We start from the raw sequence: 94,166 nt of genomic DNA, 5'->3' as shown, positions 1-94,166 counted from the left end.
GGGATAAGTCGATTGAATGAGTTCAACCGCGTCGCGGTAAGAGCAGCGCCCCTCACGCAGATCCGCCACGCGCTCGGTGGCGAACCCCGCCGACGCGAGCGCCGACCGGCAAGCGGCCACGTCGGTTCGGAACGCGTCCAGTCGCTCGACGCGTAGCGGCAGCGGCATGAGATCGGCCTCTTCCGGCGGCGGCGAGCCGATTAGCAACATGAGCATGATCAGCGCCAGCGCCGCCAAAGCGGACGCCGCCCAGATGCGGGCGCGCTCATGCTCCTCCTTAGAGGGCGGCGGAAGAGATCCGATTATCCGCATGCGAAAAGGAAACCGCGCCTTGACCGATTCCTGGCATACCGCCTAGGACATCCGGCCCGGCGCGCCTACCTCAAGCGCTGCGGCTGAGGCCTCGTGGCGGAGTGGCGACGCAGCGGACTGCAAATCCGCGAACCCCGGTTCAATTCCGGGCGAGGCCTCCAATCTTTTCCACCACAATCTCAAGGCTTTCGAAGGCTTGGTGAAGAAAGCGTAGCCCGTTTACGTTTCCTTTACCGGTTAGTGGGAAATTCACCTTGTCTTCCCTTGGAGACACCCCACCATACCCAACGCCTTCGAGGGCCCCGCAAGGGGCCCTCGTTTTCCTTTGGGGTCGAGGTGACGCGCAAAGGGCCCTTTTCCCCCGGCGCCGAACTTGATAGAGACCCCGCTCCCGCCGATGGCGGGATAAGATGGTCCTCGGTAGCTCAGTGGTAGAGCAACCGGCTGTTAACCGGTTGGTCGTAGGTTCGAGTCCTACCTTCGGAGCCACTTATCTTGCTTCCATAGCTCAGCAGGTAGAGTGCTTCCATGGTAAGGAAGAGGTCACCGGTTCGAGCCCGGTTGGAAGCTTATTTTCCAAATACATACTCGTTATACATAAGAGGCCCCTTGGTCAAGCGGTTAAGACACCGCCCTTTCACGGCGGTAACACGGGTTCGAATCCCGTAGGGGTCACCATTTATACTTTTTACGTAACTTTAACCAGTATGTAAAAAGAATCAAAAGCAAGTAGTTCTAGGAAACGATCAAATGAATGAAGGAGCGTACAAACGTACGTGACTGACATGAATGCGAGAGTTGACAACGAAATGCGCAGCTTTTCATTCTTTTTAACGGAGGATTAGCTCAGCTGGGAGAGCATCTGCCTTACAAGCAGAGGGTCGGCGGTTCGAGCCCGTCATCCTCCACCATAGTTTTTTACCCTTGGAGGGGTAGTGAAGTGGCTAAACACGACGGACTGTAAATCCGTTCCTTCGGGTTCGGCGGTTCGAATCCGCCCCCCTCCACCATTTTTTAATCGCATTGGGGTATAGCCAAGCGGTAAGGCAACGGATTTTGATTCCGTCATGCCCTGGTTCGAATCCAGGTACCCCAGCCATTTTTGAGCCATTAGCTCAGTTGGTAGAGCATCTGACTTTTAATCAGAGGGTCGTAGGTTCGAATCCTACATGGCTCACTTTTATTTCATATTTTTCGGGGCCTTAGCTCAGCTGGGAGAGCGCCTGCCTTGCACGCAGGAGGTCAGCGGTTCGATCCCGCTAGGCTCCATCATAAAACGTTTGGAATGTTCATTAATTCCAAGCGTTTTTTTAATTTTATAAATCATTCAAAACGATCTTATCCAAAATAATAAGTCGACAACAAATCGATAAATTCCTCCTCTAAATCTCTTTTATTCTTTACCACCACATAAGTCGTTACTTTAGGAAGCTCAAATAAATCAAATGGTATATGCATAATTCGACCCTCTAGTAGTTCCCTACGTACGATTGAGTGTGGCAGGATGGATATCCCAAGTCCTTCTTGAATAAAGCGCTTTGTTATATGTGCTTGAGAAACTTTCATTGTCCGAACTCCTGGTACTTCTTTTCTAAGTCTTATTAAAACATCATCCCAAAATACAGGGTGGTGATGGGTGAAGAGGGTCAGTGATTGTAAATACTCTAGACTATCGATTGGTGGACCAGCTTCATCATCATAGGCATCTCTTGGACCAATTAAGAGAAGAGACTCTTCAAAAATCGGAATGGACTGAATATGTTTATAAGTTGTGGGTAAAGCAGATATCCCTAAATGGACAATCTCGTTATCCACAAGTTCTTCAATCAATTGTGAATCTTCCACCCGAATTGTAATTTCAAGTTGTGGATGCTTTTCTATAAATGTGCGTAAAATTGATGGGAAAATGGTTTCAGCGACTAATGGAGATATGGCAATCGTCCATTTATGTCGGAAGCCTTGTTTAAATGCGTGTAAATGTTGGATGCTTTCTTCCATTTGACGAAGAATTCTTTGTGCTTCAGTTACATAGAGTTTACCGGCATCCGTTAAGGTCACCCGATTGTTTATTCTCTCAAACAGGGCGATTCCTAAAAACTCTTCTAGCAGTTTTATGTGGACAGTTACGCTTGGTTGAGAGAGCATTAGTTGCTCAGATGCTTTCCTGAAGTTCAATGTTTCCGCAGCTACTGTAAACGTCTTTAACCATTGTAATTCCATATGAATGCCTACCCTCGATTAATAATTCTTATTGAATCAATTATATATCTTCAATTTTTATTATCAATAAAAGAACATATACTTGAAATATAGGAGGCGGTATATATGTTTCAAAAAGGATTAAAAGATGTGGTGGCAGTTCAGACAAAAATTGCATCGGTAGACGGGGAAAAAGGAGAATTAAGATATCGGGGAGAACTTGTGGATAACCTCATAACGAACTGTAGTTTTGAAAAGTTATCCACCTACTTATGGACAGGTGTGCATAGTAAGCCCTCGTCCTTATTTTTAGAAGGACGGAAGTTACCGGAGCATGTTATTCAGTTGCTTCGAACTTTACCTAAAAATCTACAACTTATGGATGGGGTTCGAACGGCTGTATCTGCTTATGCGACGCCGAATTTTCTGAAAAAATCTTCTTATGATCAATCGGTTTCATTAACCGCAGCTTTGCCTGTGATTGTTGCCTTTTTGTATCGTCAAAATCAGAATTTAGAGCCTTTAGAATCCAATGAAGAATTAGGCCATACTGCAAATTATTTATACTTATTAACAGGGATATCCCCAACTTCAACAGAAGTAGCTGCGCTAGAGACGTATTTGATGTTAACGATGGAGCATGGAATGAATGCATCTACCTTTGCTGGGAGAGTGACAATCTCAACTGAATCAGACATTCCATCTGCAATTGTATCGGCTCTAGGAACCATGAAAGGTCCGTTACATGGTGGTGCACCATCTGGTGTGTTGGACTTACTTGATGAAATTCAGTCACCAGAACGCGTAAGGTCAACGATTACAAGCAAGCTTGAAAAAGGCGAGCGCATCATGGGGTTTGGTCACCGAATCTATAAGACGGAAGATCCGAGGTCGATCTTACTGAGAGAAAAATGTCTACAACTTCAAGGGGAAGATAAATGGTTAGACTTGGCGACATATGCTGAGAAAGAAATTATTCAATTACTCAATGAACATAAACCGGGGCGTAAGTTATATACAAATGTTGAATTTTATGCGGCGGCCATTATGCGAGCTATTCAAATGGATGCAGCTTTATTTACACCGACATTTAGTGTGGCACGCATTGTTGGGTGGACAGCTCATGCAATGGAACAAATCGATGATCATACGATATTTAGACCGCAGTCCGTATATGTGGGGAAATCTTTTGTATGATAGAAGAAAATCATTTGTAAGGAGATCTAAAGATGACATCGATTTTAATTCATAACAACGTGACTTTGCGTCCTATGCAGGAAAGCGACAGCGCAGCCTTATGGCGTATAACGAAGCCAGAAACGTTTACCCATATGCTCAATCAACTGCAAACTTACGAAGAATTTGTAAAATGGATGGACGCAGGTTTAAGTCAAATGACTACGACGGACGGCACGATTGTATATACAGTGGTTGACTCAGAAACGAACGAAGTTATGGGTTCAACACGTATATATAATATCGATTTTGTGAATAAATCTTGCGAAATTGGATCGACTTTCTATGGAGAAAATTATCAGCGAACACACGTGAACACGACAACCAAATATTTATTGCTTTCGTATGCCTTTGAGACGTTGGGGTTTATTCGAGTGCAGTTTAAAACAGATGCTGATAATCTCCGTTCTCAAAAAGCGATTGAACGAATTGGTGCCAGTAAAGAGGGCATATTACGCAATGAACGCATTCGTTCGACTGGACTCCCTAGAAATGCTGTGGTCTATTCGATCATTTATGAAGAGTGGCCAAAGATGAAAGAGCAACTAATAAATAAGATGAATAATTATGCATAATCGTGTTGGGTTGAGCCAAGTGCCTTCCGCCATTTACAATAGAGTTAAGTAAATGAGGAGGTATAAAATGATGAATAATTTAAATATATCTTTAATCGGTGTACCTATGGATTTAGGACAAAATCGTCGCGGGGTTGATATGGGACCTAGCGCAATCCGTTATGCTGGAGTTGTAGAACGCTTAGAAGAAATTGGTCATAAGGTGACAGACGAGGGTGATATTCGAATTGCTGCTGCAGAAAAAACAGCACCAACGGATACAAACCTTCGCAATTTAAAAGAAGTGACAGACGCTAGTACATCACTTGCAAACAAAATACATGAAGTAATGGAAAATGGTCAATTCCCACTTGTCTTAGGTGGCGATCACAGTATTGCGATTGGAACGTTAGCTGGACTAGGTGACCGTTATGAAAATCTAGGCGTCATTTGGTATGATGCGCATGCAGATTTAAACACTGGTGATACTTCACCTTCAGGTAATATTCATGGTATGCCTCTTGCAGTTAGCATTGGTTTAGGTCATGAGCAATTAGTGAACATCCGTGGATTTGCTCCAAAAATCAAACCTGAAAATGTTGTCATTATCGGAGCTCGTTCGATTGACCCAGGTGAGCGCGAATTGATTAAACAAACAGGTATTAAAGTATTTACAATGCACGAAATTGACAAATTAGGAATGACAGAAGTTATGAACAAAGCTATGTGGTACTTAAAAGACCGCGAAGTAGATGGCGTTCATTTATCTCTTGATTTAGATGGTATTGACCCAATTTACACACCAGGCGTTGGAACACCAGTACCGGGTGGTATTAGCTACCGTGAAAGCCATTTAGCGATGGAAATGCTATTTAATTCTGAAATGATTACTTCTGCTGAATTTGTTGAAGTAAACCCAATTTTAGACGAAAAGAATAAAACAGCGGACGTTGCTGTAGCATTAATGGGCTCTTTATTCGGCGAAAAATTACTCTAATTATATCTCAAAATAGCCTAGTATTCTTTTACATAAGAGTACTGGGTTGTTTTTATTTCAACATATTGAATGTTCTAAACAATAAAATCTTTTTCAATAAATGTAAGTTTTTTGAAATGTATTTTGATATAATTAAAAAATAGATAAAAAAATGAAACCTGTCGATACCTTAGTGCGTATAAGTAAGACAGCCGCTTGAGCGGAGGGGAAATCACGATGGATGCGTTGGTCAATAAACGAATAAAAGAAGTTCTTAAAGGCGATCAAAACGCATTCGCGGAGATTGTCGAACTGTATCAAGATAAATTGTATCGCGTGTGCTATCGGATGCTTGGAAATAAGCACGAAGCAGAAGATATAGCGCAAGAAGCGTTTGTTCGAGCATTTGTGAACATACATACGTTTGATACAAAAAGAAAATTTTCAACTTGGTTGTACCGAATTGGAACCAATTTGTGTATCGACCGTATAAGAAAGAAGAAGCCGGATTATTTCTTAGATGCGGAGGTTGCGGGAGCAGAAGGTTTGAATATGTATTCGCAAATCGCCTCGACTGATGAATTACCGGAAGACGAAGTGTTGAAAATGGAAATGCAGGAACGGGTTCAGTATGAAATTAGTCGACTGCCAGATAAATACCGTGCAGTGATTGTTTTAAAATATATGGAAGATTTGCCACTTCAAGAAATTAGCGATATTTTAGACATGCCTCTTGGAACCGTGAAAACACGAATCCACAGAGGCCGAGAAGCGCTACGGAAACAATTAAGTAATATGTAGGAGGTATCACGATGAATAGGTGTCCAGATCATTTCGTTCACTATATGCATGAATATTTAGATGGCGAAATTAGCCGTGAACATGAACTGGAGCTTAAATCCCATTTGCAAACATGTCCATCATGTCAACAGCATATGCAGGAGTTAAGTAAAGTCGTGGCATTTGTACAAAGCGCATCCCATATCGCAGCACCGAATGATTTTACGGCAGCCGTAACGGCAAGATTGCCGAAAGAGCCTTCTCGTGCAGGTATGAAGCGTTGGTTTCATCGCCATCCCATGTTAAGTGCGGCAGCCTTGTTTATGATTTTAATGAGTGCCACTTTATTTTCAAGTTTTAATGAAGATCAACACTTTTCATTTACTAAACAACCGAATCTTGTAGTCGAAGGGGAAAAAGTAATCGTTCCTGCCGGCGAGACCATTGAAGGTGACCTTGTGGTTAAAAACGGGGACTTACAAATTGAAGGAAAAGTAAATGGAAATGTGACGGTTATTAATGGGAATATTAGCGGCGACAATTATATGGCTTCAACAGCCAATGTAACGGGTGAGATAAAAGAGATCGATCAAGTTTTCGATTGGCTTTGGTACAAGATGAAAGACGGAGCAAGAGACATGATGTCCTTGTTTGAGTAAATGAAGAAAATTAGCCTACCCAATCAGGGTAGGCTTTTCATATGGGGGAAAAATGTTGATTTTCATTTCGACGGACGCTTTCCGCGGGCAAGACTTCAGCCGCTTCCCTCGCGATGCTCAGTCCAGGGTCTTCAGTTCTTGCTGATTCCGCTGGAAAGATTAGAACCATAGTTCTAATCTTTGCGACGAAGCTAGCGCAGCGATGCAGGAGCAGATGTTTTACGCCGCCTACATTTCAATCAACTGAAATCGCTGTAGATATAAATTAGTTTAAATGAAATAAAGTCTTTTCAAGAGAGATTTTCTTACCGTTAAATATGTAGTATTAAACTCAGCGTAAAAATTGTCCCTTCTTAAACAAGTGTTAGATACACCTACATTTAGCATGTGTAAGCATGACTCTGCAAAATAAATTAGTAGGAAAGTGGTCGGCTATTTCTGAAGACTTTTGCGGAAAAACGAAACAAGATAGACTCCATAGACTCAGCTGTCAGAGACAGATGAGCCGATGAGACTAGCGTTATATCCACGGAAAGCGAAAGAATAGCCGACGATCCTCATTTGTAATGAATTCTTATTCTTTTATCTACTGTTTGATACCTACCCCATTCAGGGTAGGCTTTTCATTTGGATAAAGCAGAGTAACAACACTTTATGCTATACTTAGTCCATATGAATACGTGGAGAAGAGCGGGGGGTGCCACATGCCGTTTATTGACCAATTTACAGATTTAACGCCGGTAAACGTGCTCGTTAATATACTTGATGTGTTATTAGTGTGGTTCGTCATATATAAGATTATTACGTTAATAAAAGGAACGAAAGCTGTTCAATTATTAAAAGGAATCTTTGTGATTATCATTGCACGAATATTAACAGAAGCGTTCGGTTTAGACACACTCGAATGGTTGCTGCAAGAAGTCATCAACTGGGGTTTCTTAGCGATTATTATTATTTTCCAACCTGAATTACGACGGGCTCTAGAACAGCTAGGTCGTGGTAAGTTATTCGCTCGATCGAATTTGCAAGAGGCAGAAGAGCAAAATCGTTTAGTTGAAGCTATGACAAAATCAGTTAGCTATATGGCAAAACGTCGAATAGGTGCACTGATTTCCATTGAAAGAGAAACGGGTTTGAATGAGTACATTGAAACTGGTATTCAAATGAATTCAGAAGTGACATCGGAATTATTAATTAATATTTTTATTCCCAATACACCACTCCATGATGGAGCAGTTATTATGCAAAAAAATAAAATAGCAGCAGCAGCTTGTTACCTGCCGCTATCAGAAAGTCCTTTTATATCGAAAGATTTAGGAACAAGACATCGTGCAGCACTTGGTATAAGTGAAGTAACGGATGCTATCACGATTATTGTTTCGGAAGAAACGGGAGCTGTTAGCTTAACTTCTAACGGTGACCTTCATAGAAACCTGTCTATTGAAGAATTTGAAACGCGCTTACGCAAAGTTTGGTTTGGACCTGAACCTGAATTAGTGAGTAGCTCCAAGTGGTCATGGAGGGGGAAAAAGAATGGATAAATTGATGGATAGCCCGTGGTTTTTGCGGATCACTGCGCTGCTTCTAGCCATGCTTTTGTTTCTCTCGGCTAAATCAGGAGACGAAAGCTTAAATGCAGCAAACAGCGGCAATATGACAGATATTATTCGCGATATTCCTGTTGAGGTGTATTACGATGATGATAATTTAGTTGTTACTGGAGTTCCTGAAACGGTTGATATGACCATTGAAGGACCAACTTCGTTTGTGCAAACAGCTAAACAATTAAAGGATTTCACTGTATTTGTAGATTTACGCAATTTGAATATGGGTGAACACGAAGTGATGGTACAAGTCGAAAACCTGTATGAAAAGGTAGAGTCCAAATTAGATCCAGCCTATATTGAAGTGAATATAGAAGAAAAAGTAACGAGAGAATTACGGGTGGATCCGGAGTTTAATGAACGTTTACTCGCAGAAAATTTTGTGGTGACGAGCATGAAATCTAGTCCAGAACGTGTTCAAATTACTGGTGCAAAGAGTGTTATTGAGAGCATTAGTTATGTTAAAGCAACCGTTGGTGGAGACCAAGGCCTTAATGAGACATTTACACAAGAAGCAAGTGTTAAAGTTTTGGACAAGGATCTGTCGAAATTGAATGTAACCATTGAGCCTGCAGAAGTTGAGGTTACAGTTGATATTGAAGAATATAGCAGAGAGATTCCAATTTCTCTTCAGCAATCAGGTACGATTAAAGACGGTGTAGTTATTAATGAATTAACACCAAAAACTAAGACTGTTCGAGTATTTGGTAATAAAGCAGTCATCGACAGTCTTGATACACTACCTCTAGATGTAGATGTGAGCACCTTGGAAAAATCGGGCACAATTAAAGTGAAAATCCCTGTTCCAAAAGGTGTGTCAAGAATATCTAAAGAAGAGATAGAAGTAGCGGCGGATGTTACGCCAGCTCCTGTGGATGAAGAAATAAGTGAAGATGATAGTGCTTTAATTGAGTCACGAAATTTTGAAGATGTTAATATAGTGGTTCGAGGTTTAACTGAATCCGATTCGTATTCATTTCTAAAACCTGAGAATGGCCAATTATTATTAACGGTAAAAGGTCTGAATACGTACCTCGATGCGTTAGAAGAAAAAGATTTTCAATTATACGTAGACGCAAGTGACGCACTAGCGGGTGAGAATCAATTAGATGTTCAAGTAGAAGGTTTAGAAGATGAGACCTGGACTGTTTCATCACCGATTATCACCGTTAACGTTGAGCGCACTTAAGTTTGGTTTTTGAAGGAGAGAATATATAATGGGTAAATATTTTGGAACTGACGGTGTACGTGGTGTCGCAAATAGCGAACTAACACCTGAATTAGCATTTAAATTAGGACGTATCGGTGGTTATGTGCTGACGAAAGGCGCAACTGATCGACCAAAAGTTTTAATTGGTCGCGATACACGTATTTCTGGTCATATGTTAGAAGGAGCACTTGTAGCGGGACTTCTTTCTGTTGGTGCAGAAGTAATGCGTTTAGGCGTTATCAGCACACCGGGAGTTTCATACTTAACTCGTGTAATGAGTGCTGAAGCGGGTGTTATGATTTCTGCTTCACATAATCCGGTAGCAGATAACGGCATTAAGTTCTTTGGTTCAGATGGTTTTAAATTGTCTGATGACCAAGAAGCGGAAATTGAAGCACTTCTTGATGCTGAAAATGATGAACTACCTCGTCCGGTTGGTAAAGATTTAGGTTCTGTTACTGACTACTTCGAAGGTGGACAAAAATATATTAGTTATTTAAAACAAACAATAGATGAAGATTTCGTAGGCATTCATGTCGCTTTAGACTGTGCGCACGGTGCAACATCATCCTTAGCAACTCACGTGTTTGCTGATTTAGATGCAGACCTTTCAACAATGGGGGCATCACCAAATGGTTTAAATATCAATGAAGGTGTAGGTTCTACACATCCAGAGGTATTGGCGAAGTTCGTTGTAGATAAGGGTGCGAATGTTGGTCTTGCATTTGATGGAGATGGCGACCGATTAATTGCTGTTGATGAAAAAGGTCAAGTAGTCGATGGCGATCAAATTATGTATATTTGTGCGAAGCATTTACACAAAGAAGGTCGTTTGAAGCATGATACAGTTGTCTCTACTGTGATGAGTAATATGGGCTTCTATAAAGCGATAGAATCTCATGGCATGAAGAGTGTCCAAACCGCAGTTGGTGATCGCTATGTAGTAGAAGAAATGAAAAACAGCGGTTACAACTTAGGTGGCGAACAATCAGGACATATTGTCTTCTTAGACTACAACACAACTGGTGATGGCTTATTAACGGGCCTTCAACTTGTTAATATCATGAAAATAACAGGTAAGAAATTGTCGGATCTAGCAGCTGAAATGACGATATTCCCACAAAAACTAGTGAATGTTCGTGTAACCGACAAGCATGGTGTTACGGACAATGCAACAGTTGCAGCAGTCATCGCTGAAGTAGAAGCTGAAATGGCTGGAAACGGACGTGTCCTTGTTCGTCCTTCAGGAACTGAGCCTCTAGTGCGAGTGATGGTTGAAGCTTCAACAAAAGAAGATTGCGAACGCTTCGTTGAACGTATTGCAGAAGTTGTGCGTACAGAAATGGGCTTAACTGAATAGGTAATGAAACCAGTTTTCTCTTTTTGAGAGAACTGGTTTTTTCTTTTTGTCTGAAATTTTGTTACGATAGTCGAAAGACTTAATTTCAAGGGGGATTTTCATTGGATTATCTATATCAGCCTTATGCGGCAAAACGTAATACCGTTTTTTCAAAAAAGGGAATGGTCGCAACTTCACAACCATTGGCAGCTCAAGCGGGCTTAGAAATATTACAAAAAGGTGGCAACGCGATTGATGCAGCCATAGCAACAGCTGCAGCTCTAACTGTTGTGGAACCAACATCAAACGGTATTGGTGGAGATGCATTTGCACTTGTTTGGACAAGGGATAAACTACATGGCTTAAATGCCTCAGGTCCAGCACCAAAGTCCATATCAGCTAAAGCAATCCGAGAGAAGGGACATGAAAAAATGCCTGTATTCGGTGTGATTCCTGTTACTGTTCCAGGAGTACCTGCTGCTTGGGCAGAATTATCGGAGCGTTTTGGGAAGCTTTCATTAAATGAAGTTTTAGCACCCGCTATCAGATATGCAGAAGAAGGCTATCCGTTAACACCAATTCTAGGGAAGTACTGGAAGCTAGCATATGAGAAGTACAAAACAACGTTTACTTCTGCAGAATTTGCTTCTTGGTTTGAGACATTTGCACCGAATGACCGTGCACCAGAAATCGGAGAAATGTGGTCTTCACCTGGACATGCGAGTACACTTCGTTCAATTGCACAAACCAATGCACGTTCTTTTTATGAGGGTGAGCTTGCTGACAAAATTGATGCTTTTATGAATAAACATGATGGCTATTTATCGAAAGAAGATTTAGTGAGCTATAAACCAGAATGGGTCGAGCCTGTATCAGCTAATTACCGTGGATATGATGTATGGGAAATTCCGGCGAATGGTCAAGGTATGATCGCATTGATGGCTCTGAATTTATATAAACAACTACAAAAACCTGTGTGGGAAAATGCCGAAACGTATCACCAACAAATTGAGTCAATGAAACTGGCATTTACGGATGGACAAGCCTTTATTACTGAACCAAACGACATGCCCATCTCGACGAAAAACTTGTTATCAGAAGACTATGCAGTAAAACGTGCAAGTGGAATTACAGATCGTGCGTCAACACCTGAACCAATGGAATTACCAAAGGGTGGAACCGTGTATTTAGCTGCAGCCGATGAAGAAGGAATTATGATTTCATATATTCAAAGTAATTACATGGGATTCGGCTCAGGAATCGTCATACCAGGAACAGGCATATCCTTGCAAAATCGTGGTCATGACTTCTCTTTAGATGAAACACATCCAAATGTTTTGAAGCCAGGAAAACGTACATATCATACCATTATTCCTGGGTTCTTAACGAAAGATGGGCAAGCCGTGGGTCCATTCGGTGTCATGGGAGGGTATATGCAACCGCAGGGGCATTTCCAAGTCATTGTGAATACTGTAGATTATCTACTGAATCCACAAGCTGCTCTTGATATGCCGCGTTGGCAATGGATGCAAGGCAAAACGGTTCTTGTTGAGCCAGAGTTTCCAAATCAGCTAGCACAGGCTTTAGCAAGAAAAGGGCACCAAATCCAAGTTGCTACAGACACCGGTAGTTTTGGACGAGGTCAAATTATTTGGCGAAACCCTGAAACAGGAGTGCTGCAAGGTGGTACAGAATCGCGAACAGATGGTTCGATTGCTGCTTGGTAAAGATGCTGACACGATTGTCTTGTGATGGAGACAATCGTGTTTTTTTGTTACTTTGTTAATCTTTACAATTAGTTCAACTTTTTAAAAAAACATTTCTCAAATAAAGTATAGAAATCTGCTTAAATAGGTTTTTAGGTATCATGCCATGGGTATAAGTACTTTATTGACGTTTGTGCGTGAATTCAGTATGATAGGTGTGCTGACGTAACTGTAAGTCATTGACAACTGACTACGTCACCGTGCAAAAGGAGTGGAAAAACGCACGTCAAAAATAGGAAAACAATGATAGCGCCTGAGCTGAAGAAATCGGACGAAATGGATCTTCAGCAGACGAGGAGGAGGAGTATCGAAGATTCGGCGGATACCTCCCGGCCGCGATGCCCGGTCGTAATTCTTGTTCTTAAACCGTAAAAGTGATTTTACGATTAAAGGAAGAAGAGGGCACATCTACAGCGTCTGCACGCTTTGCAGGACGCTTATTTTTGATGAATTTAAATTATTGGAGGATTATATATTATGTGTGGAATTGTTGGATACATTGGAGAATTAGATTCGAAAGAGATTTTATTAAAAGGCTTAGAAAAATTAGAGTACCGTGGTTACGATTCAGCTGGTATTGCTGTTCGTAATGAAGATGGTGTTACTGTATTTAAAGAAAAAGGCCGTATTGCTGACTTGCGTGAAGCAGTTGAACTAGATGTTCACGCTAAAACAGGTATTGGGCATACACGTTGGGCTACACATGGTGTGCCGAATCAGTTAAACGCTCATCCACATCAAAGTGAATCAGCACGTTTTACATTGGTTCATAATGGTGTAATCGAAAACTATCATTTATTGCAAAAAGAATATTTACCTGGTGTTGAGATGAAGTCTGATACAGATACTGAAGTCATTGTTCAACTAATCGAGAAGTTCTCTAAAGATGGCATGACAACGGGTGAAGCATTCCGTAAAACATTGTCACTTTTACACGGGTCATATGCGATTGCTTTATTAGACTCAGAAGAAGCGCAAACGATTTTCGTTGCAAAAAACAAGAGTCCGTTATTAGTTGGACTAGGAGATGACTTTAATGTTGTCGCTTCAGACGCGATGGCAATGTTGCAAGTAACGAACCAATATGTGGAACTTCACGATCAAGAAATGGTCATTGTTAAAAAAGAGTCTGTTGAAATTCAAAAGCTAGATGGGTCTGTTGTTGAGCGCGAAGCTTATACGGCTGAATTAGATATGAGCGACATCGAAAAAGGCACATACCCTCACTATATGTTAAAAGAAATTGACGAGCAGCCAGCTGTAATGCGTAAAATCATTCAAGCATACCAAAATGAAAATGGTAATCTTGAAATTGACGAAGCTATTTTAACCGCTTTGAATGAAGCGGATCGTATGTATATCATTGCAGCTGGAACGAGCTATCACGCTGGTTTAGTTGGGAAAGAATACTTCGAGAAAATTGCTGGGATCCCTGTAGAAGTTCATATTTCAAGTGAGTTCGGTTACAACATGCCGTTACTATCTGAAAAACCGTTGTTCATGTTCATCACGCAATCAGGTGAAACAGCAGATAGCCGTCAAGTTCTTGTGAAAATCAAAGAACTTGGTCACCCAACATTAACAGTAACGAATGTGAAGGGATCTACGCTTTCTCGTGAAGCAGATCACACGTTGTTATTACATGCAGGACCTGAAATTGCCGTAGCTTCTACAAAGGCATATACAGCACAAATCGCGGTTCTTGCATTAACAGCAGCAGTTGCTGGGAAAAAAGCGGGACGCGAGGTCGATTTCGATATCGTTCAAGAGTTAGGTATCGTGGCAAATGCTATTCAGGCAATGGTTGATTCTAAAGAAGAAATGGAGCAAATCGCTCGTGACTTCTTATCGACAACTCGCAATGCATTCTTTATCGGTCGTAACTTAGACTTCTGTGTTAGCATGGAAGGCGCATTGAAACTAAAAGAGATTTCTTACATCCAAGCAGAAGGATTCGCTGGTGGCGAATTGAAACACGGAACGATTGCTCTAATCGAAGACGGTACGCCAATCTTCGCTCTTGCAACTCAAAAAGCAGTGAGCTTGAACATTCGCGGAAACGTAAAAGAGGTAGTAGCTCGTGGAGCAAATCCATGTATCATTGCAATGGAAGGCATGGAAGAAGAAGGCGACACATTGGTATTACCAAAAGTGCATCCTTTACTAACACCACTCGTGTCTGTTATTCCATTACAACTGATCAGTTACTATGCAGCACTTCACCGCGACTGTGACGTTGATAAGCCAAGGAATTTAGCTAAATCAGTTACAGTTGAATAGGTTTTGACTACTGATTGATTTATGTGTACCTACTAAATAAAGTAGTTCCTTTGCAAAAAAAATTGTATTCTTAATCAAATAAATCTTTCCCTAACACGAGCGAAAATCGGAATTACCATCCGATTTTCCTCGTGTTTTTTGTTGCATGAAAAGAGCGAGGAAAAAGCCTGAGAAGAGGCTTGAAAAAGAAGATTGAATCCAGCAGTTTAGGGAACAACTAATTTACCTGAAAAAGCTGGATTCTGACAAAAAATAGGGAAAAAAGAGCGAAGTAGAGAACAACTAATTCGCCTACAGATTAGGATAGTCAGTCGTACCAAAGGTTTGACGTGTGGACTAGGGGACGAATTATTTTTTCGTATACACCAATATCTTTCGATGATTAATCATACAAAAAAACTTCCTTCTATAAAAATGACACACCCTAGGGTGCGCTCGCTAATTATGCAGAAGCTAAAATAGAAAAAAATCCGAATGGGGTCACTTTTTTGGAGTGTCCGCCATGCGGGGTTCAGTTCAAACTAATTTCTAGCCATTTCTTAATATTAAGAGAATTTGTAGTCTTACTGTTAATATAAGGGGTGTGTCGTGATGATAGCGCAATATAATCATTGATATAACCGCCAGCACAACCTATTTGAATCCAGTTGTTCATAAAGGATTCAAATGATTTTCCAAGCCTCCATCCGTGAAAATCTTTATCATTTGTTAAATATATAACTTCCCCTATATTGTATTTTCGGTCTATTCCAAAGTAATTCCCCATCCCATCCCCGGAAAAAATAAATGAATTTGACCAAAAATGAAATTCTTCATTCTTTTCATCAAGGTAATCATGGTCTTTCCTTATGGCGTTTAATTGGATTAGCTTATCGAGATTCCATAGCCCTAAATCAAATAAGCCCCCATTCAATATATTCCTGTTCGTATATGGTCCGCCTTGTGCTGAATAGATATTAGAATCATCCAATACACATGTTGAATTTTCTTGTGTATTCCAATAAAAATCACATTGCCGCGAATAATCTATCACTACCTTTTTAAATGATTCTGGAAGTTCAAACCCAATAATGCTTTCAATCTGCAGTACGTCACTTTCTGATGCAGGTTGATCAATAAATAGATCCCCAATGCCGTCCTTATTTTTAATGGAATTAAGTGTTGAAAGTAGAATTTCACTCCAATGAAAATATTCGATAGTTTCTGGTTCGTACCTATTCTGTTCCGGCTCTGATTTTTTGTTTTTTGATGTATAAACTTTTCCTTCGAACCGGACCCATTGAGGCAGCTCTTTAGGATCATTTGGAACCTCCGTATTAAATCGCAGATTAGACTTAAGGAATTCTAATCCTTTTTCTGTAAGAGCATATGTATTTTCAATACGACCCTTAAGGACAGAAATATAATCCTTCTTTATAGCCATATTAAGAAAATCCCGAAACTCAGATTCATCAATATTGTATGTTTTGTGTGAAAATGCCTCTTTCTCCAGTATTTTTCTCAATACACTAAATAGTATTCTCACTCTAATCACCTCTCATTTTTTATGTAAATATACCATATTTACATAATTTCTAACGGGGTGTAGTTTTATGTCTAAAAGAAAAAAGAATATTGTGAATAACCAAATTTTTATATATGATGGTTGAATGAAATAGAAAAATTGGTAATTACTGATTTAGATACGCATATTTCAGATAGAGATTAGAATATGCTGTTCATTACATGAATCTCTTTGCTTGGGGGATATGTATGTGGAACATGTTAAAGACCTTTTTTATCCTAGAGAAATCAAATAAAAGAAATATTTTCGCTTGTATTAGTGTGGCCTTATTTGTATTTGGGTTGATGTTTTTCGTGAAAACGGAGGATTTAGGAAATGCGGTTAAAGAAAAATCGGGTGAATATCAATCATTATCTTCTGCTTTGAATCAATATCAAAATGTTGATGCCACTGATAGTGGAAATGGTAGTGACTTATATAAGAATTTAGTGCTCCAGCAACTATTAGTATCTAAGCAAAGAATGGCCATAAAAATGGATCGACCGGAATTGTTTATGGATGCAGCGCTTGAATTAGCCGATTTGCGAACTAAATCCTTTGGTATGGAGGGCTTTGACAATGTAGAGAGTTATCTACCTTCGAAAATAGAAAATCAGTTGGATCGAGTGTTTTATGACTATATGAATCAAACTGGAATTCCTTTATCGATAGATTCTTTAACATACTTTCAATTTCTATCCTATTTATTTGTAGTGTTAGGCTCGGTGTGGTTTGTTTTCATAAGTATTTATACATGTGGAATCATGATAGAAGATTTTCAACATACGTCATTAATCAAGGGTTATCCGATTACGTTCGATAAGTATGTGATCGCTAAATGTATCGCAACAATGCTTATAGTAGGTGTATTTATTGTAGAGTTATTTATTTTCAGCCTCCCATTGTTATTTTTTAAAGGAGCAGGAAATCCTTCTTATCCAATTCCAGTCTTTGATGGTGTATTTACCGTATATCCAATCTACAAGTACATAGGTGTAGCGCTACTATATATGATTCTTATCTCCATTTTCACAATTCTTCTATCAGTCATTCTGAATGTCTTATTGAAGAATATGTATTTGACGTTGTTTGTTGAATTGTTATTATTTATTGTCCCTATGCTATTTCCAAATATGATGAATCTAATTCCGTATAATCCATTTAACTATATGAATTTTTCTCACTTATTAAATGGGCAGACACTCGACCTCGCAGATCCCGTTGTCCTAAGTGCCACACATGGACTTATTTATATCGGGATGAGTATTGTCTTAATGGTAGTCGCTATAAAGTTCTTTTTGACTACTGGCAAACTAAAAAGGGTCTAGGAGAGTGAAAAATTATGTGGGCATATTTTAGATTAGAATTTTTTCAATTCATGCGTAATAAAAAGAATATCGCCATTTACGTCATTCTCCTTTTCTTCTCGTGCTATTTTGCAATAAAAATAGCTCCAACCTATAATCCGATAGAAAAAGTTGATGTAAATGAAATTGAGGCTCGATATGAAACAAGGGAAGAATTTCTAAACAATGTTGTGATAAATGATGGGACGCACCATTTAACTAGGTATGCTGCGGCAATATTTCCAGAATGGAACGAATACGATAAACAAAGATTAGATGCGATTGATCAGAACAATTTGAAAGAATATGCGGAAGCTACATATAAGTGGTATGCGTACTCTGATAACATGATTTTTTATCGTGGAGGAGGGGTTCTATATTACAATCCGGGGTATTACACGTTTGGAAATAATTATGCAACGATGGACGGACACTTTGCGTATTTATATAATGCAAGTCGTTACGAAGGATATACAAAAGACAGTTCGGATTTAACTATCAACATTTTCGAGGAACGGACCGCGTTACAAACCTTACAACGCTTATTAAACTCGTATCTACCGTTAATTCTTATCGTGAGCTGTATACTCTTCACCGTGGATATTGTTTTGAAGGACAGACGCAATCCAACGTTGTTACAAGGATTACCACTGTCTGATTGGCGAAAGTTAATGGTTAAAGGCTTTGTTTCCTTATTAGGTAGCGTTTTAGCAATAATCCCACTTTCGGTAGGTGTATTCATCATTGGTATTCAAAATGGATTCGGTGATTTTGGTTTGCCTGTTCCTATTTATATAGCTGATGATATCTTTTCTAATAGGATGATGTGGGAATATTTAATTCATAACATGCTATTAATTATTTTCTGGTTTTCCCTTATTATTTCATTGGTATTACTTGCAAGTGTGATGTTAAAAAATGAGTTTGCAAATTTATTGGTAGCCAGCGTTTTGGTACTTGCAGAATTGATGTATTTTAATAGAGGAATTGGTGCTATTAAAGATTTTCATTGGTATCCAACGAGCTATGTTCAAGTAGGCCAGATTACTTCGGGGTATCGGAATTACCTCTACGCTTCCGAAGCCCTCACATTTGGAAATGGACTCGCCATTATCGGATTGTGTACGTGTATGTTTCTGTTCTTCACTTTTTTAATAAGTAATCGAAGTAAGTTTAAACTACTTTAGCTAGTAGAGATGGAGGGAAGAAATGATTGAGTTACAAAATATTGGTGTCCAGTTTACAGGTAGAGACATTTTAAATGATGTTTCTGTTACATTCAACCCTGGAGAAATTATTGGTTTGGTAGCTCCAAATGGGACCGGGAAGTCTACGCTTATGAATGTCATTATGAACTATATCAATCCGAGTAGCGGGAAAGTCATTTTAAATCAGGAGTTACAATATACAACTAAAAAGAATGAAGTGAAAATTCGTCAACTGGTCTCCATGATGCCTGATCAGAGTGACTTATATAATCAGATTTCTGGAAAAGAACATCTGAAAATCTATTCATCCATGTGGAACAGTAATCCAAAATTGATTGATCAAACAATTAAAGAACTTGGAATGGAGTCTTATATCCATAAAAATACAGGGACATATTCTTTAGGTATGCGTCAAAGACTTTGTTTTGCAATGCAAATTGTATCAGATACGCAGGTCATGCTGATGGACGAAGTGATGAATGGATTAGACCCTACTCATGTCGAACTTATTTCACAAATACTCGTTAAAAAGAAGTCAGAAGGAAAAACGGTGATTGTAGCTTCACATCTATTGGAAAACTTAGAGAAATACGCGGATCGCATTTTCTTTATGAAAAAAGGGGAGTTAATACATGTGAATGATATTTCTCCAGGCTTTGAAGAAAGGGAAATAACAACCGTTCGAATAAAAGAGCTGACAGATCATTTAAAAGAAAAGCTTTCAAAAGAATTTCCAGAAACCGAGGTTCAATCATTGCCAAATAGAAGTACTCTAGTAGATGTCCGCGGATATGATTCTAAGAAACTAGGAAATGTTGTAGAATTTCTAAAAGTAAATGAAATAACAGAGTTTAGTTTTGGGAAAGTCACGTTAAATGACTTGTATTCAATGTATTATCAAGAAGGATGACGATATCTGTTTGTTAATATAGATGATTAGAGTTGGTGACATATGAATAGAAGAATAATGCGTATGTTCAGAAATGAAGTCCACTGAACATGCGCTTTTTTAAAAGGTCTTATTAGATTCAATCAATCTGTTAGATTCCAATACAGATGTGAAAAAGTAAAACAAAGCAGGTAGGACAATGACCATTCCGATTATCAAGTATGTTGAACGAGTACTGATATCAATAAATGCAGAAGATGCAAATAAAATCCCGATTGGCATCGTAACCCTGAAGAAAAATAAACGTACTGCACTAAGTTGTGTCAAGCGTTCCCGAGGAGCCTCTCTTTGAAAAATAGCAGCATTTTGTGCATTAAATAGAGGAAACAACATTCCACCAAATAGTTCACAGGCCCATGCCAAGGGAACCGAGTGGACAAAAAACAGAAGTATAAATGATAGGCCACCTCCAAGTAATCCAACATACATCGTTTGACTGTTTTTCGGTATTTTTGTCAGTATGACCATCCCGATAAGATAACCGATAGGAAAAGCACCTTTGAAAACGGCATACTCCCATGGTTGACCTTCAAGTACACCTCTTATAAAAGGCACACTTAAAACCATTGTTGCTCCTACAGCAAATTGAACAGTTGAAGAAAGAAATGTCAGTCGCAATAAATTTGGGTATTTAAAAAATGTGTAATAACCCTCTTTCATTTCCTCCCACCAAAACTTTTTTGTCCATGTTGCGACGGTTTTTTTACTGGACCGAGGTATTCGAGAGAGTGCATAAAAACTAATCAAAAACATAATCGAGGAAATTCCATAAATAAAATGTATTGGTATCACCAGTAACAATAATGAGGTTACACCTGGAGCAATAATAATCATGAGTCGGAGCGTAGTGTCCAAAACGCCATTTGCTTCAACAAGCTCGTCCTCATTGCAAATCTCAGGTAATAGGGAAAATGATAGACTGGCAAAAATGGGTTGCATCATTCCCAAAATGAATTGAAGTACTACCAAACCGAGCATAATTCCTATGTCTGATCCTATTAAATATCCACCTAGTGGAAGAAGGTATGCACATGAACGGATTAGCTGAATGTTGCGAAGCGTTTTCTCCTTCACGACATGGTTCAGAAATGGTGCACTTATTACTTGTAATAGTAGGGAGGGAATAAAATAGATAAGCCAGATGGCAGCCATCCATTCCTTAGAGGCCGTCAATTCATAGAGCAATAATCCGTTTACAATTGCTCCTGCTGCACCTCCAAACTCAGAAACAATTTCTCCTATCCAAAGTGCTTTAAAGGATTTAGAGTGTTTTTTCATATTGGATCCACAAGGTATTGATTGAGACGGTTAGAAAACGAATGAATCTGAGATAGATTGGCAGAGTAGACTCCTTTATCAACTTGTATAAACTTGGCCGCCTTTAATAAAGAAAGCTGATGATGGAGTGTCGTCTTAGAAATATTAAATTGACTGCTCAATTCCTGTAGTGAAGAGTTTTTATTGACTAATTGATAAAGTATTTTTAATCGAACTTCATCACCGAGCGCTTTATGTCCTCGAACCAATTCTGTAGAAGGGCTACCTGCCTCTATCAAATATTTTTCATTCAAAGGATAAAAGTATAATTTTGTATCGGGTGTTCTAATGACTAATGTCCATGGTCGATACGTTACTTGAGGAATCATTTTGACAGTCCATACGGAAGGCTCGGGAATATATTTTACTCCTCCAGTAATTACTTCAATCATCTCCAAAGGTTTATCACTTTCCAGGGAACTATATTGTTTCTGTTCAAGATTCAAAGCGCGAATCCACTTGTCCCATTGCGGATTCTTTATAATCCAGTTGTACCATTCTTCTAATGTGCTCTTAAATAAATCACATATTTCTTGATGTGCTAAGTAACCAAGATGGAGAACATATTCCTCTAAATATTCATGACCATGGAAGTAAGAGGCGTATGTTTCAAAAGAATCCCCGTCTTTATATTGTGCTGCAAGAGATTTTCGAATTGGTTCAGATATACGATCCTTATACGGTAAAACAGTTTGATAAAAGTCGTTCATCGTCATTTCATTAAGACGTTTAGAGAAATCAGTAATTGAAGTTGCTGAAAATTTTTCCTGCAGCAATATTAATCCAAACCACAAATTCGTTTTCTCGATCACTTCTAAATGCTCAATGAGTAAATTTGACATAGATTTTTGTTCTGATGTCCACCATTCGTCAAACTCAAACGTGTGTCTTAATTGCGAGTGTGTGAATCCAGTTATGCCTAGAATTGATTCCCAGACTGGAGTAGATTCAACGACCAAGGATATTGTTTCAATTGGATGCGTGTAATTTAAATAATTCATTCAAATACCACCTTTAAAAACTATTCTAAATTAATGGAATTTACAATTCAATATATTTTGAATAAATATTTAGAAATGTAGTAACAAAAACCAACACCATGATTTGATATTGGTTTTGTGATTTACTTGTCTATTAGTTCAATCTTTGTTCCTGACCCAGATGCGGGTAGTGATTTATCTATAGCGTCATACCAAACTTTGACCTGGTCTCCTTGTTTTATATTTATGACTTCTTCGTTGAAGGTAAAGTATGCGGACTGGTATGCCTTAGTGATAATTTCTTCCTCTGTCTTTTCTTTGATGTTACCTTCCAATCCATTAACAACTAGGACAACTCTGCCATCAACTTTTGCTACAAAACCTTCCATGGTATTGTGTTCTTTTTCAAGCTCTGGATTCGTACATGCCGTGAGTAATATCGTAGTGCTGAAAAATAATATAAAAGCAATTAATACTCTATTTTTGACCACTTACTTTCCCTCCTCTATTAACCTATTTGTTTCATTCATTTATTCCATTCGTACATTTTGAATTTTCTGGTAAAATAATAACATACTAAATTGTGTAGAGGAATGAGACGAGTGAATAAAGAATATTTTATCGGAATCGTACCACCAAAAGAATATTTAAACCGAATTGAGCTTTTTCAAACGAATTGGATGAATCATTTAGGCGTCGAACCACATATCACGTTAAAAGCTCAAGGGGGGTTAACTCCAGATAAAAAGTGGATTGATACAGTAGAAAAGGTCTGTGATCAATTCAAACCATTTCAAATGTCGTTAGGTAAACCGATGTATTTTGGAGAAAATATTCTTTATTTAAGTGGCTCATCAAGTGAATTACTTCAATTACATCAAAAGATTGTACAAGAAATTTCACCATCTAATGACTTAATAAAAAAGTACTTTGAACTTGATGACTTTGTCCCGCACTTAACATTAGGAAAAGAACAGCACGGTCTTTCAAAAGAACAACTAAAAGAAATGGAACAGTTAGCTGTAAAAGAGTTAACTCCTTTCCCGAGTTTTGAAGTGGATTTTATTCGAATCTACGAACTAAATATTGAAAAGCAAAGGTATGAAACATATTCGGATATTTTTCTAGGTAAGTGAAGTTGAATGACTTGTTCCTGTAACGGATAAGGATAATTAGGAGTGTTTTGTGAATGGAAAAGGTGCAGCATGTAATTAAACAATTTGATTTGGATGTGCTTTCAATCGAGGATGTTCCAGAATCTTTTAGTTCTTCAGTTTATAAAATTAAGTTAAAGGATTATCAGACGGTCTTTATAAAAATCCCTTATAGCAAGGTGAAACTGCAGCGAGAGTATGACGTATTGAAACGATTGCAACATGAATTACCTGTACCCCAAGTGTTGAATTATTGGGAAGGCAGTGAAGATATAACAGGAGCATTCTTGTTATCGGCAATTAATGGTTCGCCAATTACAGGAGAGGTCGATGTTGACTTAGCATTCGATATTGGCGTCATTCATGCAAAGCTTCATTCCATTGAGCCCAATGAAGAGGATTTCAACAGTTCTGTTTCCAATGAATATGAACAATGGACAGAATTTATTAAAACCCAATTTTATTCATTTGCAGAAGATGTAAAGGAAGTAATAGATTCGCGTCTATATGAGCAGTCTTTACACTATTTTGATCAACATCAGAAATTACTACCTTCACCTGATGGGCCAAGATTTGTACATATGGATTTTAGACCAGGAAACATTTTAGTTAATGGAAATAAAGTGGTGGGCATCATTGATTTTGAAAGTGTTCGAATTGGTTCGACCGAAATTGATTTCACAAAAATCAATCGTGATATTTTTGTAAAATACCCTGGAACAATGGAAGCCTTTAAAAAGGGGTATGAGTCAATTCGTCCAATCATTGATTTGCAAACAGTTTTACCATTTTATCGTTTCATAGATGCCTTTAATTCAATCGGTTGGTGTAAAAGAAGAGGAATCGAAAAGAATCAATCGTTTTTGGAAGAGAATCTAGTATACCTAAAAGATTTTTTAGAAGACGGATTGACGTAAAAGCAAACCGGTATAGAAAAAATCATCGTCATGGGATGGGGATTAATGAAGAAGAGAGAAATAGCAATATTATTAACATATCTCTTATGTACAGTAGTAGCTGTCTTCTATTTGTATAGAGAAGCAGTTTCTTTTGAGAAAATAAATTCGACTATTGAATTTGTAAGCTTTCCTATATCGCTGCTCTTATTTCTCCTGATGACTATATTCTCTTTGCATATAAGGGACAATCTGAAAAATACGATTAAAGTAACGATGGTATTCTTTATACTCCTTGGTGGTACGCTTTTGGTTTTCGAGATTGTAAAGCCGGACATTACTTATACCGAGGCTAAAAAGATAATCGAAGAAAAATATAATGCATCTATTGTCAAGGAATGTCCAAAAACCATTCTGGCAATGAATGAAAAACAAATCTATCGATTCTTCACCCAAGACGATACAACATTTTCATTTGATCCATACAAAAATGAGATTGAACAGTTAACAGGGATTGGTTTTGGGAGAACAGGGATGTGTAAATAAAAGAGACCGACACGTTGATATTCGTGTCGGTCTTTTTTAAAAAAATTGAGAAAAACTTTTAATAGTGCTTTCTTCATTCTATTCTAAATCAATCGTAATAGAATCCATTTCTTTCGCTTCAAGCCCTTTTCCTGAACCTATCGAGAAGTGGGCAATAGGAGTAAGAATAAGTGATTTTGCATTGGGAGCAATTGATTTAATCGTGTCACTCGATTTGAAAGTTACACCATTGTCATGACTTGTTCCTCCATTTCCATCCACGATATACGTGTTCCCAAGATCATCTTTAACCGTGCCAAATTGAACGGAGACAAACGGCCATTGTTTTAAGATATCTTCTTCTACAACGGCTTGGAATTTAATAACAGTCGAAAGGGCATTTCTTTCTAAAGACTCGACTAAAACAGTGACACCATTGTTTGTGATGGATTGATTAACAAGTTGAACGTCGTTATCAAGTCTTGAAATTGTAAAATTGAAATCCCAGTCTCCTTTGACTTCAGTCTTGTTCAAATGATCAATAAAAGATTTTGGCTGCCAAGAGACTTCTAATTCATTTGGAATATTCTTTTCAAAATGTGGAGTTATTTTTTCTATTCCTACATACTTCATATCACTTATTTTTTGAAGAGTTCCTGAACCGCTAAACCCACTTGCATCTTTGATATCTAAAGAGTTTGACATATAAGCACTAGGGCCCAAATCGACTTTTGTTTCAATCGCATATGAAACAGTTAGTGAAGTTCCATCGAATAAAGCATTTTCAATCATCACGGATGTTCCATTACTCGTTTGCGTTTGTTCAATCTCAGTCGCAAGAACACTATAATTTTCATATACCGTGTTTTCGTTATCAAAGTAGTCGACAATATTTTTCATGAATGGAATTTGAGCAGCAAAAGTAGGGAATGTAAAACTAGTAGCGGTCACGGCACTTGCAATAATAATTGCTGCGGCAGCTAAATGACGTAGGTTCATATGGGTTTTCTTTTTATGGTTTTGAGCTAAAATGTTCCGTTTTATTTCGAACTTTTGAGAATTAGACAGATTCATTGGTTCTATATTTTCTACATCAATACGTAGCCAATCTTTATAGTTGTCCGTCATATTAATCGCTCCTTTAATCGAATCGTCGTTGCTAATTTTTTCTTTCCACGGTACAGTCGGTTTTCAATAGCGGCTTTAGATAAATTAAGTGCTTCCGCAATTTCATTGGTAGATAGTTGTAAATAATATTTCATCATGAAAATATCCCGGTCAATACTTTCTAACTTACTTATAGCTAGCAATAGCTCTTTATTCTCCTCTTTTTTTACGAGTTGCTCCTGCAAGTCATCGCCTTTTGTGCTGTGCTCAAGTAAATCATCACTATGTTCCCGTGCTTGTTGCTTCTCAAGCTTCCTAAAAAGGTCAATTGCTTTGTATTTCGTCATCATACCAATCCACTTTTTAAAGTCTTCTGGTTCTCCTTTGAATTGACGAGAATTTTGCCAAATAGCCAAAAAGACATCACTTACACAATCATCCACTGTATCTTTACTAATTCCTGAAAGAACTTTATAAGCAATGGCATTTACATGTCCGGAGAAATGTTCGATTACATATTCGAGTGCATCTTCTTTTTGCTTTTGCAATCGAGTAACGAAATTTTTATTATTACTTCGCATATTTTAAACTCCTTTTTTATTCGAAAAAGCTTTTTCAATAACTATATCGAAGTTTGCTGACAAAAACTCTCAAATATTTTTAGCCTTTAAACATAATCGTCATAATAAAAAGGAATCCAGTATAGTAACTAACTACTATGGATTCCTTTCATATTAGTGCTGCTTATTGAGATAATGATGTTATTCAAGATTTGAAACATTTTCTGTTATTGCTTCTAAAAGAGCTTGTTCAATAAATGAACAAGCTCTAATGATTTTCATATCGAATTGTAGAATCTTATTTAGAAGAAAGTTCGCTTTCAGTAACCCATTTATGATTTGTTACTTTCTCTCCACCATCAGTAGGAGTGTAATCAACCATATAAACCGTTGTTTTTTCTGCTGATTCGATTTCTGCTGTAGCACCATCCATACCTTCCATGTGATCTGCCTCTAAGATAACTTCAGTTCCTGGCTCAAGCGTTTCTTCGCCAACATCTTTAAGTTCCTCATGAATCACCCATTTATGACCGGTTACTTTTTCTCCACCAGTCGTTGGAGTGTATCCAACAGTATACGCTGTGGTATCAAAAGCACCGACGATCGTTGCTTCGGCACCTTTCATTCCTGGCATATGGTCGGTTTCAAGCATAGCTTGGCTACCAACTTCAAATGTTGGGTTCTCTGCGTCTTTCAATCCTTCTGGCACTTCACCAGAAGAAGAATGATCCATTTCCATATTTTCGTGATCTGTATCTTCCATGTTGTCATGATCTGTTTGTGAATCTGAACATGCTCCTAAAAGTAGGGCAATAGCCGGTGCAAGTAGTAAATGTTTTGGTATCTTTTTCATTCATGAAACACTCCTTTTTATATTCCGAGTATACCCGGATTTTTTACAGCTACACATTTTAACATTTATATTGTAGTTGAAAACCTACTACTAATATACATCAAAGTTTTGAAACCATTATTTTTTTGAGGGTAAGAAAGGTATACTTAAGGTGGATATGTAACATAAACGATTAGATATGCAACAATGGAGGAAATGACATGACAACTGCTTTACCAAATTGCCCAAAATGTAATTCAGAATATACGTATGAAGATGGAAGCCATTTAGTTTGTCCAGAATGCGCACATGAGTGGACATTAGCTGGAGATACTGAAAATAGTGAAGAAACAAAAATCGTTAAAGATGCAAATGGAAATGTTTTAACTGATGGAGATTCCGTTACAGTCATCAAAGATTTAAAAGTAAAAGGAAGTTCATCTGTTTTGAAAATCGGGACTAAAGTGAAAAACATCCGTTTAGTAGATGGCGATCATGATATCGATTGCAAGATTGATGGATTTGGTCCAATGAAATTGAAATCGGAGTTTGTTAAAAAAGGTTAATAATTCCCACTTAAACAGAGAAAGCCGTGAGCGATAAGTTCACAGCTTTCTTTTTGTCTTCTAGAGTATTGTTCAAAGATTACGACGGTAGTTAATCTGAACCTACTAAGTTACTGTTCCCCTTAGAAAACTTCACCAATCCTACAAGTAAAAAAACCATGCTAATAATCCATAAACCACCAGCTATTCCGAAAAACAGGGTAGTTTCTTCTGAAGCCATTGGGTGATTTACATTAAACTTGATTGCTGCTAGAGCAGGAATCATTGCCAAGGTTAGGAATACGAGGTGGCCAAGAACAAATCCATATGCCATTCGATATGGTTTTCTGTTTTTGGATATGAATAAAAGAATAACAATCATTATGGAAATAGCCAAGATGATAAAGATACTTGTTTCTAATAATCCCATGGTTCCTTCTTCCATTGTCATCGAGTTTCACTTCCTCATTTAAAAGATAATTTATACACCATTTCTCCATGTGTCATTTGGCCAGTATCGTGGAATCCAACTTGTTCATATAGTGCTTTAGCGATTTCGTTTTCTGGTTCAAAGCATATGAGAACATCTTTACAATCCTCAATCTTCTTTAACTCGTGAAGAATGAGGGCCATACTTTGCTTCCCGTAGCCTTTACCTTGCTGCGTATAGTCAATCATTAATCGGCAAATTTCATAGCCGCCCAATTCTTCCGCATACCCATACATAGCAAAGCCAATTAATTGATCGTCATGATAAATCGCGCGTGTTGTCCAAGTTCCTTCGATACTTGCTTGCGCTAACGAAACTGTATTCGAAGCAATAAACCTTTCAAATTGTCGATTGACTTCATCTTCTGCGCTTCTTAACCGAATGACGTCTCTCCAATTATCCTTAGTAACCTCAACTAAATGTAGCAAATTAAGTTCCTCTCAATCTATCATGTACTATTATTTAGCATACAATTTTTGTTAATCAATAGAAATAAAAAAATTATTAAGGTCCCGATTCAAGGCAATAATTACCACGATTTCTACCGAAGTTCCCATGCTATACTCGTGAAAAGTATTTATTAATACTGAGAATTTTGAAAATAGGATTAGGAAAGGAGAAGAATTAATAAATATTCTTTTTGCCAAAATCTATGATATGAATGTTAGAGGAGATTAATCAGCATGAAAAAACGCATCGGAATTTCTTTACTTTCTTTAGCTTTGACCTTTTCAATTTCAACTAGTGCATCAGCTGGATATCAAGTTCAAAAGGGAGACACATTAGGAAACATCGCTTGGAAATACAAAATGAATTTTCAAGATCTACGTTCTTTAAACCCACAGATCGCGAATATTAATCAGTTAAATATTGGCCAATCCGTAGTTGTAAGGACACCTAATAAGGCTAACGACATTATTGATTATGCCAAAGCACTTGAAACACAAACAAAGTATGTATATGGAGCTGATTCTACACTTGCACCTTATCAAGCTGATTGTAGTAGCTGGACAAAACATATTTACGCTAAATTTGGAGTTCAGTTACCTCGAACAAGTGGAGAACAAGCGCATACAGGTACACCAATAAAGTTCAATGATATGCAAAAAGGTGATCTCATGTTTTTTGCAAACAATGGGAAAACCATTTCACATGTCGGTATCTATATGGGGAATGGGCTGTGGATTAGCAATCTGAATTCCGCGAAAAGCGTAGAGATTTTCACGATTTGGGGACCATGGACTCAACAGAAATTCATGTGGGCACAGCGAGTCATTTAATACATAAGTGTTAAAGTTAATTTAAAACATAAAACGAACGCTCAACTTAGTAGACTTCTACAAGCTGAGCGTTTTTCTGTTTCATTTACATAAAAAAGTTGAAAATGATTTAGTAAATTAAGTGTATACTAGAAAAAAGTAGAAATATTCAATTTTTAGTCACGGATAAAAATACATAGTAAATGAGGATGAAAATGAAATTTACAATGAAGCGGGACCGTCTATTGCAAGCATTAAATGATGTCATGAAAGGAATCAGCAGCAAGACGACGATTCCAATTTTGACAGGAATAAAATTAGATCTAAACAACGCGGGTCTAACAGTAACGGGCAGTAATTCAGATATGGCCATTCAAACGTTCATTGAGTCAGTAGATAATGAAAATCCAGTTATCGATATACATACAGAAGGATCGATTGTTTTGCCTGCACGAATTTTTAATGAAATCATGAGAAAGCTGCCAGAAGACGAAGTGGATTTAACAGTAAATGACAACTATCAAACGCATATTCAGTCGGGTAAATCAGAATTTCACGTGTTGGGACTTGATGCGACAGAGTATCCATTGCTTCCTGAACTTAAGGATGAGTACCGGTTTGATTTGCCGGCGAATGTTTTGAAATCCATTATTCGAGAAACTGTATTTGCCGTTTCAACATCAGAAAGTCGTCCAGTTTTGACGGGTGTACATTGGCAAATAAAAAATGATGAATTAATCTGTGTAGCAACGGATAGCCATCGGTTAGCTAAAAGAATCATTAAACTGGATCATGAAGTCGAAGAATCATTTAGTGCCATTATTCCAGGGAAAAGTTTAAATGAATTAAGTAAATTAATTGGAGATTCTACTGAACTTATTCAAATTGCTATTACACCACAACAAGTTTTATTTAAAACAAAAACTGTTTTTTTCTATTCTCGTTTGATAGAAGGGAATTTTCCTGATACCTCACGTCTCATTCCAAGTGAATATGAAACAACTGTCACGATGAATGGAAAATCTTTATTTCAGGCAATAGATCGAGCTTCATTATTGGCAAGAGAAGAACGGAATAATATTGTTCAGGTAAAATCAAATGAAGAAAATATGGTAGAAGTATCTTCAAACTCACCGGAAGTTGGAAAGGTGAAAGAGGAAATTCAAACCACATCCCTTATTGGAGAACAGTTAAAGATTTCGTTTAGCGCTAAGTATATGATGGATGCACTCAAATCATTGGAAGGTAAAGAAGTGACGATCGAATTTACAGGTCCCATGAGACCGTTTATTTTGAAGCCAGTAAACGACGAAGCGATCCTACAATTAATCGTACCTGTTCGTACCTATTGATTTTGAAAAAGGAGGAAGTTAAATGACTCAACTTGCATTCATGTCATTTTTAGGATTATTTTTTTATGTGGCCGTCATCGGGTTTGTTGTATGGGTGGCTATAACCATCATTAAAACTCAAAAAGAGAGAAATAGAATTTTAAAAGAAATTTCCGTAAAACTTGGCAGAAAAGATTCTAATGGATTATAAGATGGAGGTATGACATTGACACAAAGTGATATACCTCAAAATCTTGGTAAACCTGCTAACAGAGCGCTTGAAGGAGCCGGTTATTTACGACTGGAGCAAGTGGCTAAAGTTAGTGAAAAGGAATTAATGAAGCTGCATGGGGTGGGTCCTAAAGCGACTGAACGTCTAAGAGAAGCCCTTTTTGAAAAGGGTTTGTCTTTTTCGGACGAGTCATAAAAAAAGAGGTGTTGTAATGATGGAAAAATTATTAGTTATGACCAAAAATCTATTCTTAGATGCATTTGCTTCTATTCGTGGATTTATTTATGGATTTTTAGTCATTTCTTTAGCAATTGGAATTATCGGAGTCATTTTTTATGGTGTGGCATTCATTTACACTAAGTTTTAAAATTATTGACCGATGTTTCCTGAAACATTTTCTTGGCTACCCATCGTATAATTTTGACTTTCACCTGGTCTTGTAGCCGAAGACGTCGAAATATGAGGATGATTATTTATTCTCTTTCTACGCCATTCAATAAACCCGCCAATTCCAAAAAGGAAAAACACAATTGAACCAACAATAATCCACATCAACCTAATTCCTCCTCTCTTTAAATATCAGAATATTTAGCTAATTTTATTTTAACATTAAATTGGAAGATTAGGAATAAAAGGAGACAAAATGAAGCTATTACTTATTAGACACGGAGAATCAGAAGCCGATTTGTTAGGTGTACATGAAGGAAGAGCTGATTTTCCTTTAACTTCTTTAGGCGAGAGACAAGCGGAATTGATGGCAACGTATGTAGCGGAAACGTATTCCCCGACATTGATACTGACAAGTCCTTTGAAGAGAGCTAGGAAGACAGCTGCTATCCTGAACGAAAAAATAGGCTGTGAACTAATTGAAGAACCACTATTGAAGGAATTCAATAATGGGGTATTAGCTGGACTATCGAGAGAAGAAGCTGCCATTAAATATCCCTTGCCTGAAGGAGGGAGACCCATTCATGTACCCATTCAAGATGGGGAATCGGAATTAGACATTCGTTTTAGAGCAGAAAATGTATTAAACAAGATTCTCGTTAATTATCAAGATCGGGAATTCGTCGTGATTGTTTCTCATGGGGGACTCATTTCACATCTACTCAACAGCTTTCTTCGTCAACCGATTAATACGGAATTTATTTACCCAACTGGAGATACGGGGATTCACTTGATAGAAACAAAGAATCAAAAACGAATTGTTTGGTTTTTAAATAAACAAGAACATTTAATTGGAATAGAGGACTCTATGGAAACTTCAAGGTAATGTATGTTTAAGAATAGTTCTACATGACCGTACCCTTGTTTCTTGACTTTTTTAAGGTGGGTGATGTTAGTGGAAATTAAAAATAAACAAGTTGTAAATATAATTGTCTTCCTATCAATTATTACGCCGATATTTATAATGAATTCCGTATTATTTAACGGAGTAATGCGTATGGTTGCTCTTTTACCTGCTCTAGCAGTTTTCGTAGCAGTGGCAGTTGAAAAAAAGTTAAAAACTTCCGCATTAGTTTCATCGATTGGATTCATTTTTCTCATTTTTTATTTCTCTCTACCTTCTTATACCATTGGAGAGTCTGAAACAAAAATTCTGCTTGAAAATAATGAGATTATCAAACTTGAAAGATTAGATAATACAGCCATGTATAGAGAAAAATATAATCCATTCGATTCTAGAGCGTTTTACACATTTCGAGTGACTGAAAAAAATGACAAAGAGTATAATATTATTTTTAATCCAGATACAGGTCAATTTTTTTATAAGAAGTAATTCTATTTTTCCTCATAAAAATGGAAGCGAAAATGTATTTTATCAGAGGTACTATAACTGTTTCAACCGTTTCTTGGATTTTTAGTCGCGTTAGAGCCTTATAAGTAGTGGCGAGAAAAAGTTGTTAAAGTCTCCAACTCCAATTCATAAACCGAAACGTGAATCCATATAACCTAAATAGACAGATAGGTTAAGGATGATGAGATGTCTTCTATTTGGGTGAGCGGAACTTTGTTGACAATGGTTGGTTTTGGGCTCGGGGGATTCATCGCGTGGTTTACGAAAGGGCTCGAAAACCGTACAGATGTCATCTACTGTATTTGTGGTGGGCTAATTCTCGGTTTGCTCAGTTTTGAAGTGGTCCCTGAAGCAATCGAGATGGGTAACTGGTGGACAGTTGTGCTTGGCGTTTTTCTTGGTCTTTTTATGTTCGTTATTTTACACCGGGTGGCAGCTTTCATAATAAGTCGAAGAAAGAAAGGGAAGAATAGTTTTGCTTTCTTTACTGGTCTAATGCTGTTATTTGGAATCGCCATACATAATTTTCCGATTGGGATAAGTTTGGGTGTTACGTCTGATCCTGATATTACACGTGCCATTCTTCAAACCGTGTTGCTTCACAATGTTCCTGAGGGGATTATTGTTTTCACGCCGTTATTTATGGCAGGTATACGAAAAAGAACTTGTATTCTACTTACTTTCCTCGTATCATTACCGGTTGGAGCGGGAGCATTTGTAGGACACACGCTAGGGATAGATAACCCCTTAATGTGGTCCTTGTTAATGAGTCTATCAATTGGAATGATTTATATGGTTACCATTAAAGAGATATTAGTTGAAGCTGTTAGAATCATACCATCCTTTCAAATGTTCATTTTAGCTCTTCTTGGATTTGGGTTCATCGGCATTTATTTTTCTTTTATTTAATAGCAATCAAAAAGCAGCTGAAAAAATCAGCTGCTTTTTTTATGTTGATATAGGTAATTCTTTCTACGAGGATGAAACAAGTTCGGTTTCATACTTTAGTCGACTCACAGTGAACGTTAAGTAAGACGCCACAATTAACATGAAAACAGACCCCATCATCACCACTTCTTTTACAGAAAACCATTCTGCGAATATCCCCATAACCAACACGACAAGAAGTTGAATGGAGTGAGAAACCATGCCATACAAACTCGATATTCTACCCATCATATCAACAGGTATATGCTCTTGTATAAACGTAATGAATCCGGTATTGGCAAGTGAAAGGAAAAAGCAAAGTACAAAGCATCCGATACTTGCCACCAAATAAGTCGTGGAAAGACTGTAGATAAGGTAACCGAAAGAAACGAAGAGTGTTCCAACACTCATCAGTTGTTTAGCTGATAGAACTCGGACAAGCCCATTTGTTAATGCTGCTCCCATAAGGAATCCAATTCCTGCAACACTAACCAAGGAACCATAAGCAGCATTCGATAAATGAAGCACCTCTTTTGCGAAAGCTACTTCCATGGAGTCGAGTGCTGCAGTTAAGAGCATCACACCTTGAAAGCCCATATAAACGACTACGAAAGGCAAGGCGATTTTACTGAAGTTCCAAACTAATCCCCAATCGGTACGGATAGCCTGAAAACTTACTCGTTTAGACTCAGTAGAAATCGATATCAGATTAGGTAACAACAAAGTAAGACCAGCTGAAACTAAAAAAGCACCGACGTTTACGAATAAAGCCATTTCTAAAGTACCTAATATAAACAAAATTCCAGCTAAAGCAGGTCCTAAAACAAATGCACCAGAATAAACAAAACTGAGTAAAGCATTAAATCTTAATCGAGCATGCTCTGGCAGTAGTCTCGTCATATAGCTAAAAGAAGCATGTTCAAACGTCGCACTCGCCATTTGAATGAACAACACAAACACATAGATCATCCAAATTGAATCCATAAAAGCAATGGATAGAACAAGGAAAGCTCTCACAATATCTAAGAAAATCATCAAATGTTTCGTAGACGTTCGATCAATCACACTTCCAGCCCAAGACCCAACCAACATATAGGCAAAGGGTTTAATCATATACAAGCCCGCAACAGCAAAAGCTGACCCCGTTCGTTCAAATACCAGTAGATTAACGGTTAATAAATAGATCCAACCACCAACATTTGCAATGCCCACTGCACTTAAATACATAACTAAGGCTTTCTTGTTTTTATTCAACATATATATCCCTCCGACATGTTTATTGAACCAAAATAAAAAATCCCACCCCCAAGACGATTTGTCTTGGGGACGAGATCAACATGTCGTGGTACCACCCCAGTTTGTCCTGATGTCACCATCAGCACCTTTTCAAGTACGGCAAGAAAACCTTGCGTATACTATAGCTTCATAACGGGAGCATCCGTCACACAATCTCCAGTAAATGCATATGTTTTACCGGTCCTATGTGAAGCTCGGAGTCTTGTTTCGGTAAATCTTTTCTTACCCTTTTGCAGCTACCAGGGTTCTCTGTTAAAGAAAATGATGTACTTACTCTTCTCTTCATCGCTGTTAATTTTTGTAATCATAGCATATGTAAAAATAATTTGTATAGAGAAATTTTATTTTTTTCGAAAATAGTATCCATTCCAATTGTTGGTTTAATACATAATTTCTTTAACGAGTTCCTTTATCGTATCTTGCAAAGACTTGTGAATATTTTCTCTTTCGAGAAGAAAATAAGTAGACTTTAAAAAATTCTTGTATGCGAGTAAAGAATAGTAAGATTGTAATTTATTCGTGTCATTTTTTATTTCTTTTAAAGTCTGTGCTTGATCCATAAGCCATTCACTTAATTGAGACTCATTCAGATGGTGTTGTGAAAGGGTGACGAAGGAGCGGGCAATTCTTTCTTCCTCATCATCTTTAAACCCTGATGCAATCGAAAAGACTTGGTGAATATTAGTTAATATTTTCAGCGCATCTTCTTCGGTGCTAAATGGATGCTTAGCAATTGATCCCAATAAATCTGCTCCATGAGCTGCGGCATGTGCCCAGCCTTTTTTCTCAACGAATCCTCTCAAATCTTGTTCCTTCATTAAATATTGCAGGGAAGCATCAATTGTTCGTCTAACTAATTCCTTATCTACAATCTTTTTTGAGGCGTCTACATGTAAGATGGCTGCAAAAAATAGAACAGTAAATGAGCGAGTGAAGACAGCATCACTTAATGGATTTTCTATATCAACCATTAACAAATCTTGATTCAATAATAACGTCAAAATGTATTCTATTTGTTGTTTAGACAATTGCTCATTGTTTATTAATTTCCAAAACGCGCTGTAGTTTAATTCATCTCTTAATACGGGGTCTACAGAGCCTATATTCTCAATCATTTTATCCAAAAATTCATTAGAAATTTCTATTGATTCACCAGAGATGATACGTTTCAGATCAGCTATGTAAGTAGTCATTTTATCGTTCCTCTTTTTCTTTGTTTTGATAATAAATCAAGAAATCTTTCCACTCATCTTCTTCGTATGAGAAAGACTTTCTTGTACATTCATATTGAAACCCTGTTTTTTTAGCTACTTTAACGGATACGTGATTGTCTGTATTGATATGAAGTTCAATACGGTGAAATTCGAGTTGGTCGAAAAACAATTGCTTGGCAGCAAGCACAGCTTCAGTCGCATACCCATTTCCCAAATGTTGATTATGTATGGAATAACCCATCATTGCCCATTGATAATCCATTCTTAAAATCGTAAATAACTCGATTTTACCAATATGTACGCCATCCGATTTTCGAAAAACACCAAGTACATACATTTCATCTTTTAATGCACGCCGATGAAAATCGGCAATCCAATTGCCAAATGACTCGTTAGTGTAAGAGGACATGTCCGAATAACCATTATCATACTTGGTTTGAGCGACTTTTCGTTCGTTATGTTGGTTCAACCAATTTGCATAATCTTCTATTTGATATGGCCTGAGTATGAGTCGTTCTGTTTCAGCCAATAACATATTTTTAATCTGTTCCACGATCTCAAGTCCCTTTTTATATTGTAATGTTTTCCAAATTATGACCCTAGTGATAATATTAGCACATGAATGTTTGGAATATTTGATAATCTTTTATTTCAAAAAATAAAGATCGACTCGGGGGAGTTAAAGGTGAATAAAGGTGTGTATTGTGAAAAATGTGGAAAAGAGATTAAGTTTCAAGGAGACCTAGTCACGACAACGATTATGTTGAGGTTGTGCCATTTCATGAGGATTGCTATGCGAAAGATTTAAAAGGATTGCGAACTCTAGTTGTGAGCAATGAGCCGATTAATGGAGTAGCTGGAAATATAACAACAGTCATTGCAACATTAGTCGGTATTGGAGCTACTGTCTTTTTGGAAGGACCTATGAGGTTTGCGGGACTATTGTTGTTTTTAATTTTGGGCTATCGACTATATTCATACATGCGTTTTGAAAAAAGATTACCAGAGTAATAACCATATTTGTAAGCCATACATACTTAATCATTAAATAAGCCACAGCCTTCCCATGAGTATGGAAGAATGTGGCTTTATCATTGTTCAAAATATCAGTGAAGCTTAAATTTACTAACAATCCCACTAAGTTCTTCAGCCATTTTTGAAAGTGAAGCAGAGGCAGAAGCAACTTCTTGAATAGAAGCACTTTGTTCTTCAGATGCGGCAGCAACCGTTTCAGCTTCAGCTGAAGATTGAAGGACCATTTGAGTCGTATCTGAAACAGCCTTCACCATTTTTTCAGTGCCTTCATTTACATCTTTAACGGAATCTAAAACCGTTTTTGCAATTTTTACGATTTCATCGGTCGATGTTTCAATTTGTTCGAACTCTCGTCCAGTTCTTTCAATGGACACGATACCTTCTTGAACTTTTTCTTCACCCTCAGCCATCGTTTGAACAGATTGTTTAATTTCGACTTGGATGTCTGCAACTAGTTGGCTAATTTGAGCAGCCGATCGATTCGATTCTTCTGCAAGTTTACGAACTTCATCAGCCACTACAGCAAACCCTTTACCATGTTCGCCTGCACGAGCAGCTTCGATTGCTGCATTTAGTGCAAGTAAATTTGTTTGTGTGGAAATGTCTGTTATCAAGCCAACAATGTTTCCGATTTCATTGGATTTGTTTCCTAATTCATGAATCGCAGATGCAGCTTGTGTTGTTTTTTCTTGAATTTCTAGCATTTTGTCCGATGAATGTTGAATTTCTTCTTTTCCTCGTTGTACTTTTACATAGGAATCATTTGCTGATTTTGAGACATCTTCAACATGGTGTTGAATCGTTTCTAAATTGCTTGCCATTGTTTGAGCTGTGCTTTCTGAAACTTTAGCCATTTGTGTCTCTTGTATAGCGTTATCAGAAATTTGTTGAATGGATCCAGCAATTTGTTCTGTCGCCAAATTCGTTTCTTCCGCACTCGCGGTTAACTGTTCGGAAGAAGCTGCAAGAGCGTGTGAAACATTTGAAATTTGTGCAATCATTTGATGTAAATTTTCTTTCATTCGGTTCAAACTAGAAGCTAACTGACCGATTTCATCTTTTCGCTTAAATGAAAGATTTTCTACGGTCATGTTATTTTCGCTTAATTCAGCCAGCTGTTTATTGACAGCTTGAATTGGTTTTGAAATGTGGTTGGCAAATAAATAAATCAAGATTGTTCCAATTAGTAATGAGCCAATAACTGTGAATAAAACCGTCCATAAGATACTATTCGAACTTTCATTAAAGTCATCCATATATGAACCAGCTGTTACAACCCATCCCCAGTTCTCATCAAACGCGTTATACATGATCTTTTGACCAATTTTGTTTTCATTGTTTGGGTAATTCCATGAATAAGTTGTAAATCCGCCGCCATTTACCGCGGTTGCAATTTGTTCTTGCACAAGAAGCTTGCCTTCTTTATCCTGAGCATCCCACATATTTTGACCTTCAATGGAAGGGTGAGCAACTTCAAGACCTTTTTCATCGTAAATCACAAAATATCCGTTTTCACCAAGGTCAATGTCTTTATTGATCGGACGTTTACCTTCACTGTCCATTTCCCCTAAAAGATAGACTTTCACTTGTTCTTGAGCTTCTTCTAAAGGCAAACTTCCAGCTTCTACTTGTTCGTTTAGTGCATTAATTAATTGCAAAGCTTGAGTAACGGCATTTTTAATCGATTGTTCTCCAGCTTCGTCTAATCCATTTTTTGCTGAAGTGTAGCTGATTGTCCCTAAAATTAAACTAGGAACGAGTAAAAATAAAAAACTAACAACAAACAGCTTCGATTTAATACTTTTCATAATCCACCCTCATTTGTATGTATATATGTTCAACTCTTATTTCGACAAAATTTCACTTAATTTTACAGATTCTCAAAATAAATATGGATATTAAATCCTTAAAATTCTAACTTTACATGAAAAAATTACAATATTAGCGTTCAAAACTACAACATTAGTTTAAAAAATTCCAATACTAGCATCAAAAATTCCAACTTTAAGATTCGAAATGACAAGTTTAATAGTCAGCAACTGTACATAGAACATTGGACTGGTGTCATACTAAAATAGTCTAAATGACTAGATGAAATTGATTTATTTCCAAGAAGTTGTAAAACGTCGAGATTTTGGGCAATTTGGCTATATTCTATACATAGGTCATAATAAACAATATTATCTGATAATTTCATGCTAAAATAATAGGTAATTATGTAAATTCAGGAGGTAAGAAGTGAAAATTCGACGAAAAATATTAATTGGTCTCACTACTGCAATCATGTTTAGTGGAATGGTATTAACACCTGTTTCAGAAACTTCGACAGTTCAAGCAGCTACTTCGTATTCAAGCTTAAAGAATTCCATTAATAGCATCATGACAGATAGTCGAATGAAAGCTGCAGCTTCAAGTGTAACGATTCGAAAAGCATCAAACGGAGAAATTGTGTATCAATATTATGCTGACAAAGGAATTACGCCAGCATCCTCTTTAAAAATTTTGACCGCTTCTGCTGCTTTAGAAACATTAGGTGAAAACTATCGATTCTCTACTGATGTTTTAACAAACGGCACTGTTAAAAGTGGTACTTTAAAAGGTGATATGTACTTGAGAGGAAAAGGTGATCCGACTTTATTGAAACGAGATTTTGATAATTTTGCATCAACTTTAGCTAATCGTGGCGTAAAACGAGTTTCTGGGCATCTAATTGGCGACGATACATGGTACGATACTCAACGATTATCACCAGGTATTTCAAAGGAAGATGAATCGTATTATTATGCGGCTCAAATTTCAGCACTAACGTTGTCACCGAATGCGGACTATGATGCAGGGTCAGTCATTGTGGAAGCGAAACCTTCAGTCAATGGAAGAGTTGCTAAAGTGACACTTACTCCAGCTACAAATATTGTGCGCGTCATTAATAAATCCAAAACTGTACCTAAAGGGTATAAAAATACACTGAAAATCGAACGTGAATATGGCACGAACAAAATCATGATTACAGGGAATGCACCAATTGCGACTGCTGGTAAAAAAGAGTGGATTGCTGTTTCAAATCCGACAGCCTACGCGTTAGATGTATTCAAAAAGTCATTGGCCTCAAAAGGAATTACGTTCAGTTCCACATCAAAAGTGTTGAGAGGAAAAGTTCCTGAAAATGCGCGCGTATTACTTTCTAAAAAATCAATGACTGTGAAAGAATTGATGGTTCCTTTCTTAAAACTAAGCAATAACACGCATGCTGAAGTGCTTGCGAAAGAAATGGGTAAAGTGAAGTATGGCGTTGGAAGCTGGAATAATGGCTTAAAAGTTATGCGGGAATATGCAGGGTCTGTTGGTCTTGACGTGAACAAATTGGTATTCGAAGACGCATCAGGGATGTCCCATGCGAATAAAATTCCATCTAGTCAATTGTCTTTATTGCTCCATAAAGTTCGCTCTGAACCTTGGTATGGCAGTTTCTTAAGAGGAATGCCAATCGCTGGTGGCTATGATCGTTTTGTTGGTGGGACATTAAGAACGAGACTAAAACTAGCGCCTGCAAAAAACAACGTGATTGCGAAAACAGGGAGTTTGGATAATGTTAGTGCCTTAGCAGGTTATGCGAAAACGAAGGATGGCGAGTGGCTCATATTCACCATCCAAACTCAAAACACAAAGTCTAGCACCGTGCCTGTCATCGACCGAATGGCATCAGCAATTGCTAATTCTAAAACGACTAATTAAGACAAATGAGGTTGCATGATTTCTTTTTCAAGAGAAATGATGCAGCCTTTTGTTATGTCGTTTCGTCCCAATTAAAGGGAAATAAACGGTAATATAGAATAGCATATACATGCAGAAGAAAAGTGAGGGAACAACATGAGACTTAGAATACTCCATACAAATGATATACATAGCCACTTTAATCAGTTCGCTAAAGCATCCACGCTTATTAAACAATCGACTCAAGAACACACATTAATCTTAGATGGTGGCGATTTTGCGGACTTCCGAAGTATTGAACTACAAGGTACAAAAGGAATGGCGGCTATCGAGCTTCTTGAGGAAGTAGGGTACGATGCTCTGACCATAGGTAATAATGAAATGTTTAACGGCATCCATACACTTGAATACATGGCGAGTAATAGTTCGTTGCCTTTTATCAGTAATAACTTAGTGAAAAAAGATTTAAGCGCGATTAAAGGTGTCTTCCCAAGTGTCATCATTCACAAGAACAACCTGCGTATTTTGATCACCGGATCATCGCCAGATATGGGTGTTTTCAACGAGGGGTTAGGCGTACATATGCATTCGTACAAAGAGGCAATTGTGAATGAAATTGAGCGCAATAAAGGGAAATATGATATTTGCATTTTGTTGAATCATGTAGGTACTTTCGCAGACGATGAATTAGCAAAAGAAATACCAGAATTAGATGTCATTCTGTCTGCTCATGATCACAAGCTCTACAAAGAAGCCAAAATAATAGAAGGCACCATTTTAAATAGTGCTGGAAAATATGGTGAGTATGTAGGGATTGTCGATATTGAATTAAAAGATCAACAAGTCTCGCTTCTTCATTCAGCAACAATGGAAACAAATGGTGTAGAAGCGGATGAACGAATTTTGGATATTTTAAAAGTTAATAAAGAAAAAGCAATCGAAGCGTTAAGTCAGCCGTTGTATAAGCTTACACAACCAATGTGGCATGATGTGATCGGAGAGAATCCTTTAACGAATCTAATTGCAGATGGGTTAAGAGATTTGTTGGAATGCGAAATTGGCTTAATGAATAGTGGGATTGCGAACGCAGGATTGTTTGATGACGTTTCAAATAAAAAATTGATTGAAATCTGTCCTTCTCCGCTGAATCCGACGACGTTTGAAGTATTAGGTAAAGACATTAAAAAGGCATTGGAACAAGCACTTGATGCCCAAACTTGTTTAGCAGATGGGAGAGGTCCAGGTTTCCGAGGCAAATTTGCCGGACGTCTGCACGTTTCAAGTAATACGGAAGTCGTGCATGATGGAAAACGTATTCATGATGTCATACTAGACGGTAAATCTCTTGAAGACGACCGTTGGTATTCAGTTGCAAGTTCAGATTATTTACAGCGAGGATCTGGTTACCCTTCATTAGCTAACAATCGAAATGATCAGTATCAAGCAGAAGAGATTAAAGATGTGATTCGTGCATATGCTAATCGAAGTGAATTTATTGAACAAGCCTATTTGAATCGATGGAAATTGGCTACACCAGTGAAGGTATAACTACAGGTAGACTGCCAGTTTTATAATAGGACTCGAAAAGTATTGACCTGTTAGTGTATAATTCAACAGTGAGAATAATAGAAATGAACATGTTTTATTCGATAGTGAAATCGAGACTTATTTTGAAAGTGAGTGAACAGATATGGGACGTAAGTGGAATAATATTAAAGAAAAGAAAGCCTCAAAGGATTCAAATACAAGTAGAATTTATGCAAAATTTGGTCGTGAAATTTATGTAGCTGCAAAACAAGGCGAGCCAGATCCAGAATCGAATCGTGCGCTGAAAGTCGTTTTAGAAAGAGCTAAAACATATAGCGTTCCAAAAACAATTGTAGATCGTGCCATTGAGAAGGCTAAAGGTGGATCAGAAGAAAGTTACGATGAATTACGTTATGAAGGTTTTGGTCCAAACGGTTCGATGGTCATCGTAGATGCCTTAACAAACAACGTAAACCGTACTGCATCTGATGTTCGTGCAGCATTTGGGAAAAATGGCGGGAACATGGGTGTGAGTGGTTCTGTAGCATACATGTTTGATGCAACGGCTGTTATTGGGATCGAAGGAAAATCAGCTGATGAAGTGTTTGAACTATTAGTAGAAGCTGACGTAGATGTTCGTGACGTATTGGAAGAAGAGGAGTCTGTCATTGTTTATGCAGAACCCGATCAATTCCACGCTGTTCAAGAAGTGTTCAAAAACGTAGGTATTACTGATTTCACAGTAGCTGAATTAACAATGTTAGCTCAAAATGACATTACGCTTGAAGCAGATACACAAGCTCAATTCGAGAAAATGATTGATGCGATTGAAGATTTAGAAGATGTACAACAGGTGTATCATAACGTCGATTTAGGCGAATAAAACCTTGAAGCGATTAAAATCATAATAAAAAGCAATTCCGTATGGTTCGTAACCTCCGCGGAATTGCTTTTTGTGTTTTTGTGCTGTCATACACAGTTGTTCTTGTTTGGATTTTGTTTTTCTAACATGAGTACTCATCACATGTTGTCCTCTAAACTCAGAAGCATCCCGGCCTGTGTTACGCAACTGGTGAGCACGCTTTTTTCTAGCATTCGATTTTGCCATCGTTTCCACTCCTTTAGAAATACTTACTTCTCTAGCTTATGATATTCATCGTAATTGTTCAAATTGTAGATTCAGCTAATTAAATGAGAATTGGAAAAGGGACATGCCATTTAAGACATGTCCCTTTGATTAATAAGATAACATAAAGCTCTGAATGATATTTTTCATCCCGATTATTCGGGGAATAATTTCCTAAGAAAGTGTTCCTTGCTTTCCGTGCCGCGGTCATTTGTCCACTGGGTGTGTTCCTTAAGCAACGTAAACCCTACCTTCTTTTACGTCCTTGCGACCCTATAGTCGCGCCAGTGTGAATAAGTTTAATCAAATACATCTAGTAGATGCCAGAATTTCAAATCTTAATTGCTACCTTACTTGTTAACTTAACTATTTTGACACATATCTGACAAAATGTCAATGCTTGTCCCTTATATTCCCACTCGAGTGCGTTTTCTTCAAAATTAATTTTTAAACTGCTATACTTTCTCCTAACGTAATTTTAAGGAGGACGACTCATATGACGACAAATTTACAAGCGACCACTACCTTACATAACGGAGTGGAAATGCCATGGTTCGGCCTAGGCGTATTTAAAGTAGAAGAAGGACCAAGTGTTATTGATGCCGTAAAAACTGCTATTAAAAATGGCTATAGAAGTATTGATACAGCTGCTATTTATAAAAATGAAGAGGGCGTGGGACAAGGGATTCGCGAAGGAATAAAAGAAGCGGGAATCTCTAGAGAAGATTTATTTATTACATCTAAAGTGTGGAATTCAGATTTCGGCTACGAAACAACTCTTGCTGCTTATGAAGATAGTTTGAAAAAACTTGGACTTGAGTATTTAGATTTATATTTAATTCATTGGCCAGTTGAAGGGAAATACAAAGAGACGTGGCGTGCTTTAGAAACGATTTATAAAGAAAACCGAGTAAAAGCGATCGGCGTTAGTAATTTCCACATCCATCATTTAAAAGATGTGTTGGCCGATGCGGAGATCGTTCCAATGGTCAATCAAGTAGAATATCACCCAAGCTTAACGCAAAAAGAACTACAAGCATTCTGTAAAGAAAATAAGATACAACTTGAAGCTTGGTCTCCATTAATGCAAGGGAAACTGTTAGAAGAACCTACATTAAAGGAAATCGCACAGACGTATAATAAATCAGTTGCACAAATTATATTACGCTGGGATTTACAAAATGAAGTGGTAACCATTCCTAAATCGATTAACGAAAGTCGAATCGTTGAAAATGCTTCTATTTTCGATTTTGAACTATCAAATGAAGATATGAAACGTATTGATGATTTGAATAAAAATGAACGTACAGGTCCAGACCCTGATAATTTTGATTTTTAACCCATGACACCATTCGCTTAGGCGAGTGGTGTTTTTCTAAAGGTAAAGAGAGATAAGTCTTCAACTTTGAAAGAACATGCCTAATGGCGATGCTTAAAAAATGACTATTCTCGATTTCGCATGGTGCATTCAAGGATTCGTTAGGCCTATTCTCGAATTGGATTATGTGATTCTCGATTCCATCAATCCTATTCAAGGATTCAACACCTCTATTCTAAAATTCACGAAAACCAAACAATTTAACTAGTGACTAAAGCTGTCATACCGCTCCGTTTTTCATTGGAAAAAAGATGTTTGACATTGACGTTACGTGAAGGTGTAAAGTGAAGGAGTCAGGAGGTGACAGGATGGAATATACGGTGCAAAAGCTAGGTAAGTTAGCGGGAGTGAGTCCTCGGACACTGCGGTATTATGATGAAATGGATATTCTCAAGCCGGCGAGAATCAATTCATCGGGGTATCGAATCTATGGGCAAGAAGAAGTCGATCAACTACAGCAAATTCTGTTTTACCGTGAATTAGGAATCAAGCTTGAAGTAATTAAAGAATTGATCACTTCGCCATCCTTTGATGGAACTCAAGCATTGCGTACCCATCGAAGCCAACTCCTCGACAAGCGAGCACAACTCGATCAGTTGATTGCCAATGTGGAAAAAACAATTTCTACGAAAGAAGGGACAATGACCATGAGTGACCAAGAAAAGTTTGAAGGTTTTAAACAAAAATTAATTGATGATAACGAAAAGACATATGGTAAAGAAATTCGAGACAAGTATGGTGATGAGACGGTAAACAAATCGAATGCTAAAGTGAAGAACATGAGTCAAGCACAACACGATGAAGTGACTCGACTGACACAAGAAATCACGGACAAATTAGCGGAAGCTATTAAGCAGGGTGACCCGTCGAGTGCGCTTGCGCAAGATGTGGCTGAACTACACAAACAGTGGCTTATGTTTTATTGGAATGAATATAGTAAAGAAGCGCATGCAGGGCTTGCCCAAATGTATGTGGATGACGAACGATTCACTGCCTATTATGACAAAGAACAACCTGGAACAGCAGCATTTTTAAGAGATGCCATCTATATATTTACGGGAATGACTCAATAGCAAAAAGAGTATCGGTGTTGAAACCATCGATACTCTTTTTGTACTGATTGAAGTGTAGGATGACTAAAGCAACATTACAAGGCTATTGAGATGCTAATCAATCAATTGAATGTGATAATCCTTAAACCACACATGCATTTGTGCTAAATGAGCAAGTAGTTGAGGACCAGTCATTAATTGACCAAACCAAGGTGTTTTAAATGCATTGCCTTTTGATTCGACAAGCTCATTTAAACGGTTTCGATCGAAGATTTCGTGAAGAATGGAGTTCTTATCCGTTAATATATCTTTCAACCAAAGTTGAACTTGGTCTGTATAGTATGGATTATGCGTTTTCGGATATGGACTCTTTTTACGGTAGAGGATTTCGTCGGGTAATAACCCTTCCAACGCTTTTCGCAAAATGCCTTTTTCTCGATTTCCAGCCATTTTTATTTCCCAAGGAATATTCCACGCATATTCCACTAATCGGTGGTCAGCAAATGGTACACGTACCTCAAGACTAGCTCCCATACTCATGCGGTCTTTCCGGTCTAGCAATGTGGTCATAAACCAAGTCATATTTAAATAGAATAGTTCTCTACGTTTTGCATCAATTTCAGATTCTCCATCAAGTCTAGGCGTTTCATTTACAGCTTCTGAAAACGCTTGTGAGGCAAAATTCTCAAGTTTCAGCTTTTGTTGCCATCCATCTTTCAATAAAGTTGAACGCTCCTGTGTTGACCGCATCCAAGGAAACCCTTTCCCAAACAAATCCGCGTGTTGATGGAACCATGGATATCCACCAAAGATTTCATCCGCACACTCTCCTGAAAGTCCCACTGTAAAGTCTTCTTTTATTTCACGACAAAACCAAAGTAAGGAAGAGTCAACGTCGGCCATGCCAGGTAAATCTCGAACATGTACTGCTTCCGTCAATTCATGAATGAGCTGTTCCTGTGTAATAATCGATGAATGGTGAGTGGTCCCGCATGTTTCCACCATCTTTTTAATCCAAGGCGTGTCATCATTTGGTTGAAAGTCATTCGCTTTAAAGTGAGTATCATTTCCTTCATATTCTATGGAATACGTATGAAGCGGTCCTAATCCTTCTCGCTTATAATGATTAGCAGCGATGGCGGTAATAGCACTTGAGTCAACGCCACCTGATAAGAATGTACAAAGTGGAACGTCTGAGACGAGTTGTCGCTCCACCGCATCAGTCACTAGAAAACGGACTTTTTCAGCTGTCTCTTCTAAGCTATCTGTGTGTCTTTCACTCTTTACGTTCCAATATCGCCAAACCCGCAATCCTTGACGGGATACCGTAAGTGCATGAGCGGGTCTTAATTCATTGACTTGGTCAAACACACCAGAACCTGGTTTTCTGGAAGGACCTAAACTTAGTAATTCAGCCAATCCAGTAGTAGAAATCGAAGGTGAAACATCTTGATGAGCGAGCACTGCTTTTAATTCTGAGCCGAAAATGAAACCGCCGTTACGTTCGGCATAAAATAGTGGTTTCACACCTAGGCGATCCCGGGCAACAAAAAGCTTTTGTTCGTGCGAGTCCCAAATCGCGAATGCAAAAATCCCATTAAAATAATCCACGCATTTTTCTTTCCATTGAATATAAGAGGTTAACAATACTTCCGTATCAGAATGGCCAGAAAATGTATGACCGTTCTTAAGTAATTCACTTCGAAGGTCTTCCGTATTATATAATTCACCGTTATAACTAAGGATATATCTACGGTTTTGATGATCTTTTGTCATCGGTTGTTTTCCACCAATGGGGTCAACTACCGTTAACCTTCTATGACCTAAAGCCACATGTTGATCGAGCCACATATTTTCATCATCTGGACCGCGTTTTGCCAACGATTTTGTCATCTTTTCAATCATTTGTCCTTGTTGCGATAAATCACGCTGGAAATGAACCCATCCAGTTATGCCACACATTGAACTTCATCCTCTCTAATCAAAAACCTTCATCTTATAAATGTATGCAAAGTATCTTTAATATGATGAAAAATTTAGAATTCCTAAGGAAAAGCATTGTGTTTTGTCATAATATAGTGAACAATTAAATAATTAGTATAGATTACATATTTTATTTGCCTAGGGGGAATTTTGAAAATGGTAACATTCGATCAATATAAGTATAATCGTCCGAATTTTGAAGAAGCCAAAGAACGCTTTGAAGGATTGTTGACTGCTTTTAAAGAAGCCGATTCAATGGAACAACAAAGTGAGGCTATTGCTAAAATTAATGAATTCCGAGAATCTTTTTCTACACAAGCAAACTTAGCATTTATTCGTGCATCCATTGATACGAAGGACGAGTTCTACCAAAAAGAAAGAGATTACTTTGATGAAGTATCTCCGCAGTTAGAAGAATTAGTAACTGCTTACTACAAAGAACTCGTTGCATCTAAATTCAGAAATGAGTTAGAAGAAAAATGGGGAAGTCAGCTGTTTAATCTAGCTGATTATTCGATAAAGGCTTTCTCGCCTGAAATCATTGAATTGATGCAACAAGAAAATAAGTTATCCTCTGAGTATTCAAAACTTGTCGCTTCTGCACAAGTTGAATTTGATGGAAAAACGTTAACGTTAGCTCAATTAGGTCCATATAGAGAATCTACCGACCGTGAAATTCGTAAACAAGCCTTAGCTGCAAGCACTCAATTCTTCGCAGGAAATGAAGAAAAGTTCGATGACCTGTTTGATAAGCTTGTAAAAGTTCGCCATAAAATTGCGGTCACTTTAGGATACAAAAACTTTGTTGAGCTAGGCTATATTCGCATGATGCGCGTTGATTACAATGCGGAAATGGTTAAAAAATTCCGAGATCAAGTTCGAGATTTCATCGTACCTTTGGCGAGCAAATTATATGAGCGTCAAGCAGAGCGTATTGGAGTTGATTCACTAAAGTTTTATGATGAATCATTAAACTTCATTTCAGGAAATGCGACTCCTCAAGGATCAGCGGAGTGGATTATTGAAAATGGGTCTAAAATGTATGATGAATTATCACCTGAAACAGGCGAGTTCTTCCGTTTCTTGACAGACCGAAAACTAATGGACGTAGAAGCGAAAACAGGAAAAGAGTCGGGTGGATATTGTACATTCATTGAAGAATATAATTCTCCATTTATCTTCTCGAATTTCAATGGCACATCAGGCGATATTGATGTGTTAACACATGAAGCGGGTCACGCGTTCCAAGTTTACTCAAGTCGTGATATCGGTATTCCGGAATATTTATGGCCGACGTTTGAAGCATGTGAAATTCATTCAATGAGCATGGAGTTCTTTACTTGGCCTTGGATGGAGTATTTCTTTAAAGAGCAAACAGAAAAATATAAATTTGCTCACTTAAGTGGTGCGCTTCAATTCCTGCCATATGGTGTTGCTGTAGATGAATTCCAACATGAGATTTATGAAAATCCTGAGATGACTCCTACAGAACGAAAAGCTGCATGGAGTAAAATCGAAAGTATTTATTTACCTCATCGTGATTTTGATGGCAATAGTTATTTAGAAGCGGGCGGATTCTGGCAACGTCAAGGCCATATCTATAATAGTCCGTTCTACTATATTGATTACACATTAGCTCAAATCTGTGCGTTCCAGTTCTGGAAGCGCTCAAGAGTAGACCAAGAATCAGCTTGGAAAGATTATTTACACCTATGTCAATTAGGCGGTTCAAAATCTTTTACAAAGCTAGTAGCTGAAGCGAATTTAATATCACCTTTTGAAGAAGGTTGCGTTGAATCTGTTATTGGCACAATTGAAGATTACCTAAATTCAGTAGACGACAAAAATTTATAAACAATCTGAAGTTGAGAATTCATTTTCTCAACTTCTTTCTTATACAGATTTGAAAGTAGACGGTAGACAAGTGAAAAATGTTGATTTCCATTGCGATGGACGCTTTCCGCGGAGGCCAACACGAAGTTGGTTTCAAAGACGTTGCCACAGGACGTGGCGGTCTTAGTCTTTGTTCCTTAGGGTCTTCAGTTCTTGCTGATTCCGCCGGAGTCGCCATCTCCATTTCAATCAACTGTAATCGCTGTAAATATATATAATGATATGCAGTCGTGCAAATAGAGGGATACACACTTTTGATTTTATTATTACTATCTACAAAATTTGTTCTATAACCATAACTTTGCAAACTACTTTAGTAGGAAATAGCCGCACACCACCTTTTTAATTAAATGCAATAAATAAGAAGACAACTTAGCTATTAATCGCATATGAGTACAAACAATATTTTTCTAAAGCTCTAAGTTCAAAATCAAAGGAGGCAATTCATGCAGACGTTATTTCAGTACAATTGGCAGATTCGAGATGAGTGGTTTGAATGGTGCAAAGAAGTCCCGTTAGAAGATCTTTTAAAAGTGCGAACAGGCGGAGTAGGCGGAATCTTACATACTTTGTTCCATATCATTGATGCGGAGTGGAGTTGGATTCGCATCATGAAAGGTTTTCCGGATTTTCAAGAAAGCTTTGATGACTATCAAAGTTTAGAAAAAGTTATGGAGTTAAATGATTTATTCAAAGAAGAAGTAAAGGCTTTTGTATTAGATTGGGAAGGTGAATTTGAACATAATTTCTTGCAAGAAACCAGAGCGGATGGCACTGTCATTAAGTTGGCATGGGGAGAAATTATGCGTCATATTATTGCACATGAAATCCATCATATCGGTCAACTGTCAGTTTGGTCGAGAGAACTTGGGATGCCACCTGTTTCTGCAAATCTGATTAGAAAAGGATTAGGTGTTCATCTCCCTTAATCATTTGAGATTCCGGAAGTAGAGGGGAGTACTATGAGTAATATTGATAAGAGAAACAGGTTAAATGAAGAAGTATTTTCTTACCGTGTCAGTAAAAGCAACACAGTTTTTATTGATTATGCGGGTAAGGGAATAAAAGTTGTGAAAGGTAAAGAGGCGGAACGATTGATTGCACGAATTCAGCAAGCAGAAACAGACAAGGATGTGCAACTCGCACTGGCTAAAATCACGGGGAATTTTAAGCGTGGGAATGAAAAAGACAATAAAAAATGAAGACACAATTCGACTGAACTGTGTCTTCACTTTTATTCTCTTTCAGTGGTAGCTTGAACAAAGGATTCATAAGAAACAGGTCCAAAATAATTAGGATTGCCTTTGAAAAAATGTTCAAGCATATATTGTTGAGCACATAGAGCGGAGCAAGCTTTTGCTGTGATAATCAAGTTAAGATAGGCACGAAAATATGCTAGAGATAAATTGCCGCCATTATTGACAACCATCATGATTCCCCCTCGAATTTAACAGCAACTTTTTCCTTTAATGCCTGTGCTGCAGACACCAGTTTCCGGTAACTCCAATTCAACGCGTTTAGCACCATCTAAATCGCCGGTTATGTGAGCGACGATTGAACGAACTTGTTCATACCCTGTAGCCATTAAAAATGTTGGTGCACGACCATAGCTCTTCATCCCGACCATATAGAAGTTTGCTTCCGGTTGGCGAAGCTCTCGTTCACCATGAGGGCGGACCGTTCCACAGCTATGAACATTTGGGTCAATAAGCGGTGCGAGCTTTGTAACGCTTTCTGTCGCAGGATCCAAATCCAGTCTGATTTCACGAAGGAATGAGAAGTCAGGTTTACTTCCGGTATTTGAAATGATTTTGTCTATACCCATAATCGTTTGTACTTCATTACTAACCATTCCAGTTACCTGAATGCCAATTTCGGAGCGGGACACTTTTTGAATAAAGAAAGGTGTATACACTTTTACTCTGCCACTATCAACAAGTTGATGGATTCTTGAACCTAGTTGTCCACGTGCTGGTAAAGCATCTAGTTCTTCTCCACCGTAAGCTTCTTGTACGCGTTTTTTTCTTAAGATCCATGAGATTTGAACATCGTCAAGTTCGGCTAATTCGAGAATGGTATTAATGGCCGAGTGACCTCCGCCAACGACCGCAACATGTTTGTTTTCATAAGTTGGTCGGTCTTTTCCTTTAATGTCAGGAATGACATATGAAATGTGTTGATTGAGTTCAATTTCTTCTTTTGTCCATATATGGTCTGCGTTAACTGGGTTTGGATTTCCCCAAGTCCCAGTAGCATCAATGACTGCACGTGCTTCCATCCGCTCTGTATGACCTTCTTTTTCTACATAAATCACAAAGGATTGTTCAGAACGATTTGCGGTTTTCATTTTATCTAACCCATTTTTGCTAATGGCAACTACCTTTGAATTGAAATGAAGAAAAGGTTTTATTGCAGGTAATTGTGAAAGGGGTTGTAAGTACTCCTCGATTAAATCTTTTCCGTAAGGAAGTCTAGTTAAGACAGGTGATTTCCACCCGCTGTCTTCAAGTAAACGTTTGGCAACATGATCGATATTAAATTTCCAAGATGAAAATAATCGAACATGCCCCCATTGTTGAATATGGTGACCAACTTGTGGACCTGCCTCAAGGATAAAGAATTGTTCCCCTTTGTCTACTAAATGAGCAGCCGCTGCCAGCCCAACAGGTCCGGCACCTATAATAGCAACGGGCAAATGACTTAATTGAGTAGTTTCTTTTGGTGATTCACAGCAGTTTGATAAGATGTTAAAACTCATTTTGTTTGTCATCAAAATTCTCCTTTAAATTTGTATTTTACAAGTATTGTTTCATTTTAAGAGCAAGATTTCTCTTGCTCACAGTAATGGTGTACAGCAAACACTTGATTTGGACATGGCGTTATTTAATAACTTAATGGATCGTAATACTGTTTCTTGTTCGAATTCATTCATATGTGAAAAGATTTCGTCTAAATAGTTGTTCATAGAAGCTTCTATAGCAGAAGCCATAAACTTTCCTTGCGTTGTTAAGGCTAAAACATAATAGCGCTTATCATTTAAAGAAGGTGATTTTGTCACAAGTTCCATTTTAATTAGTGTTTGAATTTGTCTGCTAAACGTTGTAACGTCAATAGCAAGAGTTTCGGCAATTTGTTGCATCGTAGGTTCGTGTTGTTTGTCAATTTCATATATTATATGACTATGAACTGTGGAGATATCGATTGCGCCAACCGAACAACAATTTTTATTCAAAAGGCCAAAGCGACGTGTAAGCACTTGAAATAATTCACGTTTGTTATCCATGTTTCACCTCTTACTAATAGTTATACGCTAATCGTTTGCATAATGCAACTATATTTATAAAATTTTTTTATTTTGATTTGAGTGTATTCCATAGCTACAACTTTGGTGGGGAAGAGGTCGTTAAAATCGTCCCATCGTTAAACATAAAATACTAAGAAAAGAGATGAAAACATATGTCAGCGAATATTAGATCCATGATTTCTTCAGATTGGCCTTCAGTAAAAGAAATTTACGAAGAAGGGATTCATTCAAAAAACGCAACGTTTGAAACACAAGCTCCATCATATGAAAAGTGGATGGAAACATCTCATCCAAACTGTCATTTAGTTGTTGAAGCAGATGGGGAAGTCGTCGCTTTTGCTAAAGTGCTCTACACTTCCGCGCGTCCCGTATATGCTGGAGTAGGTGAAGTTAGCATCTATGTTCATCCAAAAGCGAAAGGCAAAGGGATCGGTAAAAAACTATTAAATGAATTGATACGAGTTTCAGAGAATCAGGGATTTTGGACAATAAAAGCTGTTATCTTCCCAGAGAATGAAGCCAGTATACATTTACACAAATCCTGTGGTTTTCGTTTAGTAGGGATACACGAGCGGATGGGTAAAATGGATGGTGTTTGGAGAGATAATGTTCTTTTAGAAAAACGAAGTGAGATTGTAGGAACGGATTAAATGCTGAGTGAAAACTGAAAAAGAAAAATCCCGTCTATAAAACGGGATTTTACTTCTCATCTTTTCTTCGATTGGTAACGGATTTTCCGCCAATACCCCAATTGTCAGTATCGATTTCATCTATAACGACGACAGTTGTTTCTGGGTTTTTATTTAAAACATCAACCAGCAATTGTGTCACACCTTGAATCAATTGCTCCTTTTTTTCAGCTGTGACATGTTCATTTGTAATTTTGATATTTACATAAGGCAAATGAACTCCTCCTTATTTTCCAACCCATTCTAAAAACTCTAATCGATTTCCAAAAGGATCGTGAAGATAAAAACGCTTGGCTCCAGGTAGCTTGTGGTCGACTTGTATTTCAAGACCTTTCTCTTGAAGAAATGAAGCGAATTCTTCAATCTGATTCACTTCAAAAGCAGGATGAGCTTTTTTTGCCGGGACGAATGTATTTTCAACACCAACATGAATATCAACGTGTCCGTTAGAAAACCACACACCACCATTTTTCTTTAATTCCTCAGGTTTTTCGACTTCTTCTAATGCCAAAATCCCTTGGAAAAATTCTCGCGCTTGATCTTCACTTCCAACAGGTGCAGCAAGTTGAATATGATCAATTCGTTTGATGTACGTCATGTTCTTGTTCAATCCTTTCCTGTTTAACTAAAGGCAATAAGAAAAACGCGCCAATCATAACAAAAGCAGATGCTCCTAATAATGCCCATGTATAGCTTTCGGTTTCCGTGGTTAAAATTCCTGCAACAGATGGGCCAATCATTTGTCCTAACGCGTAGAGGGTGGTCATGATGGCGATGGTTTTAGCGCTATTAAGTGGGTTTTTATTCCGAGCAAAAGCAGTGGCTAATGTCGTAACGCCCATAAATGTTGCACCAAATAATACGGCACTCAAATAAAAGCTGAGTGAGGAATCAGATAGTGCGGGTAAAGCGATTCCAATGGATTGAATAATTAAAAGAATCATGAGTGACAGCATATAACCGAATCTATGACCAAAATACGCCCATACAACACACGATGGGATGGCAGCAAGTCCTACTAACACCCACACATTTGTTGCGTTGCCACTAAAAGCAGGTGTCTGATCAGCAATTGCAACGATGAATGTTCCTGTCACAATATAGCCAAGCCCTTCTAAACCATAGGAGGCGAGAAGCCAAGGTAGCCATTTAGGTGCTTTAAACGTTTTTACAGGAATAGAAGTCTCTCCAGATGTATGTATGGTTTTGTCTTCTGTTACTGTTGAAAATACGATGATTGCAAGAACACTAGCGACTAAGGCTAGTCCAATCCAGGCACCTTCATAATTGAACGTTTCAATTAGTAAGGGTACAAGTAAACCAGAAACAAAAATACCAAGACCAACCCCGCCGTACATGACGCCGACCCACCCGAGTTTCCGTTGTTTTGCTAACTGATCTAGAATAAGACTAGATGCCAAAACAAATACGAAAGCACTCATAATGCCGGATAAAAATCGCCAAATCATCCATGAGGTATGGCTATATGTAAGACCCATTAATAAGGTCAATAAAATACTAATGATAATGCTAAATCGCAAATATATAGCTCGATTCCGTTTTAAAGGAACTAAAGACGCAATAATTGCGCCAATTAAATAACCAGCATAATTACTCGAAGCTAAGAATCCTGCAAATTGCGTCGTGAAACCAGCTTCTTTTTGCATATAGGGTAATATCGGTGTGTAAGCAAAACGACCAATGCTCATGGCAATAAAAAGAGCAAAAACGCCGCCAATAACAAGCGTATAGGGATTTTTTGACATAAGCGTTCCTCCTCAAATTTCTCTACTCATCATACATCTTTAAGTAGAATTTTGAAAAGAAGGTTTGATTTCTTCGATAAAGGAAATAGATAGGGAAAGCGAAAAGAACCTGGAGGAACAAAATAATGAGACAAAAACAATTAAACAAACTAAAAGAACAATTAACAAAAGAACTTGAAGATGTGAAAAGTCGTTTACATACTGACAAGCACTTAGAAACTACGGAGTTATCGAATTACGACAACCATCCGGCCGATAACGCAACTGATTTAACGGATCAAAACACAGAAATGGCTATTGAACAACATAAAGTCGATGAAATTGAACAACTTGAATCGGCATTAAATGCTATGGAAGAAGGCACTTATGGCAAATGTGAAGTATGTGGTGAGGATATTCCAATCGAACGTTTAGAAGCACTTCCAATGGCACGTACTTGTATCGATCACGCAAATCATGACTTTGATACAGACAGTCGCCCATCTGAAGAAGCAATTCTTGGTTCGTCGACTGAACACCCTGTAAAAGATGAGGGTGGCGTCCGTGATTATGAGGACAGCTTTGAAGACGTAGAAAAATTCGGATCATCAGACACTCCGCAAGACGTTGATAAAGATGATCAAAAAGATTTATACAAATAATGCAGAAAAGCGAGGACCAATTTTGGTCTTCGCTATTTTTTTTTGAGAATTTTTTTGAAAACATGTAACGTTTTATTGCAGAAATACGTCTCACTATGAAGTGAGCATAGTGAGAAACCCGAAATAGAAAGACTGGACGTGAATATATGAGAAAAAGAAGTGGGGCAATTATAGAACTAGATGGAAAGATTGCGTTAATAAAGAGGGTTAGAAATAATCATGAATATTATGTTTTTCCAGGTGGGGGGATCGAAGAAGGTGAAACGCCAGAAGAAGCAGCCATTCGTGAGGTAAAAGAAGAACTAGGAATAGATATCGAAATTGAAAAGCTACTAACAACTCTTACATTTAATAATCGACTTCAATATTATTTTCTTGCAAAATATATCAGTGGTGAGTTTGGTACAGGCGATGGAGAAGAATTTTTACATTCTGATTTGGATAGAGGAACCTATATGCCTGTATTATTAAAAAAGGGGCACTTAAAATCATATGATATTCGTCCATTAGAAATATTAGACAATTTTCATGACTAAAGGCTAAAAACATTTAAATAAACATTTTCAAAATGGTATTTTTCAGTTACAATAGTATTAATTATATTAAATTAATTGAATTTTCGAATTTTAGTTATTTCAATATATCTATTGTAATGTCCATTGAATATTCTACTCTACTTTTAGGGAATTGGTTAGAGATCGGAGATGTCTAATGAATCAAGTGGTTGAAATGAGTACGTCTAATGATATATTACAAAATGATTTGTTGTATGCCCAAATAATTGAGTATTCCGTCGAAACTGTCATTATTCATTCGGATTATAAAGTCCTATATATTAATCAATCCGGCGCGAATCTTCTAAAAGGAAATAAAGAAGATTTAATTGGCATGAATGTGTTGTCGGTCTTTCGAGAACAGAGCAAAGAAAAGATCAAACATCGCATTGCAAATGGAATGCTAGATCAGAGTCCCTCAGATTTAGTTGAGGAAACCATTTTCTGTTCTGATGGAACATCAGTGGAAATTGAATTGTATTGTCATCCCATTCAATTTGGGGGGCGAAAATGCATTCAAACTGTTCTACGCGACATTTCTACGCGTAAAGAAGCTGAGAGACTATTAAATGACAGAGAAAAATTAGTTTCCATTGGTCAAATTGCAGCTGGAATAGCTCATGAAGTACGTAATCCACTTACTGCTGTTAAAGGGTTTTTGCAATTGTTAAAAGAAAGTAGCTCTCATCCTTATTTAATGACAATGGAAATCGAGCTAGAAAAGGCAATTGATACCTTACAGAACTTACTTCAAGTATCAAAGCCAGACTTATATGCAGAACCTATTACGAGAATCAATTTATGTAAAGAATTAACATCATTGATGTTTTTATTTCAAGATAAGTTATATAACATTGAAGTTGAATTGGATTTGAGGGATTCAGATCAGTGTATTTATGGAAAGAGGAACCTGTTTTTAAAAGCATTTTTTAATTTAATCAAAAATGCTTTAGAAGCAATGCCTTCTGAAGGTAAGATTAGAATCGAGCATTTTTGTAAAGATAACTCTGTCTTTGTGAAAATTATTGATAATGGTATAGGCGTTCATAAAGATAAACTCAAGTTATTAGGAACACCGTTCTATTCTAGTAAGTCCGATGGAACTGGATTAGGCTTAACACAAGTGTTTACCACGATTAATGACCATGGTGGTCATATTCAAGTTCTGAGTGAATTAGGTATCGGGACAACTTTTAATGTTCAACTGCCAATTCAACCGGCGACAGATTGAATGAATTAGTAGATAAAGAGGTGTTCTAAAAGTCCTTCTAGATGACTTTTAGAACCTCTCTTTTTTTGTGTCTAAAAAGACGTGGATGGATTTGATAGCTTAGGAAGTTTCACATTGGATTGATATTCATGAATCAATGAGAATATCTGCTTGCAAATCAATCTCAACATTGCCTTTTAGAGCTCTACTGATCATGCAGGAAGATTCAGCCTTTTCAGCAAGTCGTTGTGCAAGTGATAAATCTTTAATGGATGCATCAGAATTTAAAACGATTTTAGGACGATGAATAATTTTTTTATAGGTAAACACCCCTTTTGTGACATCCACAATCCCTTCAGAATCCATGGATAAACTTACTTTAGGAAGATTGCTTCTCTCCATCATGGCAGCTAGTGTAATAATATAACAGGTAGCTGCCGCTCCAAGAAGCATTTCATCCGGGTTCGTACCCACTCCTGGTCCATCCATTTCAGGTGGAATTGAAACTTGTGTTTGTAAGTTTTTAGTTTCGATGGTCCCGACATCATTGCGTAGACCTGGCCAATCAGTTTTTAGATAAAAAGTATGTAATGTCATACTTAACCACCTCTTTTCTCAAATAGTGTAAATGATTTGCACGAAAAATAGCAGAATAATGATATTAGATTGTGGGAGGAAAGATTTATTATGCACACGAAGGCTTTAATTATAGAGAATCTAAAATTAATGGTACACTCTTAATACAATTTATAGATTCAAGGGGATGGAGAAAACATGGATGAGCGAACGATCGCTATAAAAGGGAAAACCTATAAGAATTTTGATGAAGCCGCTCAGAGTATTTTAAATGTTATGAGCAATATTATTGATATGAATACCCTATTTATTGCTCGAAATGATACCAAAACGAATAGAATTGTGAAGGCTATTAATGAGAATGAAACCTTATTAAAAGAAGGTGATGAACTCCCTTTTAATGACACTTATTGTAAGTTGAGTGTTGATCAAGGGAAAGAGGTTTTATTGATTGAAGATATCACGCAAAATCCAAAATCTCTGCAACTAGGTGTGACTGAGAATTTAGGGAGCGGTTCTTTTATCGGTATTCCGATTTATTATGAAAATGGTGAAAATTACGGCACGATTTGTGGACTCGATACAAAAACCATGGAATTCACAGATAAGCAAATAGAAGTTTTTGAAACGATGGCTTCGATCCTAACTTATGTACTGGAATTAGATCGTGCGAATCAGCAAATTCAAACGCTTTCAGCACCGCTTGTCCCTGTTACGAAAGGGGTAGCGATTTTACCGATAATCGGTGAAATCACAGCCCAACGAGCAGAAAACATTATCCATACTGCGTTGCATAAAAGTCAACAATACGATTTGGATTACTTAATCGTCGATTTATCTGCCGTTACCCAAATTAATCAAACCGTAAGTGGTGCCTTATTAAAACTTGTTAATATTTTAGAAATCATTGGTGTGAAGCCAATTGTCACTGGTTTTCAACCGAGTATGGCCATGAATGCTATACAAGTGCATGCCGATTTGAAAGATATCATGATTGAGTCTACTCTAGAAAGAGCCCTACAAAGAATTGGGTTTATCTTAGAAAGAGAATAGAAGAACTAGAGACCGCTGTCCAAATGGATTGGCGGTTTTTTGTATTGTCCAGCCTCTCTTTGTGTGTTTCGATGTCGAATCGCACCTCAGTTAGAAAATTGCAATCTTGGTTAGAATTTTGGAGGTCTCAGTTAGAATTTTGACCATCTCAGTTAGAAAAACAGTCATCTCAGTTGTAATTGTCAATGGCTTACGCCAACAGCAAAGGCTGCCTAAGCGAAGCGGGCAGCACCAACTTGTGTTTTTAAGATCTGAATTGCCCCGCCGCTAGCGCTTGGCGGGTGTTACTGTTTTAGTGAATCGTCGCTCAGTTAGAATTTAAGCGTTCTTGGTTAGAATTATCGTGGTCTCAGTTAGAATTATGACCATCTCAGTTAGAAAAACAGCAATCTCAGTTATAATTGTCACCATTAAAGCAAATGACTCCAAAAGCAATGGATGCTAAGCAACGCGTGCATCCCCGATCACATGGTGATTCCATGATCGTGGTTGCTGAGCTAGAGCTAGATGGACTTTAGAGTGGATTTTGAGATTACTACAAAAATGGGGAAAGGTTATACTATAAGCATAATCAGATAATAAGGAGGGGTTCAAGATGAAAAACACTTATAGCTGGGTTGGAAGCTGGGTGGATTATGTGGATGAGAAAAAGACGATTCAAATTGAGAACCTTATAGCGGGACATTTTGGGGGATGCTCAACTGCAGGTCAATATAAAAACGAAGATGGATGTTTGGTTTTCATAAATACGCAAGAAGACTGGGAGTTTACTATTTTACTAGATGCACATAATACGGCAGAAAGTGCAGAACTCGTGGTATCCACATTTTTAGACGAAGAGAAAAAAATTCGTGAAATTATGTCGAAGTCTTTATCTGTAGCCTTTCAGGAAATTGAAGATCTTGTGCTCAGTGTTTTAAATAAAGAAGAATTTAAAAAAGATTGTGCTGCGTTGACAGGTGAAACTGCTGCGCTGTTTGTCGGTCGAAAAGGAAAGTATGTGTGGTGGTTATCAGTAGGGGATTGTTTGTTGTACGTCTTACATCCAGAACTAAATGCGCTAGGTGAAGTTCAACTCAACCAACGAAGTTTCTATGAATGGATAGGGCAAGTAAATACATTTGATTTGCCAGTTCCTTCTTATAGTAGAGGGATTAAAGAATTGAGAACGGGGGTTAATCACATTCTCTTGACCACGGACGGTTTGATTGAGTGTCCGAATGAACCTTTTAACAATCCATCTGCAATCTTTCAAGAATTCAAAGGATGCACGATTGAAGAGGGCGTGCAACGGTTGTTGATTGAAATTGAAAATAACCATGTACGAGATAGCACGACGATTCTATCATGGCAGATACATATTTCAGAAACAGCAACAAAGCCGAGTAATGCGTAAGCCCTTACTTAGAAGAAGTAAATGGGTATTTATGTATATATTACATATATAACAGAATGTCGAATCCTGTCATATAATTGATAACTCCTACACATGACCTTGCAATCGTTCTGACATCTCTCGGTGGTATGCTAGTGGTCGTTAGTGAAAAGGAGGAAATTATTCACATGAAAAAGAAAATCGTTACACTAACTGCAATTGCAGCATTATCAGTAGGAGCGGCGGGACAAGCATCCGCATCTAGCGTTCATACGGTACAATCAGGAGATACATTATGGTCGATTTCACAAGACAATAATGTTAGCGTGTCAGACTTACAAGAATGGAACGAATTAGATTCAACTCTTATATATCCATCGCAAGAGCTTAAAGTTGAAGATATCATCAACACTTACACAGTGGTTCAAGGTGATACACTTTATAAAATTGCAACAGATCACAATATGTCAGTTAATGAGTTGAAAAACTTAAACAACTTATCTAGTGATTTAATTCATCCAGGTGATGAGTTCATTCTTGACGGGAAAAAAGTAGCTTCGGCAAGTGTCGCAACCAACACTTCGCAAGCATCTACACCTACTAAATCCACAACAAGTACTACTCAAACAGCGGCAGTAGCAGCTCCAACTGCATCTTCTGCTAAAGAGATGACTGTTACCGCAACAGCTTATACAGCTTATTGTGCGGGATGTTCTGGAGTAACAGCGACAGGAATTGATTTACGTTCGAATCCAAACCAAAAAGTAATCGCAGTGGATCCTTCAGTGATTCCATTAGGTTCACGAGTATGGGTTGAAGGTTATGGAGAAGCAATCGCCGGTGATACTGGTGGAGCTATCAAAGGTAATATCATTGACGTATTCATTCCAAGTCAACAAGATGCTCTAAACTGGGGTAGAAAAACAGTTACAATTAAAATTTTAGATTAATAGAGTAAAAGATGAGCCTTGTGCTCATCTTTTTTGTGTTTTAAATTTGGTTAAGAAGCTTGTTTTCTAACTATGGTCTTCCTATTTTTACCGAATAAGTATAGGATTAGATGAGTGATTTTTACGCCTTTAATAATATTATGAGAATCTCTAACTTTATTAAAAGATTGAGTGTGGAGACTTACCGCGTTTTTCGTGGAAGTGTAGTTTCTCATTCAAAAGATGTGTTAAATTCACTTTTGTATCGTATACATAGTTATTGGAGGGGATTAAAATGCAACAACCGACGTATGTTCATGAAAATGAAAAGCTAAACCCGTTTTTTTCAATTTGGTTTTCAACGAGAAAGACTATCCGCTATGTTCTCGAGAACAAATCATTAAAATACGCACTTATTATCGCTGCGATTTCAGGTATACCGAGTGGATTTAATGCTTTCGGAGAGTTAAGTTCTACTCTTAAATTTCAGTTAGGGTTCCTAATTTTAGCATCTTTAGTGATTGGTCCAATTTTAGGTTTACTAGGAGTTGGATTATCTACACTTATCTTTACCTTTGTTGGAAAATGGATGGGGGGAGTAGGAACATTTGGAGAAATGGCAAAAGCAATGGGTGTAGTGACAATCCCCGCGATTTGGTTATTCCCATACTTCATCCTCACTTCAATTATTACATTCAATGAGAATCAAGTAGATCCTCTGAGTGGTATTAATGGCACAATGATTATTTGGATGATTTTCTCAGCCCTTATTATGATCGTTTATTCTATATGGATGATTGTCATACAGAGTCAATCGATAGGAGAGGTGCATCAGTTCTCAAGTTGGAGAGGCTTCGCAACCCTTATGATTCCGGCTATAGTGTTCTTTATCATTGGAATTATCTTCGTCATGATGTTTTTCGCAACCAATGTCATTTAATTATGAAAAAACGCTAGTTCACGAGATTTCACTCGTTGAGCTGGCGTTTTAAATTAATGGACTGTTACCTATATGACATCTTTAAACAAGCTCTATATCAACGGACATTATTAACTATATTTACAGCGACTTCTTTTGATTGAAAAGGAGGTGGTGTAAAACAACTGCTTAGTTACGTTAAAGTCTGGAAGCGTGCATCATTTTGGTGCACGCTTTGTCTTTTCTAATGGTAAGATTAGAACAAGAAAGGATGATGAATATGGCAAACGGACAAAATCGTGCAGATGTAAAACCAGGAATAGAAGTATATGTGATTTTAAAGAAAGACCAACGTACTGGTGTGAAAACGAAAGGCGTCGTTAAAGATTTGTTAACAAATTCTCAGAATCATCCTCATGGAATTAAAGTACGGCTAGAAGATGGACAAGTTGGTCGAGTTTGTGAGATTCTCTAACGTTTAAAGTGAAAGTGGGATGTATTTGAAATTTTATGTTGCATCGAGTTTTCAAAATATAAATCAAGTTCGTACTCTTACAAACAGGCTTACACAAATGGGATGGCAGCTAACATATGACTGGACCTTGAATGAGCGAGTAGATACAGTTGAGGAATTACAAAGAATTGGCTTACTCGAAAAAGCTGCAATTGAAGATTCTGAATTGGTTCTCATTGTTTTACCTGGAGGAAAAGGGACGGATGTAGAGCTAGGACTTGCTATTGCAGGGAAGAAGAAAATCATTCTTTATGCACCGAATCGTAAAATGATGGATATTGAATTTTCAACCACATTTTATCATTTACCAGAAATCGAAAAGTGTTTTGGATCTATAGAGATGTGTATAGATAAAATAAAGTTCATATTTCCAAGCTAGGAGGAATGTAAATGAGACAGGTTATTGCTTTAGGTGGTGGCGGTTTCTCAATGGAACCAGAAAATCCTTTATTGGATCGATATATTTTGAGTCAAAGTAAGAGCGATAAACCAAAGATTTGCTTTATTGGAACTGCTAGTGGAGACGCTGAAGGATACATTGAACGGTTTTATCACGCATTTCGAGGAGAGAATTGTGAACCAACTCATTTGTCATTATTCAAACCTCATACACGAGACATTAAAAGTTTCGTGATGGAACAAGACATTCTTTATGTTGGTGGCGGGAATACAAAAAATTTAATGGCTTTATGGCGTGAATGGGAATTAGACGTCATTATTCGCCAAGCATATGATAACGGAACAATTCTAGCAGGATTGAGTGCGGGTTCTCTTTGTTGGTTTGAAGAAGGAATAACCGATTCATATGGCACAGGGCTCGAACCAATCGCTTGTCTAGGGATTCTTCGAGGCAGTCACAGTCCACATTATGACGGCGAAGAAGACCGTCGTCCTTCGTATCAGGCATTTATTCGTGATGGGAAGATTAGTAGTGGGTATGCAGCAGATGATGGAGTAGCACTTCATTTCATCGATGAAGAATTGCATACAGTTGTAAGCTCACGACCAGAAGCGGCAGGGTATCGAGTGGATACAGAAAAAGAAACAAAACTTTCAACGAGATATTTAGGTGCTGAGGATTAAGAAATGAGGTTTCGCTATGTATATTCCTCCTTATTTTAAAATAACGGAGCGCAAGGAAATGGTAGAGGTAATTGATGAATTTGGCTTCGCTACTCTCTTTTCCATAAATGAGGGAGAACCTTGTGCAACACAATTGCCTCTTTTATTAACCAATGACGGACATCATTTAGTGGGACATTTCGCTAAAGGTAATCCACAATGGAAGGACCTTGATGGCCAGTCGGTACTCGCCGTTTTTCAAGGTCCACATTGTTATATCTCGCCTTCCTGGTACGAAACTCAAAATACCGTACCCACATGGAATTATGTTACGGTTCATGTGAAAGGGAAGGTACATATAATGAATGAAGAGGATCCGCGTCTTTGGCAATCAATGATTGATTTAACGGAAAAATACGAGGATCCAGCGAGTAATTATACGTTGGACGATGTAGAAGACGATATGATTGCAAACCTTTCAAAAGGTGTTGTCGGCTTTACGATTTCCATTGAACAGATGGAAGGGAAAGCGAAGTTGAGCCAAAACCATTCCAAGGAACGACGGGAGCGGGTAATAACCGCCTTACATAATACGGATAAACCCCAAGAACAATCGATTGCCAAGTGGATGGAGCGTTAATCGTTCATTCATTAAAAGGAGCATTAGCATGGAGATACGAAAATTAACGGGGAACGATGCGTCAGAGTATTGGCGATTACGTTTAGAAGCTCTACAACAAAATCCAGAAGCATTTGCAACAACTTATGAAGATGCAATGGCTCGCGCGAATCCATTAACTCGAGTAGGAAATAATTTAGACTCAAAAGAAAGTGCGACAATCGGAGCTTTCATTGGTGAAGAATTGGTTGGAACAATGACACTTGCTGCAGAACAAGCACCAAAGTTAAAACATCGACTCAATCTATTTGCTGTTTATGTAACGCCAAAGATTCGTGGGCAAAAAGTGGGGGCAAAATTATTACAAGACGTAATTGCTTTTGCTAAACAATGGCCAGGTGTAGAAAAAATTAATCTAACGGTCGTTTCTTCTAATGAACCAGCTATTCGATTGTATGAGCAATCAGGGTTCGTATCTTTTGGGGTCGAACAGAATGCTATGAAATCAGGCTCGAGTTATGTTGATGAAGTGTATATGCATCTTCTATTCTAACGAGATTGAAAAAAGTACTTTGGAGGAATGAAATGAACGTAATTGATTTACATTGTGACGTCTTATATAAATTATCGATTATGGAAGAACCTGTGTCATTTCATAACGATCCTTCCCTTCAAGCGAATAAAGAGAGACTCCTAGCCGGTAAAGTAAATGTCCAGTTTTTTGCTATTTTTGTTGCGGCAGACTTGTCTCCTGCAGAGAAATTCATGTCGGCAATTAGACAAATAGAGTTATTTCACTCCCATATTCTTGCACCAAATCCTGATATCATTCATATAACGGATTGGTCACAACTCGATCAACTTGGTAATCAAGAAATTGGCGCAGTCCTCACAGTTGAAGGTGTCGATATGATCGGTGAAAGTCTTGAAAAGTTAGAGCTTTTATTGAATGCAGGTGTAAAACTAGTTGGTCTAACATGGAACCAAGCGAATGCAGTGGCACATGGAGCAAACGAACCTTCCCATTTAGGATTAACTCCATTTGGTCATGAAGTAGTAAAGTTGTTAAACAGTCGAAACATCATTATCGATGTTTCTCATTTAAATGAACAGTCTTTTTGGGATGTAGTAAAGGAAGCGAAACATGTCATAGCCAGTCATTCGAATGCTCGCAGTCTATGCGATCACCCCCGCAATTTAACTGATGATCAAGCGAAGGCTTTAATTGACAATGGTGGACACATTCATCTTGTGTACTATCCTTTGTTCATCAAAAAAGAAGTGAAATCTGTTACCATTGAAGACTTTATGCGTCATTTTGTACATTTGGCGAGAATCGTTGGTGTTGAACATCTTGGTTTAGGATCAGACTTTGATGGTATATCTGTATTTATTGAAGATTTGCAAGATGCGAGTAAAACGCAACGTGTCATCAATGCTTTAAAAGATTACTTTGATGATGATCAAATTCGAGGAATTGCAGCAAATAATTTTAAAAACTATATTCAACAAGTGATTGCTACTAGCTAGCGATCACTTTTTTGCTTAATAATGTTTTGGGGGAATTTATTTCATCATATTTCTTATCTAATTTCACATATAAAACTTGATTGTTTAATTCTTTGTTCGCGTATTCGTCTGTAGAGTTTATCACTATTAAATAATACGAACATTTTATTTCCAGCATCTTGATAAAAGAATTACTGAAACATCTTGTTCTGGAGATTCAATTATTACCTCTGAATATGAATTTAATAAGCCAAGATAGTCAATTAAAAAAATATCTAAACGGATATAAAGTTGTTGGGGAAATTGTAAGACATGAAAAAACAGAGTGGACGGAAGAGGGGAATTATATAATGAAGTTTCATTAGGAGGGTCATGTATGTACAACATTCCTATTTAAAAAGCTTGTTGTTAATCCCACAACAAGAATTGTAATAGTTGAGAGAAAGAGAGTATCAGAGGATAGGAAAAGCCATCCGCATAATACAACAATTGAATCAATTATAAAAATAAGGATGCCCACATTTATACCTATTTTGTCACTAAGGAACTGTGCTATAAGGTCTGTGCCGCCAGTACTTGTTTTATATCGCAACATCAACCCAATCCCAAGACCCACTAAGATTCCACCTACGATTGAGCTATATACTGCATCAATACGTAGTAGTGAATCCATAGGTTTTAAAATATCTATAAAAAATGCAGAAATAACCATTCCATGTAAGCTATTGTAGAAATAATCTCTATAGTTAAACCAAGCAATAATAAATATTGGCATGCTTAGAAACATAATTATAAGGCCAACTTTAAGTCCCCATATATAATTAAGGACTAGTCCTATACCAATAATTACCCCATCCAAAATTTCATAGGGTATCAAAAAAAGATTTATGCCTAATGATAGAAAGATACTACCGACGACTATTATCATACCTTTCTTTAATAAATACATACTAACCCTCCGAAATAGGACATGTATTTAACTTATGTATTATTCGTTCTGATGATGTGAAATAAGAGTTAAAATTTTACCGCAGGCAGAATTAGTTGAAGTGTGAAACTTTTTTATAACATTCATAACGTAAAAAATGATATGCAAAGTAGTCTGCACTTTTTTAAAAAAACGATTTATGAAATTGATTCAATAGATAAGCAAGGATATAGCTTGATCCATTTGTTGTATAGGATGCTTTCGAATGAGGATCTGAAACTTTTTACATGCGAAACCGTAAGTAATACTAGTACACCTAAGAAATGAGGAATTTATATGGGATTAACCCTACTTTATAGTGTTGTCATAGCAGTTGTTGCAACTTTACTGATTGTGCCACTGACGTTGCAAACAGAAAAGAAAAAAGGAATTGTAGCAGGATTGATTGGCACAACAATCGTATTAGCAATTGTCATATTTTTGTTTTACTACGTAACAAATATAGATCGGAATTTGACAGCTCTATGGCCACTTGCCATTTTAGCTACTGGCCTAGGTGCCTTTGTATCTAAAGGGAAGGAGCAACTTGTCAAAGGCGTTCTATTTATTGCGGCTCTCGCGTTTGGAGCATATATATTAAGTGCTGTTTTATTTAATGCGAATGAAAAATTCGATTCAGCAGTTATGGATCAAGAAGTAGAGATTGAAGCATTTGACGAAACAAAAACACCTGCAAGTGTACCTCCGCAATTTGCACGTAATAAAATGAAAAAAGCATTCGGTCAAGTGCCGAATACGAGTTATTACGAGTTAGGAAGACTGCAAATTCAAAAGGTGAATGAAGAATTTGTTTATATTGCACCTGTCGAATTCTCAGGTTTCTTTAAATGGATGAATGGAGATACGACACCAGGATATTTTACAATGAGTGCAACAGATTCTTCAGACAATCCAAAGTTTAAGGATGCTGAAATGACGTATACACCTTCGTCATTCTTTCATAAGAATGTAGCACGTCATTTACGTTTAGCGTTACCTGAAACCATTTTTTATGGAGATATGCAATTGGAAATTGATGATGAAGGAAAGCCACATTATATTCGTTCATATGGGAAATTTATTTCTGCACGAAATGGCTTTGAAGTGACTGGAGTAGCAGTGGTAAATCCACAATCTGGTGATGTGAAATCTTATTCATTGAAAGAAGTTCCGTCGTTTATCGATGGAGCCGTATCCCCTGAAGTGGTGAGTGTACAAAATTCTTATTTTGGTAATTATGTACATGGTTTTTGGAATAGTTTATTTGGTAAGAAGGATGTCAAAATCCCGTCAGATGAGGGAACAGAATCGAATGTCAGCCCAATTTTTAACGAAGAAGGCTCTATGTTTTACTTCACTGATTTTACGAGTCCAAAAGAAGGTGTAGATTCTATGCTTGGCTATTCCTTAACGGATGCTAGAACTGGAGAAGCCATTTATTATACAGGTAATTTAGAAGACTCCTATATGGATTCTTCTGGAGCTTTGCAAATCGTTGAGAAAAAATTCATCGAGAAAAAATGGTTTGGTGAAATGCCGATTCTATATAACTTCTATGGAGAGGCAAGCTGGTTAACACCTGTACTTGATGCAAATGGGTTTTTGCAAAACTACTTTATCGTATCTGCAGCTAATCCTGAAATTTCTACTTATGGAAATACGCCAAATGAAGCTTTGAAGCTATATAAGACGGCTTTGCAACGGGGTGGAAGTAGTGTGGATGGAAGTTCAAGTGCTGAGGAAGCAACAGCGAATGGAACGATTGACCGTGTATACAAAGAACGTGTTGGAGATTTCACGATTGTTTCCTTCCGATTAACGGATGGAACAAACTACATTGTTTCAACAGAAGTGGCACCTTATGCAATCTATTTAGAAGTAAAAGATGTCGTCAATGTCACATATTTAAATACAGGTGAACTGTTCTTACCAGTCAAAGAATTAACGATAAATGGATTAGAATAAACAAAGGCTGTCTCCAATATTAGGAGACAGCCTTTCTATTTTAAATGCGCGTTTTTAAGATGGCCATTTGCTTTTGATCACGTGTTTTTGCGAGTTCATCAATGGATGAAGCTCCATAAGAATCTCGTGATTTTTGGGCTAAACGTTGAATCGTTTCTTCATTTAACATTAAATCACCTTGCGCAGCCCAGCTCTTCTCCATTGTAGGTCCAAGATGGCGCATGAAAGCTTCCATTCCGCCTTGTCCACCACCTAAATGCATGCCAAGCATCGGTCCGGCAGCTGCCCATCTCAACCCTATCGAATCTTTGACGATTTCATCAACATCTTCCATTGCGACGACACCTTCATCCACTAAGTACATGGCCTCTCTCAACATAGCAAATTGTAATCGGTTGGCCACGAAACCGAACACTTCCTTTTGTATAAGTTGTGGAGCTTTTCCTAGTGCAATATAAAAAGCCATAGCGTCTTTAATAGCTTCTTTCGATGTGAAATAACCCGGTACCACTTCTACTAATGGCATGACTAATGGTGGGTTAAATGGGTGACCGATTAGCATTCTACTTTTGTTTTTCATTTTGGCAGAAATCTCACTTGCGGGTAATGTGGATGATGAAGACATTAATAAGGCGTGTGGGCCAATATACGTTTCTATTTCGGCAAAGAGTTGTTGTTTAAGTTCAAGTTTTTCAGGTCCATTTTCTTGAATGAATGAAGTGCCTTCTACAGCTAATTGAAGGTTACTAGTTAAAGTCAATTTCTCCATAAATCCCGTTGAAGGTAGTCCCAACAAGTCTAATGTTGACCCTATCGATTGAAAATGTTGGTCAACCACTTCTTGTAAATCACTTCTCGGATCATATATTCGGACGGTTAAACCGTGTGCTAAGAATAAGGTAGCCCACGAAAGACCAATAGTTCCAGCCCCTATTACTGTGACTGGATTAAATCGTTCTAAATCAGCATGAAGTTTTGTCATGATTGATCCTCCTAAGTTTATCTAAATTAATGGTATCATAAGGGAAGAAGATGTGTGAATTTAGTCATACAGATAGGGTGGTTGTAATGGTTGGTTTTGGTGGAGTACCAGAATGGTTTTATATCATTGCGTTTGCGGTAGTTATCATCATCATTATCGTGAATGAATGGTGGACTCGGTAGGGTTAATTTTAAGGAGGTTTCAGAATGGTACAAGCACAAGTTGTCATTGTTACAGGAGCATCTCAAGGCATTGGTCGCGGTGTAGCTGAAGCTTATATCGCAAAGGGTGCTCAAGTTGTACTAGCAGATGTGAATGAAAAACTTGGAAAAGAAATTAGTGAACAATTGGTTGGAAGTCTATTTATTAAAACGGATGTACGAAAAGAATCAGATATAAAGAAATTAATGGAAGAAACAGTTAAACAGTTTGGTCGAATTGATATCGTCATTAATAATGCAGGAAAGAGTGAGTTTAAAAACTTGTTTGATCTATCATTAGATGAGTGGGATGACGTAATTAACACAAACTTAAGAAGTGTTTTCTTGTGTTCACGAGAAGCTGCTGTATATATGGGGAAACAAGAAAGTGGCGGGTCCATTGTCAATATTGCTTCAACAAGAGCAATTATGTCTGAACCCAATTCGGAAGCGTATGCGGCTTCAAAGGGTGGAATTGTAGCAATCACGCATGCACTTGCTACCTCACTTGCAGAACATCGAATTACTGTGAATGCGATCTCACCTGGCTGGATTGAAACGACAGCTTACAATGATTTGCGCGATATTGATCATGAACAACATTTATCTAAACGTGTGGGTAAACCATCGGATATTGCAAAGGCTTGTCTGTATTTAACAGATCCTCAAAACGATTTTGTGACAGGCATTAATCTCGTAGTAGATGGCGGGATGACTCGAAAAATGATTTATGAACATTAAGGAGGTTAACGATGTTTCATTGGAAAGGTGCCGCAGGCGTCTGTATAAATGAGCAAAATCAAGTGTTAATGGTTCTTCAAGCTGGTGAAGATGAAGAAGCTAAGTGGAGTGTTCCATCCGGTGGAATTGAAGGAAATGAGACATTTGAAGAATGCTGTGTTCGAGAAATGGAAGAGGAAACAGGTTTACAAGTTGAAGTCATCTCAAGAATTCTTGATAAAGAGGGTTCTGTTGAACAACATGCGATTACCTTTGAATTACACTATTTTCAAGTAAAAATCGTACATGGCGAATTGACCGTGCAAGATCCAGATGAACTTATTTTAGAAGTAGCGTGGAAATCACTAGATGAATTAGACGCTTTACCGATGAGTTATCCTGATGATACAGAGTTTTTAAAAAAGTTATTAAAAGACGCCGCAAATGTTTCGAATTGATAGGACTGAAAACTATTTACAAAGAGGAGATTAATTAATTGAGCACATATTCGAATATAAATATTGGTGGCCTTCAGTTTGAATGGGAATTAGATAAAGGGAAGTTTATTTTTGAAGGACAAGATTCAGTCCTTTTTTGGATTTCCAGTGCTATGAAAACATTTTTCGATACAATTGAAGAAATTTCAGGCGAAGAAGCAACAAATTTGGTTTTAGAAGCAACTGGCTTTCGTCAGGGGATAGTGGTTGGAGAATATTTTAAAAACATGAGTGACATAGGTATTCGTGAAGCAGCAAACTTAATCACAAATACATATGCCTCAGCAGGTTGGGGTCTAACAACCATTCATAATTTAGATATTGAAGCAAAAACACTTACCGCTAATCTTAAGGATAGTTGGGAACATAAAATTAATGAAGCACAAGGAAAAACAACGGGTGGAAAATTCCTACCTGCACATTATGCAGGTATATTTTCAAGGCTTCTTGGTACAAATATGTGGTATGAAGTAAGACAGTATCAATTAGAGGGTCATGAATATAGTGTAGTTGACTACTTCCCTTCGAAGGTTTCAGTTACCCATAATATTCATCAACTTGCACGTAAAAAAGAATCAGAACAAATTCGTCATTTAGAAGCGATTGTAGAAGAAAAAACGCGAGAGCTAAAAGAACTTGTAAAGGAACTTTCTTCACCAATTATCCCTGTTTTTGATGGTGTAGTGGTCGTGCCATTACTCGGGAAATATGACGAAGAGCGCTCAGAAGAGCTGTTAGTAAAGACATTGCAAAATCTGCCTTCACACAAGGCGAACTATCTTATTTTAGACCTAACAGGGCTGGATAAAGACATTAGTCAACATACTGCTAGCCTTCTTGAAAAGATTGGTTCTGCAGCAACACTGATTGGAACAAAAACCATTATTGTTGGAATTTCTGCAGAACTAAGTATCGTCATATCTAACTCAGACATCAATTTATCTAAATTCGACTGTTTCCAATCTTTACAACATGGTATTTATTACGCTCTAGGACAAATGGGACGTAAAATAATATAAAACGGGGGTTCCCAAAAGTGTGAAAGATGACTTTTGGAAACCCCTATTTTCTATCTAATTAGAAGTGAGTCTTCACGTATGTGATCAATATGCTTTTGCCCAGTAAACCATTTCGATTGCTGGTTTATTGCAACATACGCATGTTTCACTAAGACTTTCCTGTTCAAAAGGAATACATCGTGACGTGGCAGTCGTTTCTTCCTTAATGAGATTTTCACAAGCAACATCTCCACACCACATAGCTTTTATATAGCCCTGCTTTCTATTTAAATGGTCTTTAAATTCGTCGAAGGAAGTGGCTATAGACGTATTTTCTTCACGATGATCTAATGCTTTTTTCAATAAATCTTGTTGTATCTCTTCTAACAGGGAAGGGATTTTAGTTTGTAATTCATCAGTTGAAACAATGATTTTTTCTCCAGTATCTCGGCGTACCAGGACAACTTGACCTTTCTCGATGTCTTTTGGTCCAACCTCTAATCGAACTGGAATGCCTTTCATTTCATACTCGTTGAACTTCCACCCTGGTTTCTTATCACTTCCATCAATTTCAACTCGGGCAACATGCTGTAAACTGTCTTTTAAGGAATATGCATAATCCAAAACACCCTCTTTGTGTTGAGCGATCGGTACAATCATTACTTGAGTTGGTGCGATTTTTGGTGGCATTACTAAACCGCGGTCATCCCCATGAACCATTATTACTGCTCCAATAATACGAGTCGTAAAACCCCAAGATGTTTGGTGAACATATTGTTGTTTGCCTTCTTTGTCTAGATATTTGATGTCAAACGCACGTGCGAATCCGTCTCCGAAATTGTGAGAAGTTCCTGATTGCAAAGCTTTCCCATCATGCATTAAAGTCTCAATCGTATAAGTCGATTTAGCACCAGAGAATTTCTCTTTCTCCGTCTTTTTCCCTTTAACTACTGGAATGGCTAACCATTCTTCACACAATGCTGCATATTCATCTAACATACGTAATGTTTCTTGTTGAGCTTCTTCTTCAGTGGCATGAGCGGTATGTCCTTCTTGCCATAAAAATTCAAGCGTACGTAAGAATGGACGCGTCGTTTTTTCCCAACGAACCACATTCGACCACTGGTTATAAAGCTTTGGTAAATCTCGGTAGGAATGAATGATGTTGCTGAAATGCTCACAAAATAATACTTCAGATGTTGGACGTACACATAAACGTTCAGCAAGTTTCTCGTCGCCGCCATGCGTAACCCAAGCCACCTCAGGAGCAAAACCGTCAACATGATCTTTCTCTTTTTGTAATAAAGACTCTGGTATGAAAAGGGGCATATAAACATTCTCATGACCCGTCGCCTTAATGCGTCCATCCAAAGCATTTTTAACATTGTCCCAAATGGCATAACCATATGGTCGAATAATCATTGATCCACGAACAGTAGAATAATCCGCTAATTCAGCCTTTGTTACTACATCTGTAAACCATTGGGCAAAATCATCATCCATTGCAGTAATACTTTTCACGAACTCTTTTGACATAGAAAACACCTCTTTCTTAGAATAGCTCCGTTTTGTTTTTTAAAAATTGAAGTAGAAGGTGGCGTTAAACACACCTAAAACTGAAACAAACGGAAATTTTGCCAATCCATTAAAACAAAAAAGCCTTGCTACAAACGAGGGACCAATTTCACATGGCGGTACCACCCTCATTTGAAGCAAAGCTTCACACTCTTACATGATAACGACTGTCGCCGCGACTATCTTTCGACATCGAACTCAAAGGCAGGTTCAAGAGCTGGTTTTTAGGAGTCTTTCACCACACAACTCCCTCTCTAAAAAAACACATTCATCTTTACTAGTCCTTATCAACGTTTAAAACTATATTTGTGTGATTATAGCCGGTAATGTTTCACACTGTCAATTAATTTTTTGAAGTCTGATGTGATATAATTACCCAAAGATACATTATGAAAAGAGGCGCATTATGCTAACATTTGAAGAAAAAACAGCAATTATAGAATCATTTCCTGAACTAACTAAAAAAGACGTTTCCCTAAAACGTGTGAATTATCATTTTGAGGGAAGTCTGTATGATAAAAAAACAGTTATTTATCATCTACATCCAAACGGCAATGGTTTTGTGTTTGTTGGAGATTTAAAGAAATACAATGCGGATAATAAGGGCATGCTGAACATTCGTGAAGCATCTGAAGAAGAACTTCGTGAGATGATTAGAGATTCAATTGGCATTCTTTCTGAGGAAGAAGTCTTTGAAGAAGAGAAGGTAGAAGAACAAGTGTGGAATAACAGAGAAGGACAAGAATTGAAGCTTATACACGAAGATACACTTTGGAACATCTACCATGGCATCAATTTAGAAGAGAGCTATGAATCATATGATGAAGCTGAAGAGTATTTGTTAGGCGAAGGGTTTCGCACTTCATCTAAATGAATATGAACATCCGCACGTTAACAAACGATGAAAAATTACCTTGGGATTTACTTTTACTAGCTGACCCGTCTCGTCTCATCGTGCAGGAGTATGTCAAAAATGCTGTTATTTATGTAGGAGAGCTAGAGCAAAAAATAATCGCTATTTGTGTTGTAAAAGAAACGGCTAAAACAATTGTGGAAATCATGAATATTGCTGTGAGTGAATCAATGCAAGGAAAAGGATTTGGGAAACAACTTATTCACTTTGCTGTGCAGGAAGCTTCCAAACGAGGTTATGCACAAATTGAAATTGGCACTGGCAATTCTAGCATCCCACAATTAAGTTTGTATCAACAATGTGGATTCCGCATTGTTGGAGTGGACTTCGATTATTTTACACGTCATTATGATGAAGAAATATCTGAAAATGGTTTAATTTGTAGAGATATGATACGACTAAGTTATGAATTATAAAGCTGAGAGTATGTTCTCAGCTTTTTTGTTCGAATACAGATTTAGGAGGTTAGCCATATGAAAGGAAAACGTGCTGTCTTTTTAATCATTGGACTTGTTTTATTAGCAATTGTGCTTGCTTTTGGATCAATACAATGGTTTTTTAATACAAGTTTAGATCAACTTGATTCCAGTGATTTAATGGAAATGGAAGGTCTTGTGGTAGAAATAGATGACCAAAAAGTCTTGCTAATTGAAGGACTTACCTTAAAAGAAGTAGAAGGGAAGTCTACAGACGAACTTTTGAATGAAGGACTAAATGCTATATGGTTTTCTTTATCGATTGATCAATTGGATGGAATTAAACAGTATGATCGCTTGAAGGTGAAGTTTGACCGCGTGGCAGAATCTTACCCTGGCCAAGCAAGCGCAAAAAGAGTTGAAAAGATAGAGGAATAAGTCGTACTGGAGGAATTCTCTTGAAAATAGACAAACCAAAATTACCGAAAGAACTCTATGAAATAGATGTTGCTAGCTTATTAGATGAAGACCGTTATATTTCTAGAGGAATCATTCGTTCGTGGGGGATTAATGAATTACCTGAAGGTAAGATTACATTTGATCAAATTCATTTTCAAGATGTATCGTTTGATGGGGTGCAATTCGAACAGGTAGAATTCATCGATTGTCGGTTTGATCGGTGTGATTTATCCAACGTGAATATGGGGGACGCTATCTTACATCGCTTAGAGATTAACCAGTCAAAACTAGTTGGCATGCAATGTTCTCAAAGTAGGTTGGGGCATATTCTTATACAAGATAGTGTAGCGAACTATGCTTCGTTTAGCTTTAGTCAGTTTAAGAATGTACGTTTTCAACAAACCGCACTTAGCAAGTCCGATTTCTTTGAATCTGGTTTTACGAAAGTGGAATTTGATTCATGTGAACTTGATGGGGCAAACTTTACTGAAACAAGTTTAGCTACTATTGATTTGAGTTCATGTACATACGAACAAGTAACAGTTAGTGTTGATAAGTTAGCTGGCTGTACCGTGTCCACAGAGCAAGCCTTGGGATTTGCAAAATCACTCGGACTTCTCATAAAAGAATAAATTGAACAGCTTGTATCCCTCTACGGTGTACAAGCTGTTTTAATTAAAGTGTACTCTCTATATGACCACTTAGCGCCTTTTCCCATTCCTCTATCTCATCATAGTTATGATCACCACTGTAATATTGAAAGTTCCCTAATCCCCAACCATTTTTACTATAAAAAAACCATAAATATACGTTCTTTTTAACGGTTTGTTTGCCTTTCTCCATTAGGATTAAATCTACTTCACCTTCTGGATACGTGTCATCCAATTTAACACGCAACCCATCGTAATCAACAATGTAAGTACCATCTTCTTTTAACTTCCTCATCCGTTTAACCCAAATGTTCTGTGCTTCTTTATAGGTTATGGTAGCTTCTAAATCGGTCGCCCTATCGTAATAATGAATTCCTTCAAATGCCTGGTCAAATTCTTGTGCAACTAAATGATTTAAGACGTCTTTCGCAACTCGTTTCGTTTGATAGCGATCGTTCATTTCGGGAAGATAAAAAGCAGCTAATAATAAGATGAAAAATATAACGGCTGCAAATTTGAGAATTGATTTCATGTGATCTCTCCTAAATGAAATTGTTAATTTCTACTAATTAATATAATGAATATTCAAAAAACAATCAAGGTGAAAATTTGCTTACCCAATTTCGGAAACTCATCCTAACCAAAACTTAAAACGAAAATTTTTGAAAAATGAAACTTTTCGTTTCGTACTTCGTATTTACTAATAACCACTAAAGATTAGGTTAAATGGGAGTGAATGACATGACGATTGAACAGATTTATTTCTACGTGCTGCTCTTTATGGGTGCTGCAACTATTTTGTATGTGTTTTTTGGAGATGTGGCAGAAGGGATTGGAGAGGGAATCCCTTTTCTTAATCCAACAATCATCATGGCGTTTATCACATTTGCATCTGCATCTGGTTATCTTCTAGAAAGTCTAACTAACTGGAATAGCTGGTTGATCTTAATCGCTAGCTTAGTGGCAGGAGCATTATTTGATGTACTCCTATATTTTTTATTTCTTCTACCGATGTCGCATGCAGAAGTGTCAATTGCATATACGGATGAATCGCTTGCTGGTCAAGTTGGGAAAGTGATTACACCTATTCCAGCAGATGGCTTTGGTGAAATTGTCATTGAAACCATATCCGGTTTAGTATCTAAGCGTTCTGCAGGCTATGACAATGAAGAAATTGATTATGGTAAAGAAGTATTAATTATTGAAGTAACAAACGGAACATTTCTCGTAAGGGAATATGAGCCATTTGATTTCAAAAAATAGAAAATGGGGGAATTGAGTATGGAGTTAGGAACGATGGTCGTTATAGGGATTGCGGCGTTTATTTTGTTAGCAATTATTGGGGTTTACGTAACGAAGTATAAAACAGTCGGACCAGATGAAGCGTTGATTGTAACTGGTAGTTATTTAGGTTCTAAAACGGTGCACACAGATGATTCTGGCAATCGAATTAAAATCATTCGTGGTGGAGGTACATTCGTATTTCCTGTATTCCAGCAATCTCAACCACTTAGCTTGTTATCAAGTAAATTAGAAGTGACAACACCTGAAGTTTATACAGAGCAAGGCGTTCCAGTAATGGCGGATGGAACAGCAATCATTAAAATCGGTGGATCGATCTCGGAAATAGCGACTGCGGCTGAGCAGTTTTTAGGGAAATCAAAAGAAGATCGTGAAAACGAAGCAAAAGAAGTATTAGAAGGTCATTTGCGTTCTATTTTGGGATCAATGACAGTCGAAGAAATTTACAAAAACCGTGATAAGTTTTCTCAAGAAGTGCAACGTGTGGCTTCACAAGATTTAGCGAAAATGGGTCTTATTATTGTTTCATTCACAATAAAAGATGTTCGTGATAAGAACGGATACTTAGATTCACTTGGTAAGCCTCGAATCGCACAAGTGAAACGTGATGCAGATATTGCAACTGCTGAGGCAGATAAAGAAACGCGTATTAAACGTGCGGAAGCTGCTAAAGAAGCTCAAAAATCAGAGATTGAACGCGCTACTGAAATCGCACTAGCTGAAAAAGAGAATTTATTAAAAGTAGCTGAATATCGTCGTGAGCAAGACATCGCAAAGGCACGTGCTGACCAAGCATACGAACTTCAAACAGCCGTATCTAAACAAGAAGTAATGGAACAGGAAATGCAAATTCAAATTATCGAACGTCAAAAACAAATTGAACTTGAAGAGAAAGAGATTTTACGTCGAGAGAAGCAATATGACTCCGAGGTTAAAAAGAAAGCCGATGCTGATCGTTATGCAATTGAACAAAATGCAGCGGCTGCGAAATCACGTGAAATGGCTGAAGCCGATGCTGAGAAATATAGAATTGAAGCTCGAGCACATGCGGATGCTGAAAAAGTACGTTTAGATGGTCAAGCCAAAGCAGATTCTGAACGAGCACAAGGTGAATCTGAAGCTGATATCATTCGTCTAAAAGGTCTTGCTGAAGCAGAAGCAAAACGTAAAATTGCAGAGGCGTTCGAGCAGTACGGTCAAGCAGCTGTATTAGACATGATCGTTCGTATGATGCCAGAATATGCGAAACAAATTGCTAGTCCATTAGCGAATATCGACAAAATTACAGTTGTTGACACTGGTGGAGGAGAAGGCGGTGGAGCGAATAAAATCACTTCCTATGCAACGAATCTAATGTCTACTCTTCAAGAAACGCTTAAAGCTTCTTCAGGTATCGATGTCAAAGAAATGTTAGAGAACTATTCGGGTAAGGGAACACTTCGCCCAAGTTTAGATCGAATTTCGTACGAAATGCAGGAGAAGAAAAAAGAAGAAAAAGCTGAAGAAGAAGTTTCTATCTAGATATCAAATCCCTCTATTAAAAATAGAGGGATTTTTATTTTCTCCATCGAAATAGTGTATATAGCTAGACTATATGTATAAATACTAAAAAAACTGACTAATTATGTCGAATTGTAATGACATAGGTCATGATATTCGGTAGAGTGAGTGTAAGAATACGTGTTGATAACGTTTTTTCGTATGGAGGCATTTTATGAAGCTAACGAGGGAACAAATTAAATATATAAAAGAAAATACGAATCTACCTCGCAATGATGTGGGTCATGCTATGTCTACATATATAGGGAAAACAAGTAATGTGGCCTATAGTCTTTTTTCATTGCTTCCGAACCGGTCTTTTTGGGTGCGTTATACAAAAGGAATAGGAAGTGGAATTGAGAAATATACAGTCGTACAAGGCATCTTAGAAGTTCAATATGAAGGTCATACTTTCATTTTGAATGAAGGAGAAACACTTGATGCATCAGAGTACCCTGAACTCCTGTCTTTTTATGGTGAAGATGCTGTGGAAATACTTGTAGAAATGTCCACGGAAGAATTTGAAACTAATTTTAGAAATACAGAAATTGTTCAGCGAGATGCTGCTGCTATTGAAAAAGTAGATGGATACACCTTTCACCATTGTTCGAGAATAAAAGATTACTCCATTGAATTATGGAAAAAACTAGGTCAGCCAATTGAACGTGTTACGATGCTACGCTGGGGAGCTTACTTCCACGATATTGGAAAGCTGGCTGTCCCAATTGAAATTCTAAACAAACCAGGAAAACTTACATCTGAAGAGTGGGAATTGATGAAATCTCATACCGTTAAAGGGGCTCAGATGATGAGGGAGCATGAGATCATTTGGTTACGTGATGCTGCATTTATCGTGGAAGAACATCATGAACGGTATGACGGAAAAGGATATCCCCATGGTTTAAAAGGGGAAGAGATTTCTTTGGAAGCATCAATTGTATCAGTGGTAGATTCTTTCGATGCCATGACAACTGACCGAGTTTATCGAAATGCTCTAACCATTAAAGAAGCAATTCAAGAGGTTATTAAAGGCAGAGGGACTCAATTTAATCCAACAGTTGTCGATGCATTTTTAAAATTACTACATGATCAAGAATTTAAATGGCGTTAAAAGACTTGGGAATTTTCCAGGTCTTTTTCTATAGGAGTGACGAATGTGAAGGCTATTATATTTGACTTGGATGGAACTTTACTCGATCGGAATTCTACATTAAAAGCTTTCTGTATAGCTCAACATGCAAAATTTAATCTTTCCATAAATCGAGAACGATATTGCGATCGAATAATCGAACTTGATGAAAATGGATATATAGGAAAAGAGCAAGTGTATTCGCAAATAGTTCAAGAGAATAATTGGTCAAATCATCTAAAAAATGTTTTATTTGAAGATTATATGCATCATTTCCACGAGTTTTGCGTCCCATATAAGGGGTTACATGAAACACTTAAAGAATTAGAGAGACAAAAATATGTAATCGGATTGATTACCAATGGGCGACACGAAGGACAACGTGCCAGCATCCAGGCACTTGGTATAGAAGCCTACTTTCAAGTTGTTCTCATATCAGAGTCTGAAGGGATTTCAAAACCAAACCCTTTAATTTTTCAACGAGCGTTATCCCAATTAAATTTGCTGCCTGATGAAGCGTTTTATGTAGGCGACCATCCTATTAATGATATCGAAGCAGCGAAAAAAGTAGGATTACTAACCATATGGAAAAGGAATGATGTGTATAAACAGGCCAATGCAGACGAGGAAATACACGAATTGAATGAAATCCTAAGTATCTTGAACAGGAGAGAAAATAATGAATTACATACAAAACATGAGAAAAATGATCGGGAATGAAACATTACTAACTGTTGGCTGTGGCATAATAATTGAACAAAATAACCAGATATTATTGCAACATCGAACAGATGCCGATGTATGGGGAATTCCAGGTGGTGTTATTGAAATGGGTGAGCAAGTAGAGGATGCCGCTCGAAGAGAGACATTAGAGGAAACCGGATTAACTGCTGGAGAACTTGAGTTATTTGGCATTTACTCTGGCCGAGAAGGTTATGCCAGTTATGCAAATGGAGATCAAGTTTATAGCATTCAACTGATTTTCTTAACCACAACGGTTACGGGTGATTTAATTCAAGTTAGTGATGAAAGTCATGCGCATCAATACTTCGATAAACATGATCTACCAGACAATATTAACTCTCATCAAAAACGGTTTATCATGGATTGGGTCAATGGATTACAGACCCCTATTATCAAATAAAGCCAAGGCACAATTAATTGTGCTTCGGCTTTTTCTTTTTGAACACCCATTCCCTTTGAATAACAAAACCAACTAAGAATAGAAGACTGTCTACAATCGCTTTTATCACGATTTCGCCTTTTCCGAATAGATCATACGCTCCGTGAACAAGACTAGCTGACAGAACCATGATAATAACTGCTAGAATCACATATTTAATAAATGACCGTTCGTCACCTTTTTTGAAGACTTTTTTTCGATTAATGATGTAATTGAACGTTCCAGAGATGACTCTCGCGATAATCGTTGCAATCACAATATAAAGTTCTGGGGCATTATCTTTCCAAAGCCATATAAACAACGCAAATAAAGCCATATCTAAACCAAAAGAAGCGACTCCTGATAGGGCAAACTTCAAGAACACTTGATAAATTTTCATCGATGACTTGATGGGTTGGAAATGGGATGATTCATTATTATTGGTATACACAGTTTCAATCTCCACCTCATATATCGGTATTCCTTCATCCTTAGTCGCAGCTAACAGATTTAACTCGTAATCGAAGGCTTCCCCTTTTATTGAAAGTAACCACGGAAGTTGTTTTCTTAAAAATAATCGTAATCCGGTTTGTGTATCAGTAATTCCAATCCCTGTGGTATATCGAAATAGATTTCGAGTGAGTTTATTGCCAAAGCGACTTCGAAAAGGAACATGCTTTTGATCAAAATCTCGAACTCCTAAGCCAATGCCATTATAATCATATGAGGATTTTAGTAAGTTGCAAATGTCCTTCGTCAAATGTTGACCATCTGCATCAACAGTAATGATTTTTTGAATATGAGGACAATCGTTCAGTATGTAATGAAAAGCAGTTTTTATCGCACGTCCTTTCCCTTGATTGGCAGCGTGAGATAGGACTTTAACTTCGGGTAATTCACCAATTGAGTGGAAAAAAGGCTGATAATCTTGACCGGAACCATCATCCACAACCAAGATGTTTGTAAAGCCTACTTCAACTAGTTCTTCAATCGTGGTTCGACATGATTGTTCTGGCTTGTAGGCTGCAATCAAAATACAAGTAGTATCCATGCAAAATCCTCCTTATTACCCTTTACCCATATCCTTCTAACTTCAAGCTAAAAAAAGGAATTGAAAAACGTATGTCGAATCTTTATACAATATCAGATCTCTAGTGTTTGACTTAATATGAAAGTGGGAGTCTAGCAAGTTTCATTTTTTCGCAGGAGTCTTCGGTGAAATACTAATGTAGGATGTGAAAAAACACTTGTTTAAGTAAGTGGTTAGTTAAGTCCTTAATTTGGAGTGGCGTTAATGAAATTTTTATTCTAACCAATCCTTGATAGACTGATATCGCTTTATAACATTCTCACCAATAGAGGTTCTAAGTCATACATTCAATATGTGTAATAACAAGTTTTATATTCTTTTTAGTTGATTGCAATGGAGGCGGCGACTCCGACGGGAACAGCACAAACTGAAGACCCTGGACTAAGCGTAGCGAAGGAAGCGGCTGAAGTTGTGCCCGCGGAAAGCGTCCGCCGCAATGGAAATCAACATTTATAATTGTCTACAGTCTAAAACAAAGTGAATTTTATTGCTAATTCATAACTCTAATGAATAAAAAGCGAATATCAATAGTGAAACAACTACTACATTTATTAAATAATACGTATTTCTCGAAATCTCTCGATCTAACCATGCAATTCGATCGACAATCTTATAACTAATAACCATAATCGCGATTAAAAATAACATGGCAACAAATGTGGACATATTATACACATGTAAATCGATGAATCGCACAATGATTAATGTCCCAGCCATTATCATCCCATAAGCTACTCGTTTTAACGGCATTAACATCAACCTCCTTGAATGCTACAAGTATAGCAATTCATAGAGGCTATAGAAAGATAATTTCATGTTAATCAAGTAGGGAAGACAAAATAGAAAGGGGTTCTGAAAATGATACAATTTGTTGGGTTAGATGAACGATTCCTTCCGCGAATGGCAGAAATTTTATCGCTTCGTCAAACAGCAGAGAGATCCAAATATCCATTTTTACCAGAAAAATTTGAGAATCCAGATGAAACAGAGCATATTTTACGTTCGGAAATGAAAAAACCATTTGTGAATGGACTGGTGGCGCTTCGCAATAGCAAGGTTATTGGCTATTTACTTTATGAGTTTAAAGAAAATGCACAAAAAGGTCGGCATATATTAATCAGCTATCCGTCAATTGCAATTGACGTGACAGAACATCCAAGACTGGTTCGACTTATGTATGCAGAGGCAGGTTCAGAGTGGATCAAACATGGTTATTTTCAGCATATAATCTTCGCTCCATTAGGTAATGAACGTCAGTTAAATGAATGGCTAGAACAAGGATTCCGTTTCGATCAAAAATATGCAGTTCTAGATATGAATCAATATGAAGCGAAAAACAAAGATCAAGTAAATATTCAAGTACGTAAGAGCGTAGAAAATGATGAAGAATTACTTAAAAAAATGTCTAGATGGAATAGTATTCATCAAGCAGCTGCCCCTTCCTGGAATCCAATCACGAAAGAAACACTGGAAGACGTAAAAAGCGGATATGCTTCACTTGCGAGTGATGCGGAAGCAATTGTTTTTTTAGGAGAAGAAAGAGGAATTCCTGCAGGTTTTCACGTGTACTATGAAGTTGAAGCGAGTGATACTATGTACACACCAGAGAGATGCGTGGAATTACCTGCAGCTTCTACCAACCCCGAGTTGCGCGGAAGAGGGATTGGCAAAGCATTAACTGATTTTAGTGTAAATGAGCTGAAAGAAATGGGATATCGCTATTGTCTAGCTGATTGGCATACACCAAATCATCTTTCTTCTTATTTCTGGCCAAAGATGGGGTATCAGCCATTTATGGTGAGGATGCTTCTTACAGTAGATAACCGAATTGCTTGGGCCCATGGCAAATAGAATTCGAATTATTGGACCAGTGGGAAGCGGGAAAACCACTCTTACACGTAAACTCTCAGAAGTAAAGGGCATTCCTATGTTCACTTTGGATGATATGGTATGGTCCAGAGGTCCAAATGGAGATACAAAGAATTCAACCGAATACCGTGATGCATTGTTAAACGAGGTAATTCAAAAGGAATCTTGGATCATTGACGGCACTCATTTAGGCTGGGCTGATGTATCATTTGAAAAAGCTAATCTGATTATTTTTTTGAATCCATCTGTATCAGTTCGAATTTATCGATTTTCCAAACGATTTTATAGACAAAAAAGAGGCATTGATCCTATAAGTTATACGCCAACATGGACAATTTATGGCAGAATGTTCAAATGGACATATCAATATGAAACGATTTACAAACATCAAGTTCGAACGATTATGTCAGAAGTACAAGCAGAGTCAATCGAAATACAAGATAGCAAAGAGTTAGGAGTTTTTTAATGGAGAAACAACCATTTGTGGCATCTTGGAGTGGTGGGAAAGATTCCGCGATGGCATATTATAGAGCAATCCAATCAGGCATGACGCCAAAAAAATTATTAACTATGTTTCAAGAGGATGAAACCATTTCAAAATCTCATGCATTGCCTTTTGAAGTTGTCCAAGCACAAGCTGATCGAGTGGGTATTCCGTTAATGATACGTGGAGCGGGATGGACCGATTATGAAGTGAAATTTATTGAAGCCATGAATGAATGTCGTACAGATGGAATTACACACGGGGTTTTTGGTGATATCGACTTGGTTGGACATCTAGAATGGGTTCAAAAAACATGTGCTAAATCAGAAATTATTCCTATCCATCCATTATGGCAAGAGCCACGCCGATCCATTTTGGAAGAAATGTTAAAAGTGGGATTTGAAGCAGTAATTGTCGTCATTAATACGCAGATGATGCCTTCATCATATATAGGTAGAACGTTTACTGTTGAGTTAATGAACGAGTTGGAAGCGCTTGGTATTGACTCCTGTGGAGAAAATGGGGAATTCCATACAATCGTGATTAATGGACCTATCTTTTCTTCTCGTGTGCCAGTAACATTTGGAGATGTTCGCGAAAACGAAGATTATGTTTTTTTAGATGTTTCCCTTAGTAAATGAGGATAGACACCTTTTGACGAGGAAATGAAAACGGCCATCCCTAAAAAGGTTGGCCTTTTCGTTTTAGTGTAAATTAACGACTGATTACGAAGGAGGGATATTTTTGACATCCAAAAAGTATTTGTCTAGCCTATTTATTTTTTCTGTATTTTTCTCAATTGTAACAGGCTGCACCAATAGTTTTTCAGACAGTGGGGCTAGTAAATCTTCAGCGGATTGGGCAATTTCGTTTGTCGTTTGGAAAGGGTACATTTATCAAATAAGTGATGAATATATCGATGACATAAGTGAAGAAATAGGCGAAGTAACAAAGTATTCGGATATGGAGGGAACCTACTCTGGAAATTTTTCTAATGAGTACCCAATTGGTACAAAATTTTACGCTATAAAAGGAATAAGTACGGAAGAAGCAATAGCCATTGCGGAAGATAGTAAATATAGAAAAGCAATTAGGAAAGGAAAATACGGAGAAAAGTGATTTTTCTTTTTGGGTGCATCCCGTTATGAATCAAAAAAACAGGCATCCAATCATACAGTTAATTGGATGCCCATTTTGGTTTTATTTTATCCTCATAGAAAGTTATAGATACTCGACTAATTCTTTCTCTAAAAATGGAGTGGCACCTAAAAAATCTCTAAATGCTTTGTATTTTTTCTGTTCATCTTCACTTGGTTTATTGCCTGTGAAATAAGCACGAATTAAGATGTTTTTTGGTGTATGTTCCATATCAATAAATTCGAGTAATTGTGCTTCGTAGCCTACCAATTTTAATAGTTCTGCTCGGATTGAATCAGTTGCAAGAGCGGCAAAACGTTCTTTTATTAATCCGTGCTGAAGCATAATATCGAGTGTCGGACTGGAAAGCTGTGAGTTTAACTCATGCTGACAACAAGGGACACTTAAAATTACTTTTGCTCCCCATTTTACAGCTCGAGCAAGTGCCATATCTGTAGCGATGTCACAAGCATGAAGTGTTACAACCATATCTACAGCTGTTTCTTCGTTATAATCATTAATATCCCCAACTAAAAACTCCAGATGATCATAATTCAAATCGTTAGCGATTTGTTGACACTCTTCAATGACTTCTTTTTTTAAATCAAGTCCTGTAACGCGAATATCTAACCCTTTTTCTATTCGTAGGTAATGATAAAGAGCAAATGTTAAATAAGATTTACCTGAACCGAAATCTAAAATTCGTACAGGTCGATCTTTCGGTAAATATTCAAGTGCATCATCAATAAATTCGACGAAACGATTGATTTGACGAAATTTATCATGTTTCTGTTTTTTGACTTTGCCATCAGGGGTTTGTACACCTAACCTGACAAGGAATGGGTAAGCTGTATCTTCACTTAATAAGTAGTTCTTTTTACGGTTATGAGAAAGGTTTACTACCTTTTTTGTTTGAACCTGATCCGATTTCCATAACACTTTAAACTTTTTAGAAAGCTGTATATGAATTTTTTGTTCCTCAAATTCAGCTTGAACTTGGCGAAATTGTTGAAGTAGCTCTTCAAGCTTTGGTGCTAAGTTTGAAATCTCTATATTTTCATGTTTGAGTACTCGCTCATATTGATATTCTAATTGAATATGATAAATACCTTTTAATTCAACCGGTTTCATTTTCACACGTTTTACTTCGTCACTCTTTGAACGAGGTTGACTAACCGTTGCTGCTATTAACGTTTTATTTTCAATAAGCTTCAGAAGCTGTTGAAACATATCAATATATTCCATAAATTCGCCTTCTTTTCGAATGTCTTTTGTGTAAGTTTAACACATTAATTAGGCAACCTTTTGATAGTTGGGTGTGCATTCGCATGCTGGAAGAAAAAGGGGTAACCCACCTTAACACAATTAAGTTGGTGTGTTGCTTATCTCATTCCAAACTCTTGAAATATTTGTGGTTGAGTGATCAATGGTGAGCATGTACACATCTGGATTGCTAAGTGATTTCCATTCGTAAAAACCAAAAGAATCATCAAAATGTTTTAATATTAAGCTCATCAAATTACCGTGTGTAACTAGGATAGATTGATTTGGCACTTGCATAATGACTTCTACTCCACGAGCAGTTGCTTCGCGACTCGATTCACCACCAGGAAGTCTTAAATCCAAATCAGAAAAGGTTTGTTCAAGCTGAGTCATCCAATCTGGTAGATCTATATCGCTTAAAATTCGTTCGGCTAATCGTGAATCCGTTTGAATTTCAAGTTGCTTACATAAAGCAGTTGGCGTTATCGATTGTTTTGCTCGAAGATAAGGACTCGAAATGATATGTTCTACTTCTTTATTTTCAAAAAATGAAACCAAATCTTGTGCTTGTTGGAATCCGGTTGAAGTTAACGCGGCATTTGGTGCTTGACCAGTGGCGGAACAATGTCTAACTAGGTAAATCGTTTTCATTACAATCACTCCTTGTTATTCAAGTTTATTATAGAAAATGATCTATGTAAAAAGGGGTGTCCTTAAAAAGCCACTGTTATGACTTTTGGGACACCCCTTCAAACTGTAATTAAAGATCTTGGTTTTTTACACGTGTTTTTTAAAGGTAAGGAAAAGTTTCAGCGTTATAATTAAGAGAATTTTTTCATTAAGTCTGCCATTTCGATCGCAGCAGTTGCAGACTCCCAGCCTTTATTCCCAGCCTTCGTTCCAGCACGTTCGATCGCTTGTTCAATCGTGTCGGTTGTTAGGACACCGAAGATGACTGGAATATCGTGCTGATACCCAGCATTTGCAACACCTTTAGCGGCTTCGTTACACACGTAGTCAAAGTGAGGAGTAGATCCTCTAATCACTGTTCCAAGAGTAATGACCGCATCATATTTCTTAGAAGCTGCCATTTTCTTTGCAACGAGTGGGATTTCAAACGCACCCGGCACCCAAGCAATTGTTACATTTGCATCGTCTACGCCATGTCTTTTCAGTGCATCTTCTGCGCCGCCTAATAATTTACTTGTGATAAATTCGTTGAATCGACCTACGACAATGCCGATTTTTAAATCTGAACCAATTAAATATCCTTCTAAATGTGTAGTCATGAGTTGAACCCCTTTATAAACTTAGGAAGTGTCCTAGTTTTGATTTTTTAGTTTTCATATACTCTTCATTATCTAAATGAGGTGGGATTTCTATTGCCACACGCTCAGTTACTTCTAATCCATAGCCATCAATTCCAGAGATTTTCCTCGGGTTATTCGTTAAAAGCTTCATTTTACGGATGCCTAAATCCCTCAAAATTTGAGCGCCAATTCCATATTCACGTAAATCATCTGCAAAACCTAGTTTTTGATTGGCTTCAACAGTATCTAAGCCTTGATCTTGAAAAGCGTATGCTTTTAATTTATTTATTAAACCAATCCCTCGGCCTTCTTGACGCATATAAATTAGCACACCTGATCCCGCAGCCTCAATCTGTTTCAAAGATGAATGCAGTTGTGAACCACAATCACATCTTCTAGAAGAAAATACATCTCCAGTCAAACATTCTGAATGAACCCGAGTAAGGACGGGTGTTTCTTCCGAAATGTTTCCTTTAATGAGAGCGATGTGGTCTTTGCCGGTTAAGGTTTCAGTGTAACCAACTACTTTAAAGTCCCCATATTCAGTCGGTAAGTTTATTTCTACTTCGCGTGTAATCAATTTTTCGTGTTTCCGTTTATACGCGATTAAATCGGCAATGGTTAAGATTCCGATATTTAAACGTTTAGCTATGAGCATCAAATCATCGAGACGTGCCATTGAGCCATCGTCATTCATGATTTCACAAATGACGCCTGCTGGTGAAGATCCTGCTAATAAAGCTAAATCTACTGCTGCTTCAGTATGACCAGCTCTTTTAAGTACACCACCATCTTTTGCGATTAGCGGGAATACATGTCCAGGTCTTTTAAAATCCGTAGCTGTCGAGTCACGATTTATCATCTGAAGGATGGTATGAGAACGTTCGAATGCACTAATACCAGTCGTTGTATCTTTGTGATCGACACTAATCGTGAATGCTGTCCCATAGGGATCTGTATTTTGATCTGTCATTAAACCAAATTGAAGTTGACGAGCCAGTTTTTCAGCTAATGGAACGCAAATGAGTCCTCTGCCTTCTGAAGCCATTAAATTAATTACTTCAGGTGTAGCGAACTCTGCTAACGCAACAAAGTCTCCTTCATTTTCTCGATCTTCGTCATCAACTACGATGATGGCTAGTCCTTTTGATAAGGCTTCTACTGCTTCTTCAACTGTATAAAACATGTGGATCCTCCTTTAAAAACCGTGTTCTTGAAGCCATTCCTTCGACATATTTGTTGATGATGTCTGTAGTCGCTCTGAATATTTGGCAAGCATGTCACATTCAATATTCACTTTTTCTCCAATTCCTTTTTGACCAAGCAATGAATCACTTTGTGTCGTTGGAATTAATGAAATTGTGATCGATGTTCGATCGACATGGAATACGGTTAATGACGTCCCGTCAATTGAAACAGAACCTTTGACCATCATATATTTCATGAGGCTAGGATTTAATTCGATTTTCTTGGAAATAGCATTCGTTTCTTTTTTAATCGAACGGATAACACCGATCCCATCAACGTGACCACTGACGAAATGACCACCGAACCGACCTTTCGCAGCCATCGCTCTTTCTAAATTGACTTTAGAATTCATTTTTAATAAAGATAGTGTAGTTGAGTTAAAAGTTTCTGGGATTACATCGACTACGAAAAGCTCATTTGTAAAAGAAGAGACTGTTAGACAGACGCCATTTACAGAGATGCTGTCTCCTCTTTTTACATCATCTAAGACATTTTTTGCACGAATGGTTATTTCAAGCGCACGAGGCTTACGTTGAATGGAAGTTATGACACCAATCTCTTCAATAATTCCGGTGAACAAATGAAGTAACCTCCTTCTAGATTGCATATTTAATTATAAAGTGATGATTAAAAGGTATTTGGATTTTCCACCAAGGGGCGATTGGGTGGTAAGGAAAGAGATTTCAGAAGTTTGTGCATATCTAATAAACTCGTGCACCTTTTTTAGGGTACACGAAAAAGCGTGATTTATGTGACACTAATCCACATGAATGAAGCAAAGATAAAAAAACGTCGAATTAAGAAAATATTCTTAGTCAATTTATTTTATGAAATTCCGTGATTTTAAAACTAAACCTCCTTTTTAGTCATAACAAATAAACGTTTCAGAATTCCTCTCCCATCCAGACTATACTGTCGGTGTTGGATTTTCACCAACTCCACCGCTACTTTTACAAGTATCGGGTCACGGACTTACAGACTATGCTCTGCTCACCGCCGGTAAGGAATTTCACCTTGCCCCGAGGAATTCTGTTCGTTTAATTGTTCCTTACATAATAGCATGAATATCAAATTCCAACCTTTTTATAGTGTGTTTTCTTTTTGTCCAAGAATTCATATTAATCTGAATTTTGTTATAATAGATTTGGGATTGAATTTTTTTACAGGGGGGCATCATGATGTTAATTCAGAAAAGTGTTGGAGAGGTTTTGAAAGATATGGCTAAACGCTTTCCAAATACAGATGCATATGTTTATCGGGAGCATCAGATCCGAAAATCGTATAAAGAATTCGATGAAGAAACAGATCGTTTAGCTAAAGCGTTTATAGGGATCGGAATTGAAAAAGGGGAACATGTCGCCATTTGGTCAGATAACAAGCGAGAGTGGTTGTTAAGTCAATTTGCTACTGGGAAAATGGGTGCCGTGTTAGTAACGGTGAATACAAATTATCAAGAGAAAGAATTAGAATATTTACTGGAACAGTCAGACGCCACGACGCTCATTCTAGGTGAAGAATTTAAAGGAACTTCCTATATAGATATTATTCATGCAGTTTGCCCGCAATTAAAAACTGCAGAAAAAGGAAACGTTCGATCGGAAAGACTCCCACGCTTTAAGAGAGTTATCGTAATGAGCGAAAATCAGTTTCCAGGGATTTTCACTTGGAGTGAATTTGAATCGTTTGCTGAAAAGGTGTCTGATCAAGAATTAGAAAATCGCTTACATGAGTTGCACCATGACGATGTCATCAATATGCAGTACACATCAGGGACAACTGGTTTTCCTAAAGGGGTCATGTTGACCCACATGAATATTGTTAATAATGCACAAATTATTGGAGACTTCATGAAACTAACGCAAGAAGATCGAGTATGTATTCCAGTGCCTTTTTTCCATTGTTTTGGTTGTGTACTGGGAACACTTGCTGCAGTCACCCATGGTTCGACAATGGTGTTAGTAGAACAATTCGAGCCGAAACGCGTTCTTCAAGCTGTTCAAGATGAAAAATGTACGGCACTTCACGGAGTACCTACGATGTTCATTGCCGAATTAAATCATCCAGATTATAGTCAATTTGATACATCAAGTTTACGCACAGGAATAATGGCTGGATCTCCTTGCCCGATTGAAGTGATGAAAAAAGTAATTGAGGATATGGGTGCTAATGAAATAACGATTTGTTATGGACTTACTGAAGCTTCCCCAGTCATCACACAAACTAAAGCGGATGATGAAATTGAAAAGCGTGTTTCAACAGTTGGAAAACCGCATCCTCATGTTGAGGTGAAAGTAATCGATCCTGCGACAGGTGAAGAAGTTGGTCAAGGTATTCCTGGTGAACTTTGTACACGTGGGTATTTAATTATGAAGGGTTATTATAAAAATGACGAAGCAACTCAAGCTGCTATCGACAATGAAGGATGGTTACATACTGGAGACATAGCGATTATGGATTCCGATGGATATATCGAAATTACCGGACGTATTAAAGATATGGTGATTCGTGGAGGAGAAAATGTATATCCTCGTGAAATCGAAGAGTTTTTATATCAACATCCACAAATACAAGATGTTCAAGTGGTTGGCGTACCTGATCCAAAGTATGGAGAAGAACTAATGGCATGGATCATTCCTAAAGATAATACAGAATTAAATGTAGATGAACTTCGTGATTATTGTAAAGGTAAGATTTCACATCATAAGATTCCGAAATATATTGAAATTACGGATACCTATCCAATGACAGCGTCAGGCAAAATTCAAAAATATCTTTTACGTGAAATGTCTAAAGAAAAAGTATCGCATCCATAATTCGACATATTTCCCGGGAAATAAAATCATCTGTAAAACGTTGGTAATACTGTGTTTTGTGGAGATGTTTTTCTTGGATTACCCTCGTCCTTCTTCCGTATGCATGTTATGATGAATTTGAGGAACCATAACAAAATACAAAGGAGGAACAAGTATGAGTGATTATGGGTATCAATTAATTGCTATTATTATTTACATGGCAGCCATGCTTTTCATTGGTTATTATTCTTTCAGACGAACATCCAATTTAACGGATTACATGTTAGGAGGACGTTCATTAGGACCTTCTGTAACAGCGCTTAGTGCTGGTGCATCTGACATGTCAGGTTGGTTATTAATGGGTCTACCAGGTGCTATTTATGCTTCCGGATTAGTCGAAGCATGGATTGCTGTTGGATTAACTATTGGGGCTTATCTTAACTGGCTATTAGTAGCTCCACGTTTACGTGTTTATTCACAAGTCACGAACGATTCTATTACCATTCCAAGTTTCTTGGAGAATCGATTAAAAGATTCATCTCGATCATTGCGTATAGTATCTGGGATTATCATCTTACTATTCTTCACATTCTACGTATCGTCAGGAATGGTTGCAGGTGGACTTTTCTTTGAAAGTTCATTCGGACTTG

The 94,166-nt window shown here is 37.6% G+C and carries 104 protein-coding genes, 9 tRNA genes, 1 riboswitch and 2 other annotated features (1 of these 116 only partly in view); of the genes, 77 read left to right on the top strand and 36 right to left on the bottom strand.

Annotated elements, in window-relative coordinates; all coding sequences use genetic code 11:
- Positions 1-237, bottom strand: a 237-nt coding sequence (locus AC3EA5_RS17400; protein WP_488609459.1) for a hypothetical protein, incomplete at its 3' end; no start/stop codon positions are given.
- 162 nt (positions 238-399) lie between these two features.
- On the opposite strand from AC3EA5_RS17400, the gene AC3EA5_RS17395 reads away from it, so the two are divergent.
- From AC3EA5_RS17395 to AC3EA5_RS17355, 9 genes are all read left to right on the top strand, one after another.
- Positions 400-473, top strand: a tRNA-Cys gene (locus AC3EA5_RS17395).
- A 253-nt stretch (positions 474-726) separates the two neighbouring features.
- Positions 727-801: transfer RNA gene (locus AC3EA5_RS17390), tRNA-Asn, on the top strand.
- Between the two features lie 8 nt (positions 802-809).
- Positions 810-882, top strand: a tRNA-Thr gene (locus AC3EA5_RS17385).
- A 33-nt stretch (positions 883-915) separates the two neighbouring features.
- A tRNA-Glu gene (locus tag AC3EA5_RS17380) sits at positions 916-990 on the top strand.
- A 157-nt stretch (positions 991-1,147) separates the two neighbouring features.
- Positions 1,148-1,223 (top strand) — tRNA-Val (locus AC3EA5_RS17375).
- 15 nt (positions 1,224-1,238) lie between these two features.
- A tRNA-Tyr gene (locus AC3EA5_RS17370) sits at positions 1,239-1,322 on the top strand.
- A gap of 14 nt (positions 1,323-1,336) precedes the next feature.
- Positions 1,337-1,411 (top strand) — tRNA-Gln (locus AC3EA5_RS17365).
- A gap of 5 nt (positions 1,412-1,416) precedes the next feature.
- Positions 1,417-1,489: transfer RNA gene (locus AC3EA5_RS17360), tRNA-Lys, on the top strand.
- A gap of 19 nt (positions 1,490-1,508) precedes the next feature.
- A tRNA-Ala gene (locus tag AC3EA5_RS17355) sits at positions 1,509-1,581 on the top strand.
- Between the two features lie 69 nt (positions 1,582-1,650).
- Here the strand turns inward: AC3EA5_RS17355 and AC3EA5_RS17350 are convergent.
- Complete coding sequence (locus tag AC3EA5_RS17350; protein WP_488609458.1) at positions 1,651-2,532, bottom strand: LysR family transcriptional regulator; 882 nt, start codon at positions 2,530-2,532, stop codon at positions 1,651-1,653.
- A 105-nt stretch (positions 2,533-2,637) separates the two neighbouring features.
- Between AC3EA5_RS17350 and AC3EA5_RS17345 the strand changes: the two genes are divergently transcribed.
- The 10 genes from AC3EA5_RS17345 to glmS all read left to right on the top strand — a co-directional run bounded on the left by AC3EA5_RS17345 (position 2,638) and on the right by glmS (position 14,915).
- The gene (locus AC3EA5_RS17345; RefSeq protein WP_488609457.1) at positions 2,638-3,708 is read left to right on the top strand and encodes a citrate/2-methylcitrate synthase; all 1,071 of its coding nucleotides are present in this window, start codon (positions 2,638-2,640) and stop codon (positions 3,706-3,708) included.
- A 32-nt stretch (positions 3,709-3,740) separates the two neighbouring features.
- Positions 3,741-4,322 carry a GNAT family N-acetyltransferase gene (locus tag AC3EA5_RS17340; RefSeq protein ID WP_488609456.1) on the top strand — a complete coding sequence of 194 codons (582 nt, stop codon included), beginning with the start codon at positions 3,741-3,743 and terminating at the stop codon, positions 4,320-4,322.
- Between the two features lie 70 nt (positions 4,323-4,392).
- Positions 4,393-5,298, top strand: coding sequence for an arginase (gene rocF / locus AC3EA5_RS17335; protein ID WP_488609470.1), 906 nt, complete (start codon positions 4,393-4,395; stop codon positions 5,296-5,298).
- Between the two features lie 216 nt (positions 5,299-5,514).
- Positions 5,515-6,078: an RNA polymerase sigma factor SigW gene (gene sigW, locus AC3EA5_RS17330; protein ID WP_488609455.1), complete on the top strand. Its 564-nt coding sequence runs from the start codon at positions 5,515-5,517 to the stop codon at positions 6,076-6,078.
- Positions 6,079-6,089: 11 nt separating this feature from the next.
- Complete coding sequence (locus tag AC3EA5_RS17325) at positions 6,090-6,716, top strand: zf-HC2 domain-containing protein (protein ID WP_488609454.1); 627 nt, start codon at positions 6,090-6,092, stop codon at positions 6,714-6,716.
- Positions 6,717-7,420: 704 nt separating this feature from the next.
- On the top strand, positions 7,421-8,257 hold the full coding sequence (cdaA, locus tag AC3EA5_RS17320) for a diadenylate cyclase CdaA (protein WP_488609453.1): 837 nt from the start codon (positions 7,421-7,423) through the stop codon (positions 8,255-8,257).
- Positions 8,250-9,509 (top strand): CdaR family protein, encoded by a 1,260-nt coding sequence (locus tag AC3EA5_RS17315; RefSeq protein ID WP_488609452.1) that lies wholly within the window; start codon positions 8,250-8,252, stop codon positions 9,507-9,509. Before cdaA ends, AC3EA5_RS17315 begins: the two co-directional genes overlap by 8 nt.
- Positions 9,510-9,537: 28 nt before the next feature.
- Positions 9,538-10,890, top strand: coding sequence for a phosphoglucosamine mutase (glmM, locus tag AC3EA5_RS17310; protein ID WP_488609451.1), 1,353 nt, complete (start codon positions 9,538-9,540; stop codon positions 10,888-10,890).
- 101 nt (positions 10,891-10,991) lie between these two features.
- Entirely contained in the window at positions 10,992-12,596 is a 1,605-nt protein-coding gene (locus tag AC3EA5_RS17305) for a gamma-glutamyltransferase family protein (protein ID WP_488609450.1), read from the top strand.
- A 516-nt stretch (positions 12,597-13,112) separates the two neighbouring features.
- Complete coding sequence (glmS, locus tag AC3EA5_RS17300) at positions 13,113-14,915, top strand: glutamine--fructose-6-phosphate transaminase (isomerizing) (protein ID WP_488609449.1); 1,803 nt, start codon at positions 13,113-13,115, stop codon at positions 14,913-14,915.
- A 511-nt stretch (positions 14,916-15,426) separates the two neighbouring features.
- Here the strand turns inward: glmS and AC3EA5_RS17295 are convergent.
- The gene (locus tag AC3EA5_RS17295) at positions 15,427-16,440 is read right to left on the bottom strand and encodes an SMI1/KNR4 family protein (protein WP_488609448.1); all 1,014 of its coding nucleotides are present in this window, start codon (positions 16,438-16,440) and stop codon (positions 15,427-15,429) included.
- A gap of 227 nt (positions 16,441-16,667) precedes the next feature.
- Here AC3EA5_RS17295 and AC3EA5_RS17290 point away from each other — a divergent pair, with 227 nt between their 5' ends.
- The 3 genes from AC3EA5_RS17290 to AC3EA5_RS17280 are packed head-to-tail and all read left to right on the top strand — an operon-like array spanning position 16,668 to position 19,922.
- Complete coding sequence (locus tag AC3EA5_RS17290) at positions 16,668-17,786, top strand: ABC transporter (RefSeq protein ID WP_488609447.1); 1,119 nt, start codon at positions 16,668-16,670, stop codon at positions 17,784-17,786.
- A gap of 14 nt (positions 17,787-17,800) precedes the next feature.
- On the top strand, positions 17,801-18,991 hold the full coding sequence (locus AC3EA5_RS17285) for an ABC transporter permease (protein WP_488609446.1): 1,191 nt from the start codon (positions 17,801-17,803) through the stop codon (positions 18,989-18,991).
- 22 nt (positions 18,992-19,013) lie between these two features.
- Entirely contained in the window at positions 19,014-19,922 is a 909-nt protein-coding gene (locus AC3EA5_RS17280) for an ABC transporter ATP-binding protein (protein WP_488609445.1), read from the top strand.
- 99 nt (positions 19,923-20,021) lie between these two features.
- Here AC3EA5_RS17280 and AC3EA5_RS17275 read toward each other — a convergent pair whose 3' ends face one another.
- From AC3EA5_RS17275 to AC3EA5_RS17265, 3 genes are all read right to left on the bottom strand, one after another.
- Positions 20,022-21,239: an MFS transporter gene (locus AC3EA5_RS17275; protein ID WP_488609444.1), complete on the bottom strand. Its 1,218-nt coding sequence runs from the start codon at positions 21,237-21,239 to the stop codon at positions 20,022-20,024.
- Complete coding sequence (locus tag AC3EA5_RS17270; RefSeq protein ID WP_488609443.1) at positions 21,236-22,279, bottom strand: ArsR/SmtB family transcription factor; 1,044 nt, start codon at positions 22,277-22,279, stop codon at positions 21,236-21,238. Before AC3EA5_RS17270 ends, AC3EA5_RS17275 begins: the two co-directional genes overlap by 4 nt.
- 122 nt (positions 22,280-22,401) lie before the next feature.
- Complete coding sequence (locus AC3EA5_RS17265) at positions 22,402-22,749, bottom strand: DUF3221 domain-containing protein (protein WP_488609442.1); 348 nt, start codon at positions 22,747-22,749, stop codon at positions 22,402-22,404.
- A 111-nt stretch (positions 22,750-22,860) separates the two neighbouring features.
- Between AC3EA5_RS17265 and AC3EA5_RS17260 the strand changes: the two genes are divergently transcribed.
- Genes AC3EA5_RS17260 through AC3EA5_RS17250 form a run of 3 tightly spaced genes read left to right on the top strand, consistent with a single transcriptional unit; the run spans position 22,861 to position 24,854 of the window.
- The gene (locus AC3EA5_RS17260; protein ID WP_488609441.1) at positions 22,861-23,394 is read left to right on the top strand and encodes a 2'-5' RNA ligase family protein; all 534 of its coding nucleotides are present in this window, start codon (positions 22,861-22,863) and stop codon (positions 23,392-23,394) included.
- 53 nt (positions 23,395-23,447) lie between these two features.
- Complete coding sequence (locus tag AC3EA5_RS17255) at positions 23,448-24,329, top strand: phosphotransferase family protein (protein ID WP_488609440.1); 882 nt, start codon at positions 23,448-23,450, stop codon at positions 24,327-24,329.
- Positions 24,330-24,374: 45 nt separating this feature from the next.
- Positions 24,375-24,854: a hypothetical protein gene (locus AC3EA5_RS17250; protein ID WP_488609439.1), complete on the top strand. Its 480-nt coding sequence runs from the start codon at positions 24,375-24,377 to the stop codon at positions 24,852-24,854.
- Between the two features lie 78 nt (positions 24,855-24,932).
- On the opposite strand, the gene AC3EA5_RS17245 is transcribed toward AC3EA5_RS17250, so the two are convergent.
- From AC3EA5_RS17245 to AC3EA5_RS17235, 3 genes are all read right to left on the bottom strand, one after another.
- Positions 24,933-25,961 (bottom strand): DUF4179 domain-containing protein, encoded by a 1,029-nt coding sequence (locus AC3EA5_RS17245; RefSeq protein WP_488609438.1) that lies wholly within the window; start codon positions 25,959-25,961, stop codon positions 24,933-24,935.
- Complete coding sequence (locus tag AC3EA5_RS17240) at positions 25,958-26,521, bottom strand: sigma-70 family RNA polymerase sigma factor (RefSeq protein ID WP_488609437.1); 564 nt, start codon at positions 26,519-26,521, stop codon at positions 25,958-25,960. The genes AC3EA5_RS17245 and AC3EA5_RS17240 overlap by 4 nt, the downstream gene beginning before the upstream one ends.
- Positions 26,522-26,798: 277 nt before the next feature.
- Positions 26,799-27,353, bottom strand: a complete 555-nt coding sequence (locus AC3EA5_RS17235) for a YdhK family protein (RefSeq protein ID WP_488609436.1) — start codon at positions 27,351-27,353, stop codon at positions 26,799-26,801.
- Positions 27,354-27,553: 200 nt separating this feature from the next.
- Here AC3EA5_RS17235 and AC3EA5_RS17230 point away from each other — a divergent pair, with 200 nt between their 5' ends.
- The gene (locus AC3EA5_RS17230) at positions 27,554-27,898 is read left to right on the top strand and encodes a zinc ribbon domain-containing protein YjdM (protein ID WP_488609435.1); all 345 of its coding nucleotides are present in this window, start codon (positions 27,554-27,556) and stop codon (positions 27,896-27,898) included.
- Between the two features lie 91 nt (positions 27,899-27,989).
- Here AC3EA5_RS17230 and AC3EA5_RS17225 read toward each other — a convergent pair whose 3' ends face one another.
- Positions 27,990-28,328 (bottom strand): hypothetical protein, encoded by a 339-nt coding sequence (locus AC3EA5_RS17225; protein WP_488609434.1) that lies wholly within the window; start codon positions 28,326-28,328, stop codon positions 27,990-27,992.
- Positions 28,329-28,342: 14 nt separating this feature from the next.
- A complete protein-coding gene (locus AC3EA5_RS17220) occupies positions 28,343-28,795 on the bottom strand; it encodes a GNAT family N-acetyltransferase (RefSeq protein ID WP_488609433.1) in 453 nt (150 codons plus the stop codon).
- 255 nt (positions 28,796-29,050) lie between these two features.
- Here AC3EA5_RS17220 and AC3EA5_RS17215 point away from each other — a divergent pair, with 255 nt between their 5' ends.
- The 5 genes from AC3EA5_RS17215 to AC3EA5_RS17195 all read left to right on the top strand — a co-directional run bounded on the left by AC3EA5_RS17215 (position 29,051) and on the right by AC3EA5_RS17195 (position 31,556).
- Positions 29,051-29,647: an NlpC/P60 family protein gene (locus AC3EA5_RS17215; RefSeq protein WP_488609432.1), complete on the top strand. Its 597-nt coding sequence runs from the start codon at positions 29,051-29,053 to the stop codon at positions 29,645-29,647.
- 194 nt (positions 29,648-29,841) lie between these two features.
- Positions 29,842-30,978 carry a DNA polymerase III subunit beta gene (gene dnaN, locus AC3EA5_RS17210; protein WP_488609431.1) on the top strand — a complete coding sequence of 379 codons (1,137 nt, stop codon included), beginning with the start codon at positions 29,842-29,844 and terminating at the stop codon, positions 30,976-30,978.
- Positions 30,979-31,000: 22 nt separating this feature from the next.
- Positions 31,001-31,168: a hypothetical protein gene (locus AC3EA5_RS17205; protein WP_488609430.1), complete on the top strand. Its 168-nt coding sequence runs from the start codon at positions 31,001-31,003 to the stop codon at positions 31,166-31,168.
- Positions 31,169-31,177: 9 nt separating this feature from the next.
- Complete coding sequence (locus AC3EA5_RS17200) at positions 31,178-31,384, top strand: helix-hairpin-helix domain-containing protein (RefSeq protein WP_488609429.1); 207 nt, start codon at positions 31,178-31,180, stop codon at positions 31,382-31,384.
- Positions 31,385-31,400: 16 nt separating this feature from the next.
- Complete coding sequence (locus tag AC3EA5_RS17195; protein ID WP_488609428.1) at positions 31,401-31,556, top strand: hypothetical protein; 156 nt, start codon at positions 31,401-31,403, stop codon at positions 31,554-31,556.
- Between the two features lie 2 nt (positions 31,557-31,558).
- Here AC3EA5_RS17195 and AC3EA5_RS17190 read toward each other — a convergent pair whose 3' ends face one another.
- Positions 31,559-31,744, bottom strand: coding sequence for a hypothetical protein (locus AC3EA5_RS17190; RefSeq protein WP_488609427.1), 186 nt, complete (start codon positions 31,742-31,744; stop codon positions 31,559-31,561).
- 88 nt (positions 31,745-31,832) lie between these two features.
- Between AC3EA5_RS17190 and AC3EA5_RS17185 the strand changes: the two genes are divergently transcribed.
- The 3 genes from AC3EA5_RS17185 to AC3EA5_RS17175 all read left to right on the top strand — a co-directional run bounded on the left by AC3EA5_RS17185 (position 31,833) and on the right by AC3EA5_RS17175 (position 33,896).
- The gene (locus tag AC3EA5_RS17185; RefSeq protein ID WP_488609426.1) at positions 31,833-32,462 is read left to right on the top strand and encodes a histidine phosphatase family protein; all 630 of its coding nucleotides are present in this window, start codon (positions 31,833-31,835) and stop codon (positions 32,460-32,462) included.
- A gap of 69 nt (positions 32,463-32,531) precedes the next feature.
- Positions 32,532-32,969, top strand: a complete 438-nt coding sequence (locus tag AC3EA5_RS17180; protein WP_488609425.1) for a hypothetical protein — start codon at positions 32,532-32,534, stop codon at positions 32,967-32,969.
- 204 nt (positions 32,970-33,173) lie between these two features.
- Positions 33,174-33,896, top strand: a complete 723-nt coding sequence (locus AC3EA5_RS17175) for a ZIP family metal transporter (protein WP_488609424.1) — start codon at positions 33,174-33,176, stop codon at positions 33,894-33,896.
- Positions 33,897-33,959: 63 nt separating this feature from the next.
- Here the strand turns inward: AC3EA5_RS17175 and AC3EA5_RS17170 are convergent, their stop codons facing one another.
- From AC3EA5_RS17170 to AC3EA5_RS17160, 3 genes are all read right to left on the bottom strand, one after another.
- A complete protein-coding gene (locus tag AC3EA5_RS17170) occupies positions 33,960-35,171 on the bottom strand; it encodes an MFS transporter (protein WP_488609423.1) in 1,212 nt (403 codons plus the stop codon).
- 62 nt (positions 35,172-35,233) lie between these two features.
- Positions 35,234-35,505, bottom strand: a binding site (T-box leader).
- A gap of 85 nt (positions 35,506-35,590) precedes the next feature.
- Positions 35,591-36,403, bottom strand: coding sequence for a DUF2785 domain-containing protein (locus AC3EA5_RS17165; protein WP_488609422.1), 813 nt, complete (start codon positions 36,401-36,403; stop codon positions 35,591-35,593).
- A 1-nt stretch (position 36,404) separates the two neighbouring features.
- Positions 36,405-36,959, bottom strand: a complete 555-nt coding sequence (locus AC3EA5_RS17160) for a GNAT family N-acetyltransferase (protein WP_488609469.1) — start codon at positions 36,957-36,959, stop codon at positions 36,405-36,407.
- Between the two features lie 236 nt (positions 36,960-37,195).
- Between AC3EA5_RS17160 and AC3EA5_RS17155 the strand changes: the two genes are divergently transcribed.
- Positions 37,196-37,435 (top strand): hypothetical protein, encoded by a 240-nt coding sequence (locus tag AC3EA5_RS17155; protein ID WP_488609421.1) that lies wholly within the window; start codon positions 37,196-37,198, stop codon positions 37,433-37,435.
- A 95-nt stretch (positions 37,436-37,530) separates the two neighbouring features.
- Here AC3EA5_RS17155 and AC3EA5_RS17150 read toward each other — a convergent pair whose 3' ends face one another.
- Entirely contained in the window at positions 37,531-39,267 is a 1,737-nt protein-coding gene (locus tag AC3EA5_RS17150) for a methyl-accepting chemotaxis protein (protein WP_488609420.1), read from the bottom strand.
- 430 nt (positions 39,268-39,697) lie between these two features.
- Between AC3EA5_RS17150 and dacB the strand changes: the two genes are divergently transcribed.
- From dacB to AC3EA5_RS17135, 3 genes are all read left to right on the top strand, one after another.
- Complete coding sequence (gene dacB, locus AC3EA5_RS17145; protein ID WP_488609419.1) at positions 39,698-41,191, top strand: D-alanyl-D-alanine carboxypeptidase/D-alanyl-D-alanine endopeptidase; 1,494 nt, start codon at positions 39,698-39,700, stop codon at positions 41,189-41,191.
- A gap of 135 nt (positions 41,192-41,326) precedes the next feature.
- Entirely contained in the window at positions 41,327-42,718 is a 1,392-nt protein-coding gene (locus tag AC3EA5_RS17140; protein ID WP_488609418.1) for a bifunctional metallophosphatase/5'-nucleotidase, read from the top strand.
- Between the two features lie 142 nt (positions 42,719-42,860).
- Positions 42,861-43,580: a YebC/PmpR family DNA-binding transcriptional regulator gene (locus AC3EA5_RS17135; protein WP_488609417.1), complete on the top strand. Its 720-nt coding sequence runs from the start codon at positions 42,861-42,863 to the stop codon at positions 43,578-43,580.
- On the opposite strand, the gene AC3EA5_RS17130 is transcribed toward AC3EA5_RS17135, so the two are convergent.
- Positions 43,569-43,805: a hypothetical protein gene (locus tag AC3EA5_RS17130; RefSeq protein ID WP_488609416.1), complete on the bottom strand. Its 237-nt coding sequence runs from the start codon at positions 43,803-43,805 to the stop codon at positions 43,569-43,571. The two genes, AC3EA5_RS17135 and AC3EA5_RS17130, sit on opposite strands and share 12 nt — an antisense overlap.
- A 514-nt stretch (positions 43,806-44,319) precedes the next feature.
- On the opposite strand from AC3EA5_RS17130, the gene AC3EA5_RS17125 reads away from it, so the two are divergent.
- Positions 44,320-45,162, top strand: a complete 843-nt coding sequence (locus tag AC3EA5_RS17125; RefSeq protein ID WP_488609415.1) for an aldo/keto reductase — start codon at positions 44,320-44,322, stop codon at positions 45,160-45,162.
- Between the two features lie 347 nt (positions 45,163-45,509).
- Positions 45,510-46,274 (top strand): MerR family transcriptional regulator, encoded by a 765-nt coding sequence (locus AC3EA5_RS17120; protein ID WP_488609414.1) that lies wholly within the window; start codon positions 45,510-45,512, stop codon positions 46,272-46,274.
- 93 nt (positions 46,275-46,367) lie between these two features.
- Here AC3EA5_RS17120 and asnB read toward each other — a convergent pair whose 3' ends face one another.
- Entirely contained in the window at positions 46,368-48,215 is a 1,848-nt protein-coding gene (gene asnB / locus AC3EA5_RS17115; protein ID WP_488609413.1) for an asparagine synthase (glutamine-hydrolyzing), read from the bottom strand.
- Between the two features lie 177 nt (positions 48,216-48,392).
- Here asnB and AC3EA5_RS17110 point away from each other — a divergent pair, with 177 nt between their 5' ends.
- The 3 genes from AC3EA5_RS17110 to AC3EA5_RS17100 all read left to right on the top strand — a co-directional run bounded on the left by AC3EA5_RS17110 (position 48,393) and on the right by AC3EA5_RS17100 (position 51,331).
- Positions 48,393-50,090: a M3 family oligoendopeptidase gene (locus tag AC3EA5_RS17110; protein WP_488609468.1), complete on the top strand. Its 1,698-nt coding sequence runs from the start codon at positions 48,393-48,395 to the stop codon at positions 50,088-50,090.
- A gap of 485 nt (positions 50,091-50,575) precedes the next feature.
- Positions 50,576-51,058: a DinB family protein gene (locus AC3EA5_RS17105; protein WP_488609412.1), complete on the top strand. Its 483-nt coding sequence runs from the start codon at positions 50,576-50,578 to the stop codon at positions 51,056-51,058.
- 33 nt (positions 51,059-51,091) lie between these two features.
- Positions 51,092-51,331 carry a hypothetical protein gene (locus tag AC3EA5_RS17100; RefSeq protein WP_394188156.1) on the top strand — a complete coding sequence of 80 codons (240 nt, stop codon included), beginning with the start codon at positions 51,092-51,094 and terminating at the stop codon, positions 51,329-51,331.
- 32 nt (positions 51,332-51,363) lie between these two features.
- On the opposite strand, the gene AC3EA5_RS17095 is transcribed toward AC3EA5_RS17100, so the two are convergent.
- The 3 genes from AC3EA5_RS17095 to AC3EA5_RS17085 all read right to left on the bottom strand — a co-directional run bounded on the left by AC3EA5_RS17095 (position 51,364) and on the right by AC3EA5_RS17085 (position 53,412).
- Positions 51,364-51,558, bottom strand: coding sequence for a hypothetical protein (locus AC3EA5_RS17095; RefSeq protein ID WP_488609411.1), 195 nt, complete (start codon positions 51,556-51,558; stop codon positions 51,364-51,366).
- An 18-nt stretch (positions 51,559-51,576) separates the two neighbouring features.
- A complete protein-coding gene (locus AC3EA5_RS17090; protein ID WP_488609410.1) occupies positions 51,577-52,899 on the bottom strand; it encodes an NAD(P)-binding domain-containing protein in 1,323 nt (440 codons plus the stop codon).
- 66 nt (positions 52,900-52,965) lie between these two features.
- Positions 52,966-53,412, bottom strand: coding sequence for a MarR family winged helix-turn-helix transcriptional regulator (locus tag AC3EA5_RS17085; RefSeq protein WP_488609409.1), 447 nt, complete (start codon positions 53,410-53,412; stop codon positions 52,966-52,968).
- A gap of 173 nt (positions 53,413-53,585) precedes the next feature.
- On the opposite strand from AC3EA5_RS17085, the gene AC3EA5_RS17080 reads away from it, so the two are divergent.
- Positions 53,586-54,083 (top strand): GNAT family N-acetyltransferase, encoded by a 498-nt coding sequence (locus AC3EA5_RS17080; RefSeq protein ID WP_488609408.1) that lies wholly within the window; start codon positions 53,586-53,588, stop codon positions 54,081-54,083.
- 49 nt (positions 54,084-54,132) lie between these two features.
- Here AC3EA5_RS17080 and AC3EA5_RS17075 read toward each other — a convergent pair whose 3' ends face one another.
- Genes AC3EA5_RS17075 through AC3EA5_RS17065 form a run of 3 tightly spaced genes read right to left on the bottom strand, consistent with a single transcriptional unit; the run spans position 54,133 to position 55,888 of the window.
- Positions 54,133-54,336: a 2-hydroxymuconate tautomerase family protein gene (locus tag AC3EA5_RS17075; protein WP_488609407.1), complete on the bottom strand. Its 204-nt coding sequence runs from the start codon at positions 54,334-54,336 to the stop codon at positions 54,133-54,135.
- A gap of 12 nt (positions 54,337-54,348) precedes the next feature.
- Entirely contained in the window at positions 54,349-54,720 is a 372-nt protein-coding gene (locus AC3EA5_RS17070) for a VOC family protein (protein ID WP_488609406.1), read from the bottom strand.
- Entirely contained in the window at positions 54,698-55,888 is a 1,191-nt protein-coding gene (locus tag AC3EA5_RS17065; protein ID WP_488609405.1) for a YbfB/YjiJ family MFS transporter, read from the bottom strand. Before AC3EA5_RS17065 ends, AC3EA5_RS17070 begins: the two co-directional genes overlap by 23 nt.
- Before the next feature lie 125 nt (positions 55,889-56,013).
- Here AC3EA5_RS17065 and AC3EA5_RS17060 point away from each other — a divergent pair, with 125 nt between their 5' ends.
- The 3 genes from AC3EA5_RS17060 to AC3EA5_RS17050 all read left to right on the top strand — a co-directional run bounded on the left by AC3EA5_RS17060 (position 56,014) and on the right by AC3EA5_RS17050 (position 58,314).
- A complete protein-coding gene (locus tag AC3EA5_RS17060) occupies positions 56,014-56,529 on the top strand; it encodes a TraR/DksA C4-type zinc finger protein (protein WP_488609404.1) in 516 nt (171 codons plus the stop codon).
- A gap of 146 nt (positions 56,530-56,675) precedes the next feature.
- Positions 56,676-57,065, top strand: a complete 390-nt coding sequence (locus AC3EA5_RS17055; protein ID WP_488609403.1) for an NUDIX hydrolase — start codon at positions 56,676-56,678, stop codon at positions 57,063-57,065.
- Positions 57,066-57,240: 175 nt separating this feature from the next.
- Positions 57,241-58,314, top strand: a complete 1,074-nt coding sequence (locus AC3EA5_RS17050; protein WP_488609402.1) for an ATP-binding protein — start codon at positions 57,241-57,243, stop codon at positions 58,312-58,314.
- Positions 58,315-58,440: 126 nt separating this feature from the next.
- Here the strand turns inward: AC3EA5_RS17050 and AC3EA5_RS17045 are convergent, their stop codons facing one another.
- The gene (locus tag AC3EA5_RS17045; protein ID WP_488609401.1) at positions 58,441-58,890 is read right to left on the bottom strand and encodes an OsmC family protein; all 450 of its coding nucleotides are present in this window, start codon (positions 58,888-58,890) and stop codon (positions 58,441-58,443) included.
- Between the two features lie 177 nt (positions 58,891-59,067).
- Between AC3EA5_RS17045 and AC3EA5_RS17040 the strand changes: the two genes are divergently transcribed.
- The 10 genes from AC3EA5_RS17040 (at position 59,068) to AC3EA5_RS16995 (ending at position 66,870) form a co-directional block, all read left to right on the top strand.
- Entirely contained in the window at positions 59,068-59,922 is an 855-nt protein-coding gene (locus AC3EA5_RS17040; protein ID WP_488609400.1) for a GAF domain-containing protein, read from the top strand.
- A gap of 595 nt (positions 59,923-60,517) precedes the next feature.
- On the top strand, positions 60,518-61,318 hold the full coding sequence (locus AC3EA5_RS17035; RefSeq protein WP_488609399.1) for a PP2C family serine/threonine-protein phosphatase: 801 nt from the start codon (positions 60,518-60,520) through the stop codon (positions 61,316-61,318).
- Positions 61,319-61,485: 167 nt separating this feature from the next.
- Positions 61,486-62,247 carry a 3D domain-containing protein gene (locus AC3EA5_RS17030; RefSeq protein WP_488609398.1) on the top strand — a complete coding sequence of 254 codons (762 nt, stop codon included), beginning with the start codon at positions 61,486-61,488 and terminating at the stop codon, positions 62,245-62,247.
- Positions 62,248-62,521: 274 nt separating this feature from the next.
- The gene (locus tag AC3EA5_RS17025) at positions 62,522-63,166 is read left to right on the top strand and encodes a YIP1 family protein (RefSeq protein ID WP_488609397.1); all 645 of its coding nucleotides are present in this window, start codon (positions 62,522-62,524) and stop codon (positions 63,164-63,166) included.
- Positions 63,167-63,425: 259 nt separating this feature from the next.
- A complete protein-coding gene (locus AC3EA5_RS17020; RefSeq protein WP_488609396.1) occupies positions 63,426-63,620 on the top strand; it encodes a YwbE family protein in 195 nt (64 codons plus the stop codon).
- A gap of 25 nt (positions 63,621-63,645) precedes the next feature.
- Positions 63,646-64,038 (top strand): group-specific protein, encoded by a 393-nt coding sequence (locus tag AC3EA5_RS17015; RefSeq protein WP_488609395.1) that lies wholly within the window; start codon positions 63,646-63,648, stop codon positions 64,036-64,038.
- An 11-nt stretch (positions 64,039-64,049) separates the two neighbouring features.
- Entirely contained in the window at positions 64,050-64,742 is a 693-nt protein-coding gene (locus tag AC3EA5_RS17010; RefSeq protein WP_488609394.1) for a Type 1 glutamine amidotransferase-like domain-containing protein, read from the top strand.
- Positions 64,743-64,758: 16 nt separating this feature from the next.
- On the top strand, positions 64,759-65,361 hold the full coding sequence (locus AC3EA5_RS17005) for an FMN-binding negative transcriptional regulator (protein WP_488609393.1): 603 nt from the start codon (positions 64,759-64,761) through the stop codon (positions 65,359-65,361).
- A 28-nt stretch (positions 65,362-65,389) separates the two neighbouring features.
- The gene (locus tag AC3EA5_RS17000; RefSeq protein ID WP_488609392.1) at positions 65,390-65,893 is read left to right on the top strand and encodes a GNAT family N-acetyltransferase; all 504 of its coding nucleotides are present in this window, start codon (positions 65,390-65,392) and stop codon (positions 65,891-65,893) included.
- Between the two features lie 32 nt (positions 65,894-65,925).
- Positions 65,926-66,870 carry a dipeptidase gene (locus AC3EA5_RS16995; RefSeq protein WP_488609391.1) on the top strand — a complete coding sequence of 315 codons (945 nt, stop codon included), beginning with the start codon at positions 65,926-65,928 and terminating at the stop codon, positions 66,868-66,870.
- A gap of 349 nt (positions 66,871-67,219) precedes the next feature.
- Here AC3EA5_RS16995 and AC3EA5_RS16990 read toward each other — a convergent pair whose 3' ends face one another.
- Positions 67,220-67,798 (bottom strand): YitT family protein, encoded by a 579-nt coding sequence (locus tag AC3EA5_RS16990; protein ID WP_488609390.1) that lies wholly within the window; start codon positions 67,796-67,798, stop codon positions 67,220-67,222.
- Between the two features lie 315 nt (positions 67,799-68,113).
- Between AC3EA5_RS16990 and AC3EA5_RS16985 the strand changes: the two genes are divergently transcribed.
- A complete protein-coding gene (locus tag AC3EA5_RS16985; RefSeq protein ID WP_488609389.1) occupies positions 68,114-69,781 on the top strand; it encodes a hypothetical protein in 1,668 nt (555 codons plus the stop codon).
- 40 nt (positions 69,782-69,821) lie between these two features.
- Here AC3EA5_RS16985 and AC3EA5_RS16980 read toward each other — a convergent pair whose 3' ends face one another.
- Positions 69,822-70,763, bottom strand: a complete 942-nt coding sequence (locus AC3EA5_RS16980; RefSeq protein WP_488609388.1) for a 3-hydroxyacyl-CoA dehydrogenase NAD-binding domain-containing protein — start codon at positions 70,761-70,763, stop codon at positions 69,822-69,824.
- Between the two features lie 50 nt (positions 70,764-70,813).
- Between AC3EA5_RS16980 and AC3EA5_RS16975 the strand changes: the two genes are divergently transcribed.
- From AC3EA5_RS16975 to AC3EA5_RS16960, 4 genes are read left to right on the top strand one after another with little or no spacing between them, the layout of a single operon-like run.
- The gene (locus AC3EA5_RS16975; protein ID WP_488609387.1) at positions 70,814-70,945 is read left to right on the top strand and encodes a hypothetical protein; all 132 of its coding nucleotides are present in this window, start codon (positions 70,814-70,816) and stop codon (positions 70,943-70,945) included.
- A gap of 24 nt (positions 70,946-70,969) precedes the next feature.
- Positions 70,970-71,704 carry a glucose 1-dehydrogenase gene (locus AC3EA5_RS16970; protein WP_488609386.1) on the top strand — a complete coding sequence of 245 codons (735 nt, stop codon included), beginning with the start codon at positions 70,970-70,972 and terminating at the stop codon, positions 71,702-71,704.
- 11 nt (positions 71,705-71,715) lie between these two features.
- The gene (locus tag AC3EA5_RS16965; protein WP_488609385.1) at positions 71,716-72,141 is read left to right on the top strand and encodes an NUDIX hydrolase; all 426 of its coding nucleotides are present in this window, start codon (positions 71,716-71,718) and stop codon (positions 72,139-72,141) included.
- A gap of 38 nt (positions 72,142-72,179) precedes the next feature.
- Complete coding sequence (locus AC3EA5_RS16960) at positions 72,180-73,199, top strand: STAS domain-containing protein (RefSeq protein WP_488609384.1); 1,020 nt, start codon at positions 72,180-72,182, stop codon at positions 73,197-73,199.
- Positions 73,200-73,283: 84 nt separating this feature from the next.
- Here AC3EA5_RS16960 and proS read toward each other — a convergent pair whose 3' ends face one another.
- Positions 73,284-74,714 (bottom strand): proline--tRNA ligase, encoded by a 1,431-nt coding sequence (gene proS, locus AC3EA5_RS16955; protein WP_488609383.1) that lies wholly within the window; start codon positions 74,712-74,714, stop codon positions 73,284-73,286.
- A 134-nt stretch (positions 74,715-74,848) separates the two neighbouring features.
- Positions 74,849-75,053, bottom strand: a binding site (T-box leader).
- A gap of 106 nt (positions 75,054-75,159) precedes the next feature.
- Between proS and AC3EA5_RS16950 the strand changes: the two genes are divergently transcribed.
- From AC3EA5_RS16950 to AC3EA5_RS16935, 4 genes are read left to right on the top strand one after another with little or no spacing between them, the layout of a single operon-like run.
- The gene (locus AC3EA5_RS16950) at positions 75,160-75,627 is read left to right on the top strand and encodes a hypothetical protein (RefSeq protein WP_488609382.1); all 468 of its coding nucleotides are present in this window, start codon (positions 75,160-75,162) and stop codon (positions 75,625-75,627) included.
- Between the two features lie 2 nt (positions 75,628-75,629).
- Positions 75,630-76,082: a GNAT family N-acetyltransferase gene (locus AC3EA5_RS16945; protein ID WP_488609467.1), complete on the top strand. Its 453-nt coding sequence runs from the start codon at positions 75,630-75,632 to the stop codon at positions 76,080-76,082.
- Between the two features lie 57 nt (positions 76,083-76,139).
- Positions 76,140-76,520 (top strand): DUF3221 domain-containing protein, encoded by a 381-nt coding sequence (locus AC3EA5_RS16940; protein ID WP_488609381.1) that lies wholly within the window; start codon positions 76,140-76,142, stop codon positions 76,518-76,520.
- Positions 76,521-76,540: 20 nt separating this feature from the next.
- Positions 76,541-77,173: a pentapeptide repeat-containing protein gene (locus AC3EA5_RS16935; RefSeq protein WP_488609380.1), complete on the top strand. Its 633-nt coding sequence runs from the start codon at positions 76,541-76,543 to the stop codon at positions 77,171-77,173.
- Between the two features lie 43 nt (positions 77,174-77,216).
- Here the strand turns inward: AC3EA5_RS16935 and AC3EA5_RS16930 are convergent, their stop codons facing one another.
- Positions 77,217-77,723, bottom strand: coding sequence for a hypothetical protein (locus AC3EA5_RS16930; RefSeq protein WP_488609379.1), 507 nt, complete (start codon positions 77,721-77,723; stop codon positions 77,217-77,219).
- Between the two features lie 209 nt (positions 77,724-77,932).
- Between AC3EA5_RS16930 and AC3EA5_RS16925 the strand changes: the two genes are divergently transcribed.
- From AC3EA5_RS16925 to AC3EA5_RS16905, 5 genes are all read left to right on the top strand, one after another.
- The gene (locus AC3EA5_RS16925) at positions 77,933-78,454 is read left to right on the top strand and encodes an NfeD family protein (protein WP_488609378.1); all 522 of its coding nucleotides are present in this window, start codon (positions 77,933-77,935) and stop codon (positions 78,452-78,454) included.
- Positions 78,455-78,472: 18 nt separating this feature from the next.
- Positions 78,473-80,014 (top strand): flotillin lipid rafts scaffold protein FloT, encoded by a 1,542-nt coding sequence (gene floT / locus AC3EA5_RS16920; protein WP_394188187.1) that lies wholly within the window; start codon positions 78,473-78,475, stop codon positions 80,012-80,014.
- A gap of 193 nt (positions 80,015-80,207) precedes the next feature.
- On the top strand, positions 80,208-81,143 hold the full coding sequence (locus AC3EA5_RS16915) for an HD-GYP domain-containing protein (RefSeq protein ID WP_488609377.1): 936 nt from the start codon (positions 80,208-80,210) through the stop codon (positions 81,141-81,143).
- A gap of 45 nt (positions 81,144-81,188) precedes the next feature.
- Complete coding sequence (locus AC3EA5_RS16910) at positions 81,189-81,881, top strand: HAD family hydrolase (protein WP_488609376.1); 693 nt, start codon at positions 81,189-81,191, stop codon at positions 81,879-81,881.
- Positions 81,841-82,305 carry an NUDIX hydrolase gene (locus AC3EA5_RS16905; RefSeq protein WP_488609375.1) on the top strand — a complete coding sequence of 155 codons (465 nt, stop codon included), beginning with the start codon at positions 81,841-81,843 and terminating at the stop codon, positions 82,303-82,305. Before AC3EA5_RS16910 ends, AC3EA5_RS16905 begins: the two co-directional genes overlap by 41 nt.
- Before the next feature lie 13 nt (positions 82,306-82,318).
- Here the strand turns inward: AC3EA5_RS16905 and AC3EA5_RS16900 are convergent, their stop codons facing one another.
- On the bottom strand, positions 82,319-83,374 hold the full coding sequence (locus tag AC3EA5_RS16900; protein WP_488609374.1) for a GtrA family protein: 1,056 nt from the start codon (positions 83,372-83,374) through the stop codon (positions 82,319-82,321).
- A gap of 534 nt (positions 83,375-83,908) precedes the next feature.
- Positions 83,909-84,163, bottom strand: a complete 255-nt coding sequence (locus tag AC3EA5_RS16895; RefSeq protein ID WP_488609373.1) for a hypothetical protein — start codon at positions 84,161-84,163, stop codon at positions 83,909-83,911.
- Positions 84,164-84,271: 108 nt separating this feature from the next.
- On the opposite strand from AC3EA5_RS16895, the gene AC3EA5_RS16890 reads away from it, so the two are divergent.
- The 4 genes from AC3EA5_RS16890 to AC3EA5_RS16875 all read left to right on the top strand — a co-directional run bounded on the left by AC3EA5_RS16890 (position 84,272) and on the right by AC3EA5_RS16875 (position 86,885).
- Complete coding sequence (locus AC3EA5_RS16890) at positions 84,272-85,264, top strand: GNAT family N-acetyltransferase (protein ID WP_488609372.1); 993 nt, start codon at positions 84,272-84,274, stop codon at positions 85,262-85,264.
- Positions 85,242-85,748, top strand: coding sequence for an AAA family ATPase (locus AC3EA5_RS16885; RefSeq protein WP_488609371.1), 507 nt, complete (start codon positions 85,242-85,244; stop codon positions 85,746-85,748). Before AC3EA5_RS16890 ends, AC3EA5_RS16885 begins: the two co-directional genes overlap by 23 nt.
- Complete coding sequence (locus tag AC3EA5_RS16880) at positions 85,748-86,407, top strand: Dph6-related ATP pyrophosphatase (protein WP_488609370.1); 660 nt, start codon at positions 85,748-85,750, stop codon at positions 86,405-86,407. The genes AC3EA5_RS16885 and AC3EA5_RS16880 overlap by 1 nt, the downstream gene beginning before the upstream one ends.
- Positions 86,408-86,510: 103 nt before the next feature.
- Complete coding sequence (locus AC3EA5_RS16875; protein ID WP_488609369.1) at positions 86,511-86,885, top strand: hypothetical protein; 375 nt, start codon at positions 86,511-86,513, stop codon at positions 86,883-86,885.
- A gap of 102 nt (positions 86,886-86,987) precedes the next feature.
- Here AC3EA5_RS16875 and AC3EA5_RS16870 read toward each other — a convergent pair whose 3' ends face one another.
- The 5 genes from AC3EA5_RS16870 to ribE all read right to left on the bottom strand — a co-directional run bounded on the left by AC3EA5_RS16870 (position 86,988) and on the right by ribE (position 91,304).
- Complete coding sequence (locus AC3EA5_RS16870) at positions 86,988-88,148, bottom strand: class I SAM-dependent methyltransferase (RefSeq protein ID WP_488609368.1); 1,161 nt, start codon at positions 88,146-88,148, stop codon at positions 86,988-86,990.
- A gap of 120 nt (positions 88,149-88,268) precedes the next feature.
- Complete coding sequence (locus AC3EA5_RS16865; protein ID WP_488609367.1) at positions 88,269-88,817, bottom strand: histidine phosphatase family protein; 549 nt, start codon at positions 88,815-88,817, stop codon at positions 88,269-88,271.
- A gap of 170 nt (positions 88,818-88,987) precedes the next feature.
- Positions 88,988-89,455: a 6,7-dimethyl-8-ribityllumazine synthase gene (gene ribH, locus AC3EA5_RS16860; RefSeq protein WP_394188199.1), complete on the bottom strand. Its 468-nt coding sequence runs from the start codon at positions 89,453-89,455 to the stop codon at positions 88,988-88,990.
- Positions 89,456-89,468: 13 nt separating this feature from the next.
- A complete protein-coding gene (locus AC3EA5_RS16855) occupies positions 89,469-90,662 on the bottom strand; it encodes a bifunctional 3,4-dihydroxy-2-butanone-4-phosphate synthase/GTP cyclohydrolase II (protein ID WP_488609366.1) in 1,194 nt (397 codons plus the stop codon).
- Between the two features lie 12 nt (positions 90,663-90,674).
- Complete coding sequence (gene ribE, locus AC3EA5_RS16850; protein ID WP_488609365.1) at positions 90,675-91,304, bottom strand: riboflavin synthase; 630 nt, start codon at positions 91,302-91,304, stop codon at positions 90,675-90,677.
- 306 nt (positions 91,305-91,610) lie between these two features.
- Positions 91,611-91,755: riboswitch (FMN riboswitch) on the bottom strand.
- Between the two features lie 144 nt (positions 91,756-91,899).
- On the opposite strand from ribE, the gene AC3EA5_RS16845 reads away from it, so the two are divergent.
- Both AC3EA5_RS16845 and putP read left to right on the top strand, forming a co-directional pair.
- On the top strand, positions 91,900-93,537 hold the full coding sequence (locus AC3EA5_RS16845) for an AMP-binding protein (RefSeq protein WP_488609364.1): 1,638 nt from the start codon (positions 91,900-91,902) through the stop codon (positions 93,535-93,537).
- A 154-nt stretch (positions 93,538-93,691) separates the two neighbouring features.
- Positions 93,692-94,166: the 5' portion of a sodium/proline symporter PutP gene (putP, locus tag AC3EA5_RS16840; protein ID WP_488609363.1), read on the top strand. 1,010 nt of this gene lie beyond the right edge of the window; 475 of the gene's 1,485 nt are visible here — the first part of the coding sequence; the start codon lies at positions 93,692-93,694; the stop codon falls past the right edge of the window.

The sequence above is a fragment of the Paenisporosarcina sp. genome (genome assembly GCF_057785155.1).
This window is presented reverse-complemented; position numbering and strand designations above follow the sequence as displayed.

What these genes read in the sequence shown, in the direction of transcription:
- AC3EA5_RS17350 (WP_488609458.1), bottom strand. Translation starts at nt 2,532, where the DNA reads ATGGAATTACAATGGTTAAAGACGTTTACAGTAGCTGCGGAAACATTG.
- AC3EA5_RS17345 (WP_488609457.1), top strand. Translation starts at nt 2,638, where the DNA reads ATGTTTCAAAAAGGATTAAAAGATGTGGTGGCAGTTCAGACAAAAATT.
- AC3EA5_RS17340 (WP_488609456.1), top strand. Translation starts at nt 3,741, where the DNA reads ATGACATCGATTTTAATTCATAACAACGTGACTTTGCGTCCTATGCAG.
- rocF (WP_488609470.1), top strand. Translation starts at nt 4,393, where the DNA reads ATGAATAATTTAAATATATCTTTAATCGGTGTACCTATGGATTTAGGA.
- sigW (WP_488609455.1), top strand. Translation starts at nt 5,515, where the DNA reads ATGGATGCGTTGGTCAATAAACGAATAAAAGAAGTTCTTAAAGGCGAT.
- AC3EA5_RS17325 (WP_488609454.1), top strand. Translation starts at nt 6,090, where the DNA reads ATGAATAGGTGTCCAGATCATTTCGTTCACTATATGCATGAATATTTA.
- cdaA (WP_488609453.1), top strand. Translation starts at nt 7,421, where the DNA reads ATGCCGTTTATTGACCAATTTACAGATTTAACGCCGGTAAACGTGCTC.
- AC3EA5_RS17315 (WP_488609452.1), top strand. Translation starts at nt 8,250, where the DNA reads ATGGATAAATTGATGGATAGCCCGTGGTTTTTGCGGATCACTGCGCTG.
- glmM (WP_488609451.1), top strand. Translation starts at nt 9,538, where the DNA reads ATGGGTAAATATTTTGGAACTGACGGTGTACGTGGTGTCGCAAATAGC.
- glmS (WP_488609449.1), top strand. Translation starts at nt 13,113, where the DNA reads ATGTGTGGAATTGTTGGATACATTGGAGAATTAGATTCGAAAGAGATT.
- AC3EA5_RS17290 (WP_488609447.1), top strand. Translation starts at nt 16,668, where the DNA reads ATGTGGAACATGTTAAAGACCTTTTTTATCCTAGAGAAATCAAATAAA.
- AC3EA5_RS17285 (WP_488609446.1), top strand. Translation starts at nt 17,801, where the DNA reads ATGTGGGCATATTTTAGATTAGAATTTTTTCAATTCATGCGTAATAAA.
- AC3EA5_RS17280 (WP_488609445.1), top strand. Translation starts at nt 19,014, where the DNA reads ATGATTGAGTTACAAAATATTGGTGTCCAGTTTACAGGTAGAGACATT.
- AC3EA5_RS17275 (WP_488609444.1), bottom strand. Translation starts at nt 21,239, where the DNA reads ATGAAAAAACACTCTAAATCCTTTAAAGCACTTTGGATAGGAGAAATT.
- AC3EA5_RS17270 (WP_488609443.1), bottom strand. Translation starts at nt 22,279, where the DNA reads ATGAATTATTTAAATTACACGCATCCAATTGAAACAATATCCTTGGTC.
- AC3EA5_RS17255 (WP_488609440.1), top strand. Translation starts at nt 23,448, where the DNA reads ATGGAAAAGGTGCAGCATGTAATTAAACAATTTGATTTGGATGTGCTT.
- AC3EA5_RS17250 (WP_488609439.1), top strand. Translation starts at nt 24,375, where the DNA reads ATGAAGAAGAGAGAAATAGCAATATTATTAACATATCTCTTATGTACA.
- AC3EA5_RS17245 (WP_488609438.1), bottom strand. Translation starts at nt 25,961, where the DNA reads ATGACGGACAACTATAAAGATTGGCTACGTATTGATGTAGAAAATATA.
- AC3EA5_RS17240 (WP_488609437.1), bottom strand. Translation starts at nt 26,521, where the DNA reads ATGCGAAGTAATAATAAAAATTTCGTTACTCGATTGCAAAAGCAAAAA.
- AC3EA5_RS17235 (WP_488609436.1), bottom strand. Translation starts at nt 27,353, where the DNA reads ATGAAAAAGATACCAAAACATTTACTACTTGCACCGGCTATTGCCCTA.
- AC3EA5_RS17230 (WP_488609435.1), top strand. Translation starts at nt 27,554, where the DNA reads ATGACAACTGCTTTACCAAATTGCCCAAAATGTAATTCAGAATATACG.
- AC3EA5_RS17225 (WP_488609434.1), bottom strand. Translation starts at nt 28,328, where the DNA reads ATGACAATGGAAGAAGGAACCATGGGATTATTAGAAACAAGTATCTTT.
- AC3EA5_RS17215 (WP_488609432.1), top strand. Translation starts at nt 29,051, where the DNA reads ATGAAAAAACGCATCGGAATTTCTTTACTTTCTTTAGCTTTGACCTTT.
- dnaN (WP_488609431.1), top strand. Translation starts at nt 29,842, where the DNA reads ATGAAATTTACAATGAAGCGGGACCGTCTATTGCAAGCATTAAATGAT.
- AC3EA5_RS17205 (WP_488609430.1), top strand. Translation starts at nt 31,001, where the DNA reads ATGACTCAACTTGCATTCATGTCATTTTTAGGATTATTTTTTTATGTG.
- AC3EA5_RS17200 (WP_488609429.1), top strand. Translation starts at nt 31,178, where the DNA reads ATGACATTGACACAAAGTGATATACCTCAAAATCTTGGTAAACCTGCT.
- AC3EA5_RS17195 (WP_488609428.1), top strand. Translation starts at nt 31,401, where the DNA reads ATGATGGAAAAATTATTAGTTATGACCAAAAATCTATTCTTAGATGCA.
- AC3EA5_RS17185 (WP_488609426.1), top strand. Translation starts at nt 31,833, where the DNA reads ATGAAGCTATTACTTATTAGACACGGAGAATCAGAAGCCGATTTGTTA.
- AC3EA5_RS17175 (WP_488609424.1), top strand. Translation starts at nt 33,174, where the DNA reads ATGTCTTCTATTTGGGTGAGCGGAACTTTGTTGACAATGGTTGGTTTT.
- AC3EA5_RS17170 (WP_488609423.1), bottom strand. Translation starts at nt 35,171, where the DNA reads ATGTTGAATAAAAACAAGAAAGCCTTAGTTATGTATTTAAGTGCAGTG.
- AC3EA5_RS17165 (WP_488609422.1), bottom strand. Translation starts at nt 36,403, where the DNA reads ATGACTACTTACATAGCTGATCTGAAACGTATCATCTCTGGTGAATCA.
- AC3EA5_RS17160 (WP_488609469.1), bottom strand. Translation starts at nt 36,959, where the DNA reads ATGTTATTGGCTGAAACAGAACGACTCATACTCAGGCCATATCAAATA.
- AC3EA5_RS17150 (WP_488609420.1), bottom strand. Translation starts at nt 39,267, where the DNA reads ATGAAAAGTATTAAATCGAAGCTGTTTGTTGTTAGTTTTTTATTTTTA.
- AC3EA5_RS17140 (WP_488609418.1), top strand. Translation starts at nt 41,327, where the DNA reads ATGAGACTTAGAATACTCCATACAAATGATATACATAGCCACTTTAAT.
- AC3EA5_RS17135 (WP_488609417.1), top strand. Translation starts at nt 42,861, where the DNA reads ATGGGACGTAAGTGGAATAATATTAAAGAAAAGAAAGCCTCAAAGGAT.
- AC3EA5_RS17130 (WP_488609416.1), bottom strand. Translation starts at nt 43,805, where the DNA reads ATGGCAAAATCGAATGCTAGAAAAAAGCGTGCTCACCAGTTGCGTAAC.
- AC3EA5_RS17125 (WP_488609415.1), top strand. Translation starts at nt 44,320, where the DNA reads ATGACGACAAATTTACAAGCGACCACTACCTTACATAACGGAGTGGAA.
- AC3EA5_RS17120 (WP_488609414.1), top strand. Translation starts at nt 45,510, where the DNA reads ATGGAATATACGGTGCAAAAGCTAGGTAAGTTAGCGGGAGTGAGTCCT.
- asnB (WP_488609413.1), bottom strand. Translation starts at nt 48,215, where the DNA reads ATGTGTGGCATAACTGGATGGGTTCATTTCCAGCGTGATTTATCGCAA.
- AC3EA5_RS17110 (WP_488609468.1), top strand. Translation starts at nt 48,393, where the DNA reads ATGGTAACATTCGATCAATATAAGTATAATCGTCCGAATTTTGAAGAA.
- AC3EA5_RS17105 (WP_488609412.1), top strand. Translation starts at nt 50,576, where the DNA reads ATGCAGACGTTATTTCAGTACAATTGGCAGATTCGAGATGAGTGGTTT.
- AC3EA5_RS17100 (WP_394188156.1), top strand. Translation starts at nt 51,092, where the DNA reads ATGAGTAATATTGATAAGAGAAACAGGTTAAATGAAGAAGTATTTTCT.
- AC3EA5_RS17095 (WP_488609411.1), bottom strand. Translation starts at nt 51,558, where the DNA reads ATGGTTGTCAATAATGGCGGCAATTTATCTCTAGCATATTTTCGTGCC.
- AC3EA5_RS17090 (WP_488609410.1), bottom strand. Translation starts at nt 52,899, where the DNA reads ATGACAAACAAAATGAGTTTTAACATCTTATCAAACTGCTGTGAATCA.
- AC3EA5_RS17085 (WP_488609409.1), bottom strand. Translation starts at nt 53,412, where the DNA reads ATGGATAACAAACGTGAATTATTTCAAGTGCTTACACGTCGCTTTGGC.
- AC3EA5_RS17080 (WP_488609408.1), top strand. Translation starts at nt 53,586, where the DNA reads ATGTCAGCGAATATTAGATCCATGATTTCTTCAGATTGGCCTTCAGTA.
- AC3EA5_RS17070 (WP_488609406.1), bottom strand. Translation starts at nt 54,720, where the DNA reads ATGACGTACATCAAACGAATTGATCATATTCAACTTGCTGCACCTGTT.
- AC3EA5_RS17065 (WP_488609405.1), bottom strand. Translation starts at nt 55,888, where the DNA reads ATGTCAAAAAATCCCTATACGCTTGTTATTGGCGGCGTTTTTGCTCTT.
- AC3EA5_RS17060 (WP_488609404.1), top strand. Translation starts at nt 56,014, where the DNA reads ATGAGACAAAAACAATTAAACAAACTAAAAGAACAATTAACAAAAGAA.
- AC3EA5_RS17055 (WP_488609403.1), top strand. Translation starts at nt 56,676, where the DNA reads ATGAGAAAAAGAAGTGGGGCAATTATAGAACTAGATGGAAAGATTGCG.
- AC3EA5_RS17050 (WP_488609402.1), top strand. Translation starts at nt 57,241, where the DNA reads ATGAATCAAGTGGTTGAAATGAGTACGTCTAATGATATATTACAAAAT.
- AC3EA5_RS17045 (WP_488609401.1), bottom strand. Translation starts at nt 58,890, where the DNA reads ATGACATTACATACTTTTTATCTAAAAACTGATTGGCCAGGTCTACGC.
- AC3EA5_RS17040 (WP_488609400.1), top strand. Translation starts at nt 59,068, where the DNA reads ATGGATGAGCGAACGATCGCTATAAAAGGGAAAACCTATAAGAATTTT.
- AC3EA5_RS17035 (WP_488609399.1), top strand. Translation starts at nt 60,518, where the DNA reads ATGAAAAACACTTATAGCTGGGTTGGAAGCTGGGTGGATTATGTGGAT.
- AC3EA5_RS17030 (WP_488609398.1), top strand. Translation starts at nt 61,486, where the DNA reads ATGAAAAAGAAAATCGTTACACTAACTGCAATTGCAGCATTATCAGTA.
- AC3EA5_RS17025 (WP_488609397.1), top strand. Translation starts at nt 62,522, where the DNA reads ATGCAACAACCGACGTATGTTCATGAAAATGAAAAGCTAAACCCGTTT.
- AC3EA5_RS17020 (WP_488609396.1), top strand. Translation starts at nt 63,426, where the DNA reads ATGGCAAACGGACAAAATCGTGCAGATGTAAAACCAGGAATAGAAGTA.
- AC3EA5_RS17010 (WP_488609394.1), top strand. Translation starts at nt 64,050, where the DNA reads ATGAGACAGGTTATTGCTTTAGGTGGTGGCGGTTTCTCAATGGAACCA.
- AC3EA5_RS17005 (WP_488609393.1), top strand. Translation starts at nt 64,759, where the DNA reads ATGTATATTCCTCCTTATTTTAAAATAACGGAGCGCAAGGAAATGGTA.
- AC3EA5_RS17000 (WP_488609392.1), top strand. Translation starts at nt 65,390, where the DNA reads ATGGAGATACGAAAATTAACGGGGAACGATGCGTCAGAGTATTGGCGA.
- AC3EA5_RS16995 (WP_488609391.1), top strand. Translation starts at nt 65,926, where the DNA reads ATGAACGTAATTGATTTACATTGTGACGTCTTATATAAATTATCGATT.
- AC3EA5_RS16990 (WP_488609390.1), bottom strand. Translation starts at nt 67,798, where the DNA reads ATGTATTTATTAAAGAAAGGTATGATAATAGTCGTCGGTAGTATCTTT.
- AC3EA5_RS16985 (WP_488609389.1), top strand. Translation starts at nt 68,114, where the DNA reads ATGGGATTAACCCTACTTTATAGTGTTGTCATAGCAGTTGTTGCAACT.
- AC3EA5_RS16980 (WP_488609388.1), bottom strand. Translation starts at nt 70,763, where the DNA reads ATGACAAAACTTCATGCTGATTTAGAACGATTTAATCCAGTCACAGTA.
- AC3EA5_RS16975 (WP_488609387.1), top strand. Translation starts at nt 70,814, where the DNA reads ATGTGTGAATTTAGTCATACAGATAGGGTGGTTGTAATGGTTGGTTTT.
- AC3EA5_RS16970 (WP_488609386.1), top strand. Translation starts at nt 70,970, where the DNA reads ATGGTACAAGCACAAGTTGTCATTGTTACAGGAGCATCTCAAGGCATT.
- AC3EA5_RS16965 (WP_488609385.1), top strand. Translation starts at nt 71,716, where the DNA reads ATGTTTCATTGGAAAGGTGCCGCAGGCGTCTGTATAAATGAGCAAAAT.
- proS (WP_488609383.1), bottom strand. Translation starts at nt 74,714, where the DNA reads ATGTCAAAAGAGTTCGTGAAAAGTATTACTGCAATGGATGATGATTTT.
- AC3EA5_RS16950 (WP_488609382.1), top strand. Translation starts at nt 75,160, where the DNA reads ATGCTAACATTTGAAGAAAAAACAGCAATTATAGAATCATTTCCTGAA.
- AC3EA5_RS16945 (WP_488609467.1), top strand. Translation starts at nt 75,630, where the DNA reads ATGAACATCCGCACGTTAACAAACGATGAAAAATTACCTTGGGATTTA.
- AC3EA5_RS16940 (WP_488609381.1), top strand. Translation starts at nt 76,140, where the DNA reads ATGAAAGGAAAACGTGCTGTCTTTTTAATCATTGGACTTGTTTTATTA.
- AC3EA5_RS16930 (WP_488609379.1), bottom strand. Translation starts at nt 77,723, where the DNA reads ATGAAATCAATTCTCAAATTTGCAGCCGTTATATTTTTCATCTTATTA.
- AC3EA5_RS16925 (WP_488609378.1), top strand. Translation starts at nt 77,933, where the DNA reads ATGACGATTGAACAGATTTATTTCTACGTGCTGCTCTTTATGGGTGCT.
- floT (WP_394188187.1), top strand. Translation starts at nt 78,473, where the DNA reads ATGGAGTTAGGAACGATGGTCGTTATAGGGATTGCGGCGTTTATTTTG.
- AC3EA5_RS16915 (WP_488609377.1), top strand. Translation starts at nt 80,208, where the DNA reads ATGAAGCTAACGAGGGAACAAATTAAATATATAAAAGAAAATACGAAT.
- AC3EA5_RS16905 (WP_488609375.1), top strand. Translation starts at nt 81,841, where the DNA reads ATGAATTACATACAAAACATGAGAAAAATGATCGGGAATGAAACATTA.
- AC3EA5_RS16900 (WP_488609374.1), bottom strand. Translation starts at nt 83,374, where the DNA reads ATGGATACTACTTGTATTTTGATTGCAGCCTACAAGCCAGAACAATCA.
- AC3EA5_RS16895 (WP_488609373.1), bottom strand. Translation starts at nt 84,163, where the DNA reads ATGCCGTTAAAACGAGTAGCTTATGGGATGATAATGGCTGGGACATTA.
- AC3EA5_RS16890 (WP_488609372.1), top strand. Translation starts at nt 84,272, where the DNA reads ATGATACAATTTGTTGGGTTAGATGAACGATTCCTTCCGCGAATGGCA.
- AC3EA5_RS16880 (WP_488609370.1), top strand. Translation starts at nt 85,748, where the DNA reads ATGGAGAAACAACCATTTGTGGCATCTTGGAGTGGTGGGAAAGATTCC.
- AC3EA5_RS16870 (WP_488609368.1), bottom strand. Translation starts at nt 88,148, where the DNA reads ATGGAATATATTGATATGTTTCAACAGCTTCTGAAGCTTATTGAAAAT.
- AC3EA5_RS16865 (WP_488609367.1), bottom strand. Translation starts at nt 88,817, where the DNA reads ATGAAAACGATTTACCTAGTTAGACATTGTTCCGCCACTGGTCAAGCA.
- ribH (WP_394188199.1), bottom strand. Translation starts at nt 89,455, where the DNA reads ATGACTACACATTTAGAAGGATATTTAATTGGTTCAGATTTAAAAATC.
- AC3EA5_RS16855 (WP_488609366.1), bottom strand. Translation starts at nt 90,662, where the DNA reads ATGTTTTATACAGTTGAAGAAGCAGTAGAAGCCTTATCAAAAGGACTA.
- AC3EA5_RS16845 (WP_488609364.1), top strand. Translation starts at nt 91,900, where the DNA reads ATGATGTTAATTCAGAAAAGTGTTGGAGAGGTTTTGAAAGATATGGCT.